Genomic DNA, 105,520 nt, shown 5'->3' with positions numbered 1-105,520 from the left:
TTTTTTTTTTGGGTTTTTGGTGTTTTGTTTTTTTTTTTTTTTTTTTTTTTTGGTTTTTTTTTTTTTTCCCCCCCCCCCCCCCCCCCCCCCTCCCACATTGGCTCCCACATTGGCTCCCACATTGGCTCCCACATTGGCTCCCACATTAGGCCCCACATTTGGCTCCCACATTAGGTAGTGGGTAAGTGGGGGAGTAGGGGGCAGTGGCTGGGAGTGTCAGCGAGCGGCCAAGGCGCCTTGGTAGACCGTCGGGCCTGTTGGTTGCTTGCTCACCGAGCCGCCTTTGGTTTCGGAGCTGACCATCAAGTTCACCGGCTTGCTGATGGATGCTTGCTGGCGCGGGTTCAGCCCGATGATGCCTTTACCGTCTTCGGGCAGCAGGCCCAGGGAGATCGGCGCGCCGTCGGCCGGGATAGCCCACAGCTCCAGGCTCTGGTCTGGCGCGGGCGCGGTGGCAGCGATTGGCTGCACTTCCAGGTAATCCTTGTGGGCCACAATTTGCGCGGCGGGCTGTTGCTCGGTGGTCACCAACGTGGCAGCGGATTTGACGCTGTCCTGCGTGTAAAGCGCGCCGCCGACACCGGCAACCACGACCAAACAGGCGCCGATGAACAGGCGTGGGCCGCTCCAGAATGAGGGTTTGTTCTCGATCACTTCGGGTTGGATCGCAGTCATAAGTCTCTTCCTGACAAATTTTGTAGTCAGTTCATGGACCCTGTTTATCGGGATGGGTTCCTGAACCCATCACCGCCTATCGTCGCTAAAGTGATGCCAATTGGCCTTGATAGAGCACCGGTCCGGTCGGTTGGCCGGTGGGCGAACCGCCGTGTGGCTCCAGGCTCACGGCCAGGGTCAGTGGTGCTTTAAGCAGCGCCTGCTGCTGTTTGGTCAGCTGGATTCGCCCCTTGCCAGCGCTCGGTACTACGCCCAGCGAGACCGGTTTAGCACCGGGCGCAATCGCCCATAACTCCAGGTCACGCGTCGGTTCCACTGCGGCCAAGGCCAACGGCTCGACTTGCAGGTGGTCGGCAAATGCGCGTACCTGCAACGCCGGTTGCTGGCCTGCGCTGACCAACGTGGCGTTGTATTGCGCGCCGGTATCGCGCTGGTAAAGCACGCCCACAAACAGCGCCAGCACCACGGCGAACGCTGCCCCAAGCAAGCGAACATTCATCCACAGCGGTTTTTTGGCAGGCACCTGCAGCACGTGCGGTTCGATGCGCGCCTGGATGCCCGCCCACACGTGGCCCGGCACCGGGCGTTCGGGCAGAGCACCGGTGAGGCTGGCGAGCGCGTCCTGCCAGTGGCCGAGTTCTGCGCGCAGCGCCGCATCGTCGAGCAGCAGGCGGTCAAAACGTCGACGCGCGGTGGCGGGCATCAACCCGATGGCATAGTCGGCGGCGAGGGCGCGGCGCAAGGCGGTGGTTTGGTAATTCATGATTCAAGGCACCTGCGCAGGCGCTCCATGCCGCGGCGAATCCAGGATTTGACCGAGCCCAGGGGCGCCGCCAAGTGTTCGGCCAACTCCGCGCACGACAGGCCCTGAAAGTAAGCCACGGTGATCGACTGGCGCTGCATGCCGTCGAGGGTGTCGAGGCAGCGGTTGAGGGCGCGGGCTTCGCGCTCGCTGTGGAGTTGTTCGTGGGCGCTGGGGCTGTCGTCGAGCAAGGCCTCTTGTTGGCCATCGGCCAAGGGTTGCTCGCGGCGTTTGCGCAGTTGGTCGATGGCCAGGTTGCGGGTGATGTTGACCATCCAGGTCATCGGCGCCGCCAAGTGCGCCTCGTAACGCGAGGCGTTGTACCAGATGCGCACGAAGGCCTCTTGCAAGACCTCTTCGGCGAGGTCGGAGCGGCCCATGAATCGAAACGCAACGCTGTGCAGCCGCGGTGAAACACGGCGGTAGAGGGTTTCGAAGGCTTGGCGGTTGCCTAGCGCACATTGCGCCAGCAACGGCTGCAACGGGTCGGTGTCGTGGGTGGAAATAGGGCTTCTCCAAGCACTCGAACGAGGGCGACGGGGCTGCGCACGGTAGGCAGAGGGTAGTCTAGCTTGAGCGTTCATTCCAACCAACTCCGGACGGCGCATGCTCGATATACGCGGCGCGAGGGCACTTGGATGCAGCCAGCGGCGAACTATTCTGTGGCGGGGAACAATCCCTCGGCACGGTCAGTCAAACGGCTGCTTTTAGCTCTTACACTCAGAGGTTGTCTTGATGAAGATTTCACGCGGTTTTGCCTTGTCCTGCCTGTTGACCGTGGCCGCCAGCCCGGTGTTTGCCGCAGGTTTCAGCCTGGGTGAGGTGGCCAATGCCGTTTCCGCTGCCCAAGGCGGCAACAACAAGGCGGCCGCTGCAGCGCCGAGTTCGCAGACCGCCGGGTTGCTGAGCGCCTTGACCTCGCAACTGAACATCACCCCCGAGCAAGCCGTCGGCGGCACCGGGGCCATGCTCGGCCTGGCCAAGAACCAACTGAGCAGCACCGATTATTCGCAACTGGGCAAGAGCGTGCCGGGCCTCGATCAATTGTCGGGCAGCAACTCGCTGGGCAGCCTCGGTGCCTTGAGCGGCATGCTCGGCCAGAGCGGCGGCAGCAAAACCAGCGGCCTCGACAGCGTGCTGGGTAATGTGAAAAGCACCAACGACCTGAACACCGCGTTCAGCGCGCTGGGCATGGACAGCGGTATGGTCGGCCAGTTTGCGCCGGTGATCCTGCAATACCTCGGCGGCCAGGGCGCCAACAGCTCGGTGCTCGGCAAACTGGCCCAGGCCTGGGGCACTGGCGGCTAAGCACGCTCGGCGCGCAGTTGTTCGATGCGCGCGTCCTTCTCGCTCCAGAGCTGGTTAACCCAGTTCTGGACGGTTTGGCGAAAAGCCGGATCGTTCTCGTAATCCCCTTGCCACAACGCCGGGTCCAGCTCACGCGTGCGTATATCGATGATCACCTTCGGCACTGCGCCGCTGATCAACGCCCAGAACCCCGGAATTTTTTGCTGCTGCGTTTGAGACGGATAGACCACGGTCACGTCGAGCACCGCGTCCAGTTGCTCACCCATCGCCGCCAGCACAAAAGCCACGCCGCCCGCCTTGGGTTTGAGCAAGCGATTGAACGGCGAATTTTGCTGCGTGTGTTTGGCCGCACTGAACCGCGTGCCCTCAAGGTAATTAACCACCGTGACCGGCTGACGCTTGAACAGCTCGCAGGCCTGTTTGGTGATCTTCAGGTCTTGGCCCGCCAGTTCCGGGTGCTTGGCCAGGAATGCCTTGGTGTAGCGCTTCATGAACGGGTAGTCCAGCGCCCACCAGGCCAGGCCGAGGAAGGGCACCCAGATCAGCTCTTTTTTCAGGAAGAATTTGAAGAACGGCGTGCGCCGGTTAAGCGCTTGGACGAGTGCCGGAATATCGACCCACGACTGATGGTTACTGATCACCAGGTACGAGGTGTCGCTGCGCAAATCGCCGCCGCCGCGAATGTCCCATTGCGTGGGGATGCACAGCGAGAAGATTAATTTGTCGATCTCGGCCCAGGTCTCGGCGATCCACATCACCGCCCGCGACGCAGCGTCGCGATAGCGCCCCGCAGCCACCAGCTTGAGCAGGGCAAACACCATCAACGGCCCGAACAGCACCAGGGTGTTAAGCAATAACAGCAGGGTGACGAAACAGCCGGTGAGCAGGCGGCGCATAAGTAACTCTTGGAATCCTGTGGGCTGGCCATGATAAGCAAGCCGGCTCTGCAGGCCAAATCACAAATCGCCTGACGAATGTTTCACACGCTGACCGGTAGGGTTGAGCACTAACTAATGATGGCTTTTGCGGTCTAGAATTCGCCTACTTCTTTCGAGGAAATCACTTCGTGAAACTGCTCCTTGCCTCGCTCGCCCTGGTTGCCCTGCCGGCCATGGCGGCCGAACCGACCCTTTACGGTCGCTACGAATACATCCAATTGCCGGAGATCGGCCAAACCTTCAAGGCCAAGATGGACACCGGCGCGCTGACCGCTTCGCTGTCGGCCCGCGACATCGAAACCTTCACCCGTGACGGCGACGATTGGGTGCGCTTCCGCATCGGCGGCAAGGATGCCAGCGACAAGGTCTACGAACACAAGGTGTCGCGCATCAGCAAGATCAAGAGCCGCGCCGACGAAGACGATGACAAGGACGAAGCCACCGTGGCCAAGCGCCCGGTGATCGACCTGGAGATGTGCCTGGGCGACGTTAAACGCACGGTTGAGGTCAACCTCACCGACCGCAGCAGCTTTAACTACCCGTTGCTGATTGGGGCAAAGGCGCTGCGTGAGTTCGGCGCGGCGGTAAACCCGGCGCGCCGTTACACGGCTGACAAGCCGGACTGCTGACCGGCTGGCTCGCCACAACAGGCTCTCAGCACAACGCCTGCTTGATTTGGCGTTAAACCGGCGGCTGGGTCTCGAGCATCGAAGGCCGCTGGCTGATCTCGGCGTACCAATCGGCAAGCTTGGGGTTAGCGGTGCGCCATTGCAGGTCGGGGTGGCGGAAGTCGAGGTAGCCCAAGGCGCAGGCCACGCTGATGGCGGCAATGTCGAAATGGCTGGTCAACTCGGCAATGGCGTCTTGCTCCAACTCGGCGAGGGTGCGGCGGATCTTGTTGCGCTGCTCCTCCAGCCATTGCTCCCAGTGCTTTTCGACCGGGCGCATGGCCGTTTCATAACGCACCAGCACCGCCGCGTCGAGGATGCCGTCGGCCATCGAGGCCAGGGTCAGGCGGCGCCAGCGGGCCGAGCCATCACGCGGGATCAGCGGGTTGCCGACATGCTGATAGTCGAGGTAATCGAGTATCACCCGGCTGTCGTGCAACACCGTGCCGTCGGCCAGGCGCAGGGCCGGGATCTTGCCCACCGGGTTACCTTGCACCACCTGCGCATCGGGGCTCACCGGTGTCGGCATGCAGCCTTGCAGGGCCACGCGGTCTTGCTGGCCGGTCTCGATCAGCAGCACGCGCACTTTGCGAACAAACGGTGAAGCGGGGTTGTGGAACAAGGTCATGCTGGGGGTGGACATGGGCATTCCTCACGATGGGCAGCGGCTAGCCTAGAGGGTTGCGCGGCGCCTGGCGAGGGTGTGTGGGTGTTTTTCAGGGCCTCATCGGGAGCAAGTCGAATCGTCGCACCGCCCCTCCCACATTTAAGCGCGTTCACAGTTCAAAATGTGGGAGGGGGCTTGCTCCCGATAGCGTCCTCAGCCGCGCTGCTTGAACAACGCCCAAACACCGATCAGCGCTGGTACACCAAGCCCCACCCAACTGAGCGAATCCCACAGCCCATCGCCCAGCAACGCCGCAAACAACCCTGCCGCGCTGAGCACGCCAATCCCCAACGGAATACCAAACACTTTCCAGAAACTCGACTGGCGCGGCTTCATACCTTGGCCGCCTTGCGCCGCACGACCCACAGGTAAACGCCGCTGCCCAATACGATGATGGTCAGCACATCCAGCACTGCCCACAGGACCTTCATCGGCATGCCGCCATAGTCACCAAAGTGCAGTGGCTGGGACATGCCCATCGCGTCCATGTACCACGGCCGCTCGGCGATGGCGGTGACGGCCAGGGTGCTGGCGTCGATCAATACCGGCGTCAGCAGGTGCGAGGTCAGGTGCGTGCTGCCCTTCATGAACACCGCATAATGGTGCTCGCTGGAAAAGCGCGTGCCGGGGAAGGCGATAAAGTCCGGCTGCATGCCCGGCGCTGCCTTGGCGGCGATGGTCAGCAGGTCGGTGGCCGGGGCGCGCTGGGTCAGCGGCGGCGCGTTTTTGTACGGCTCAATCATCGCGCTGAGGCTGTCGGTGCGCCAGGCGGCGATGATCAGGTCGGCGCAGGCGCTGATCACGCCGGTCACGCCCACCACCAGCGCCCAAGTCAAGGTGACCACGCCGATCAGGTTATGCAGGTCGAGCCAGCGCAGGCGGGTGGATTTGTCTTTGCGTACGGTGGCGAACTTCAAGCGGCGCATAAAGGGCAGGTACAGCACCGTGCCCGAAACAATCGCCACAACAAACAAAAGGCCCATGAACGCCAACAGCAACTTGCCCGGCAGGCCGGCGAACATGTCGACGTGCAGGCGCAGCAGGAACAGGGTGAAGCCGCCGTTGGCCGACGGCATCTCCACCGCTTCACCGCTGCGCGCATCCAGCATGAATGTGTGCGATGCGTTGGGCTCCGTGCCGGCGGTGGCGGCCATGATCGCGATCACGCCGTTCTTGTCGTCCTCGTCCCAGGCCAGGTACTGCAGCGCCTCACCGGGGCGATGTGCCGAGGCTTTGGCCACCAATTGCTCAAGGTTCAGCTGCGGGGTGTCGGCGGGCATCTGCGCCAGTTCAGGCTCGTTGCCCAGCAGGTGATCAATCTCGTGGTGAAACACCAACGGCAGGCCGGTCAGGGCGAGCAGCAGCAGGAACACCGTGCAGATCAGGCTGGTCCAGGTGTGGATGAAGGACCAGCGGCGGATGGTTTTGCTTTTCATTTTCTAGCCTTCAGACACACCAAAGCCGCCCCGGGGGACGGCTTGGTTATTAACTCAGCCGATTACCATTGGTACGTAGCGCTGGCGACCACGCTACGTTGATCGCCGAAGTAGCAGTAGGAACCGTCGCAGGTGGAAATGTAGTCCTTGTTGAACAGGTTGGTAGCGTTGACCTTCACCGAAGCACCTTTGAGGCTGTTGTCCAAGCGGCCGAGGTCATAGTGCACTGCACCGTCGAATACTGTGTAAGCGTTAGCCTTGCCGGTCCATGTGTTGGCTTGGTCGCCATACGTGTTGCCGGTGTAGCGGGCGCCAAAGCCAATGCCGAAACCGTCGAGTACACCGGCGTGCCAGGTGTAGTCGGTCCACAGTGAAGCCTGCTGCTCGGGCATCAGTTGCAGACGATTACCTTTGTATTGGCCTTTTTGTACCTCGGACTTGGCCAGCGTGTAGGCGGCGATCACTTTGAGGTTATCGTTCACGTCAGACACGGCTTCCAGCTCCAGGCCCTTGACCTTCACTTCGCCGGTCTGGTCGGTAACCGAGACGCCACCGGCCTGGAAGCGGGTGACCTGCACGTTTTTCTGGGTCAGATCGTAAACCGCCGCACTCAGCAGAGTGTTGGAGCCGGGCGGCTGGTATTTGATCCCCAGTTCCCATTGCTTGCCTTCTGTGGGTTTGTACGATTCGGTCGGCGAGACACTGGCGTTACTCGCGGGCTGGAAAGATTCTGCATAGGAAAGGTACGGCACGAACCCTGAGTCGAACACATAGCTCAACGCCGCATTGCCACTGAAGTTTTTGCTACGGTCGGTGTTGGTCGCGTCGTTCTTGTTGAAGTAAGTGGTGCCCTGATGCACCCAGTCTTCACGGCCGCCGAGCGTCAGGCGCCACTTGTCCAAAGCCATCTGGTCTTGGGCGTAAAGACCGGTCTGGATGGTTTTCTGGTTGTAGTCGTAGAACGCCGTGGAGCGTGCCGGGCGTACGGTAGGCTGGGTGTTGATTGGGTTGAAAATGTTGATAGTCCCGGCGCCGCCGAAGATCGACAGATAAGAGGTGTCGGTACGCTGATGGTCCAGGCCGAGCAGCAGGGTGTGGGTGACGTCGCCGGTAGCAAAGTCAGCCTGGAAGTTGTTGTCGACCGCGAACTGGCCGATGCTCTCGTCCACATTAGTCGACGATCGGCTGATATTGCCGGCAGCATCAGCCGGGGAAAAGGCATAGGAACCCACGGTCAATTGCTGGAAAGCCAACTCCGATTTTGTGTACCGCAGGTTCTGCTTGAACTGCCAGGTATCGTTGAAGCGATGCTCAAACGCATAGCCGAGTGCGTAGTAGGTACGGTCGTAAAACTCGTAGTCCGGGTCGCCGAGGTTCTTGTGATGAGAAACCTCACCCAAAGGCGAGTTTATCTTGGTGCCCTGAATCGGCAAAAACTGGCTGGTGGTGCCGGTGTCGTCGCGGGTGAACTGCGAGAGCAGCGTCAGTTTGGTGTCGGTGTCGATATTCCACGTCAGGCTGGGCGCGATGTTGTAGCGCTTGTTGTCGATATGGTCGACCTGGGTGTCGGCGTCCCTTACGACGCCGCTGACGCCATAAAGGAACTGGCCTTCGTCATCGATCTTGCCGGTACTGGCGAAGTTGATCTGGCGATAATTGTCACTGCCGTACTGCACTTGAATGGCATTGCTCGCTTCGGCGCTTGGACGGCGGCTGACCATGTCCAGCAAACCGCCCGGTGGCGTCTGGCCGTAGACCGAGGAGGCCGGGCCACGCAGCAAGGCGAGACGGTCGAGGTTCCAGGTTTCGGCTTTCGGGTTGGCGTACACGCCGCGCGGCAGTGGCAGGCCGTCGAGAAAATGAGTGGGCTCGAAACCGCGCACGCGCATCCAGTCGTAGCGCGTGTCGCTGCCGTAGCTGGCGGACACAATGCCGGGCATGTATTTGACCGCGTCATCCAGGTTCTGGACGTTGCGGTCCTGCATCTGTTCGCGGGTGGCGATGGAGATCGAGCGGGGCGCTTCGACCAATGCGGTATCAGTCTTGGTGCCGGCGGCCGTGCGTGTTGCCACGTAACCGTCCACCGGGCCCCAGGCGCTTTCATTATCGCCTTGCCCGGTGATATTGGTTTGCGGCAGCGCCACAACGCCCTCAGGAATCGCTACCAGCGTAAAAGACCCCGCGCTGCTCTGCTCCAACTGCAACCCCGTCCCACGCAACGCCTCACGCAGCGCGCCTTGAGCATCGAACTGGCCGTTGACCGGTGCCGAGGTTTTGCCCGCCGCCAGCGCAGGGTTGAGGGTCAGCGCCAGGCCCGCCTGGCTGGCGATCTGGTTCAAGGTGGTGGCAAGCGGCGCGGCAGGCAAGTTGTAGGCGTGCACGCTGGCGGCCTGTTCGGCAGCCATCAACAACGGGCTGGTCAGCGGGGCGCTGAGGGCAATGGCCATGGCTAACAGGCTGGGGCGCAACAAGGTGTCTAGCGTGCGGGACATAGGGGGTTCCTGAATGGAAGTAATTCGCAATTGCCTATGTGCCGAGCGAGATTCAGAAAGTGATAGGGCCAAGCGAAAATAAATCTGTGAGCACACAACTTTTCGCACCGCATGGCCCTGAAGGCTCAGGAGAGCTGCACCGGTTAGCCGATCGCCCACTGCAGTTTGTTCGCCAGTGCTTCGGGGTAATGACCGGTATCGGCGATCGCCGCGCGCGTGGCATCGCCGTGGCCGAACGCTTCGATCAACAGCTCGACGTGAGTAGCCAGGAAATCGCTCAGCGAATCCAACGTTGCCTCCAGTGCGCGGTAACGTGGGATGTCCATGAGGCCTTCGCTGATGAACCAGGCGGCATGCTTGTTCAGGTATTCCAGTACGTAAAGGCCACACAACGCGCTGCCAATTTGCTTGGGCAGCTCTTGTGTCAGTGAGTTGCTTGCCAGCACCGCGCTCTCAATGGCAAGACGCTGCGCGTAGGCCTCACCCGCGCGTGCAACGACCATCAGTTGAGAGTTCCAGACCTGCATATCGTCTTCACCCTCGACACAGTGCATGGCGACATGCTCGGCCACTTGTTTGAGCAAGCGGTATTCAAGAGTGCGCGCCATGGCTTGCCAGTATTCAGCGTCATCCAGTTCAGCCTGCGGGTTTGGCGGGGTCGGTTCGCTTAAGGGTTGTCCGATCAAAACCTTGGCGGCGTCCAGCAAGATCATGCGGTTATTACCACCGGCATCTTGATATATCTTGGCCATGCCTTCGTAGTCGGCGAAACGATTAAGGTTGAGCGCGCCGGCTACACCGCAGCGCAATCGACATTCTGTCGCCAGCGCTTCGGCTGCCGGTGCGCATAGGGCTTTGGTCAGCGCCAGGGTCTGGCTGATGGCGGCCCACGGTGTCCACGTTACGTCACCCGTGCCGGTGGTTTGCAGCGAAGCCTGACTGGCCGTGCCTTCGATCCACAGCCGAGCGGAGTCATTGGCAAAGCACTTCATGACATACGCCGTGGCCAAGCAACCGAACAGCGCGCGGCGTTGGGTACGAAAAGCCAGTAACCCTGTGCCGTTACCGATGCGTGCCTGCGTGGTGCGCCGGTTCGCATGGGTAAGGGCCAGGGTTGAACACGCAAGCATCACGGAGCTCAAGCCGATACCGACCATCGCCCATACGTTTTTGGGCGCAAATAAAGAACGAATCAGCCGGCGGTCGGTGCTACCCAGCGGATCATGGAAGTGGTTGGATGCGTCGATTGAGGCGCCATCTCGAAGCCACGCATCGAAGGGCAGGTTGACTTTATCAAAGCTTGCCAAGCCGTAGTCCAGCGGTACTGCGCGAATTTCCGCCGGTGACGACATGGAAATACCTGGTCGCGGTCCTTGGGCGTCACTCAGCGGCAGCACAAAAGCGAATACACCGCATGCCTGGCCCTGAACCGTTAGTTGGGCAAACACCACCCCCACCTTGTCCAGGTTATTAATACCGACATTGGCGAATTTCAGGGCCGCCTTGTTCGGCGTGTTCAGCACAAAGGTGCGAGTCTGCGCGTCAAAGATCGCCTCAACAGAGGCGCCCATATGCGAGTTGCTGCGACCTATCTCGGTCAGCGCGTAAACCCCCAAGGTCTCGCCGGTTTCCAGTTTGCGTCGCCACTGAGCGGCACTCGGGTGATCCTTCTCGAAAGCCAAGAGTGTGCCGATGCACAAGCCTTGCTGAATCACGCAGCCCATGAACAGCGAGGGATCATTGATCGCCGCATGAGTCGCCACGGCCATCAGTAATTGGGGTTGGGCAAAGCCATGAATGCCTTCCGGTAGTTGGCGCATCAGGTACTGCAAGCGTTGGTAGGTGTGCCGATGCCTGTCGTGGTCGGTTTGGTTGGCGCGAGGATGGAGTTCCGGCTCGCTGAAAATCTCGGCTATTTGCAGGTGAGTCTGTCTATCGACTGGGCCACTGGCAAGCTGGCGCAGGGCAACGATTGCCTCCTGTTCGACCGGCGCTCTGACCAGCAAGTGGCGCAGGGTTTCGATGGTTTGAGCAAGCGGCGCGTAGGTCTGTGCATTGTGCAGGCTTTTGCGGATGCAAATAGAGAGGCCACTGTTCACCCCGAGGTCGATAAACACTGTGTGTTCGTCAGTTGGCAGTTGCTGCAACGTGTAGGGCAGGTTGGTCGGTTGCGTAACGCCGCGTGTAAACATTTGATGCAGGTCATCCTCGGGCTCGTAACGAGATCCCAGAACAGTGGAGTAAATCGGCGTACTCAAGGGTTTGGATGTCAGCGGCTGCAGGTTTTCGTAGAGCCGTCGGGCGACGTCCACGTGATGAGGGTAATGCGAAGCGTAAGCGATCGAGACCGGGCGCAAAGGGTGTGCGCCGTCGTGATGGTTGGCTAGCAGATGCTCAAGGTCTGCCGTCTCACCGCTGATGATGCATTGAGCTGGCGCGTTGACGGAGCCCACTACCAGGTTCGACTCAGGGAAGCGGTCCAGCAGCGCTTGAGTGTCTTGCGCTGAAAGGTTGATTGCCAACATGCTGCCTCGCCCCTCCTCGTCGCGGTAGGCGGCGTTGAGGGCACAGACCGCGCGTGCGCCTTGTGCAATATCGAACGCGCCGCCACAGACTCGTGCAGCAATCTCGCCGAAGCTTTGGGCAACGATCAGGGCGGGCACGATGCCTATCGCCTGCAGCAACTGGTTGAGCACCACGGCCGTGCTATACAAGGCCAGTTGGGCGACACCCGAAGGCAGAGGCAGTGTGTGGTCGCGGGTCAGTATGACCTGGGTTAGCAAACCTGGTTGCGTATGGGGTTCGTATTGCGCCGCCGCTTTTTCGATAATTGCCAAAGTCTCGTCAATGCGGCCCCTGGCTTCAGGAATGTGCTGGTACAAATCGGCCAGCGCACCACAGGGGTTGCTGCCCTGGCCAGGGAAGGCGAAGACGTAGTTTTGATGGGATATGTTGAGCTGAGTTGACATGGAAGCATCCTCGTTGGCCTGACAGGAGCGCTCTAAACAGCAGGGGGCTGGAAAAGCGAAGGCTCATTGGAGGGCAAAAATGTAAGTGGTGAACCTGTTATAAATGACAGTTTCTTGGATCGTTTCGAAATAGTGTTGATTCAATTATTGCCGACGGAGCTACCTTGCACTGGCAGCGCGGTAACGGTCACCCACCACGGCGTGTGCTGCTCGATCTGCACCGGCAGCGTCGGCAGCAGCGCGTTGAGCGCCAAGGTGGTGTCGTGCAGCGGGAAGCTGCCGGTGATGCGCAGGTCGGCCACGGTTTTATCCACCCCCAGGTAGCCGCTGCGGTAGCGGCTGAGCTCCTCGACCACATCGCCCAGGCGGGCGTTGTCGACCACCAGCATGCCGCGCGTCCAGGCGTCGGCGGCGGGGGTGACGGCCAGCGCCGGGCCGAGGCCGTCGCTGCGCATCAACACTTGCTGGCCTTGCTTGAAAACCTGCTCCTGGTGCAACGCCTGCGGCTGCGCGGCCACGGCAGACTGCAGCACGCTCAAGCGGGTGGCAGCGGCTTCGCGCCTGACGATAAACCGTGTGCCCAACGCTCGCAGGCGGCCATCGCGGGTTTGCACATAAAACGGGCGCGCATCGTTGTGCCCGGTTTCGACAAGGATTTCGCCTTCCTGCAACACGATCAGGCGACGTTTTTCATCAAAACGCACGTCGATTGCGCTGTGGGTGTTGAGGTTGATTAGCGTGCCGTCGGCCAGTTTCAGCGTGCGCTGTTCGCCGGTGGCGGTGCGTTGGTCGGCCAGCCAATAGTGGACCGGCACGTAACGCTCGCCGGCAAACAACGCCAGGCCGATCACCAGCGCAACACTCGCCAGGCCGCTGCCCAGCTTGCGCACCCGCTGGCGAATGCTTTGGCGCGACTGCAATAACGCAGCGCGCGCCGGGCCCGAGGCCACGCTGAAACGCTGGTCGAGCATGCCCAACTGGCGCCAGGCGCGCGCATGCTCTTCATCGTTGGCCAGCCATTTAGTGAACTCTTCTTGCTCAACGGCGCTGCCGTCGCCCGAGTCGAGCGACAGTTGCCAGGCAATCGCGGCATCCAGCACGCGGGCCGAGACCGGTTTGGAACTGGTTACGCTCACAGCGGCTCGCCATAGAGGGCGATGTAGCACTGGCGAATGCCTTGGGCCAGGTACTGGCGCACACGCGGGACTGACACGCCGAGGCGCTGCGCGATTTGCGCGTGGCCAAGGCCGTCGAGGCGGCTATAGAGGAAGGCGGCGCGGGCTTTGCTCGACAGCGTGCCGAGCAGGCGGTCGATGGCCTTGAGGTCTTCGAGGATCAGTTGCTGTTGCTCGGGCGAGGGCTGTTCGCTTTCGGGGACGCGCATCAGTTCGTTGAGGTAAGCCTGTTCCAGGGCCGCGCGCCGGAAATAGTCGAACAGCAACCCTTTGGCGATGGCCACCAGAAAGGCCCGCGGCTCGCGCGGTGCGTGCAACTCATCGCGGCCCAGCAGGCGCATGAACGTGTCTTGGCTCAGGTCTTCGGCACGGCTCGGGCAGGCCACGTTGCGCCGCAGCCAGGCCAGCAGCCAGCCACGATGGTCGCGATACAACGCGCCAACAAGCTCACTGTGTGGGGTCTGGGCCGACGACAAGGCATCACCGAATAAACTAACGAGAATTATTCGCGATTGTGTCAGAGGCGTGCTGTGGGCGCAATTGGCGTCTGTCGGGTAAGAGGCCGTTGGCCACTATCTACCGTGGCAAGCAAGCCCGCTCGCCACACGTTAGAACGAGGGTGATTGGTTACGGCGTTTGCGTTGGTTCAGGCGCGCTTGCAGCGCTTGCGGGCTGTGGATGGCTTGCTGACGTGCGCGGCTAAGCAAGATCAGCATCAGCTCCGCCGTGGCCAATGCATCGGCGCTGGCGTGATGACGTTCGCCCACCTGCAGCTTGAAGTGGTTGATCCAGTCGTCGAGCCCGGCCTCGCGGATGTTCGCTTCGGGGCACAGCAGCGGGGCGATGTCAGCCACATCGAGAAACGCATGAGCCAGGCGATAACCCAAGCTGTCTTTGAGCGCCCGGCACAGCATGTGCTGGTCGAACGGCGCATGAAACGCCAGCAATGGGCTGTCACCCACAAACGCCATGAAATCGAGGAGTGCCTCGACCGGATCGCTGCCGGCGGCGATGGCGCTGGGGCCGAGGCCGTGGATCAACACGCTGGGGCTGAGTTTTGTTTCGGCACGTTGCAAGGTGCGCTCAAACATCTGCGAGAAATCCACCGCGCCGTCCTCGATCACCACGGCGCCGATCGACAGCACCTGGTCACGGTTGAGGTTCAGGCCGCTGGTTTCCAGGTCCACCACAACCCAGCGTTGGCTGCGCAGGGCCACATCACTGAGCAGCGCAGGCTTGGGCAATTGCTCCAGGCGCCGCTGTTGTGCGGCGTTGAGCCCGGGTTTTTTGGTGCGCAGCCAACTGAACACGCTCACAGCCGATACCGCAATGTCAGGCTGCTTTGCAGGCGTTGCGCCTGGCGCAGCGATTCACGCAGGATGCGCCGGTCCAGATGGTTGAGGCTATCGGGGTCGACTCGGTTGGAATACGGCTGGTTTTCACGGGTTTGCAACTGGTGCTGCTGCATGCGGGTTTGCTGGATAAAGTGGTAGGCCTCTTCATACGCAGCGCCGTCCAGCGGCTCAATCACGTCCTTGAGTACCAACTGGCGCAGGCGCTCCAGCGTGTTGTTGGCGTGCACGCCATTGGCCAGCGCCAATAGGCGGGCGCCGTCGACAAACGGCGTGAGGCCCTGCACCTTGAGGTCGAGTGTGGCCTTTTCGCCGCCCTGTCGTGTTAGCACAAAGTCGCGAAAACGCCCGACCGGCGGGCGCTGGCGCAAGGCGTTTTCAGCCAGCATGCGTTGGAACAGCGCGTTATCTGCCACCCGATCCAGAATGCCCTGGCGCAGTTGCTCGCAGCCTTGTTCGTCGCCCCACACCACGCGCAAATCGAAATAAATGCTCGACCCCAGCAGGTTCTCCGGTGTTGCCTCACGGATAAACGCTGCGAAGCGCCGCGCCCATTCGGCCCGCGACAGGCACAGCTCGGGGTTGCCGGCCATGATATTGCCCTTGCACAAGCTGAAGCCGCACAACGCCAGGCTCTGGTTGACCTGTTGCGCGAGGGGCAACAAGCGGCCACGAATCTCTGCGGCTTCGGCGGCGTCTTTGGCGTCGAACAGGATGCCGTTGTCCTGGTCGGTAAACAGCGTTTGCTCGCGGCGCCCTTCGCTGCCAAAACACAACCAGCTGAACGGCACGCCGGGGTCGCCCTTGTCGGCCAGGGTCAGCTCGATCACCCGGCACACGGTGTGATCGTTAAGCAGCGTAATAATGTGAGTAATCTGGGTGGACGACGCGCCATGCGCCAGCATGCGTTCAACCAATTGGCCGATCTCACCGCGAATCGCAACCAGGTTTTCCACGCGTGGCGCGTTGCGGATAGTGCGGGCCAGGTGCACCAGGTCAATGCGTTGCAGCGAAAACAGGTCGCGCTCGGACACCACGCCACACAGGCGCTGGTCTTTGACCAGGCACACATGCGCGATATGCCGCTCGGTCATGGCGATGGCGGCATCAAACGCGCTGTGGTCCGGCGTGAGGAAGAACGGTGCCTTGATCATGTGAAGTTCGATGGCCTGATTAAAATCACCGGTGCCATCGGCCACCACTTGGCGCAGGTCGCGCAGGGTGAAAATCCCCAGCGGCGCCTTGTGTTCGTCGACGATCACGATGCTGCCCACTTGCTGCTCGTGCATTAACCTCACCGCCTCGCGCAACGCTGTGTTCGGGCCGCAAGTAACCGGATGGCGCATGGCCAATTCGCCGAGGCGGGTGTTCAACGAGTACTGGGTGCCGAGGGTTTCCACGGCCTTTTGCTGCACTTGGTGGTTAACCTGATCCAACAGGCTGCTCACGCCACGCAGGGCAAAATCGCGAAACGGGCTGGAAAGCGCGAACAATTTGATAAACGCAGGCTTGTTCAGTTGCAGGCAAAACGTGTCTTCGGCCGCCTTGTGCTCGGTGCGTGTTGCGCGTTCGCCCAGCAGCGCAGCCAGCGGGAAGCACTCGCCGGTGGTGATTTCGAAGGTGGTTTCGGCTGCTTGTTGATTTAACTGCGGCCGTTCGCCGACCACTCGGCCCTGCTTGACGATATAGAAGTGTTCCACCGGACCGCCCGACGGCTTGAGGATGCTGTCGCCAGGGCCGTAGAAGCGCAATTGGCACTGTTCAACCAGAAACGCCAGGTGTGCGTTTTCCATTTGGTTGAAGGGCGGGAAGCGTTGCAAAAATTGCAGGGTGCCGTGGATGTTCTGCAACACGGCAGTTTTCCCCGCCTGCGTGAAAGCATCAGCTTTACTCATAACAGTGACCGCGTTTTTTTTGTCGTTATCGTCCTGCATGGTCGACTTCTGCGCAGCGGGTGCCCATTGGACGTAAGTCTAGGTCGACAAAAGTCGCACCAAACTAGGGAAAAACCTTACATGACTATCGTCCAAACCCCGTAAAACGCCCACTAGGCAAACTTTCCGACGAAGTGCACATTGAACGCCCTTCTGCAGATGTCTGACGAGTGTGCTGGGAGATTGATGAAAACTGCTGAGAAATGTATGTCCGACCACGATATTTTGAGCGATGCCGAGCGTGAGGCGTTGAATGCTGTGATGCTGGAGCCCGATTTACCGCCACAACGGGTGTTGATTGTCGACGATGACAAGGACGCGCGCGAATTACTGGCGGAGATCCTGGGCCTGGACGGCATTCGCTGCATGACCGCCGAAAGTGGCGAGGCAGCGTTGGACTTACTGAACGCCAGCAGCTCCATAGGGCTGTTGATTACCGACTTGCGAATGGCCCCGAGCAGCGGTTTGGAATTGATTCGCCAAGTGCGCAGCTCTACGCGGGCGGCGCTGCCGATTATCATTATGTCGGGCGATGCCGAAGCGCCGGATGTGATTGATGCGATGCATTTGAGCGTGGTGGACTTTTTGCTCAAGCCGATTGATAGCGTGAAATTGGCGAAGATGGTCAAGCGCGAGTTGGGGATGGCTCAGTAGTTTCCACGTATCTGCCTTATATGACGACTGTCAATTCTGACAGTAGGCAAGTTGTGGGAGTGCCTGTTTACTGGATGAGTGCGCGGCCGCTGGAATTGGTCGCTCCTCCATCGATCAAAACAGGGATCAGCCATGAACGTTGACGCCGAGATTAACGCAGAGATTTTTCACGACGGTAAAGTTATTCGCACCTCCCGTTCTACAGCCGTTGCGGGCAGTAATGATTACTTTCAGAGCAGGGATCTTGCGACCCATACCTCCGTCTCAATCGCATTTATCCCTCCCATCAAGGATGGCACCACGACTTACACGTTTGAAGAGACGGGTCCGAACTTCACATGCGGCCTGGGCGGTGGTTTGGTTCCTATGCCTGTAGCGGGTACGGTTGTAGTGGTATCCACGAACTCAACTGACAACCTGGCCTATACGTTCAGTGGGAAGTTCAACGATGGGCGGCGCGACTTGGAGATCAAGGGGACGGCCAAGTTGAACTACATCTATTCGTAACTGAGTGTGCCGCAGCATCAGTCCCTGATCTTTTGATCAGGGACGTCTCCGTTCGTTAGTTATAACCCCATCTTTGCCTTGAACTCCCGACGCCTGCGGTGCAACACCGGCTCGGTGTAGCCGTTGGGTTGCCTGGTGCCTTCAATCACCAACTCCAGCGCGGCTTGAAACGCGATGTTGCTGTCGAAATCCGGCGCCAGTGGGCGGTACAGCGCATCCCCGGCATTTTGGCGGTCTACCACCGGCGCCATGCGCTTGAAGCTTTCCAGCACTTGGGCCTGGTTGACGATGCCGTGGCGCAACCAGTTGGCGATGTGTTGGCTGGAGATGCGCAGGGTGGCGCGGTCTTCCATCAGGCCGACGTCGTTGATGTCCGGCACTTTCGAACAGCCAACGCCTTGGTCAATCCAGCGCACCACATAACCGAGGATGCCCTGAGCGTTGTTGTCCAGTTCGTTGCGGATTTCTTCGTCGGACCAATCGGTGTTGCTGGCCAGCGGAATGCTCAGGATGTCGTCTACCGAGGCGCGCTCGCGCTTGGCCAATTCGGCCTGACGCGCGAACACATCAACCTTGTGATAGTGCAACGCGTGCAGTACCGCCGCCGTCGGCGAGGGCACCCAGGCGGTGTTGGCGCCGGCCAATGGGTGAGCGATTTTCTGTTCAAGCATCGCGGCCATCAGGTCGGGCATTGCCCACATGCCTTTGCCAATTTGCGCACGACCTTGCAGGCCCGTGCTCAAGCCGATATCGACGTTCCAGTTTTCGTAGGCGCCGATCCATTTTTCGGCCTTCATGGCTGCTTTGCGCACCATCGCGCCCGCTTCCATGGAGGTGTGGATTTCATCGCCGGTACGGTCGAGGAAGCCAGTGTTGATAAACACCACGCGCTCACTGGCCGCCTGGATGCAGGCCTTGAGGTTGACCGTGGTGCGGCGCTCCTCGTCCATGATGCCGACTTTTAGGGTGTTGCGCGGCAGGTTAAGCACGTCTTCGATACGGCCGAACAGCTCGTTGGTAAACGCCGCTTCTTGCGGGCCATGCATCTTCGGCTTAACGATGTACACCGAGCCGGTGCGGGTGTTTTTGCGGGTGCTGTTACTGCTGAGGCTGTGAATCGCCGCGAGGCTGGTGAGCAAGCCGTCGAGAATGCCTTCGGGCACTTCGTTGCCGTGTTGGTCGAGGATCGCGTCGATGGTCATCAGGTGGCCAACGTTGCGCACAAACAGCAATGAACGGCCATGCAGCGTCACACCCTGGCCATCCACGCCGGTATACACGCGGTCGGCGTTCATGGTGCGGGTGAAGGTTTTGCCGCCCTTGGCCACCTCTTCGGCGAGGTCGCCTTTCATCAGGCCGAGCCAGTTACGGTAGATCACCACTTTGTCATCGGCATCGACGGCGGCAACCGAGTCTTCGCAGTCCATGATGGTGGTCAGTGCGGCTTCCATCAGCACATCTTTGACGCCGGCGGCGTCGGTCTGGCCGACCGCCGTGCTGGCGTCGATTTGTATTTCAAAATGCAGGCCGTGGTTTTTCAGGAGTATCGCGATGGGTTGCGCGGTGTCGCCCTGAAAACCGATCAACTGTGCATCATCGCGCAGGCCGCTGTTGCTGCCGCCTTTGAGGCTGACGATCAGCTTGCCATCAACGATCTTGTAGCCGGTGGAGTCGACATGGCTGCCGGCGCTGAGCGGCGCGGCTTGGTCGAGGAAGGCGCGGGCGAAGGCGATCACCTTGTCGCCCCGGACTTTGTTGTAGCCCTGGCCTTTCTCGGCGCCGCCGGCTTCGCTGATGGCGTCGGTGCCATACAGCGCGTCATACAGCGAGCCCCAGCGCGCGTTGGACGCGTTGAGCGCGAAACGCGCGTTCATCACCGGCACGACCAGTTGTGGGCCTGCCATGCGCGCGATTTCGTCATCGACGTTTTGCGTCGAAGCCTGGAAGTCTGCGGCTTCCGGCAGCAGGTAGCCGATCTCTTGCAGGAAGGCTTTGTAGGCCACCGGGTCGTGGGCCTGGCCTGCGTGTGCCTGGTGCCAGGTGTCGATGCGTGCCTGGAAATCATCGCGTTTGGCGAGTAAGGCTTTGTTCTTCGGAGCCAGGTCGTGAATGACCTTGTCGGCGCCGGCCCAGAACTGGTCGGCAGTGATGCCGGTGCCGGGAATGGCTTCGTTGTTGACGAAGTCGAACAGGACCTTGGCGACCTGCAGGCCACCGACTTGAACGTGTTCAGTCATTGCTTCCCTCACTCTGCGGAGCTGATGCGCTTTTCAGATTTTCATTATGTAGTGCACGGTTGGGCATACTACATGATGGCTTGCGGTTGTGAAAATTAGACTAAATACGTCGTTTAGCGACCCATTTTGGCCGTGCGGTCACACTGCGGCACGGGATGTTCTCAAGAAACTATTGGATTGTTCCAGATAAATATAAAAATGGTACACGATTTGTTTTCGTGTACGCATGCGTCCACCTTGTAGGAGCGAGTTTGCTCGCGAAAAACCCATGAGCACCAGAGGGCTTCGCCATGGACCATCTTGTACTGACTATTATCGCCGCCGACAAACCCGGTTTGGTTGAACGTATCGCGCAAAACATCGCTGCCCACGGTGGCAACTGGCTGGAAAGCCGCATGGCGCATATGGCCGGGCAGTTCGCCGGTATTTTGCGCGTCAGTGTGCCTGCCGAAAGCCGTCAGGATCTGGTGAATGCGCTGGAGGACTTATCCACACAAGGCATTCGCGTGTTGGTGGGCGAGGGCAGTGCGGGGCAGGCATCGGCGTCGAAGGCGATTTTGATGACGCTGGTGGGCAACGACCGATCGGGGATTGTGCGCGAGATCACCGCGCTATTGAGCCAGCAGGGCGTCAACCTGGAGCGCTTGAGCACTGATGTACGCCCCGCACCGATGAGCGGTGACCCGCTGTTTAATGCCGAGGCATTGTTGCGAGTGCCGTCAACGTTGTCGTTAGAGGCATTGCAGACGTCGCTGGAAACCCTGGCGGATGATTTGATGGTGGAGCTGCGCAACGAGGAATAATCATCCACAGGGTTATGCATGGAAATCTTGCATGGGCCTGTGGATAACCTTGGGGTGAATGCCTGCAAGCCAAACCGGCTGTGGCTTGCAGGAGGTTGTACGTTATTTGATCAGCGTTTGCGCATGGTCAGCCAGGCATCCACGCTGTACACCACCAGCCCGGCCCAGATAAACGCGAACGCGATCAGCGTGCTCGGCGCGAGTTGTTCACCGAACAGCAGCACCGCTTCCAACAGCACCAGCGTGGGCGCTACGTACTGCAAAAAGCCCAGCGCGGTGTAGGGCAAATGCCGTGCGGCAGCGTTGAAGCACACCAATGGCACCAACGTGATTGGGCCGGCGGCCACCAGCCACCAGGCTTCGGAGGTACTCCAGAAGGCCAGTTGCGCAGTGTGCGCCGACGGGTTGAACAGCAACCATGCGACGGCAATCGGCACCAGCATCCAGGTTTCCACCACCAGCCCCGGCAACGCCTTGACCGGCGCCTGCTTGCGGATCAAACCGTAGAAGCCAAACGTCAGCGCCAGCACCAGCGACACCCACGGCAAGCTACCGACTTGCCACACTTGTTGCGCCACGCCCAATGCTGCCAGCCCCACGGCTACCCACTGCAAACGACGCAGGCGTTCACCCAGAATCAGCATGCCCAGCAGCACGTTGACCAAGGGGTTGATGTAGTAACCGAGGCTCGCCTCCAGCATGCGCCCGCTGTTGACCGACCACACATAGGTCAGCCAGTTGCCCGCAATCAATGAGCCACTGAGTGCCAGAATCGCCAGGCGCTTGGGGTTGTCGCGCAGTTCACGCAACCAGCCGGGGTGTTTCCACACCATCAACAGCAAACCGCCGAACAGCGCGGACCACAACACGCGGTGCACGATGATTTCGGCGGCAGGCACACTGGCGATGGCTTTGAAGTAGAGCGGGAACAGGCCCCAGCAGATATAGGCGCTGAGGCCCAGAATGTACCCCTTGCGGGGGTTGGCGGCGTGCATTGCAGAATCCTTGCTCGGGCAGCTGACAAAGCGCAATTGTAAGGATTTTTGTCAGCCGATGGGATCTGCTTTGCCTAATGTGAGAGGGAGCACGCTCTCTCCCACAGGGGCAATGGTCAGAACAGCTTGAGCGGTTCTTCGTTAAGTGCCGACAGTTGCTCACGCAACGCCAGCACCTGATCGCCCCAATAGCGCTCGCTGCCAAACCACGGAAAGCTGTGCGGGAACGCCGGGTCATCCCAACGCCGCGCGAGCCAGGCGCTGTAATGCATCAGGCGCAAGGCGCGCAGGGGTTCGATCAACGCCAGTTCGCGTGGGTCGAAGTCGTGGAATTCCTGGTAACCGTCCATCAACTCCGACAGTTGGCCGAGGCATTCCTGGCGGTCGCCCGCGAGCATCATCCACAAGTCCTGCACGGCCGGGCCCATGCGGCAGTCGTCGAGGTCGACGATATGGAACATCTCATCGCGGCACATCATGTTGCCGGGGTGGCAATCGCCGTGCATGCGGATGTTTTTGTGCGGCGTGGCTTTGTAGACTGCTTCGACGCGCTTGAGCAGGTCGCGGGCTACGGACTCGTAGGCCGGCAGCAGGCTTTTGGGAATGAAGTTACCTTCCAGCAAGGTGTTGAGGGAGTCGTGACCGAAGTTCTTCACCCCCAACGCTTCGCGATGTTCGAACGGGCGGGTAGAACCCACCGCGTGCAAACGGCCGAGCAATTGCCCAAGGCGATGCAACTGGTCGAGGTTGCCCGGCTCCGGCGCGCGGCCACCGCGGCGCGGGAACAGGGTAAAGCGGAAACCTGCGTGTTCGAACAGGCTTTCGCCGTTGTGGATCATCGGGGCGACCACCGGCACGTCGCATTCGGCCAATTCGAACGTAAAGCGGTGTTCTTCGAGGATCGCCTCGGTGGTCCAGCGCTGGGGCCGGTAGAACTTGGCGATCAGCGGCTCGGAGTCTTCAATACCCACTTGGTAAACACGATTTTCGTAGCTGTTGAGCGCCAGCACGCGAGCATCGCTGAGGAAACCGATACTTTCGACAGCATCGAGTACCAGGTCGGGGGTGAGTGTTTCAAACGGATGGGCCATGCGAACTCCTGCGCGCAGCAGGTCGCCGCGTCCGGCCCGGTATGGTAACGCACCAAGGGCTGGATAGGTGGTGACTGTGCCACCGCCATCGCGAGCAAGCCCGCGCCCACCGTTAAAGCTGTGGGCTCGGTCACCTGTGGGAACGGGCTTGTGTGGGAGCGGGCTTGCTCGCGATGAGGCCCAATCAGGCGCCGACAATCCCCCCGTCATCCCGCCGAATCGCCATCACCGACGAGCGCGGCTTACCGTTCGGCAGGTGCTCCGGCCAGGTCGAACCACCGGTCTCGCCGGGATGCTGAATCCCTACAAACAGCGTTTTCTGATCCGGCGAGAAGCTGATGCCGGTGACTTCACACGCCACCGGCCCGACCATAAACCGGCGTATCTCACCGGTGCTCGGGTCAGCGCACAACATCTGGTTATTGCCCATGCCGGCAAAGTCGCCTGCGTTGCTGTAGTCGCCGTCGGTCAGGATCCACAAGCGCCCGGCCTTGTCGAAACCCAGGCCATCGGGGCTGTTGAACATGTTCTGCGGGTTGATGTTGGACGAGCCACCCTTCGGCGTACCGGCATGCACACCGGGGTTGCCGGCGACCACAAACAGGTCCCAACTGAAGGTGCTGGCGCCGTGGTTACCCGCATCGGCTTTCCAGCGCAAAATCTGCCCGTAGACGTTTTTCTCGCGCGGGTTGGGGCCGCCTACTGGCTGGCCGTCTTCGCCGCGCTTGGCGTTGTTGGTCAGGGTGCAATAAACCTGGCCGTCGGTGGGGCTGACCACGATCCATTCCGGGCGGTCCATGCGCGTGGCTTTCACCACGCTGGCGGCCAGGCGCGCGTGGATCAACACTTCGGCCTGGTTGGCGAAACCGCTGCTGGCGTCGATGCCGTTTTTACCGTGCGTCAGCTCAACCCACTGGCCTTTACCTTTGGGGTGGTCGGCGTTGCCGTCGCCCGCGTCGAAAATCGCCACGAACAAGGTGCCGTGGTCGAGCAGGTCTTTGTTGGCCTTGGGGTTCTTGTGGTTGATCTTGTCGCGGCTGACGAACTTGTAGATGAACTCACCGCGCTCATCATCGCCCATGTACACCACGGCGCGACCGTCGCGGGTTTCAGCGAGGGCGGCGTTTTCGTGTTTGAACCGGCCCAGGGCGGTGCGCTTGGCCGGAATGGATTGCGGGTCGAACGGGTCAATTTCAACCACCCAACCATGACGGTTGAGCTCGTTGGGGTTTTTTGCCATGTCGAAACGTGGGTCGTGCGGGTGCCAATTGATCTCTTTGCTGGCCGCCACTACGCCATAGCGCTTTTGCCCGGCGTCGAAGGTTTGCTGTGGGTTGCTGCTGCCAAAACAGTCGGTGAAGTTCTCTTCGCAGGTCAGATAAGTGCCCCACGGCGTCTTGCCGTTGGCGCAGTTCTGGAACGTACCGAGAACTTTTTTGCCGGAGGGGTCGGCGCTGGTTTTCAGCCACGCGTGGCCAGCCGCCGGGCCGCTCAGGCGGATCGGCGAGTTGCCGTGGATGCGCCGGTTGTAGCGCGAGTCCTGCACAAACTGCCAGGTGTTGCCCTTGCGCCGCACTTCGATCACCGACACACCTTCGGTGGCCAGCGCTTTGCGCACGTCGTCGGCCGATTGCGGCGCGCCGCCGTGCGGGTAGAGGTAGCGGTAGTTGGTGTATTCGTTGTTGATCGCCATCAATGCGCGATTGTCGTCGCCGGGGAACGCGAACAGGCTCATGCCGTCGTTGTTGTCACCGAATTGCTGCTCTTGGGCGACAGCCGTGCCGTTGCCGGACGGGTCAAACGCCGGCGCATTTTTATGCAGCGGCTGGCCCCAGCTGATCAGCACCGAGGCGCTGTAGCCCGGCGGCAACGTAATGGCGTCGCTGGTGGCTGCGGCGATGCTGGTGAAGCCCAGCAACGGGCTGGCGGTGGCGGCGTTGACGGCCAAGGCGCTGCGGGTCAGCAGGTTGCCGCCCAAAAACATCGCGGCACCGCACAGGGCGCCCGCGCCGATGAAACGACGGCGGGTGAGGCCGACCATGGTTTCGAGGTCGGTGGCTTGGTTTTCTTCTAATAGGCTCATGCGAGGCTCCCTGCGGTTTTTGCAGACACCTTAAGCAGCGGCCATGACGAAATTGTTGCAGTTTGAAGGCGCGTGCAGCGCGTTCGCCGCTACACCGGTGTGCCGAGCAACACATTGCTGGGCGCAAATTGCACCTGGGTCGGCAGCCCTTCGGCAGCGCCTTGGGCCTTGAGCGCGGCGGGCTGCGCCAGCGCGCACAAAACCTGACCATTAGGCAGGCTGATGCGCACTTCGCTGGGGCCGTCATCGGCATCGAGAATCGTCTCGATAACACCGCTCATGCAATTGTGTCCAGGTGTTGCAGCTTGCCCAATGGCAAGCAGTTCGAGCCAACCGGCCTTGATCAAGGCGACCACCTCGACACCGGTTTCCAGCTCCAGCCGCTGTGTGCTGTCGTGGGTGATCTGCGCAGTCAAGCTAAGGCCGCCCGACAGTTGCAGCCTGACCACGTCGTTGCGGCCATGGCGCTCGATTGTGCTGACCTGGCCGTGCAATTGGTTGCGCGCGCTGGTGCGCAGCATCAAGCGGCCGAGCAAGTTGAAGTCGCTCGCGTCCTGGTCCGAGCCCAACACTTGCGCCTGCAACACCTGCAGGCGCTGATACAGGCGCAACACGCGCTCACCTTCGGCGGTCAGCTTGGCACCGCCGCCGCCTTTGCCGCCGACACTGCGTTCGACCAGCGGCTTTTGCGCCAAATTGTTCAGTTCATCGATGGCGTCCCACGCCGCCTTATAACTCAGCCCGGCGCTTTTGGCCGCGCGGGTGATCGAACCCTGCTCGGCGATGTGCGCGAGCAAGGCAATGCGCTGGGGGCGGCGAATGATGTGTTGGCTGAGGGAAGTCGGCAGAGGCATGTGGATACGCTTCGATGAGGTCTGTGGACGTTGCAGGCGCGGCACGCGCGAGTCAAGTCATGTGCCCGGTTTGGGCGTGCGCGCCAGGCAATACACGTCGACCTGGCGCGCGCCGGCGTCCATCAACAAGCGCGCCAGGCTGTGGGCGGTGGCGCCGGTGGTTAGCACATCGTCCACCAGCGCGAAGTGCAGGCCTTGCGCTTGAGCGCCGGGTGCCAGTGCAAACGCAGTCAGCAGGTTGCGGTGACGGCTTTTGGCGTCGAGGGCTTGTTGCGCGATGGTTTCATGCGGGCGTAACAACAGGTGTTCATCGTGCTGAATATTGAGGTCTTGGCTAAGCCAACGCGCCAGCATCAATGCCTGGTTAAAGCCGCGCTCGCGCAGGCGTTTGCGCGCCATCGGTACCGCCAGCAGGCAGTCGGGTCGGTTAAGTTCGGCGTTGTCGAAGCGGTGTTGCAGGTGTTGGCCCAGCGCTCGCGCGAGCAGGTGGCCAAGTGGCCAGCGCGATTGATGCTTGAAGCGGCTGATGAGGGTGTCGACGGGAAAGCTGTAGCTCCAGGGCGCGACCACGTGTTTAAACGCGGGCGGTTTTTTCTGACATTGGCCACAGATCAAACCGTCCATTGGCAGCGGTAAGGCGCACACCCCGCACTGTTCCATCAGCCAGGGCAGCTCGGATTCGCAGACGCCGCACACGCTCTCGGCGGATTCGGTGGTTTCATCACAGATTAAACATATTTGGTTGCTTTTTAACCAATTGTAAACTTGGTGTTTGTATCCAGGTTGACAGTGCATGCATCTTCCTTAAATATGCCGAGCATCCGTGTCGCGCCTGTGGGTATTGCCCTTCCCACAGCGTTTGCCCAAGCATAATGAAGGAATTGCCCATGAGCGCCAGCACCACTGCCACCCTGCGTCACGATTGGTCCCTTGCCGAAGTCAAAGCGCTGTTTGTGCAGCCGTTCAATGACCTGTTGTTCCAGGCGCAGACCGTGCACCGCGCGCATTTCGACGCTAATCGCGTGCAGGTCTCGACCTTGCTGTCGATCAAAACCGGCGCGTGCCCGGAAGATTGCAAATATTGTCCACAGTCGGGCCACTACAACACTGGCCTGGAAAAAGAAAAGCTGATGGAAGTGCAGAAGGTCCTAGAAGAGGCTGCCCGCGCCAAGGCCATCGGTTCGACGCGTTTCTGCATGGGCGCGGCGTGGAAACACCCGTCGGCCAAAGACATGCCGTACGTGCTGGAGATGGTCAAAGGCGTGAAAGCCATGGGCCTGGAAACCTGCATGACCCTTGGTCGCCTTGACCAGGACCAGACCGAAGCGCTGGCGCAGGCAGGCCTGGACTACTACAACCACAACCTCGACACGTCGCCGGAATTCTACGGTTCGATCATCACCACACGCACCTACGGCGAGCGCCTGCAAACCCTGGCCTATGTGCGTGATTCGGGTATGAAAATCTGCTCCGGCGGCATCCTCGGCATGGGCGAGTCGCTCGACGACCGCGCCAACCTGCTGATCCAACTGGCCAACCTGCCGGAGCATCCAGAGTCGGTGCCGATCAACATGCTGGTGAAGGTGGCTGGCACGCCGTTGGAAAACGCCGAAGACATCGACCCGTTCGACTTCATCCGCATGCTCGCGGTGGCGCGCATTCTGATGCCGCAATCGCATGTGCGCCTGTCGGCTGGCCGCGAAGCCATGAACGAGCAGATGCAAGCGTTGGCGTTTTTCGCAGGTGCCAACTCGATTTTCTACGGCGACAAACTGCTGACCACCGCCAACCCGCAGGCCGACAAAGACATGCAACTGTTCTCGCGCCTCGGCATCCTGCCGGAAGCCCGCGAAGAACATGCTGATGAAGTGCATCAGGCCGCGATCGAGCAAGCGTTGGTCGAGCAAAAGAGCAGCGAGCAGTTTTACAACGCCGCTGTTTGATCATTCCACTTTGGAACGCAGGCCAACCTGTGGGAGCGGGCTTGCTCGCGAAAGCGCCGGATCAGTCAACTTATGTAGTGGCTGACAAAGCGTATTCGCGAGCAAGCCCGCTCCCACCTGTTTGGCCATGTTCAACCTGATCGACCGAGGCCTGCATGTCTTTTGATCTCGCCGCGCGCCTCGCTGCCCGCCGTGCCGAACACCTTTATCGTCAACGCCCAACACTGCAAAGCCCCCAAGGCCCGCAAGTGGTGGTCGATGGCCAGCCATTGCTGGCGTTCTGCAACAACGACTACCTGGGCCTGGCCAATCATCCACAGGTGATCGAAGCCTGGCGCGCCGGTGCCTCGCGTTGGGGCGTCGGCGGCGGCGCTTCGCACTTGGTGGTTGGCCATTCCACACCTCATCATCAGTTGGAAGAAGCCTTGGCGGACTTCACCGGTCGCCCGCGCGCGCTGCTGTTTACCACCGGCTATATGGCCAACCTGGGCGCGGTGACGGCGTTGGTGGGGCAGGGCGATACGGTGCTGGAAGACCGCCTCAACCATGCTTCGTTGCTGGATGCCGGTTTGCTCTCCGGCGCGCGTTTCAACCGTTACCTGCACAACGACGCCGCAAGCCTGGCCAAACGCCTGGAGAAAGCCACCGGCAATACGCTGGTGGTCACCGACGGCGTGTTCAGCATGGACGGTAACCTCGCCGACTTGCCGGCGCTGGCGAGTGAAGCACGCGCCAAGGGCGCCTGGTTGATGGTGGACGATGCCCACGGGTTTGGCCCGTTGGGTGCCCACGGCGGCGGGATCGTCGAGCATTTTGGCTTGAGCCAGGAAGAGGTGCCGGTGCTGGTCGGCACCTTGGGCAAAGCGTTCGGCACCGCCGGGGCGTTTGTGGCGGGCAGTGAAGAATTGATCGAAAGCTTGATCCAGTTCGCCCGGCCTTATATCTACACCACCAGCCAACCGCCGGCCCAAGCCTGCGCCACGCTGAAAAGCCTGGCGCTGCTGCGCACCGAGCATTGGCGGCGCGAGCATCTCAATGGCCTGATCCGCCAGTTCCGCCAAGGCGCCGAGCAGATCGGCCTGGCCTTGATGGACAGCTTTACGCCGATTCAGCCGATCAGGGTAGGCGACAGTGCCAAGGCCATGCGCCTGTCGCAGATGCTGCGCGAACGCGGGCTGATGGTCACCGCGATTCGCCCGCCCACCGTGCCTGCCGGCAGCGCGCGTTTGCGCGTCACATTGACGGCGGCGCACAGCGAGGCGCAGGTGCAGCTATTGTTAAGCGCGTTGGAGGAGTGTTTCCGGTTGTTAAGCGTCACGGAGCCCGAGCATGCGTGATCAACTGATATTGCTGCCCGGCTGGGGCCTCGGTGTATCGCCGCTGGAGCCTTTGGCCGCCGCCTTGCGCGGGCTCGACGAACACCTGCACGTGCACATCGAACCGCTGCCGCCGCTGGCTTCCAGCGACCTCGATGAATGGCTCGACGAACTCGATGCCACGCTGCCGGACAACGCCTGGCTGGGCGGCTGGTCCTTGGGCGGCATGCTTGCCTCTGAGCTGGCGGCGCGCCGTGGCGAACGCTGCTGCGGCCTGCTGACGCTGGCGAGTAACCCGTGTTTCGTCGCCCACGCGGGCTGGCCCAGCGCGATGCCTGCCGAAACCTTCGATGCGTTCCTCGCCGGTTGCCATGCCGACTCCCATGTCACCCTCAAACGCTTCGGTTTGTTGTGCGCCAAGGGCGCCGAGGACCCACGCGGGCTGTCACGTTTGCTGGTCAGCGGTGCACCGAATGCGCCCTCCAGCGTGTTGATGCCGGGCCTTGAACTGCTCGCTCAGCTCGACACGCGCGCGGCCTTGCTGGCGTATCGTGGCCCGCAACTGCACCTGTTTGCCGGTAGCGATGGGCTGGTGCCCGCCGAAGCCGCGATTGACCTGCTGACCCTGCTGCCGGATGTCGAAATCGGCCTGATTGAACAGGCGGGTCACGCTTTTCTTCTGGAAGACCCCCACGGTGTCGCGGGGGCCATCCAGGCTTTTTTGCATGAGTGCGTTGATGACTGATTTATCCAATCCGCCCTTGCCGGGCGCCTTGCCGGACAAGCGCCAGGTCGCCGCGTCTTTTTCGCGAGCCGCCGCCAGTTACGACAGCGTGGCCGAGTTGCAGCGCGCCGTGGGCAGCCAATTGTTGGCGCGTTTGCCGGCTGCTGGCGCGCCGCAACGCTGGCTGGACATGGGCTGTGGCACGGGCTTTTTCAGCCGCGTGTTGGGCCAGCGGTTTGCGGCCAGCCAAGGCGTGGCGCTGGACATCGCCGAAGGCATGCTGCTGCACGCGCGGCCATTGGGTGGCGCCGAGCACTTCATCGCCGGTGACGCCGAGCACCTGCCGCTTGCGGGCAATAGCTGCGGGCTGATTTTCTCCAGCCTGGCGGTGCAATGGTGTGCGAATTTCGAAGCGGTACTCAGCGAGGCCTATCGCGTGCTGCAACCCGGTGGCGTGCTGGCGTTCGCGAGCCTGTGCGTGGGCACGCTGTCTGAGTTGCGCGAAAGCTGGCGCGCCGCCGATGGCCTGGTGCACGTCAACCGCTTCCGCACCTTCGAAGCCTATCAACAACTGTGCGCCGCCAGCGGCTTGCGCGTGCTGAGCCTGGAGCGCCAGCCGCATGTGCTGCATTACCCGGACGTGCGCAGCCTCACCCATGAACTCAAAGCCTTGGGCGCACACAACCTCAACCCTGGCCGCCCGGGAGGGTTGACGGGGCGCGCACGGATTGTTGCACTGGTGGATGCTTACGAGCAGTTCCGTCAGGCCCAAGGCCTGCCCGCCACTTATCAAGTGGTGTACGCCGTACTGGAGAAACCTTTATGAGCGCCGCTTATTTCATCACCGGCACCGACACCGATGTTGGCAAAACCACCATCGCCGCCGGCCTGCTGCATGCAGCGCGGCTTGCGGGCAAAAGCACGGCCGCCGGAAAACCGGTGGCCTCGGGTTGCCAGGTGACCCCCAAAGGTTTGCGCAATGCCGACGCCCTCGCGCTGCTGGCGCAGTGTTCGTTGCCGCTGAGCTATGCCGAGGTTAACCCGGTGGCGTTCGAGCCTGCCATCGCGCCTCACTTGGCGGCGCGTGAAGCGGGCGTTGCCTTGACCGTGCAATCGCTGTTGACGCCGATGCAAAAAATCCTCGCGCGCCAAGCCGATTTCACCTTGATCGAAGGCGCGGGCGGCTGGCGTGTGCCGCTGGCCGATCAGGACAATCTGTCGGACCTCGCCATCGCGCTCAAGCTGCCGGTGATTCTGGTGGTGGGCGTGCGCTTGGGCTGCATCAGCCATGCTTTGCTCACCGCCGAAGCGATTGCGCGCGACGGTTTGCCGTTGGCTGGTTGGGTGGCGAATATCATCGAGCCCAAGACCTCTCGTCTGGAAGAAAACCTCGCCACCTTGGCCGAGCGCTTGCCTGCACCGTGTTTGGGGCGCGTGCCGAAACTCAAGCACGCCAGTGCCGAGGCGGTGGCCGAGCACTTGGAGTTGGACCTGCTTGACTGATTTTGGCTATCGATAAGGCACTGTGCCATTAGTGTTTTTTACGGGCCTTTTACCAGGATGTCTGCTTCAATTGAGCTTCACGATCCTCTAAAGGCAGGTTTACGCCATGGACATCTCTGGAAGCAGCGCGTTTTATTCGGGCCTGAGTACTATTCAGGCCGGGCAGAACCGTGTCGACCAGGCTGCCGGCAAAATCGCCAGCGCGGCCACGACCCAGCCATCCGCTGCACAAAGCGACCGCTTGCAAGCCAATGACCGTGCCCAGCCGAGCAACTCGGCGAGCAACATGGTCGAAATGGCCCAAGGCAAATTCCAAGTGGAGTTAGGCGCGAAAGTCGCCAAGGCTTCGGATGAAATGCTTGGCACGTTGATCGATACCTACGCCTGAACTGCGCTTTTCAGATCAAAAGCGCTTTGTGGGAGCGGGCTTGCTCGCGATGCAATCAACCCGGTTTACCTGATGTAACGAAGTGCCTGCATCGCGAGCAAGCCCGCTCCCACATTTGATGGGTGGCGCCTCAGCTGGCGTTGGCGGTGTTTAGCGCTTTGGCAATCAATCACCATTCCCTTTGAATCTTTGCTGGCTGTGGCAACCCGCCGCAGGCGTTGCCGTGCGCGTTGCTGACCTGCATCAAGACAAACGGCATCCGAGCGACCCTTGACAAGGGTAGGTCGTAAACGTATGTTTCAAACATCTGTTTGACCGCCATTACACATCCATGCGGTTGTTCATCCCAGCTACATCAGCAGAGGTTTATCGCTATGCCTGACTACAAGGCCCCCTTGCGTGATATTCGCTTCGTTCGTGACGAACTGCTCGGTTATGAAGCCCACTATCAGAGCCTGCCGGCTTGCCAGGACGCTACCCCGGACATGGTTGACGCCATTCTTGAGGAAGGCGCCAAGTTTTGTGAGCAAGTGCTGGCGCCGTTGAACCGCGTGGGTGACATCGAAGGGTGCACGTGGAGCGAGTCAGGCGTTAAAACCCCTACTGGTTTCAAAGAAGCTTACAAACAGTTTGTTGAAGGCGGCTGGCCTAGCCTGGCGCACGACGTGGAGCACGGCGGCCAAGGCCTGCCGGAATCGCTGGGTTTGGCGGTGAGCGAAATGGTCGGTGAAGCCAACTGGTCATGGGGCATGTACCCAGGCCTGTCGCACGGTGCGATGAACACCATCTCCGAACACGGTACGCCTGAGCAGCAAGACGCCTACCTGACCAAACTGGTGTCGGGCGAATGGACCGGCACCATGTGCCTGACCGAGCCGCACTGCGGCACCGACCTGGGCATGCTGCGTACCAAGGCTGAGCCGCAGGCCGATGGCAGCTACAAAGTCTCCGGCACCAAGATTTTCATCTCGGCCGGTGAACACGACATGGCCGATAACATCGTCCACATCGTACTGGCGCGCCTGCCGGATGCACCGGCCGGCACCAAAGGCATCTCGCTGTTTATCGTGCCTAAATTCATGCCCAACGCAGACGGTTCGATTGGCGCGCGCAACGCGGTGACCTGTGGTTCCCTGGAACACAAAATGGGCATCCACGGTAACGCCACGTGCGTGATGAACTTCGACGCGGCCACCGGTTTTCTGATCGGCCCGGCGAACAAAGGCCTGAACTGCATGTTCACCTTTATGAACACCGCTCGCCTGGGCACCGCGCTGCAAGGCCTGGCCCACGCCGAGATCGGCTTTCAGGGTGGCCTGAAATACGCTCGCGACCGCCTGCAAATGCGTTCGCTGACTGGCCCGAAAGCGCCGGAAAAAGCGGCCGACCCGATCATCGTGCACCCTGATGTGCGCCGCATGCTGTTGACCATGAAGGCTTTCGCCGAAGGCAACCGTGCGATGGTGTACTTCACCGCCAAGCAAGTCGACATCGTCAAGTACGGCACCGACGACGAAGCCAAAAAACAGGCTGATGGCCTGCTGGCCTTCATGACCCCAATCGCCAAGGCGTTCATGACCGAAGTCGGTTTTGAATCCGCCAACCACGGCGTGCAGGTTTACGGCGGCCACGGCTTCATCGCCGAGTGGGGCATGGAGCAAAACGTTCGCGACAGCCGCATTTCGATGCTGTACGAAGGCACAACCGGCATTCAGGCGCTGGACCTGCTCGGCCGTAAAGTGCTGATGACCCAGGGCGAAGCGCTCAAGGGCTTCACCAAGATCGTGCACAAGTTCTGCCAGGCCAACGAAGGCAACGAAGCCATCACAGAATTCGTTGCACCGCTGGCCGCACTGAACAAAGAGTGGGGCGAGTTGACCATGAAGGTCGGCATGGCCGCGATGAAAGACCGTGAAGAAGTCGGTGCCGCTTCGGTGGACTACCTGATGTATTCCGGCTACGCGTGCCTGGCTTACTTCTGGGCCGACATGGCGCGCCTGGCGGCTGAAAAACTGGCTGCCGGCACCACCGAAGAGGCGTTCTACACCGCCAAGCTGCAGACCGCGCGCTTTTACTTCCAGCGCATCCTGCCGCGTACCCAGACCCACAAGGCCACCATGTTGTCGGGCGCCAATAACCTGATGGACATGAAAGAAGAGAACTTCGGTTTGGCTTACTAAGCTTAGGCTGCATTGAAAAGCCGCCGCTCTTTTGGGAGCGGCGGCTTTTTTGTGGGCGCTGGCAAAGCAGCACTTAAGGTGTCGGAATAAAAGGCGCTCCGTCGCAATAGACGTTGCCGGGCAAAACACCTCTGACGGCAATTGCCAAGGGCGGCGATTGAACCACTTGCCCGAAAGTATTCAGCGTCGTATAGCTGAAATACATCACGCCTCTGCCGATGACCCGCATGGTGGTCGAGTAGGGTACGTTCACGGTCTGGCCCACTGTGGCAGCGTCCGGTGAAATGGTTACTGTGAGAGTCACCGGGGGAGCAATGAGGATTGAACCGTCGTCCTGTCGGCTGAGTACGCAGGTCAATGTCGCCGACGTGTTAAAGCGCAGCAGTATAGAGGGCGGGAGAAATACCTCAATAAACCGGTTTGCGTAATCCCCGCTCACTGGCTGCGGCGAGTTGCAGGTGAGGTTGCCGTTATTCAGGTTACGCACCACCGGCGCTGGCAACTGCATCAAAGGCGAAAAGTTGAGGGTGAGAGTCCTTTCAGGCCCCAAAGTGGTATTTGCGCCGCTGGTGACCCTGAACCGGAATGAGGCTTGCACGTTATTGATGGTGGTGCCCGGAAGGTAGCCCTGCACTTGCGCTATGGTCACAATAAACCGTAGCGGTAACGGCTGCCCGGTGTAGATCAGGGGCGTGGTCATGGGGTTGGTCGTACCCAGCATTACAGTCACAGCATCACCGTTTTGCAGACCGTTGGCGCTGTCCAGCCACATCTCGATCCCGCCTTGCCCGCTTTGGTTGACCTCCCCCAAGGTCACCGTGTTGTCGGGCGCAGCCGCGTTGGTCACGCGTGGTGCCGCGATGTTCGACGCTATTATTCGCAGCGCCACCATCACCTCAAGAATCAACGAATCCCGAGCTCGGTTGCCGGCCTGGTCCACAAGGCGGTAGGTCAGTTGCTGCCTGCCGTTGCCGCGAGCGCGAATAACTGACGCTGGAACGGGCAGGTAGCGAACGGCTGGGTAGTCGGGCAAGTTGACTACAATGTTGGGCGCTACGGTGTAAGCCACCTCCATATGGCTGTCGGTGTTGCCATAGTAGGGAACATACCTCAGCCCTGTTTGGGCATTGGTCACCGCGTGTTCAGGAATTCGGAACATAACGGGGTCATTGTTGGCCAGATAGTCGTCTGTAATGATCGGCATTGCCAGGTTCGTTGGCAGCAGTGGGCGCGGCGCGGTGATGACCTCGTAACCGAACGGCGGGGTTCTTTGGACCCGCAAGGGAGTGCTGGCGGTCGCGCTCAGAACGTTGTCACCGTCGTCCACCGTATAGGTGAGTCGGTACTCGCCTTCATTGCCCACCATGCGGCGCGGAACGTCTACATTAATCGCCCCGGTGGGATAAGTAGAATATCGCTGGAAGGCCACTGCTTGGTATTCACCCGGCGGTGGGGTTTCAATGAACACCATGATCCGGCACTGAGCCCCGGGAGAACCGGGTTGCGGCAGCGGCGGGATCAAAACTTTTACGTCACTCGCCGCCGCCCGCAGCGGGATCAAACCGTCGGTATTCGGGATAGCGTCCACCACGGAAAGCGGCGGCAGCCTGGGTATTGCGTTACGAATCAAAAACAGTGAGCCTGCACGTACTTGTTCGTTAACTAAATTATCCATGTCGGTTACTTCCATCGTGTGTAGGGACACTCCCTTGTCCCGAATACCCGCTGGGCGAAAGTGGTACGTGCAAGTAAGCACGCGCTAGTCATTGATGAATACTGTCAGAACTAACAGGGAGAGGACGTGCGCGCATTGCTCTGTTTATAGCGGTGATAAAAAACCGCAGTCTGACACTCAGGGATTAGGCCAACCGGCCGTTAAAGTGATGGCAATGTGATACATCGCTGCCGGTGTGTGCTTAACTGTCGCCAAGCAGGCACTGTGCCATCACTCTTCTGCGTGTCGGAGCTTTACCTTTGTTGCGCGTGTCCGCTGTGCGTGTCAGTCATTTTCTTCCTTCGCTGCTGCTGTTGTTGGCGGGGCTCTCGGCTGCGTACGTTAAAGACCTGAATGTGTTTTTCACCTCGCTATTCAACGTGCTGCCAACCCTGGTGCTGCTGCTCGGCGGTGCGTACTGCGCGGTGTATCGTCGCCAGCGTGAACTGTTCCTGATGATCACGGTGTATGTCGTTTACTTCCTGTTGGACACCCAGACCGATTATTACCGCGACAACGGCCGTGTGCGCGACGATGCGGCGGTGGTCTTTCATCTGTGTTGCCTGTTGTTGCCGCTGCTGTTCACTACTTATGCGCTGTGGCAGGAGAAAACCCATCTGTTCCGCGACTTCGTTGCCCGCTGCGCAGTGCTCTTCGCCATCGGTAGCGTGGCCTTGGCGCTTGAGCAAAGTTTCCCGCAGGCCTTGCTGAACTGGCTGGCGGAGATTCGCTGGCCGGCCTTGCATGGCAGTTGGATGAACCTGATCCAACTGTCGTATCCGATGTTCCTGGTGGGTTTTGTCGCCCTGGCGGTGCAGTACTGGCGCCAGCCGCGCCCGTTGCACGCGGCGCAACTGGTCGGGCTGTTGGGGTTGTTCTGGATGTTGCCGCAGACGTTCATTCTGCCGTTCACCCTGAACATCATTTGCAGCCAGGTGATGTTGATGATCGCCGCCGGTGTGGCCCATGAAGCCTATCAAATGGCCTTTCGTGATGAACTGACCGGTTTGCCGGGGCGGCGCGCACTCAATGAGCGCATGCAACGGCTGGGGCGTAATTACGTGTTGGCGATGACCGACGTTGACCACTTCAAGCGCTTTAACGACACGCATGGCCACGACGTGGGCGACCAGGTGCTGCGCCTGGTGGCCAGCAAACTGTCCAAGGTCAATGGTGGCGGGCGCGCGTACCGTTATGGCGGTGAAGAGTTTGCCGTGGTGTTTGCCGGCAAGACGCTGGACGAATGCATGCCGCATCTGGACGAGATCCGCGAGGTCATCGCCACCTATGACATCAAGCTACGCAACGCGGACCGTCCGCAGGACGACCAGCAAGGCCGCCAACGCCGCACGGCCAGCGGCGCATCGAGTGTGTCAGTGACCGTGAGCATCGGCGTGGCCGAGCGCCAGGCCGAGCAGCGCACCCCCGAAGAAGTGCTCAAGTCCGCCGACCAGGCGCTCTACGCGGCCAAGGGCGCCGGGCGTAACTGCGTGGTCGCCGCCGGGCAAACCCGTCGTGGCGCCGTGCGGATGGAGAGTGCTGCCGGTTGAGTGATGGTGGTGTATTCAGCGGTTCTACAATGATTGTTTGCGGCGGTGGCCAGCAGTAGCTTGAAACCATCTGCTGCCGGAGACATTGCCATGCCTGACTACAAAGCTCCCTTGCGCGACATGCGCTTTCTGATCGACACCGTGTTCGACTTCCACGGTCACTACGCTGCCTTGGGCGCGACCGACGCCAGCCCGGATATGGTCGGTGCGATCCTCGAAGAAGGCGCCAAATTCTGCGAGAACGTGCTGTCGCCGCTCAATCGCAGCGGCGACGAAGAAGGCTGCCATTTCGAGAACGGCGTGGTCACTACACCCAAAGGCTTCAAGGAAGCTTTCGCCCAGTACGTGGAAGGCGGTTGGCACGGCCTGGCCGCAGACCCGGCCTACGGTGGCCAGGGCTTGCCGCACTCGCTGGGCCTGGTGCTGAGCGAAATGATCGGCTCCAGCAACACGTCGTGGGGCATGTACCCTGGGTTGACGCATGGCGCGATGGCAGCGATTCATGCGCACGGCACCGAGGAGCAGAAAGCCACCTACCTGCACAAGCTCACCGCCGGCGAGTGGACCGGCACCATGTGCCTGACCGAAGCGCATTGCGGCACCGACCTGGGCCTGATCAAAACCCGCGCCGTGCCACAGGCGGATGGCAGTTACGCGCTCACCGGCAGCAAAATCTTCATATCAGCCGGCGAGCATGACCTTAGCGCCAACATTATCCACCTGGTGCTGGCCAAGCTGCCGGATGCCCCAGCGGGCACCAAAGGCATCTCGTTGTTTATCGTGCCCAAGTTCCATGCGGATTCGGGCGAGCGCAATGCGGTGCACTGCGGCGCCATCGAGCACAAAATGGGCATCAAGGCCTCGGCGACCTGCGTGCTGAACTTCGACGGCGCCAAGGGCGTGCTGATTGGCGAGGCGAATAAAGGCCTCAATTGCATGTTCACCATGATGAACCACGCGCGTCTGGGCACCGGCATGCAGGGCCTGTGCAATGGCGAGGCGAGTTTTCAGGGCGCGATCAAATACGCCAACGACCGCCTGCAAATGCGTTCACTCAGCGGCGCCAAGGCGCCCGAGAAAGCCGCCGACCCGATTATCGTGCACGCCGACGTGCGCCGCATGTTGCTGACCATGAAAGCCCTCAACGAAGGCAACCGCGCGCTGGCCTATTTCACCGCGCAATGGCTCGACACCGCGCACCTGAGCCAAGACGCCGCTGAGCGCCAGGAAGCCGAAGACGTGTTGGCGTTCCTGACGCCCATCTGCAAAGCCTTTATGACCGATACCGGGCTGGAAGTGACCAACCACGGCATGCAGGTATTCGGTGGCCACGGCTATATTCGCGAATGGGGCATGGAACAACTGGCGCGTGATGCGCGGATTGCGCCGATCTATGAAGGCACCAACGGCATTCAGGCGCTCGACCTGCTCGGGCGCAAGGTGCTCGGTAGCCAGGGCAAGCTGCTGCGCGGGTTTACCAAAATTGTGCATAAGTTCTGCGCAGCGAATGCCGAGCACCCGCAGCTCAAGGCGCATGTGGAACAGCTCAATCAACTGAACCAGCAATGGGGCGAGCTGACGATGAAGGTCGGCATGGCGGCGATGAAAAACCCGGATGAAGTGGGCGCGGCAGCCGTGGATTACTTGATGTACAGCGGTTACATCATTTTGGCCTACCTGTGGCTGCGCATGGCAATCGCGGCGCAGGCTCAGGTCGATGACGCCGCGTTTGCCCACGCCAAATTGGCGACGTGCGATTTCTACTTCAAGCGCCTGCTGCCGCGTACTGCAACGCACCGCGCCGCGGTGGAGGCGGGCAGCGAGTGCCTGATGAGCCTGCCGGCGGAGGCGTTTGCCCTGTAAGCGTAAATGACTCAAAGGGTCCATCTGTGAATCCTGGCGTGACTTATAAATACTTGCTGGTCACGAACGGACCCTATGTGTCTGAAAAGTTGTTCGGGTACACTCGGAGCCTGTAAAACCGATCTTACCGAATCACTTTTCATGTTCTCACGAGGTTTGCCATGGCTGATTACAAAGCGCCGCTGCGTGATATGCGCTTCGTCCTCAACGAAGTTTTTGAGGTCGCCAAAACGTGGGCCCAATTGCCGGCATTGGCAGACGCCGTGGATGCCGAAACCGTCGAGGCCATCCTCGAAGAAGCCGGCAAAGTCAGCACCAAAACCATTGCCCCGATCAATCGCGGTGGCGATGAACAAGGCTGCCGCTGGGCGGACACTGTTGTCAGCACGCCGGACGGTTATCCACATGCCTACAAAACCTACGCTGAAGGCGGTTGGGTGGGTGTAGGTGGCGACCCGGCGTTCGGTGGCATGGGCATGCCCAAGGCGGTATCGGCGCAAGTCGAAGAGATGATCAACTCGGCAAGCCTGGCGTTCGGCCTGTACCCGATGCTGACGTCCGGCGCCTGTGTGTCGATCAACACTCACGCCAGCGAAGCGCTCAAGGCCACCTATCTGCCGAAAATGTACTCGGGTGAGTGGGCCGGTTCCATGTGCCTGACCGAAGCGCATGCCGGTACGGACTTGGGCATTATCCGCACCAAGGCCGAGCCTCAGGCCGACGGCTCCTACACCCTCAGCGGCACCAAGATTTTTATCACCGGTGGCGAACACGACCTCACCGAAAACATCATCCACCTGGTGTTGGCCAAGCTGCCGGATGCACCGGCGGGTCCGAAGGGTATCTCGCTGTTCCTGGTGCCCAAGTTCATGGTCAATGCCGACGGCAGCCTGGGCGCGCGCAATGCGGTGAGCTGCGGCTCGATCGAACACAAGATGGGTATCCAGGCGTCGGCTACCTGCGTGATGAACTTTGACCAGGCCGTCGGCTATCTGGTGGGCGAGCCGAACCGTGGTTTGGCGGCGATGTTCACCATGATGAACTATGAGCGCCTGGGGGTGGGTATTCAGGGCCTTGCGTCGGGTGAGCGGTCTTATCAAAACGCCATTGAGTACGCCCGTGACCGTCTGCAAAGCCGTTCGCCGACCGGCGCGCAGGCCAAGGACAAAGTCGCCGACCCAATCATCGTGCACCCCGACGTGCGTCGCATGCTGTTGACCATGAAAGCTGCGAACGAAGGTGGCCGTGCGTTTTCCACGTATGTGGCAACCCAGTTGGACATCGCCAAGTTCAGCGAAGATCCGCGCGCCCGCGAGCGTGCAGACAGCCTGGTGGCGTTGCTGACGCCAGTGGCCAAGGCGTTTCTCAGCGACTTAGGCCTTGAAACCACAGTGCTCGGCCAGCAGGTGTTTGGCGGCCACGGCTACATCCGCGAGTGGGGCCAGGAGCAGTTGGTGCGTGACGTGCGCATCACGCAGATCTACGAAGGCACCAACGGCATTCAGGCGCTGGACTTGGTGGGGCGCAAGATCGTCGGCAGCGACGGTGCGTTCTACACCTTGTTCGCCGAGGAGATCCGCCAGTTCATCGCCACGGCAGGCGCCGAGCTGGGCGAATTTACCCGCCCGCTCAGCGCAGCCGTGACGCACCTGGATGAATTGACGGCGTGGGTGCTGGACCGCGCCAAAACCAACCCGAGTGAAATCGGCGCGGCGTCGGTGGAGTACCTGCATGCCTTCGGCTACATGGCTTATGCCTATATGTGGGCGCGCATGGCCAAGGCGGCGTTTGGCAAAGAGGCTGAGGAAGACTTCTATGCCAGCAAGCTGGGCACTGCACGTTTCTACTTTGCCCGCTTGCTGCCGCGTATTCACTCGCTGAGCGCTTCGGTAAAAGCCGGTAGCGAATCGCTGTTCCTGATGGATGAAGCGCTGTTTTAAGGGCGAAAAGAGTGTGTAAGCATTCTCTTACACGACGTGCTGCTATTCGTCCTCTATCGCCAAATTGGATCCACGGATAATCTACTTCACATGGACGTAGCGCAGGAAGCGCAAAGAAACAACACGGACACGTAGGATTCTGCCAGGACGGCGGAGTGAAATGGATGTCAGGGAAACAGTCTGCAAAACCCCGCTTCGGCGGGGTTTTCTTTTGCCCGCGAAAAAGTCAGGCCTGCGCCTGCGGGGCATTCATTACGTCCTCGAGCAAGGTGCGCAGCAATGCCATCGTTGCTTGCTGGCGCTGCACATCGCGGCACACCAAGCCCACTTTCAGCGGCACTCTCGGTTCACTCAAGGGTTTCCACAGCAGCAACTGGCTATTGTGTTCGTCCTGGGAGCGCCCAGGCAGCACCGTCGCCAATTGGGTATGCGGCAAACTGTCGAGAATCCCCGCCATCGTATTCAGCTCGGCCTGCACTTGCGGGCGCCGCCCCAGATTAGCCAGCTGGCCCTGCCAAATCTGCCGTATTTGAAACTCCTCCCCCAACAGCAACATTGGCAACTCGGCTGCCTGTTTCAGCGAAACTTTCTTGAATTCGCGCAGGGGATGGTCGTCCGGGATCACCACTTTTAACTCATCTTCATACAACAGCACGCCGTGTAAACCCGGCTGGCGTGGCGGCAGGTAACTGATACCAATATCCAGCGAGCCGTTGAGCAGCCGGCGTTCAATTTCAAGCCCGGTCAGTTCGTAGATCTGCACCACCAAATGTGGCTGCGCTTTGCGCACGCGTTCGAGCATTTGCGGAACCAGGCTGGTGTGCACGGTTTGCAGCACGCCAATGGCCAGCGTGCGCATTGCCTGTCCCTTGAAATTGCGCAAGGCTTCGATGGCGTGTTGCATGCCATCAATCAACGGCAAGGCGTGGTTGTACAACGTGTGCGCGGCCAATGTGGGCAACAGGCGCTTGCTGCTGCGCTCGAACAAGCTCACGTCCAGGTTCTGTTCGAGTTGGCGAATCTGTTGCGACAGCGCCGGTTGGGAGATCGACAGGCGCTCGGCTGCGCGGCCTACGTGGCCTTCTTCATAGACCGCGACGAAATAACGCAGTTGTTTGAAATCCATAAGGTTTACTTATCGAAAAAGCTCGAAAATCGAAATGGCCGATGAGGGCTGAGACGCCTAGTCTAGCGCCTATTCGCAGGGATTACAGGGCCGGATCGGGCAATGAATAGCGTTTGTGTTGAAGGTGTTTACATAGGCAAGGCAACAAACATCAATGCAGTTTTTGCGGGCAGCACAGACCAATGTCCGGTTGCCATTGGGAGGCACCTGTGAATCTGTTCCGTCGCCCTGTGCCAAGCCTGGACGATTTGCTGCTGAATGCGCGGCACAAGGACCTGCCCGGCGAATCGCTGATGCGCACCGTAGCCAGGCCAGCGCAGGTCTTTGTGCGCGGCCAAGGGGCTTGGCTCTGGGACAGTGATGGCCGTGCCTACCTGGATTTCAGCCAGGGCAACGCCGCCAACAGCCTTGGTCACAGCCCCCAGGTGTTGATCAAAGCTCTGGCCGATCAGACCCACGCCTTGATAAACCCCGGGAACGGCCTGCACAACCGTGCGCAACTTAACCTCGTCGACCGCCTCTGCCAATGCACCGGCAGCGATCAGGCCTACCTGCTCAACAGCGGCACGGAAGCCTGCGAAGCGGCGATCAAGTTGGCGCGCAAATGGGGCCAACTGCATCGTGGCGGCGCTTATCGCATCATCAGCGCCAGCAACGCTTGCCACGGCCGCAGTTTTGCGGCGCTGGCAGCCTCGGCGGGCGCCAGTGCAAACCGCTTTGAACCGCAATTGCCGGGTTTCAGTCACGTACCGTTCAACGACCTGCCGGCGTTGCACGCGGCGGTGGATGCGCAAACCGTCGCAATTATGTTGGAGCCGATCCAGGGCGAAGCTGGCGTGGTGCCCGCGACAGAACACTACCTCAAGGGCGTTGAGCGCCTGTGCCGTGAACTGGGCATCTTGCTGATTCTCGACGAAGTGCACACCGGCATCGGTCGCTGCGGCACCTTGCTCGTGGAAGAGCAGTACGGCGTGCGCGCCGACATCCTCACCCTCGGCAAAGGCCTGGGCGGCGGCGTGCCTTTGGCCGCATTGCTGGCGCGCGGCAAGGCCTGTTGCTTCGAGGTGGGAGAATTGGAAGGCACCCATCATGGCAATGCATTGATGGCAGCGGCCGGCGTGGCAGTACTTGATGCGGTGTCAGAGAACGGCTTTCTCGAGCAGGTGCGTGAGTGCGGCCTTTACTTGGGCGAAGGCCTGGCCCGAGTAGCCTATCGCTATGACCATGGCCCATTACGCGGCCATGGCCTGATGTGGGGGCTGACATTGTCGGATGACTCTGCAGATGCAGTGGTAAAGGCAGCGCTGCACGAAGGCTTGATCCTCACCGCGCCGCAGCCCAACTGTTTACGCTTCACCCCGGCCTTGAACGTCGGCAAAAACCACATTGACGACATGTTGCTGCGCCTCGCGCGTGCCTTTGCCCGTGTACGCACTGCCCAATTGCACTGCCGCAAAGGCATTGCTGTTTAACCGCCTATTTCTGAACCGTCTCGCGGCATACGCGGCGCCTCCAGCCTGATTCTTTTGGCTGGGGGCGTTTTTTTGTGCGTGACATTTTTGGACTGCAATGATCGCTTGAGACTGGGTGGAAAGCATGGCTTTTTAGCGGGCGTCGGCAAGGACTGCCGAAAGGGCTCGCACATTTTTTGCTTGCTTCATTTCTAATCTATACCACTGGGTGGTATGTTTTGAGGAAGGGATGACCATGAAGCTAAGACCAGCTTCTGTTCGCTAAGCAGCACCAAAGCAACATCAGTCAAAAGGATCTGGTCGGGCTTCGGGCGATTGCAAAGACCTATGAAGGTTTAAATCAAGCACAGGTCCAGCAGCTACTGGATATGAAGGAGTTTGTGGAGATACATCATGACCAGAAAATATGAAAGTGAAGCGCTGGAGTCCGTTCATCAATCGGCCGAGGCGTTGTATTCGATTGGCGCCATCAGCAAGACCACGCTCCGAGAATTCGACGCGATGTGCTTTGCACCTGCACCGGCACAAATCCCGGCCGAGCAAATCAAACAACTGCGCGAAAACAGCCACGTCAGCCAACCGGTGTTTGCCCGCTACCTGAACACCAGCGCCTCTACCGTGAAAAAATGGGAATCCGGCGAGAAGCAACCCAGCGGCATGGCGCTCAAGTTGCTGAGTATCGTACAAAAGCACGGCCTGGAAATTCTCACCTGAAGATGGCGCAATGCCAGAACCCACTGAACCCTCACGAGCGCCCAAGGTCGATTAGCTACACGGCTCACACGAGCCGATTTTTTGGAGCTGAACCCATGGACATCATTCGTATCATCATCGCCATTCTGCTGCCGCCACTGGGTGTGTTCATGCAAGTGGGTTTTGCTGGCGCGTTCTGGCTGAATATTCTGCTGACCTTGTGCGGTTATTTCCCCGGCATCATTCACGCCGTGTACATCATCGCCAAGCGCTGAGGCCTTTAGCCTTTTGCGATGAGCCGTGAGTTGCGCTCGTTGCGAAAGGCCAATTGCTCAATAGTCTGAGTGGCGTGTTCGGCTTCTTCCCGCGCTTGCAGGATGATGCCGTGCTGCTCGGACTTGCTGCACACCGGATCAGCGTTGCTCGCGTCCCCCGTGAGCATGAACGCCTGACAACGGCAGCCGCCGAAGTCTTTTTCCTTTTCATCGCATGAACGGCACGGCTCAGGCATCCAGTCGTAACCGCGAAAGCGGTTGAACCCGAACGAGTCGTACCAGATGTGCTGCATGCTGTGATCGCGCACGTTGGGAAATTGCACAGGTAGCTGTCGGGCACCGTGACAGGGCAGGGCAGTGCCGTCCGGCGTTACCGTCAGAAATAGGCTGCCCCAGCCATTCATGCAGGCTTTAGGGCGCTCCTCGTAGTAATCCGGCGTCACGAATATCAGCTTGCACGGGTGGCCTTCGGCTTCGAGCTTGGCGCGGTATTCGTTGGTGATGCGTTCGGCACGCACCAGTTGTTCTTGCGTCGGTAACAACCCCACACGATTGAGCTGCGCCCAGCCGTAGAACTGGCAGGTGGCGAGTTCGACGAAGTCCGCCTCCAGGGCGATGCACAACTCGATGATGCGGTCGATCTTGTCGATATTGTGCCGATGCGTGACAAAGTTAAGCACCATCGGATAGCCGTGCGCTTTGACCGCGCGGGCCATTTCCAACTTTTGCGCGAACGCTTTTTTCGAGCCGGCCAGCAGGTTGTTCACTTGCTCGTCACTGGCCTGGAAACTGATCTGGATATGGTCCAGCCCGGCCTTTTTGAAGTCGCTGATTTTCTGCTCGGTGAGGCCGATGCCGGAGGTGATCAAGTTGGTGTAAAAGCCCAGCTTGCGCGCCTCGGCAATCAGCTCGGCGAGGTCTTGGCGCACCAGTGGCTCGCCACCGGAAAACCCCAGTTGCGCCGCGCCCATCTCCCGCGCTTCGCGAAATACCTTGATCCATTGCTCGGTACTCAGCTCTTTGCCCTGCTCGGCAAAGTCCAGCGGGTTGGAGCAATACGGGCATTGCAACGGGCACCGATAGGTCAACTCGGCGAGCAACCACAGCGGCAGGCCAATGGCTGGCGTCTCAGGCAAGGGTGATCCAGTGCTCAGCACGGGCGACCTCCATGAATTGCTCGATGTCTGCGGCGAGCTCTGGTACGCCGGGGAACTGTTTGTCCAGTTCGACGATAATGGCAGCCACGTCACGCTCGCCGTCGATCAAACCACCGATCAACGCGGCGCTGTCATTGAGCTTGATCATGCCTTCCGGGTAGAGCAATACGTGGCCTTTCTGCGCGGGCTCGTACTGGTAGCGATAGCCCTGACGCCACGTCGGTTTTTTGCTGCGATCAAAGCTCATAGGGTGATCCCTTTATGCCATACCCGCTGCTCGGTCACGCTGTGATAGGGCGGGCGGTTGAGTTCGTAGGCCATGCTCATGGCGTCGAGCATGCTCCACAGGATGTCGAGCTTGAACTGGAGTATTTCCAGCATCCGCTCCTGGCCTTCGCGGGTGGTGTAGTGCTGCAGCGTAATCGCCAAGCCATGTTCCACATCGCGGCGGGCCTGGCCCAGACGGGTACGGAAATATTCATAACCGGCAGGGTCGATCCACGGGTAATGCTGCGGCCAGCTGTCGAGGCGCGATTGGTGAATCTGCGGCGCGAACAGTTCGGTCAGCGAGCTGCTCGCAGCTTCTTGCCAACTGGCACGGCGGGCAAAGTTGACGTAGGCATCCACCGCAAAACGCACGCCGGGCAGCACCAGCTCCTGGGAGCGCAGTTGGTCCGGGTCGAGGCCGACGGCCTGGCCCAAACGCAGCCAGGCCTCGATACCGCCGTCTTCACCGGGCGCGCCATCGTGGTCGAGCAGGCGCTGGATCCACTCACGGCGGATCTCACGGTCCGGGCAGTTGGCGAGGATCGCGGCGTCCTTCAGCGGGATGTTCACCTGGTAGTAAAAACGGTTGGCGACCCAGCCCTGGATCTGCTCGCGGGTAGCGCGACCTTCATACATCGCCACGTGGTACGGGTGATAGATATGGTAGAAGGCGCCCTTGGCCCGCAACGCCTGCTCAAAGGCTTCGCGCGTCAGCGGTGTGTCAGTCATTTGGTTTGCTCCTACAATTGGATGCTCATGCCGTCGTAAGCCACTTCGACATTGCGCCGCACCAGTTCCGCTCGCTCGGGGGAGTCTTCATCGAGGATCGGGTTGGTGTTGTTGATGTGAATGAGCACTTTGCGTTGCTTGGGCAATTGCTCCAGCACTTCGAGCATGCCGCCGGGGCCGTTTTGCGCCAAGTGGCCCATCTCGCGGCCGGTGCGCGTGCCGACGCCACGGCGCTGCATTTCGTCGTCATCCCACATCGTACCGTCCACCAGCAGGCAATCGCTGCCGGCCATAATCTCCAGCAACGGCGCATCGACTTTGCCCAGCCCTGGCGCATAGAACAGTTTGCCGCCGGTGCGCAGGTCTTCGACGATCAGGCCGATGTTGTCGCCCGGGTGCGGGTCGAAGCGGTGTGGCGAGTAGGGCGGCGCGGCGCTGCGCAGCGGCAGTGGCGTGAAACGCAAGTTGGGGCAGGCCGGAATGGTGAAGCTGGCGTCCAGCTCGATACGGTTCCAGGCCAGGCCGCCGTTCCAGTGGGTGAGCATGGTGAACAGCGGAAAACCGCTGCTCAGGTCTTCATGGACCATGTCGGTGCACCACACTGAGTGCGGGCAGCCTTCACGCAGGCTCAACAGGCCGGTGGTGTGGTCGATCTGGCTGTCCATCAGGATGATCGCGCTGATGCCGGTATCGCGCAGCGCGCGGCCGGGTTGCATCGGCGCAAAGCTCTGCAGTTGCGCGCGAATATCCGGCGAAGCATTGCACAGCACCCAATTCACGCCATCGTCCGAGATCGCGATAGACGACTGAGTGCGCGCGTGCGCCCGTAGGCTGCCGTCGCGAAAACCCGCGCAATTCACGCAGTTGCAGTTCCACTGCGGGAAGCCACCGCCGGCGGCGGAACCTAGAATCTGGACAAACATGGTCGCTCCATCAAGCACAGCTCAAAACAAAAACGCCCCGGGCGAACCGAGGCGTTGTATTACTCAGCCAATTAACGGCTGGCGAAGTACATGGTGACTTCGAAACCGATGCGCAGGTCGGTGTAAGCAGGTTTTGACCAGGTCATATTCATACTCCTATCAAGGGATGGGACTTTCATTACCGAGCAATACATATAGTCCACCTCCAGTCGGAGATGTTCAGATAGTGCGTACGGATATTACGCAATTCTTTTCCAGTTAGCGCTGTCTTGGCGGAAAAAGCCTTTTGCAGTGTCGGCAATGATCAGCCCGCAGACGCCTCGATATCGATGATGCGCGGGCCGTTGGCCACGTAGTGCCAACCGCCTTTGGCGTCGTTGAGTTGCTTGGCCGCGTGCCTTAAATCCTCGCGTGTACAGGCTTTGATCCGCTGCTGAAGCTGTTCAAGATACCCCGGCAGATGGTCCGCCAGGTGTGCGTGCCACAGCAGGTCGGCGGCCTGTGCGATGGGCAATGTTTTGACACAGAATTGTTGCGCCAGGTTCTGGTTGCCCAAGTCAGTACTGCCCTCGATCAGCGTCGGCAGTTGGGCCAGGAACGTGTGCAGGTGAGCGACGATTTCAGCCAGCGAAACGCTGGGGGATTGCACGCCAAATAGCAGGCCGGTTTGCCCGTTGATCTGTCGGATGTGGCTGAATACCGCGTAGCCAAGTTGCAGCTCGACGCGCAGGCGCTGAAAAAACGGCCCTTGCAGCAGATGCCCGAGCAATCGCCAGGCCGCCTCATCAGCCAGAGAGCTCGTCGGCGTTGGGCAAAACAGCAGCAGGGCGGCTTCACGGGTGTCGGTTTTTACCGCGTGCCAGAGGTGCTGGCCTTCAAGCTTTTGCGCCGTGTAGTCGAGGCTTGCCGGCTGCCCCGGCAAGCGTGCGGCTGCGGTTTTGATCGCCGCTTCGCAGGCGGCGGGCAAACCTGCCCCCAGCCATTGCCAGCGTGCACTGGCCCATGACGCTGGCGTCGCGCTGGCCTGCGCATTGACGGCGGTGCAGCAGGCGGGCAGCGCCTTGAGCAACGCTCGAATCGCGATCATCGGCGCCGCGGCGGGTTGCGCCACGTGTGCATCGGTGTGGTTCAGGCTGCTCGCCAGCGCGTCGAGCACTGCCGGCATCGGCTCATGAAGGCCGATCATTTTTACCCACCAGTCATTGCCGGTGGTTTCGCAGGACAGCTCGACACCGGCCTGACGGGCCTGCTCGCGCAACGGCTGCAATGTACTTTCCAGCCCAGCCGGTACGGCTGAATCAAACCGCCAGTGCAGGTACAGCGCGCCTTCATCGCTGTCATCCGGCAAGGCTTGGCTAAAGGTCAGCGGCGACACTTCCCGTCGCCCCCGCGAGCGATCTTGAGCAAAGGTACGCAAGCCACGGTGAGCGCTGGTTTGGCCGCGAATCAGCCCGGCGCGCTGCTCTTTGACCGGTGGGCGCAGGAGCGGGTTGTGCGGCGGCAGTTGCCATGCGTGTTCCGAGGGCGGCAGGTGCAGTGAATCAAGCATCGTCTTCAGCGCGCCGAAGCCCTGTTCCGAAAGGCCTTGGCTGGTATTTCGAGCCAATGCGAGCGGGCCTTGGATCTGTTGTTGGCGAGCCGCAATCAGCGCGTACTCTTCGCGCAGAGAGGTCCAATTGCTCTGTGCGAAAAAGCTCAGCCAGTCGCGTAGCAGCACCTCGATGTGTGCGGCTCTATTGCAGTCGGGATCAAGCGTCACGTCAATATCCAACAGCGCTTGCCCGGCGAAGTGATAAAGCACAGACGCCTGCAGTGCAGTGGCCAGCTTTTGCGCTTTCAGCTCAGCCAGCAAGCCGCCGGGCGCCGATGCGTTGAGCCAGGTGCACAGAAAATCCAGTGCCTCGCCGGGTGCGTCAGCGGTAATCACGTGGTGCAGATGATCATTGGCGATGTGTTGATAGCCGCGCGCCTGGCCTTGCAGCAAGGCTGGCGGAGCGGCCTGCGGGTGCGCAGGCCCCGAGGTTAATGCTTGGCTGAAACACTGGGCCAACGCTTCCAGCTCGTGTAGCGGCTGCGGGCCGGCGAGGCTCAAGGTCATCTGCCCACTCTGATAGAAATGCGTGTGGAATGCCCGCAGCGCTTGCTGAAATGCCTCGCGCTCCACCGGCAGGCTGTCGCGGTTACCCATATGAAAGCCGCGCAGCGGGTGAGCAGCCGCCAAGCCCTGCAGCAGCGCGACCTCCTGTTGCGCCTTGGCATCTTGCGACCATGCAACAAACTCTGCGTGCAGCACTTCGCGCTCACGCAGTTGGTCTTCAACCGCCAGGCGCGGGTGCGTCAGCATGTCGGCCAGCCGCTCCAGCCCGTCAGCAAACGTGGCTATCGGCACTTCAAAGAAGAAGTCTGTGGTGCGCTCACGGGTGCTGGCGTTGACCTGCCCGCCATGGCGCTGCACGTAGGCCATCAAGCCTTCGCGCGTGGGAAAACGCTCAGTACCGAGAAACAGTAAATGCTCAAGAAAATGCGCCAACCCTGGCCAGGCCAGTGGCACGTCATGGCTGCCGGCGGCCACCCGTAAAACTGCCGCGCAGCGCTTCAAGCGCGGCGCATGGCGCAAGGAAACCCGCAGGCCGTTGGCCAGGGTCAAGTGAAGGTGATGAGGGTGGGCCGGCGCAGGCATGGGCACTTCCGAAACGTGGGAAGTGCCAATGCTAACGCATCCCGCCAAATCAGGTCAGATCAGGGCTTGTATAGTGCGCCGTACAGCTCGGGGCGACGGTCTTGCAGGTAGTGATTGGCGGCGCGAGCGTCGAGGATCGACTGGCGCTCCAGTACCCCGACGATCAACGCTTCGTCCAGGCCAGCCTGGGCGATGCGCTGGCCATTCGGCGCGGCAATGCTGCTTTGCCCACAGTACTGAATATCGCCTTCCTGCCCACAGTAGTTGGCGTAGGCCACATAACACTGGTTTTCAAACGCCCGCGCCCGCACGGTCACATCGGCGACGAAGTCGAACGGCACCATATTGGCGGTGGGCACCAGGATCAGCTCGGCACCGGCCAAGGCCAGGCGCCGCGTATTTTCCGGAAACTCCAGGTCGTAGCAGATCAGCAACCCAAGCTTCCAGCCGTTCAATTCCACCAGCGGGAAGTCATCCCCACCGGCGCTGAACATCGCGTGGTCCAGGTCGCCAAACAAGTGAGTTTTGCGGTAGTTGCACAGGCGCTGGCCGTGGGCGTCGATCAACTGCACGGCGTTGTAGATCTGCCCATCTTCGGCCCGCTCCGGGTAGCCGTACAGAATCGCCAGCCCGGCGCTTTTGGCAAGCGCGGCAATCGCCTGTGCCGATGGCCCATCCTGCGCTTCGGCCAGCGCGCCAACGGCTTCGGCGCCGATGTTGTAACCGCTGAGGAACATCTCCGGCAGCACCAGCACATCGGCCCCCGACGCCTCATGCGCGAGTTGGTGCAGGCGTGTCAGGTTGCCGGCCACATCCAGCGGCAACGGCGGGCATTGGTACAAGGCAACGCGCATGTTCAACTCCTTAATCGGCCAGGGCGATCGGCCCGATTTCGTCAAATACATCACCCGGCCCCGGGTTTTCCGGGTGAGTGCTTCCGCCAAAGTGGGTCATGATGCCCCACACCGCGTTCAGTGAGGTTTGCACCGCGCCCTCCACCCAGGCTGGGGTCCACGACACGTCGTCACCGGCGATAAAAATTCCGCGTTGCTCGGCGGGCATGTCCTTCTGCATGAAGTGCGCGTACATGCGCTGGTTGTAGCGATAGTGGCCAGGCAACGCGCCTTTGAATGCCCCGAGAAAATGCGGGTCGGCCTCCCAGGACACGGTAATCGGGTCGCCGATAATGCGCGCCTTTATGTCGACTTTCGGGTAGATCTTTTTCAGTGCGTCGAGGGCCAGCTTCACCCGCTTGTCGATGGGCTGAGGGAGCATCTTCAGCGCGTCGCTCATCCACGAGTACGACAGGCAAATCACTCCCGGCTTGTCGTCACCGTTGTCGAATTTGCCGTTTTCAAACAAGTACGTGCCGCGTGTCAGGCGATCGGTAAGCGTCATGCTCATCAGGTCGCGGCCGGTCTCCGGGTCTTTGTCTTTCCAAAATGGACGGTCGACCATCACGAAGGTTTTCGACGACTGCATGTAGCGGGTTCGGTCGAGGGCCATCCACATTTTTTGCGAAAACAGGGTTTCGTCGCAGTCGATCTGAGTGGTCAGCAGCCAGCTTTGGCAGGTGGTCAGCACCGCAGCGTATTCGCGCGTGTCGCCATAGTTATCGGTCACTGCAAAACGGCCACCTGCCGCGTGCGCAATGCGCTTGACCCCGGCCCGTGGCGCGCCATGGTGCAACGAACTGAGGCTGGTACCGGCTGGCCAATGCGCGCAACGCTCCGGTACATGGCGCCAGATACCCATGGGCACTTGCGCTACGCCACCGACCACCAAGTGCTGATGGTCGTCGCAGTTGGTCATGACTACGCGGAAAATTTCGAGCATGGAATTGGGGAAATCCGAGTCCCAGCCGCCGGTGCCGAAACCCACCTGGCCAAACACTTCGCGGTGCGCGAACGACAGTTTGGCGAAGGCTTTGGAAGTGGCGACGAAATCATAGAAGGTGCGGTCGTCCCACAGCGGCACCAGCTTGTTCCACAGCGCTTTGAGGCGCGGCACGTCGCGGTCGCGGATGGCTTGCTGAATGTCACCGAATTGCGAGCCGGCTTCCAGCGCATCGGCCCAGGCATCTGCGACTTCCTGAAACAGCACTGGCAAGTCGGAGAGTTTTTCGGCGTAGTGGGTCTGGCCTTCCAGGTCGACCACGGTGCTGCCGGAGGCCGGTGTCAACGGGTTGGGGAAGGGTTTAGTCTCCAGGCCCAGCTTGTCCACATAGTGGTAGAACGCGGTGGAGGACACCGGGAAACGCATGCCACCCAACTCGGCGATGATGCCTTCGGCCCCTTCAAATGCCTGAGAGCGCAGGCGACCGCCCATTTTCGAGGCCTCGTACACCACCGGCTTGAGGCCCAGTTTCATCAACTCGTAAGCGGCCACCAGGCCCGCAATCCCGGCACCGACAATCGCCACTTCGGCGCCGTGGTTGGCGGCCGGGATACTGCCCAAACCCGCCGGATGCTCAATCCAGTCATCAAAGGCAAACGGAAAATCCGGGCCAAAAATGGTGATGGGTTTTTTGCCGTCGGCAGGGTGGCGGTTGGTTTTGCTGATGGTGCTGGAAGGAATGCTCATGGCTGACCTTGCTGGCGACTCGGCGGCACGCGATCCACTGAGTATAGGAAAAGATGGCTGCCAGTTTAAGGAGCGTAGCGTCCGTTAATAAGACGCAAAGTGTCGTCGGAATGGATTGTTTTTAGTCAAAGTGACGAGGTATGTGGTCAGATTGGTTGGCCGCGGTCCAATTTGTTACTGAGGATGATCGAGGTGGTGGTTTTTTCCACCCCGTCGACGCTGCCGATCTGGTCCAGCAACTGATCCAGTTGCTCCGGCGAGTCGGTGCGCAGCCACGCCACGTAATCAAACTCGCCGCTCACCGCACACAACTGCTGCACTTGGGCCATGGCACTCAGCCTTTTCAGCACGTCCTTGCCCGAACGCGGTTGCACCGTGATCCCGACATACGCCTGCAAACCGCCATCGGTGGCACGTTGGCCAAGACGCACGCCATAGCCGGTAATCACCTGGGTTTTCTCCAGGCGCGCCAGACGTGACGTCACCGTGGTACGCGCAATTCCCAACTGACGGGCAAGCATCGCCACGCTTTCGCGAGCGTTGATCTGCAAGGCGGCAATCAGTTGGCGGTCGATTTCATCGAGGACGGGCAAAACGCAAGCTCCAGTGCGGGCGACAATGGAGTGGCATGTTACAGGCTTCGATCTGCGAGGCTAAGGCGCCTTGCAGACTTTCGCCGCAGCGGCGTCGTTAGGGACAAACGAATCGGGCGCGCCAGGCTTCAACACCACATACCCGCGCCGCCAAGGTTGGTCATCAACCAGCTTCCAGCGATGCCCTGAACCGGTATTGTCTTCGGCGACCAACACCTCACCGGGATGCAAAGTGAACGTCTCGCCACCACGGGTGGCAAATGCCAGCGTGCCGGACAGCGTCATCACGTACTGCGGCTCCGGGTCGTTATGCCAGCCGTACGCCGTATGCGCCGGGGTTTGCTTGAAGTGAATCGCGGTCACGTCGTTGCGCATGTTCTGGTCGATGGTTCCCTCCAACACGTGCGAGGCATTGTCCGCGCCCGTGCACAGCTTGAACGCCTTGATGGTCGCCGGGGCGGGTGTTGCGGCGTGTGCGCAGTTGAGGGTCGCGAGAGTGATAGCGACAGCGCCTGCGAAACGCGTGCTCAGGTTGAAGAGAGAGTGGAGTCGCGCGTGGGGTGAAAGGTTGGCTTGAGGCATGGAGCCGACTTTCCTCGTGTGGAGGTGGATGGCTGGCCATGGTCTGCGCAGGAGCGGTTGTGGGCAATTAACAAATCTTTCATTGCGAAGAAGGACCGGGGAGTCAGCGCCTTAAATTGTCAGACGGCAGAAACACGAAAGCCGCGCAGTGCGCGGCTTTGAGTATGGTGGGCCCAGTAGGACTCGAACCTACGACCAAGGGATTATGAGTCCCCTGCTCTAACCAACTGAGCTATAGGCCCTCAGTAGGCCGCGGATTATAACGATGGTTTCCCCTCTGTGCTATCCGAAAAATCCTTAACGCTCATACGAAGGAACTTCGTGGCAAAAATCTCGGGCGGCAGGGGCAGGCTGACGATGTAGCCTTGCATCTGTTCGCAGCCTTCGGCGGCGAGGAACGCTTGTTGCGCGGGGTTTTCCACGCCTTCTGCGATGAGGGTGAATTGCATGCTGTGGCCCAGCGCGATGATGGCGCGCACTATTGCGGCGTCGTGTGGGTCGTCGGGCAGGCCGCGTACGAAGGATTGGTCGATCTTCAGATAGTCCAGCGGCAGGCGCTTGAGGTAGCTGAGGGATGAATAACCGGTGCCGAAATCGTCGATCGCCAGTTGCACGCCCAGGTGTTTGAGTTGGTGCAGCACGTCGAGTGCTTCTTCGGCCTGGCTCATGATGAAGTTTTCGGTGATCTCCAGTTGCAGGCAGCCGGGCTCCAGGTGGTAGTCGCTCAGTAGTTGTTTGACGCGTGCCAGCAGGTTGGGGTGGCGCAGTTGTGCGCCGGCAAGGTTGACCGACAATGAGCCGAAGCCCTCGAAGGTTGTTTGCCACGCGTGCATTTGTCGGCATGCCTGTTCCAGCACCCAGTCGCCGATCTGCAGGATCATGCCGTTCTCTTCGGCGAGTGCGATGAAGTGCTCGGGTGGAACCTCGCCAAAGGTCGGGTGATGCCAGCGGATGAGTGCTTCGGCGCCGATCAGTTGTTGCGTCACCAGGCTCAGTTTTGGCTGGTAAAAAAGGCTCAGCTCTTTACGTTCGATGGCGCGGCGCAGTTCGTGTTCGAGTACCACGCGCTCGTTGGCCTGGGCGGTGAGGTCGCGGGTGTACCGTTCGACGCGGTTGCGGCCTTTGGCCTTGGAGCGGTACATCGCGGCGTCGGCGTTTTTGACCAAAGTGGAGACGTCGGTGCCGTCTTGAGGGTAGAGGCTGGTGCCGATGCTGGCGCTGATAAAAAACTCGTGTTCGCCAGCTTGAAACGGCGGTGTGAAGCAGGCGAGCAGTTTATTCGCCAGGTGGTGGGCATCGCTGGCTTGTTGCAGGCCGGGTAGCAGGATGATGAACTCGTCGCCGCCCAGTCGCGCCACGGTGTCGACGTCGCGCAATTGATCCTTGAGGCGCACGGCGATGCCCTTGAGCAACAGGTCGCCGATCGGGTGGCCGAGGCTGTCGTTGATGTGTTTGAAACGGTCCAGGTCGAGGAACAGCACGGCGCCTTGGCTGCCGGTTTCCTCTTGGCTGTTGAGGGCGGCCTGTAGTCGGTTTTCAAACAGCGTGCGATTGGGTAAACCGGTCAGTGGGTCGTGATGCGCCTGGTAGTCGAGACGGGCCTGGGCGTGCTTGAGGCTGGAGATGTCGGCAAATACCGCAACGAAGTGTGTAATCAACTGTTCGCGGTTGCGTACGGCGTTGATCGTCAACCAGCAGGGGTAAAGTTCGCCGTTCTTGCGGCGGTTGGAAATTTCTCCCTGCCAGTGGCCTTTGGCGGCCAACTGGTACCACATCGCAGCGTAAAACGCGCTGTCGTGCAGGCCAGAGGCAAGCAGGCGCGGCGTTTGGCCCAGCGCTTCGGTTTCGCTGTAGCCAGTGATCTCGCTGAAGGCGCGGTTGACGGCGCTGATGTTCTGCAGGGTATCGGTGATCAACACGCCTTCTTCGGTGCTCTCAAACACCGTGGCAGCCTGTTGCAGTTTTTCTTGCGTCAGTTGGCGTTCGGTGATGTCCCGGCCGATGGTCAGTATGCAGTCTTCATCGCCGATGGGCAGCGGCCGGCAGGACAACTCGCAGAGGCGAATCATGCCGTCGGCGCGGCGGAAACGGCAGATGAAATCACGAACAAAACCGTCGCGCCGCAGCAGCTCCAGCATGCGCTCGCGTTCATTGAGGTCGACCCAGAGGCCCAGCTCCACGCTTGATTGGTCCAGTGAGGTTGCATGGGTGAAGCCGGTCAGGCGGCTGAAACCCTCGTTCACTTCAATCAGCAACCCATCGCGCTGACGACTCAGCGACAAGCCGTCGGGTGAGGCGTGGAAGGCCTTGGCGAATTTCTGCTCGGAAAGCTGCAATGCTTCTTCGGTGCGCTTGGCTTCGCTGATGTCGATCATCAAGCCGCGCAGAACGGGCTGATGCCCGTGCTTGATCAGGCTGACAATATCGCGTACCCACACGCAGCGACCGTCGGCGGTGACCACTCGATAATCGACGCTGTGGTCACGATTGGCGTGGGTCTCGCGGTGGCAGTAGTCCTGCGTACGGGTTCGGTCGGCAGGGTGAATGATGGTTTGCCAGAAGCCTGGAATCAGCCAGTGCGCACGCGGGTAGCCGAGTAACTCTTCGGCATGCGGCGACACGTAGCTGTAAGTAAAGTCGGTGACATTGGCTTCCCAGGCAATGGCGGACAGGCTCTCCACCAGGCCGCGGTAGTGGTACTCACTGCTGCGCAGTTTTTGCTCAAGCGCTACCCGCCGGGAAATTTCCGAGCTCAGCCGGCGATTGATCCACATCACGATGGCCAGCAGGGTAGTCAGCAGCAGTACCGCAGGCAGGCCGTATATCAATAATTGGGTCCAAAACGCACGGTGATCAGTGAGGCTGCCTACCCAGTGTTGCTGGATTGCCTCGGTTTCGTCCGAGCTGAGGTCGGCAAGAACCTTGTCGAGGATGCCCACCAGCATTTTCTTATCCGGCGGCACGCCCATTGCCAGCTGGTAGCGGTAGGGCGTTTCGCCGCTGACGTATAAACCATCCAGCTTCAATTGGCGCAGGCTCCAGACACTGGACGCCAGGTCGCCGACCACGGCATCCACTTCATCGGTGGCCAGCGCTTGCAGCGTCGAGCTGACGTTGGGCATGGTCACCAGGTTGAGATCGGGATGATGGGTACGTAGCAACTCGTGAGTGGCGTAGTTTTCCACCACGGCAATCTTCAGTCCGTACAGGTCCTTGAGGTTGCGCGGTTTCGCACCGCCTTCATGGGCGAGGATGACAATGGGGAAGTCGAGATACGGGCGTGTGAAGGCCAGAAAACCCTGGCGTTCCGGGGTGGACATGATGCCGGGCAGCAGGTCGAGCTGGTTATTTTTGGCCTGTTCGAGCACGTCGGCCCAGCTCGCGTGCTCGACCCGTTTGATTCTAACGCCCAGGCGATCCTGGATCAGGCGCACGTAATCTGCGGCCAGGCCTTGATAGCGGCCATTTTCGTCAAGGTATTCAAAAGGTGGCCAAGCGTTGTCCACGCCAAGGCGCAGCTCTTGATGGTCCGCCAGCCAGCCACGCTCATCATCAGTGAGAGTCAACGCGCCAGCCGTCGCGGTCCAGGTCAGCAGCGATAGCAGTATCACGGTCGACAGTCTGGGCATAACGGTCTCGTTATGGCACGGGAATCTGTCGAGTGTAGACGGGCATTACGAGAGATGGGTGTTGCGCGGCAGTTAATCTATAGAAAGTAATCGATACAAAGCAAAACCCCCGGCACGGGCCGGGGGTTTTGGTATCACTCGTCGAGGAAGGAGCGTAGATGCTCGCTTCGCGTCGGGTGGCGCAGCTTGCGCAGTGCCTTGGCTTCGATCTGACGGATCCGCTCGCGGGTCACGTCAAACTGTTTACCCACTTCCTCAAGGGTGTGGTCGGTATTCATGTCGATGCCGAAACGCATGCGCAGTACCTTGGCTTCACGGGCAGTGAGGCCGGAGAGTACGTCGCGTGTTGCTTCTTTAAGGCTCTCTACAGTGGCGACATCGATTGGCGACTGCATCGTCGAGTCTTCGATGAAGTCACCCAGATGGGAGTCTTCGTCATCACCGATCGGCGTTTCCATGGAGATCGGCTCTTTAGCGATCTTCAATACCTTGCGGATTTTATCCTCAGGCATTTCCATGCGTTCGCCCAGCTCTTCCGGGGTCGGTTCGCGACCCATTTCCTGCAACATCTGCCGGGAAATACGGTTGAGCTTGTTGATTGTCTCGATCATGTGCACCGGAATACGGATGGTGCGGGCCTGGTCGGCGATCGAGCGAGTGATCGCCTGACGGATCCACCAGGTGGCATAAGTCGAGAACTTGTAACCACGACGGTATTCGAACTTGTCCACAGCCTTCATCAAGCCGATGTTGCCTTCCTGGATCAAGTCGAGGAATTGCAGGCCACGGTTGGTGTACTTCTTGGCGATGGAGATCACCAGACGCAAGTTCGCTTCAACCATCTCTTTTTTCGCGCGGCGGGCCTTGGCCTCACCGATCGACATGCGACGGTTGATGTCCTTGATCTCGGCAATCGTCAAACCGGTTTCGGTTTGCAGCGCGATCAGCTTTTGCTGGCAACGAATGATGTCCGGCTGCAGGCGACCAATGGCTTCGGCGTACTTGCCTTTGCCTTTGGCGAGGCCGTCGGACCAGCTTTCGTCGACTTCGTTGCCCGGGAACTGGCGCAGGAAGTCGGCACGCGGCATCCGCGCATCACGTACGCAGAGCTGCATGATTGCCCGCTCTTGTGCACGCAAGCGCTCAAGGGCACTGCGAACACGCTCAACCAGGCCTTCGAATTGCTTCGGGACCAGCTTGATCGGCATGAACAGCTCAGCCAGGGCCACCAGCTCGGCAACGGTCAGCTTGTTGGCGCGACCGTGCTTTTTCAGCGCTTTGCGGGTGATTTCCATTTGATCGGAAACCGCACCGAAACGCTGAGCTGCAATGACCGGGTCTGGACCGCTTTCGACTTCGTCTTCGTCGTCGCTGCTATCGGCGTCGTCGTCTTCAGTGTCGTCGTCGGCTTTCGCGGCTTTCGCATCGACAGGCGGCGGTATCTCGGCGGCAGGCGGCGCAATGCCGTCGTCCGGGTCGATATAGCCGCTCAAGACGTCGGACAGGCGACCACCTTCGGTGGTGACGCGAGTGTACTCGGAGAGAATGTGGTCAACCGTGCCAGGGAAGTGCGCGATTGCGCCCATCACTTCACGGATACCCTCTTCAATACGCTTGGCGATTTCAATTTCGCCTTCACGTGTCAGCAACTCGACGGTGCCCATTTCACGCATATACATGCGCACAGGGTCAGTCGTGCGACCGATGTCGGTCTCCACCGCAGCCAGCGCGGCAGCGGCTTCTTCAGCGGCTGCCTCGTCGGTGTCGGAGTCGGCCAACATAAGGGCGTCCGCATCCGGAGCACTCTCGTGTACGGGGATCCCCATGTCATTAATCATGCGGATGATGTCTTCCACCTGCTCTGGATCTGAAATATCCTCAGGCAGGTGGTCGTTGACCTCTGCGTAAGTCAGATATTTCTGCTCACGACCAAGGGTGATCAACTCTTTGATACGAGACTGCTGTTGCGCTTTTCCGGACATAACACCCTATCCACTGAAGGTCTTGGCGGGCAAAAAACAAGCCGAGGATTATACCCGAGCTATGACCTCACGCGCCAGCTGAGGTCGGGTTTGATGCGCAAACATTCTGTTTTAAGAGGTCACGCATCTGTTTTGCTATCTGAATTTGCTCTTCTGCCGATAATCCCGGCTGTTTTGCTCTTTTAATCAGGTCATCCAGGGTCTGCGTATGTTGACCCGCCGATAACCTAGTAATGGTGTCTAAAAACTGTTGTTCAAGGTTATCTCCGTCAATTAGCCACTCCTTTTCCGCGAGTGCTTTCAAAAGACGCCCCTGATCCGTGCCATGCCAGCGAGCCATCAGCTGAATGGAGTTTAGCTTAGGGTTTTTCTGCAACGCTCCGATCAGCGCAATTAACAGCTGGGCGTAAGTGTTGCTCTCGTTGGCGAAGTGATCCGCCGTTTCAACCTTCCCGGCCATCTGGGGGTGGTGAATCAGTGTGCGAAGCGCAATAAGTGTAGGCGCCTCTACCCCAACCGGTGTTCGCGGCCCGCGAGGTTCATCGCGGGCGCCGCGCTTGGCATTTTTGCTCCAGGGCTTGTCGTCCCATTTCTTGCCGCCGGCGCCAGGTTTCTTCGGCGTCCAGTCCTGCTGAGGCGCGTAGGCGTCCTGCGGTTGGTGGAAGTCGGCGTAGTCCGGCATCGCATCGTAATTCATGCCTGGGTCGTAGACGGGCGGCGCCTCTTGCGGCGCGCTGTGCACCAATTGGCTGACGGCCTCACCGCTCAAACCGGTAATTTCCATGAGTCGCTGGCGCATCAAGGTGCGCAGGTTGGCGCCCGGCACTTTATCAATCAATGGCGCCGCGAGGGTGGCCATGTGGGCCTTGCCTTCGAGGGAGCGCGGGTCGGCTTCTTCGGTCAGTTGCTGGAAGAAATAGTCCGCCAGCGGCTGCGCATGTTGATTGATGCGCGCGCGGAACGCGTCGGTGCCTTCGGAACGTACCAGGGTGTCCGGGTCCTCGCCTTCGGGCAAGAACAGAAAGCGCGCACGGCGCCCATCCTGCAAGCTCGACAACGTGGCCTCGAGTGCGCGCCAGGCGGCGTTGCGGCCTGCCTGGTCACCGTCGAAGCAAAACAGCACGCTGGGCACTACGCGAAACAGGCGTTTCAAATGTTCTTCGCTGGTGGCGGTGCCGAGCGTCGCCACGGCGTTACGCAGGCCTTGCTGGGCCAGTGCGATCACGTCCATGTAGCCTTCAACCACAATGATTTCATCGAGGTTGCGATTGTTTTTGCGCGCCTCGAACAGGCCGTAGAGTTCCTGGCCCTTGTGAAATACCGCGGTTTCCGGGGAGTTCAGGTACTTGGGCTTGTCGTCCCCCAATACCCGGCCACCGAACGCGATGATTCGGCCGCGGCTGTCGCGGATCGGAAACATCACGCGGTCACGGAAGCGGTCGTAGCGCTTGCCGGTCTCGGCGTTTTCAACCAGAAGGCCGGCGTCGATCATGGCTTTCTGCTGCAGGGTGTCGCTGCTCAGGTGCTTATACAGATTGTCCCAGCCTGGCGGTGCGAACCCGAGGCCGAAGTCCCTGGCGATTTCGCCGGTGAGGCCGCGGCCCTTGAGGTAGTCGACGGCGGCCTTGCGCTGCGGATGGCTTTTAAGTGCCTGACGATAAAAGTCGGCAGCGGCAGTCAGCAGCGGGTACAGCGGCGAGTCGGTGGGTTGCCGTGGTTTGTGCGGCCGGCCGCTCTCTTCGCGTGGGACTTCCATGCCGGCGGCTTTCGCCAGGTCCTCGATAGCCTGGGGGAAGTCCAGGTTGTCGTGGTCCATGAGGAAGCCGAGCGCATTGCCGCCCGCGCCGCAGCCGAAGCAGTAATAGAATTGCTTGTCGGGGCTGACGCTGAACGACGGGGTCTTTTCCTTGTGAAACGGGCAGCAGGCCGTGTAGTTCTTGCCGGCTTTTTTCAGTTGCACGCGCGAGCTGACAACATCGACGATGTCGGTGCGGTTCAGAAGGTCGTCAATAAAGCTCTGGGGAATTAGCCCGGCCATGGCGTTCTCGTCATCACTGCGTGTAAATGAGGGCCCGTGAAGTGTTCAAGCGCACGTAACGAGTGCTCGAGCATCTAGCGTCTGCATGGGTTGTAAGGAAGTGTATCTGCCGAATGCTCGCTGACGTTAACTTCAGGTCAGTTTTCGACGTGGAAATGTTGCCCCAAGAGCCCGGTCTTGACCAGTGGTGGCCTCGGAAACTCATCGGTGGGCACAGTCGACCTGTTGATCGGCTGCTTGAAAAAAAGGGGTGTGCTCGTCAGTAGCCTTGTAAGGCTCGTCAGAAGAGACGTGCACCGCTGGCAAAAGAGCCAGTCCTGACGTGTGAAGCGGTGTCTCGGTCGCATGGGCGGCGTCGACGATGAAACATCAAGCTATATCCGCAAATGCCAATAGCCCGGCTGAGGGCCGGGCTTGGCAGAAGCTTGCTACGAACGTCTGTGTATTAGTACAGACGAACGGCGCGGCGCTGCTCGCGCTGAACTTTCTTGGCGTGACGCTTAACAGCGGCTGCTGCTTTGCGCTTACGCTCAGAAGTTGGCTTCTCGTAAAATTCGCGGCTACGAACTTCAGCCAGTACACCGGCTTTTTCGCAGGAGCGCTTGAAACGACGCAGAGCTACGTCGAAGGGTTCGTTCTCTTTAACTTTGACGGCTGGCATCCAGAGCTACCTTCTTTCATTACCGGGATCAACGTTCTCGTCGCAAAAAATTCGCGGCTGAGGTCGTCGGTTTTTAAGGGTTGCGGATGTTAACCTCTCATTGCCTGGAATGCAAAGCCTCTGATCGAAAACCGCTAGTCGGGAGGGGGAGTGGGGACTATTATGCGCGCCTTCGAATTCAGCCTCTACAAGGCGCAAACCCATGCTAGTACTGGGACTTGAAACCTCCTGCGACGAAACCGGTGTCGCACTTTACGACAGTGAACGCGGGCTTTTGGCCGATGCACTGTTCAGCCAGATCGACCTGCACCGCGCCTACGGTGGCGTGGTGCCGGAGCTGGCCAGCCGTGATCACGTCAAACGTATGTTGCCGTTGATTCGCCAAGTGTTGGACGAGGCCGGTTGCGTACCGACCGAGATCGACGCCATTGCCTATACCGCTGGCCCCGGATTGGTCGGAGCCCTGCTGGTTGGGGCCTCTTGCGCCCAGGCGCTGGCATTTGCCTGGGGCATTCCGGCCCTCGGCGTGCACCACATGGAAGGCCATTTGTTGGCGCCCATGCTGGAAAAAACACCGCCGCAGTTCCCGTTCGTCGCTTTGTTGGTTTCGGGGGGGCATACGCAGCTGGTTCAGGTCGATGCGATCGGCCAATACACCCTGTTGGGCGAGTCTCTGGATGACGCCGCCGGCGAAGCGTTCGACAAGACCGCGAAGATGATGGGGCTCAATTATCCGGGTGGCCCGGAAATCGCCCGGCTTGCCGAAAAAGGCGCTCCAGGCCGCTATACCTTTCCGCGCCCGATGTGTGATCGCCCGGGTTTGATGTTCAGCTTCAGCGGCTTGAAAACCTCCGCGCTGAATACCTGGCAGCACAGCGTCAGCGCCGGAGACGACAGTGAGCAAGCCCGTTGCGACATCGCACTGGCGTTCCAGCAGGCCGTGGTGGAGACTTTGACCATCAAGTGCAAGCGTGCCCTGAAGCAGACGGGCATGCAGCGCCTGGTAATCGCTGGTGGCGTCAGCGCCAACAAGGCGTTGCGCACTTCACTGGAAAAAATGCTCGGCGACATCAAGGGCGAGGTGTTTTACGCGCGCCCTGAGTTTTGCACCGACAATGGCGCGATGATCGCCTACGCGGGTTGCCAGCGATTGCAGGCCGGGCAGCATGAAAGCCTGGCGATCAGCGTGCAGGCACGTTGGCCGATGGAGCAATTGTCACCGTTGTAGTTGCCAGGCGTGAGCCGGGTTCATCGACGGTATTTAAAAATGCCGTTCGCGCCCGGCAAACAGGTCGCGTAAATTGCCGCGGTGGCGCCAGGCGATCAGCAGTGTCAGCACGCTCATCGGCAACAGCGCCGCAGGTGCTTGCCAAGCCAGTAATGGCAGGGTGAGCGGCGTGGCGATCAACGCGGCCAACGAGCTGGTGCGGGTCAGGTAGAACGTCAGCAACCAGGCAAGCACGGCCAGCAGCGCTGCCGGAGGGTAAATCGCCAGCAACATGCCGGCCGCCGTGGCGACACCTTTGCCACCGCGAAAGCGGAAGTACAGCGGAAGCATATGGCCGAGCACCGCACACACGCCCACCCAGGCCTGTTGTTGCAAGGGCAGGCCTGCAGCGCTGGCGATCAGTACGGGCAGCAGGCCCTTGCAGGCGTCGCCCAGCAGCGTCAATACGGCGAGTTTCTTGCCGGCCAGGCGCAACATGTTGGTGGCGCCGGCATTGCCTGAGCCACTCATTCGCGGGTCGGGGTTGCCCGTCAGGCGGCTGAGCAAAATGGCGAAGGACAGCGAGCCAAGCAGGTAGGCAAAAATTGCCAGTGACCAAAACATGCTAACTATTCCGGGCGAGGACGCCCTGATTCTAACGGGGCATCGCGCCCTTGTCGTGCTGCGGAGAAGAGCGTGGACAGAGTGTTTATCGAAGGCCTGGAAGTCGACACCGTGATCGGGGCCTACGACTGGGAGCGCGGCATCAAGCAATGCTTGCGCCTGGACCTGAGTTTCGCCTGGGACAATCGCCCGGCCGCCGCCGGTGACGACCTGGCCCTGGCGCTGGATTACGCCAGTGTGTCGGCGCGTATTCAGGCCTTTGCCGAGCAGTCGCAGTACCAATTGGTAGAAACCTTTGCCGAGCGCCTGGCCGAAGTGCTGATGAGCGAATTCCAGATTCCCTGGCTGCACCTCAAGTTGACCAAGCCCGGCGCCGTGCCGGCTGCCAGTGGCGTAGGCGTGGAGATCGAGCGCGGATGTCGCTGACTCAGATTTACCTGGGGCTTGGCAGCAATATCGAGCGCGAGCGCCATCTGCGCGCTGGCCTGGATGCGCTGGCGAGTTTTTTAACGGACGTGCGGTGTTCGCCGGTGTTCGAAAGCCAGCCGGTGGGTATCAAGAGTGGGCCATTCTTCAACCTGGTGGTGTCGGCCTATACCGAGCTGCCCTTGATGGAGCTGGACCGCCGATTGAAATTCATCGAGGCCGACAATGGCCGTTATGCACCCGACCGCAAAGGCCTGCCGCTGGACATTGACGTGTTGCTGTACGGCGAGCAGGTAGGGAATTTCGACGGCCTGATACTGCCGCGCGCAGAGATCCTGACAAACGCTTTTGTACTGTGGCCGCTGTCGCTGATGGCCCCCGACCGTGTGCACCCGCAGGCAGGCAAAACACTGGCTGAGCTGTGGCGCGACGCGCAGATTGACCAAGTGCTGGCGCCTGTCGGCTTCGAGTGGCAAGGCCAGCCACTCACCCCGGCTGCGTTGCTCTAGCCACCAAGCTCCCTATCGCAAGGATGCTTTCTGCAGCCGAATGAGCTTACCGTGGTGAGGAGGCTTGCTGTGGAGGGCGCTTACTGTGGCGAGCGGGCTTGCTGTGGCGAGGGGGCTTGCTCCCGTTGGGCTGCGTAGCGGCCCCAAAAGCCGCAAAGCCACGCACCCATTGAATCATGGAGCAGCCTTTTGCTCTTTGTAAGCCTTCAGCGCCCCAAGCCGCTCGCGCTTTAACGCCTCGCCCAACGCCGGACCTTTAAACCCTTTCTCCAGCAGCGGCGCCACTGCAACATCGCGCGCCACCTGCGCCGCCCCGCGCAAATAATCCGCCTGTGGATAACTTCGTTGCTCAAAGCCCTTGCGGCCTCGTGCATCCATTTCACACGCCACCACAAATTCCTCAAAGCGCTGCGGTCGACGATACACATCAAAACTCTGCAGCAACTCCAGCAATGTCGAGGCTTTCAGCTCCAGCGCGCGGTGGCCATGCGTGTGGTATTGGCCCACCAGCAACGCCAGCTCCTGGCAGTCCCTTGGCACTTTAAAGCGCTCGTTGACCGCCTTGATCAGCTTCAAACCCGTGTGCTCGTGGGCAATATGCTGAGGCAACTTATCCACAGGCGTCAGGCCTTTGCCCAGGTCATGCAGCAAGCACGCCCAGCGTACGGTCAACGGCTGGGCGTGCAGCGCAGCCTGTTCGAGCACGCTCAAAGTGTGTATGCCGGTGTCGATTTCAGGATGATGAACTGCGGGCTGCGGCACGCCGAACAGCGCATCCACCTCCGGCATCAAGGTTTTCAGCGCGTTGCAGTCGCGCAGTACCTGGATAAATACCTGAGGTTGATCTTCCATCAGCGCCCGCGAGATTTCCTTCCAGCTGCGCTCCGGCGTCAACGCTTCCAACTCGCCGGATTCGCTCAGATGGCGCATCAGTTCCAGGGTTTGCGGCGCCACGGTGAAACCCAAGGGCGCATAACGCGCTGCAAAGCGTGCAACGCGGAGTACGCGCAGAGGGTCTTCGGCGAACGCGGGCGAAACGTGACGCAAAATGCGTGCTTCCAGATCCCGCTGGCCGTGGTAGGGGTCGGTCAAGTTGCCGTCATCGTCCTCCGCCATCGCGTTGATGGTCAGGTCGCGGCGAATCAGGTCTTCTTCCAGCGTGACCTCGGGGCTGGCGTGGAACACAAAGCCGCCATAACCCCGGCCACTCTTGCGCTCGGTGCGGGCGAGGGCGTATTCGTCGCCGGTTTTCGGGTGCAGGAATACCGGAAAATCGGCGCCGACCGGCTTGAAGCCTTTGGCAAGCATTTCTTCGGTGGTTGCGCCGACGACGACGCGGTCGATGTCGGTGACCTTGATGCCTAGCAAGCGGTCACGTACCGCACCGCCGACTGTGTAGATTTTCATGAAAAAGCCTCCATTAGCGGCACAGGATAACGCCTGTGCCTGACCAGTGGAGGCTTTGCTGTTTCAGAGATGAACCACGGCCATGTCCAGGCGGCCGTAGTCGTTGTCGCTGTGCTCGCTACGCGGGGGCACATGGTGGGTTTTCATCACTTGATCGCCCTGCAGCGTCTCCAGGTGGATGTCGAAACCCCACAACCGATGCAGGTGCTTGAGCACTTCTTCGGTGGATTCACCCAACGGCTTGCGGTCGTGCTGCTGGTGGCGCAGGGTCAGCGAGCGGTCGCCGCGCACATCGATGCTGTAGATCTGCACATTCGGCTCGCGATTGCCCAGGTTGTACTGCGCCGCGAGTGTTTCGCGAATGGTGCGGTAGCCGGGCTCATCGTGGATCGCCGGCACCACCAAATCATCCTTTAGGTCGTCATCCATGATGCTGAACAGCTTGAGATCACGAATCACCTGAGGTGAAAGGTACTGCAGGATGAAGCTCTCATCCTTGAAGCTGCTCATGGCGAATTTGATGGTCGACAGCCAGTCGCTGCCGGCGATCTCGGGGAACCAGTGGCGGTCTTCGTCGGTTGGGTGTTCACACATGCGGCGGATGTCGCGGTACATCGCAAAGCCCAGAGCATAGGGGTTTATACCGCTGTAATACGGGCTGTCAAAACCAGGCTGGAACACCACGCTGGTGTGCGAGGTGAGGAACTCCATCATGAAACCGTCGGTGACCAGGCCCTCGTCATACAGGTCGTTCATCAGGGTGTAATGCCAGAACGTCGCCCAGCCTTCGTTCATGACCTGAGTTTGGCGCTGTGGGTAAAAGTACTGGGCGATCTTGCGCACGATGCGCACAATTTCGCGCTGCCACGGTTCCAGCAGGGGCGCGTGTTTTTCCAGAAAATACAGGATGTTTTCCTGAGGTTCGGCGGGAAAGCGCGCATTGTCTTTATCGCTGTTCTTGTCGGCACGTTTGGGAATGGTGCGCCACAGATCGTTGATCTGCTTCTGCAGGTGTTCTTCGCGCTCCTTCTGGCGCAGACGCTCTTCCTCGGCAGAAATCGGATAGGGGCGTTTGTAGCGGTCGACGCCGTAGTTCATCAGGGCGTGGCAGGAGTCGAGCAGGTCCTCCACCGCGTCGATGCCGTGGCGTTCCTCGCATTGCATGATGTACTGCTTGGCGAACACCAGGTAATCGATGATTGAGCTGGCATCGGTCCAGGTGCGGAACAGGTAGTTGCCCTTGAAGAAACTGTTATGCCCATAACATGCGTGGGCAACCACCAGGGCCTGCATGCAGATGGTGTTTTCTTCCATCAGGTAGGCGATGCACGGGTCGGAGTTGATCACGATCTCGTAGGCGAGGCCCATCTGGCCTCGGGTATAGGACTTTTCGGTGCTGAGGAAGTGCTTGCCGTAGGACCAGTGGTGATAGCCCAGCGGCATGCCGACGGAGGCGTAAGCGTCCATCATCTGTTCGGCGGTAATCACTTCGATCTGGTTGGGGTAGGTGTCCAGCGCATAACCCGCCGCAATGCGGCTGATTTCCCGGTCATACGCCTGGATCAGTTCAAAGGTCCACTCGGAGCCGGTGGAAAGGGGTTGGCGCTTATGCTCTTTTTTGGCGGTCATGTCACTAACCTGCGCTGGAAGAGTTCACGGAAGACCGGATAAATATCGCCGGCCGAGACCAGTTGCTGCTGGGCGAATGTGTCGGCAAAGGCGTCGCCGATGCGCTCATATTCGAACCACAGGGCCTGGTGCTCACGAGGGGTAATTTCGACGTAAGTGTAGTACTGCACGAACGGCATGATCTGCTTGATCAGGATGTCGCGGCAGATCGGCGAATCGTCGTTCCAGTTGTCGCCGTCAGAGGCTTGCGCCGCATAGATATTCCACTCACTGGCCGGGTAGCGCGCAGCCATAATCTCTTGCATCAGCTTCAGGGCGCTGGACACGATGGTGCCGCCGGTTTCCCGTGAATAGAAAAATTCTTCTTCGTCCACTTCCCGGGCGCTGGTGTGATGGCGGATGAACACCACGTCGATCTTGTCGTAGTTTCGCTTGAGAAACAGGTACAGCAAGATGAAGAAGCGCTTGGCGATGTCTTTGGTGGCTTGGGTCATTGAGCCCGACACGTCCATCAGGCAGAACATCACGGCCTTGGAACTGGGGTTGGGCTGTTTGACCAACAGGTTGTATTTCAAGTCGAAGGTATCGAGAAACGGCACTCGGTGGATGCGTGCACTGAGTTTCGCGATTTCACCCTCGATCTCCTGAATATCGCCGAAGTTATCCGGTTCTTCGCGTTTCAGTCGCTCCAGTTCGGCCTTGGCCTCGCGCAGTTTCGCCCGGCTGCTGCCAGACAACGCAATACGTCGCGCATGCGCGGAGCGCAGGGTGCGAATAATGTTGATCCGCGACGGGTTGCCTTCGTTGCTGATGCCGGCGCGCACCGTCTTGAAGGTATCGGTACCGGTCAGGTTGCGTTTGACCAGGTTGGGCAGTTCCAGGTCCTCAAACATGAACTCCAGGAATTCTTCCTGGGTGATCTGAAACACGAATTCATCCATGCCTTCGCCGGAATTGCCGGCTTTGCCTGGGCCTTTGCCGCCGCCACCGCCTTGCGGGCGCTGGATATGCTCGCCAGTGGTGAATTCCTTGTTGCCGGGGTGTACGACGGTTTGCTTGCCGCCACGGCCGTGGTGCAGCACCGGTTCGTCAATGTCGCGCCCGGGAATACTGATTTGTTCGCCATGCTCCATGTCGGTAATGGAGCGGCGGCTGACGGCCTCTTCAACGGCCTTTTTGATGTGGTCACGGTAACGCCGCAGGAAACGCTGACGGTTTACCGTGCTCTTGTTCTTGCCATTGAGGCGTCGGTCGATCACATAGCTCATAGGGGCCCCTCCGGGGAGCTTCAAGTCGTAAGCTATAAGCTGCAAGCAAGAGCCCGATGAAGCCAGGCACAGTGGCTCTTGCCTTGCAGCTTGTAGCTAAAAGCTTGCCGCTGCCTCTCTTACTGCGATTTCCGGACCCGTAGGTACCATTCCGAAAGAAGGCGTACCTGTTTGTCGGTGTAGCCACGTTCGACCATTCGCGTGACGAAGTCGTTGTGTTTTTGCTGGTCCTCCTTGCTGGCCTTGGCGTTGAAGCTGATGACCGGCAGCAGGTCCTCGGTGTTGGAGAACATTTTCTTCTCGATAACCACCCGCAGCTTCTCGTAGCTGAGCCAGGTAGGGTTCTTGCCATTATTGTTGGCCCGGGCGCGCAGCACGAAGTTGACGATTTCGTTGCGGAAATCCTTCGGATTGCTGATGCCGGCGGGTTTCTCAATCTTCTCGAGCTCCTCGTTGAGGGCCACGCGGTTGAGAATTTCGCCGGTTTCCGGGTCGCGGTATTCCTGGTCCTGAATCCAGAAGTCTGCGTACAGCACGTAGCGGTCGAAGATGTTTTGGCCGTACTCGCTGTAGGACTCCAGGTACGCGGTCTGGATTTCCTTGCCGATAAACTCGATGTAGCGCGGCGCCAGGTATTCCTTGAGGAAGCGCAGGTAGCGCTCGCGGGTCTCGGCCTGGAATTGCTCTTGTTCGATTTGCTGTTCCAGCACGTAAAGCAGGTGCACCGGGTTGGCGGCAATCTCGTGCGGGTCGAAGTTGAAGACTTTGGAGAGGATCTTGAAAGCGAACCGCGTGGAAAGGCCGTTCATGCCCTCATCCACGCCCGCCGTGTCGCGGTATTCCTGAATCGACTTGGCCTTGGGGTCGGTGTCCTTAAGGTTTTCGCCGTCGTACACGCGCATCTTCGAGTAAATGTTCGAGTTTTCCGGCTCTTTGAGGCGCGACAGCACGGTGAACTGCGCCAGCATCTTCAGCGTGTCAGGCGCGCAATGGGCTTTGGCCAAGGAACTGTTAAACAGCAGTTTGTCGTAGATTTTGATTTCATCGCTGACCCGCAAGCAGTACGGCACCTTGACGATGTAGATCCGGTCGATGAAGGCTTCGTTGTTTTTGTTGTTGCGGAAGGTGTGCCATTCCGACTCGTTGGAGTGGGCCAGCAGAATGCCGGTGAACGGAATCGCGCCGAGGCCTTCGGTGCTGTTGTAGTTACCTTCCTGGGTCGCGGTAAGCAGTGGGTGCAGCACCTTGATCGGTGCCTTGAACATTTCGACGAACTCCATCAAGCCTTGGTTGGCCCGGCACAGCGCGCCCGAATAACTGTAGGCATCGGCGTCGTTCTGCGGGAATTCCTCGAGTTTGCGAATATCAACCTTGCCCACGAGCGCCGAAATATCCTGGTTGTTCTCATCACCCGGTTCAGTCTTGGCCACGCCGATCTGGTTGAGGATCGACGGGTAGAGTTTGACCACGCGGAACTGGCTAATATCCCCGCCAAATTCGGCGAGGCGCTTGGTGGCCCAAGGCGACATGATGGTATTGAGGTAACGCCGTGGAATGCCGAAGTCTTCTTCGAGGATCGCGCCATCTTCCGTGGCGTTGAACAGCCCCAAAGGCGACTCGAACACCGGTGAACCCTTGATGGCGTAGAAGGGTACCTTTTCGATCAACTGTTTGAGCTTTTCGGCCAGCGACGACTTACCGCCGCCGACAGGGCCGAGCAGGTACAGGATCTGTTTCTTCTCTTCCAGGCCTTGGGCGGCATGGCGGAAGTAGGAGACGATCTGGTCAATGCATTCTTCCATGCCGTGGAAGTCTTCAAAGGCCGGGTAGCGGCGGATCACCTTGTTGGAGAAGATTCGCGACAGGCGCGAATTATTGGCCGTTTCGACCAGTTGAGGCTCGCCAATCGCCAATAGCAGGCGTTCGGCGGCAGACGCATAGGTGCTGCGGTCCTTTTTGCACAGGTCGAGATACTCTTGCAACGAGAGTTCTTCGTGCTGTGTGGACTCAAAGCGCTGTTGGAAGTGGCTAAAGATACTCATGACGTCGTCACCTCGCTCGATACGTGGAGCCGACGCCGGGTCAATCAGTCGATGCTGGCAGTCATTGGTGATTACCAATGACCGTTTTCCCCCCAGAACACCCTGAAACGTTACCGATGACCCGCACGCCGGTGTACCGGCTCTCCCCTGATTTGGATGGCCTGCGCTTAAGGATAGTTCGGAATCGGGGAGGTCAAGGCGGGATGCGTAATTAGTTTGCCCGCGCCGTTTGTCAGAAACGGCGCGAGCCCAAGCGTCACGCGGGGTAGCGGGGTGTGAAAAAAATTATTGCGAATCGCCGGAGTCAATGTCTGCAGGATAGGTCGTACGCCACAGTTCAAAGCCACCGTCCAGGCTGTAGACGTCGCTGAAGCCCTGGCTGATCAGATAAGCCGCTGCGCTCTGGCTGGAATTGCCGTGGTAGCACCCCACGATCACTGGCGCGTCGAGGTCGGCTGCGCGGATGAAGTCGGCAATGTTGACGTTGTCCAAACGCCGTGCACCGCTGATATGCGCGGCGGCGTACGTCGGCTGATCGCGGATGTCGACGACCACAGCACCTTGCTCGCGCAGGGCCTGTGCTTGTTCGGGAGAGATACGTTTGAATTCGCTCATGGCGGGCTCCTTGGGCAGGGTTGCAAGCGGCGTCTAGCGCTGGGCGGCCGGCAGTGTAACGGGAATAGGGGCGTTGCACTGGCAGTTCAGGCGCTCGCCGGTGTCGATGTTCATCAGGGTCATGCTGCCGCCCCACACGCAGCCGGTGTCGAGGGCGAACACGCCGGGTTCTTCGCATTTGCCTTCAAGGGCCGCCCAGTGGCCGAAGATGATCTTCGTGTCACGGGTTTTGCGTTCCTTGTGCGCAAACCACGGCTTATAGCCGGGCAGTGCGGTATCGGCGCCTTCCTTGCTCTTGAGGTCCAGCTTGCCTTCGGCGGTGCAGAAACGCATGCGCGTGAAGTAGTTGGTGATCACGCGCAGGCGGGGCACGCCGCTCAGGTCGTTGTCCCACTTGACCGGTTCGTTGCCGTACATGCCGTCGAGGTAGGCGTTGTACAGGGCGTCATCGGCGAGTGCGCTTTCAACTTCGGCAGCGCACTTGAGGGCTTTTTTCAGCGTCCATTGGGGCGGGATGCCCGCATGCACCAAGGCGGTGTTACGGCCTTCGTCGTAATGCATGAGTTTTTGTCGGCGCAGCCAATCCAGCAGTTGCGCGCGGTCTGGCGCTTCAAGAATTTCGCGCAGGGTGTCGCCCTTTTTCAGGCGCTCGATGTTCTTGTCGGCCGCCAGCAGGTGCAGGTCGTGGTTGCCCAGTACGCACACCAGTGAATCGCGCAGGTTATACAGGTAACGCAGGGTGGCGAGGGACTCGGGGCCGCGATTGACCAGGTCACCGACCAGCCACAAGCGGTCGTGTGCCGGGTCGAAGGCGACCCGCTCCAGCAAGCACTTGAGAGGCTCGAGGCAGCCTTGCAGGTCGCCCACCGCGTACGTCGTCATCAGTGCAGCGCCCCTGGCACCGCGAGGCGGAAGGGCGCAATGATGGCATCGAACAGTTTGCCGTCAGTGGCTTTCATCTGAAACGAACCCTGCATGGTGCCGACCTTGGAGGTCATCACCGTGCCGCTGCTGTATTTGTGGCTCGCGCCGGGTTCGATCAAAGGTTGCTGGCCGACCACACCCGCGCCGCGCACTTCCTCGACCTGGCCGTCACCGTCGGTGATCACCCAGTGGCGCGACAGCAGCTTGGCCGGCACCTGCCCGTTGTTTTCCACGGTAATGGTGTAAGCAAAAGCGAAACGGTTATGTTCGGGTTGGGACTGGTCCGCGAGGAAGCGGGTAACGACGCTGACGTCGATCTGGTAGCGAGGATCGGACATGCAAGAGGCCTTAAAAGCAAAAGCTGGGGACAGCAGATGCGGGTCAGTCTAGGCCAAGAGCAGGGCACTAGGCCAGAAATGCTGACAGGCTTGTCGCGATAGCATCAGCGCGCACTGGCTGATGCATCGCGAGCAAGCCCGCTACCGCAGGCTTTAGTCCGCGGCGGGCGCAGGCTGTATGGCCAACTGGTCGGCCAGGCGCACGAACGCTGCCAGGTCCAGTTGCTCGGGGCGCAGGCTGCCATCAACGCCGGCGGCCTGGATTTCGTCGTTGCTGAGCAGGTTCTTCAGCGTGTTGCGCAAGGTTTTGCGGCGCTGGTTGAACGCTTCACGTACCACGCGCTCCAGCAACTTGTGATCTTTGGCCGGGTGCGGCAGCACGGCGTGTGGCACCAGGCGCACGATGGCCGAATCAACCTTCGGCGGCGGGTTAAACGCGCCAGGGCCGACGTTGAACAGGTGTTCCACGCGGCAGTGGTACTGAACCATGATCGACAGGCGGCCCCAATCGCCGCCGCCAGGGCCTGCGGCCAAACGCTCAACCACTTCTTTTTGCAGCATGAAGTGCATGTCGCGGATGAGGCCTGCGTTGTTCAACAGGTGAAAAATCAGCGGCGTGGAGATGTTGTATGGCAGGTTGCCGACCACACGCAGGCTGTTGGGGGCTGCATCAAGGCTGGTGAAGTCGAACTTCAGTGCATCGCCCTGGTGCAGGTTGAAGTTAGGCATGCCGGCGAATTGCTGATTGAGGATCGGGATCAGGTCCTTGTCCAACTCAACCACGTCCAGTTGGCCACCGCTGTTCAGCAGGCCTTTGGTCAGTGCGCCCTGGCCCGGGCCGATTTCCAGCAAGCGGTCGGAAGATTTGGCGTGGATGGAGCGCAGGATGCGGTCGATTACGCCAGCGTCGTGCAGGAAGTTTTGCCCGAAGCGCTTGCGCGCCCGGTGTTGGTAATGCTCGGTCATAGTCGGGTCTCGGCCATCTGATAGGCGGTTTCCAGGGCCACGTGCAGGCTGCCGGTATCGATCTTGCCGCTGCCTGCCAAGTCCAGGGCAGTGCCATGGTCGACAGAGGTGCGGATGATCGGCAGGCCTAGTGTCACGTTGACTGCGGCGCCGAAGCCTTTGTATTTCAGCACGGGCAGCCCCTGGTCATGGTACATCGCCAGCACTGCGTCGCAGTGCTCCAGATATTTGGGGGTAAACAGAGTGTCCGCTGGCAGTGGGCCGCGCAGGTCCATGCCTTCTTGGCGCAGACGCTCTAATGTCGGTTCAATGATGTCGATTTCTTCATGGCCCAAGTGGCCGCCTTCACCGGCATGCGGGTTGAGCCCACAGACCAGGATGCGTGGTTGGGCAATGCCGAACTTCTGTTGCAGGTCGGTGTACAGAATACGAGTGACGCGCTCAATGCGCTCGGCGGTGATGGCATCGGCAATATCACGCAGCGGCAGGTGCGTGGTGACCAAGGCCACGCGCAAGCCGCGTGTAGCCAACATCATCACCACTTGGGCGGTGTGGGTCAGCTCTGCAAGGAACTCGGTATGGCCGGAAAAGGCGATGCCGGATTCATTGATCACACCCTTGTGCACGGGTGCGGTGATCATGCCGGCGAAGTCGCCGTCGAGGCAGCCTTGGCCGGCACGCGTCAGGGTTTCCAGCACAAATGCCGCGTTGGCCTTGTTCAACTGGCCGGCAACCACGTCGGCTTGCAGTGGGGTGTGCCACACATACAGGCTGCCCGCCGGTGCCGGCTGGTCGGGCCAGTTGCCTGGCGCCGCGTCCAGCAGCGTGACGGCCACGCCCAGTTGCGCGGCCCGCTCAAGGAGCAGGTCGCGGCTGGTAATGGCAATCAGGGGGTGTGGCTGGGGTTGCGAGGCGAGCAGCAGGCACAGGTCTGGACCAATGCCGGCCGGCTCGCCGGGTGTTACCGCGAAACGCTGTGGTTTCACTGGGCTGCCTGGTCGGTGCCTGTTTGTTCGGCGCCTGGCAGCTTGTTTTCTACATAGGCTTCGTCACGGATCTGACGCAACCAGGTTTGCAGCTCTTCGTCGTACTTGCGGTTACGCAAAACGGTCAGTGCTTGTTGCTCGCGGGCCTGGTTGGTGTTGTCAGTCGCACGGCGACCCAGCACTTCCAGTACGTGCCAGCCATATTGAGTTTTGAACGGCTTGGACAGCACACCTTGCGGCGTCTTGGCCATGACGTCCTGGAACTCCGGCACCAGTGCTTTCGGGTCGATCCAGTTCAGGTCGCCGCCGTTAAGGGCAGAGCCCGGGTCTTCCGAGAAGCTCTTGGCCAAGGTGGCGAAGTCTTCACCCGCCTCTATGCGGTCATAGATCTTCTGGGCCAGTTCCTTGGTTTGCGCCTCGGTACGGATTTCGCTTGGTTTGACCAGAATGTGACGAACATGCACTTCGTCTCTCAGCGAGGTCTCGCCGCCGCGTTTTTCCAGCAACTTAAGGATAATAAAACCGCCTGGCGTACGTGCTGGCTGGGTGATTTCACCCGGCTGCATGGCGCTCAGCTCACGGTCGAACGGGGGTGGCAATTGGGCAGCTTTACGCCAGCCCATATCACCGCCGTCCAGGGCGTTGTCGCTGCCCGATACGGCAATGGCGGTCTGCGCAAAATCAGCACCGGCTTTCAGGCGGTCATAAACTGCCTGAGTTTTTGCGGCGGCCGCATTGAGCTGCTCGGCGTTGGCGCTGTCCGGGGTCGGGATCAGAATGTTGGCCAGGTGCAGCTCTTCGGAGAGCTGCATCTTGCCAAGGTCGGAGGCCAGGAAGTTTTTGACTTCCTGCTCGGACACCTGAACCCGCTCGGCCACACGGCGCTGACGCACACGGCTGATGATCATTTCGCGGCGGATCTGGTCACGCGCGTCCTCATAGGACAAACCGTCGTGGGCCAGGGCAGCACGGAACTGGTCAATGCTCATGTTGTTGCGTTGAGCGATGGTGCCGACGGCCTGGTTCAGTTCTTCGTCCGAAATACGAATGCCGGAACGATCGCCGATCTGCAGTTGCAGGTTTTCGACGATCAGGCGTTCCAGCACCTGTGGGTCCAGTACGCTGGTAGGCGGTACGCCGCCGCCACGCTTGGCGATGGTTTGCTGAACTTCCTTGACCCGTTGGTCCAGTTGGCTCTGCATGATCACGTCGTTATCGACGATGGCCACTACCTTGTCCAGCTGTTGAACCGCAGCGTGTGCCGATGCGGTCCCCAGGAACAGCGCGCCCAGCACGAGTGGGCGCAAGCAATCAGAAAGCTTGATCTTCACGTTCACGATAACCTTGAATGCCTTTGTCGAGGAAGCTCTCTACCTTGGCGCCGGTCAGGCCGCCGAGTCCTTTAAGGACCACCTGGAAGAAGAGCCCGTGGTCACCCTTTTCGTTAAGCGGGGCGATCTGGCTGTATTCGTCGTTGGAAACCCAGTAACGGTTGATGACGCGCAGTTTCCAGCAGCAGTTGTCGTACTCGAAACCACCGAAGGCTTCCAGGGTACGGTTGCGGGCATAGTCATACTGCCAGCGGGAGATCAGGTTCCACTGCGGAATGATCGGCCACATCATCGAGAAGTCGTGTTGCTGGATTTTGTAGTAATCCTTCACGTAGTTCGCGGTATCCGATGGCACGCTGTAGTCACCACCAAACTGCCACTTGCCGGTCAGCTGGTTGTACACCACCTGGTCGTTGCGATAGCGGTAGCCGAGGTTGATGATCTTGTTCGGGTTGTCTTCCGGCTGGTAGTGGAACATCGCGCTGCCCGAACGTGGGCTGTGCTCTTCAGTGTCCCAGTTGTAGTCGGCCGTGGCGCGCCAGTCGCGGTTGAAGCGGAACTCGTATTCCAGGGCGATTGGCGATACATCGGACTGTGCGTCGGCACGATCAGCCGCCAGGATGCCCGGCAGTTGAACCTCGCGGTTCTTGAAGTACACCGCCTGGCCCACGGAAACGCGCTGACGTTCAAAGCCGTTCTCTTCGATCCAGCGGCTGGTCAAGCCCAGGGACAGCTTGTTCTCGTCGCCGATCCGGTCGGTGCCGCTGAAGCGGTTATCGCGGAACAGCGAGGCGTAGCTGAACGAGTACTCACTGGTGTCGAATACCGGAATATCGCTTTGGTCCTTGTTAGGCACATAGAGATAGTAGGCACGCGGCTCCAGGGTCTGGCGATACTCTTTGCCGAACCAATTGGTATTGCGGTCGAAGTACAGGCCGCTGTCGACGCTGGCGACTGGAATTGCGCGGTCCTGGGAGCTTTTGAACACCCCGCCTGCGTAAGGAGAAGCACCCGGCGCCAGAGCAGCGGCTTGAGCGGCAATAATGTCGTTCTTGCCTTTGCTGTCCAGGTCAAGATCGTACTTGGTATAGACGTACTTGAGCTTCGGCGTAATAAAACCGTAGGTCCAGTTCATCGGGTAATCGACGGCCGGGGCGGCGGTCAGGCGCGTACCGTTTGCACGCGTGAGACCGGCGACGTTGGTGTCCAGACGCGGTGACGTAGCACCGTTTTCATCTGTAAACGTGCCACTTTCGAGGTCGCGTTCAAACCGAACAGCTTCCGTCTCATAGGTAAAGTTCAGCCCGCCTGGATGGTAAGGCAGCGCACCGTTGAAGGTAATCTGCGGCAACCGGTCATAAGGCGTGATCTGCGAGATCGTCGACAGCTGGTAAGCCTGCAGGTTAACGCGGGCTTGATACGAGTCGCCCCGATACGTCACAGAACCTTGCTGGTTAAGGAAGTCGCGGTTTTGAACCCCTTCCTCGTAGGACTTCAGGTCCTGGAAGTAATAAGGATCGCTGATTTTGGTGTAATCGACCTGGGTCGATATCCGCGAGTCCAAGCCGCCACGGTGCTGCCAATTGAGCATGTAGCGGGTACTTTCGTAATCGCTCTGCTTGTTGCGCTCGTCGTTGTCGTCGTTCAGGTACGCACCGCCGAACTGGCCTTCGCTGGACTTGGTGAGGTAGCGGAACTCGCCTTCCATCATCATGCCGCGCTTGGTCATGTATTGCGGGTACAACGTGGCGTCGTAGTTCGGCGCCAGGTTGAAGTAGTAAGGCGTGACGAGTGTAAAGCCGCTTTCGCTGCCGGTGCTGAAGCTCGGCGGCAGGAAGCCGGATTGACGACGATCGTCGATCGGGAAATAGATGTACGGGGTGTACAGGATCGGAATGTTCTTGATCCGCAGCGTCGCGTTGGTCGCCGTACCGAAACCGGTGGCGGGGTTCAACGTGATGTTGTTGCCGCGCAGTTGCCAGGCGTTGCTGTCTGGCTCGCACGTGGTGTACGTACCGTCTTTGAGACGGATGATCGCGTTTTCAGCACGTTTTGCGTACAGCGCGTTACCGCGGATACGCGACTTGTGCATCACGTATTCAGCGTTGTCGATCTGGGCCGCGCCGGTATCGAGCTGTACCTGGGCATGATCGCCGACGATCAGCGCACCGTTGTCGCGCAAGCGAACGTTGCCGTTCAGCTCGCCACGGTTCTCGGCCTGATACAGGCTGGCCTCTTCAGATTCCAGCTGCATGCTGCCCTGGCGCATGACGACGTCACCGGCCAGGGTCGCGACTTGCTGTTCCTGCTCGTAACGAGAGGCCTTGGCACCGATAAAGGTCGGCGCATCGCTCTTGTTGGTCTTGTCGTTCATGCCGGGACGCATCGGCTCGATGTACGCGCCGGAGCAATAAGGACCGGTTTCGGCCAACTGGGCGGCGGTCAGCTTCTCGCGAGGCACCCAGTCCAGGTGGCTATAGTCGGCGCTGCGCGAACGCAGGCCACGGCCCTTGGACTCGGTAACCAGAGCGGTCTTCGGTGCGGCCTCGGCGCTGCCACCAGCGTCGGCTTGCGCCGTGCTGTTGGCCGAGCTGACGGCTGCACCGTCATGCACCGGTCGCGGTGGCAATGGGGCTGCGGCGCTTTTCGGCGCACAATCCCAGGCACCCGAAGCAGAGACTGAGCAGTCATACTGTTCCGCGGCGACCACGAATGAGGTGGCGAAAGGTTGCATGGCCAGCAGACTGCCGGTTACCAGCAACGGAAATTTTCTACGAAACGCGGGGGATTTCAATGCCATCTTATTAGTCCGGGCTTCCTGCGTGCCATCTGCCCGCGGTGTGGGCCGCACGCCTCTCGATGGTCTGAAAAAGATGCGTGATAATAAAGCATGACCCGCTTGACGGCTAGCGCCGTCGGAGACCCTTGTAATGCCCGAGCAAGATCTACGTTTACAACAGCTGAAAGTCTGGCTGGATGAGCAGTTGCCGATCCTTTTCAACGCGCAAGGTTGGGGCTCCGTACCCCCGGCCACATTGACTGCGGCCAGCAGTGACGCGAGTTTCAGGCGTTACTTCCGGTGGGAAGGCGGTGGGCATGGTTTTGTCGTAATGGACGCACCGCCACCCCAGGAAAACTGCAAACCTTTCGTCGATATCGCTGATTTACTCGCGAAATCCGGCATAAACGTTCCAAAAATTTATGCAGAAGATTTGCCGCGCGGCTTTCTTTTGCTGAATGACCTGGGCACAAAAACCTATCTGGACGTGATTGACGACAAAAACGCCGATCAATTGTTTGCCGATGCCATCGATGCGTTGCTCGCGTTTCAGCAATTGCCGATGGACGCGCCGTTGCCCAGTTATGACGTCGCCTTGTTGCGCCGTGAGCTGGAATTGTTTCCGGAGTGGTACGTTAAAAGGCACTTGGGCATCACGTTCGACGCCCAGCAACACGCGCTCTGGCAGCGCGCCAGCGATCACTTGATCGACAGCGCCCTGGCCCAGCCAAAAGTACTGGTGCATCGCGACTATATGCCGCGCAACCTGATGATCAGCCAGCCAAACCCCGGCGTGCTGGATTTTCAGGACGCGGTCTACGGCCCGGTCACCTACGACATCACGTGCCTGTTCAAGGACGCGTTCCTCAGTTGGCCCCACGCCCGTGTGCGTGAATGGCAGCGCGGTTACTGGCAGCGCGCCGGCGCGCTGGGCATTCCTGTACAGGCAGACTTTGAAGAGTTCCTGCGGGCCAGCGACCTGATGGGCGTGCAGCGCCACCTCAAGGTAATCGGCATTTTTGCGCGCATCTGCCACCGTGACGGCAAGCCGCGCTACCTGGCGGACGTGCCACGCTTCTTTGCTTATATAGAAGCGGTACTGGCAGACCGGCCTGAATTGGACGCGTTGGCTGAGTTGCTGGCCAGTGTGCGCCAACCGGTCGAGGCCGGCCTATGAAGGCCATGATTTTGGCGGCCGGCAAAGGCGAGCGCATGCGCCCGCTGACGCTGCACACGCCCAAGCCGCTGGTGCAGGCGGGTGGCAAGCGGTTGATCGAATATCACCTGGAAGCACTGGCCAAGGCGGGTTTCACCGATATTGTGATCAACCATGCCTGGCTTGGGCAGCAGATCGAAAGCTACCTGGGCGACGGCGCGCAGTATGGCCTGCGTATTCAGTACTCAGCCGAAGGCGAGCCGCTGGAAACCGGCGGCGGGATCTTTCAGGCATTGCCGCTGTTGGGCGACGAACCCTTCCTGGTGGTCAACGGGGATATTTGGACGGACTACGATTTCACCCGGTTGCGCCAGCCCCTTCAGGGCCTGGCCCATTTGGTGATGGTGGATAACCCGGCGCATCACCCGTCAGGCGGTGATTTTTACCTGGATCAGCAGTTGCTTCATGATGCGGCGCCCGGTGCCGATAACCTGACCTTCAGTGGCATTTCAGTGCTCGACCCGCAGTTGTTCGCAGGTTGCAGCGCGGGCGCCTTCAAGCTGGCGCCGTTGTTGCGCGCGGCGATGGCGAAAGGTCTGGTAACGGGGGAGCACATGACGGGACGCTGGATTGATGTCGGCACGCTGGAGCGTCTGGCGCAGGTCGAAACCTTGCTGACTGCGGGGCAATAAAATGTTATGGCCAGGGACGCTGATCGGCGCCGGGGCTGGCTATGCCATTGCCAGTATTCCGGGGGCCTTGTTGGGCGCATTGCTGGGGCAGGCGCTGGACCGCCGCCTGCAACTGCAGAGTTGGGCGCAGTTGCGCGAGCGCCTCGGCGGGCGCCCGGCGTTACGCAACGATGAATTGCTGTTCGTGCTGTTGGGGCGCCTGGCCAAAAGTAACGGGCGGGTGGTGGACGGGCATATTCAGCAGGCGCGGCAAGAAATGCGTTCGTTGGACATGAGCGAGTCCGCCCAGCGCCGGGCGATTAATGCGTTTAATCGCGGCAAGTCGGGTTCTGACGGCATGCGCACGTATCTGCGCGTGCTCAAGGCTCAGCCGCATGCTGCGGAAGGCGTTTTGCGTGCGTGTTGGCGGATGGCGTGGGCGGATGGCAGGGCGGATGAGGTTGAGTGCCGCTTGATCAACCTGTGGGGAAAGTGGCTCGGTTGGACGCCGCAGCAGTTGCAGGCGCTGGCGCTGGATTTCGCACCGGAGCGTAAACCGTTGGCTAATCGCGGTGGTGCGTATCAGGAAGCGTTGCGGGTGTTGGGTGTGACGGCGACGGCTGAGCCTGACGCGATCAAACGGGCTTATCGCCGACTGCTCAGCCGGCATCACCCGGACAAAATCGCCGGCAGTGGCGCTACGCCTGCTCAGGTGCGCGAGGCGACTGAGCGAACGCGCGAGTTGCACAATGCTTATGCGTTGATTCGCGAGCGCCGCGATTTTCGATAGTCGTTCTACTGCTCGTAAATGATCGTTCCCACGCGTGGGAACGATCAACGCGCCCCGTTGAACCGCGATGGCGTAACCCAACCCAAATCAGTCGGTGGCCGGCTGTGGGCTCAGCCACCCGCGAATTCGCCGGTACAACTGCTCTTGCTCGGCCGAGCTGTTACCGGGCAGGGTCTTCAGTGACACCTGTTTATAACCGTCATTCTTCGCCCGCTTGGCCGCCTGAACACGTGCCAATGCATCCTTGCGCTCTTGTGCGCCGTCTTGATAGAACACATCCGCCGTAGGCACTTTCAGCGTAGGCGCGAGTTTTTGCAGGTCTGGCTGCCGAGCCACCGGCGTCTTGCCGGCCACCATCACCAGCTTCTGCACCTGAGATGGCTGCTTCTCGCTCAGGTAACGCGCCGCCCACCAGGCGCCGGTGCCATGCCCGAGCAGCACTACGCTGCGCGCGCCTTGGGTTAGGGCAAAGGCAACACCGGCGTCGATGCGGTCGAAAATCCGCTTGGCGTCGGTCTTGTCCTGTTCATCTGCGCCCGGCACCACCGCCGGGTCCGTGCCTTCGGCTTCGGCGCTGGCCGCTTGCTCGATGGGTTTGGCGGCCGTGCTGCCGTCTTTGCTGCTGGTGTCGACGGCCGCCTTGGGGGCTTCGATGACCCGCGGTGGCAGCGTGTCCATGTTCACATCCGGCAGCGACAGGCTGAGGGTGCCCCAGTTGGCGTCCGGTAATTTGTTGCGCAACGGCGCGATTGCTTGCGGCCAGTCAGCACTTTCGCCCGCGCCCGGTACGATAATCACCACGCCTTCGGCTTCTGCGCTGTTGGCCGGTTTCCACAGTGCCAGGAACGAATCACTGCCGGCCTGCAACTGTTGCTGCTGTTGCTGGGGAATTATGCGTTCAAGGGCGTTGGCCTCTTCCTTGCTGCGTTCGGGCAAAGCTTGGCGTTCCAGCGGTTTTTCTGCGGTGGATGCGGGTTCGTCGGCGGCCTGAACAGAAAAGACGCTGGTAAATAGCAGCGACAGGCACAATGCTGGCAGTGCCGAGCGGTTTCGATAGGGCATTGTTAAAATCCGGCCAGAAGTGATTACAGCAGCCTAATAGGTTGGTCAGTATTTGTCAGTGATGTGAGACGTGGATCATGGGTTTTCGCTTCCTGCTGATTATAGGCTGTGTGTGTTTTGCCTTGGCCCAGGTCTAAACCCTAGCAGCGATCAACATGTGGGAGGGGGCTTGCTCCCGATGACGGAGTGCCAGCCGACTTATTCATCAACTGACAAAATGCTGTCGGGAGCCAGCCCCCTCCCACAGTGGTTTTGTGTTGGGCCTGAGGTCACCATTACTGCTACTGACCCATCGCTTAGGTCTAAAGCCCGGCAGACGTCAACATGTGGGAGGGGGCTTGCTCCCGATGACGGAGTGCCAGCCGACTTATTCATCAACTGACAAAATGCTATCGGGAGCGAGCCCCCTCCCACAGTGGTTTTGTGTTGGGCCTGAGGTCACCATTACTGTTGCTGACCCACCGCTCAGGTCTAAACCCCAGCAGCCATCAACCTGTGGGAGGGGGCTTGCTCCCGATGGCGGAGTGTCAGCCGACTTATTCATCAACTGACAAAATGCTATCGGGAGCAAGCCCCCTCCCACAGTGATTTTGTATTGGGCCTGAGATCACCATTACTGTTGCTGACCCACCGCCCAAGTCTAAAGCCCGGCAGCGATCAACATGTGGGAGGGGGCTTGCTCCCGATCACGGAGTGTCAGCCGACTATTCATCAACTGACAAAATGCTATCAGGAGCCAGCCCCCTCCCACAGTGGTTTTGCGTTGGGCCTGAGGTCGCCATTACTGTTGCTGACCCACCGCCCAGGTCTAAAGCCCGGCAGCCATCAACATGTGGGAGGGGGCTTGCTCCCGATGGCGGAGTGCCAGCCGACTTATTCATCAACTGACAAAACGCTATCGGGAGCCAGCCCCTCCCACAGTGGTTTTGTGTTGGCCGGGTAATGACCATTCAGCTGCTGAATGGAAGACAACGCTTTTCAGTCAGCTACTCTCAATGCCAGCCCATCTATTAATAAGAGGCCGCGCACATGAGTACTTCCTCATTCAAGATCGCCCACAAACTGCTGACCGGCGCGGGTGCCATTGAGCAATTGGCTGCCGAACTCACGCGCCTGGATGTAGATAACCCGCTGATCGTCACCGATGCCGCGCTGGTCAAATCCGGCACGGTTGCCCTGGCGTTGGCGCACTTGGGCGACCGCGCCTACGAGATTTTCGACCGCGTGCTGCCCGACCCGGAAATCGCCATCGTCGAAGACTGCATGCGCGTGTACCGCGAGGGCGGGCATGACGGCCTGATCGGCCTGGGCGGCGGCAGTGCTATCGACATTGCCAAGAGCGTCGCGGCCTATGCCGGTTACCACGGCGCACTGGCGGACCTGTTCGGCGTCGATCAAGTGCCGCGTAAAGGCCCGCCGCTGATCGCCATCCCGACCACCGCCGGTACGGGCTCGGAAGTCACCAATGTGGCGATCCTTTCCGACAAAGTCGCGCAGCTGAAAAAAGGCATCGTCAGCGACTACTTGCTGCCGGATGTGGCTCTGATCAGCCCGCAAATGACCCTCACCTGCCCGCGCAGCGTCACCGCCGCCAGTGGCGTGGATGCGCTGGTGCACGCGATCGAATCCTATCTGTCGCTGAACGCCTCGCCGATCACCGACGCGCTGGCCATCGGCGCGGTCAAGCTGATCGCCAACGCGCTGCCCAAGGCCTACGCCAACCCTGCCAACCTGCAGGCGCGCGATGACATGGCCACCGCCAGCCTGATGGCCGGCATGGCATTCGGCAATGCCGGCGTGGGCGCGGTGCATGCGTTGGCGTACCCGCTGGGCGGGCGCTTCAATATCGCCCACGGCGTGAGCAATGCCTTGTTGCTGCCCTACGTGATGCACTGGAACAAGCTGGCCTGTGTCGAGCGCATGCGCGACATTGCCCAAGCCATGGGCGTAAACGTAACGGGTTTGAGTGTTAACGATGCCGCCGACCAGGCCGTAGAGGCGATGACGCGACTTTGCGCCGCGGTCGAGATCCCGGCGGGCCTGCGCACCTTCGGGGTTCCCGAGGATGCTATCGCGGGCATGGCCACGGAAGCGGCGGGCATCGAGCGGCTGATGCGCAACAATCCGCGCAAGCTCAGCGCGGCGGATATCGAGAAAATCTACCGGGCAGCTTACTAGTCGTTGAGTCAGGTCACGGTGCGCAGGGCAAAGCATGAGGTATACAATGCGCGCCATCGTGATTTAGCTCAAAAAGGTGCGTCATGCAGCCCTTCGTTATCGCTCCATCGATTCTCTCCGCCGATTTCGCCCGCCTCGGTGAAGAAGTGGACAAGGTGTTGGCCGCCGGTGCCGACTTCGTGCACTTCGATGTCATGGACAACCACTACGTGCCCAACCTGACCATCGGCCCGATGGTTTGCGCGGCGTTGCGCAAGTACGGCATCACAGCGCCGATTGATGCGCACCTGATGGTCAGCCCGGTAGACCGCATCATCGGTGACTTCGTTGAAGCCGGCGCGACCTACATCACCTTCCACCCCGAAGCCTCGCTGCACGTCGACCGCACCCTGCAACTGATCCGCGAAGGCGGCTGCAAGGCGGGCCTGGTATTTAACCCGGCCACGCCGCTGAGCGTGCTTGAGTACGTGATGGACAAGGTCGACATGGTCTTGCTGATGAGCGTCAACCCGGGTTTCGGCGGGCAGAAGTTCATCCCCGGCACCCTCGACAAGCTGCGCCAGGCGCGTGCGCTGATCGATGCCTCGGGGCGTGACATCCGCCTGGAAATCGACGGTGGGGTCAACGTCAATAACATCCGCGAAATCGCCGCTGCCGGTGCCGACACGTTCGTCGCGGGCTCGGCGATCTTCAATGCGCCGGACTACCAGCAAGTCATCGACACGATGCGAGCCGAACTGGCGCTGGCGCGTCCATGAGCGGCTTCGAGCAGTTGTTCCCCGGCAAACTGCCACGGCTGGTGATGTTCGATCTGGACGGTACCTTGATCGACTCGGTGCCAGACCTGGCAGCAGCCGTGGACGAGATGCTGCTCAAGCTGGGGCGCAAGCCGGCCGGGGTCGAGTCGGTACGCGACTGGGTCGGCAACGGCGTGCAGATGCTGGTGCGCCGCGCGTTGGCCAACCACATCAACGCCGAAGGGGTGGACGACGTCGAGGCCGAGCACGCGCTGGGGTTATTCAACGCGGCGTATGAAAGCAGCCACGAGCTGACGGTGGTGTACCCCGGCGTGCGCGACACCCTCAAGTGGCTGCACAAGCAAGGCGTGGAAATGGCCTTGATCACCAACAAACCGGAGCGTTTTGTTGCGCCGCTGTTGGACCAGATGAAAATTGGCCGGTATTTTCGCTGGATCATCGGTGGCGATACCTTGCCGCAAAAGAAACCCGACCCGGCGGCGCTGTTTTTCGTGATGAAAATGGCCAATATCCCGGCCTCACAGTCGTTGTTTGTCGGTGATTCGCGCAGCGATGTACTCGCCGCAAAAGCTGCGGGCGTGCAGTGTGTGGCGCTGAGCTACGGCTATAACCATGGCCGGCCGATTGCCGAAGAATCGCCAGCACTGGTGATTGATGATCTGCGGTTGCTAATCCCCGGTTGCTTGGGAGCGGGCGCTGAGATAACGTTGCCCGATACCGACTCAACCCCTTCTGGAAATCCCATCGTGGTGGTCACTCGCAAACTCTGGATGAAAGTCATCAAGGCCCTGGCCCGCTGGCGTTGGCGCGCCTGACCGAGCCTGGCCGCGCTGCGGCACGTTTGCACACCTGACCGTTTGACCCTCAAGCCACGAGGCACCCCATGATCCGCGAAGAATTCCTGCGTTTGGCCGATGCCGGCTACAACCGTATTCCCTTGGCCTGCGAAACCCTGGCCGACTTCGATACGCCGCTGTCGATCTACCTGAAGCTGGCCGATGCGCCCAATTCCTACTTGTTGGAATCGGTGCAGGGCGGCGAAAAATGGGGCCGTTACTCGATCATCGGCCTGCCGTGCCGTACCGTACTGCGCGTGCATGACCACCATGTGAGCATTACGCATGACGGCGTCGAGATCGAAAGCCTTGATGTAGAAGACCCGTTGGCCTTTGTCGAAGCATTCAAGGCGCGCTACAACGTGCCGACCATTGCTGGCCTGCCGCGTTTCAACGGCGGGCTGGTCGGTTACTTCGGCTACGACTGCGTGCGCTACGTCGAAAAACGCTTGGGCAAATGCCCGAACCCGGACCCTCTGGGCGTGCCGGATATTCTGCTGATGGTGTCTGATGCGGTGGTGGTGTTCGACAACCTCGCCGGCAAGATGCACGCGATTGTGCTCGCCGACCCGTCCCAGGCGGACGCCTTCGAGCAAGGCCTGGCCAGCCTTGAAGCGCTGATGGAAAAACTGCGTCAGCCGATCACTCCGCGTCGCGGCCTGGACCTCAGCCGTCCACCGGCCGCCGACCCGGTGTTTCGCTCCAGTTTTACCCAGGCTGACTACGAGCGCGCGGTCGATACGATCAAGGACTACATCCTGGCCGGTGACTGCATGCAAGTGGTGCCGTCGCAACGCATGTCCATCGACTTCAAGGCCGCGCCGATCGACCTGTACCGCGCGCTGCGTTGCTTCAACCCGACGCCGTACATGTTCTTCTTCAATTTTGGCGACTTCCACGTCGTGGGCAGTTCGCCAGAAGTGTTGGTGCGCGTCGAGGACAACCTGATCACCGTGCGCCCGATCGCCGGTACTCGCCCGCGTGGCGCGACCGAAGAAGCCGATTTGGCGCTGGAAAAGGACCTGCTGAGCGACGCCAAGGAAATCGCCGAGCACTTGATGCTCATCGACCTGGGCCGCAACGACACCGGGCGCGTCTCGGAAATCGGCTCGGTGAAGCTCACCGATAAGATGGTTATCGAGCGTTACTCCAACGTGATGCACATCGTCTCCAACGTCACTGGCGAGCTGAAAGCCGGGTTGACCGCGATGGATGCGCTGCGGGCGATTCTGCCGGCGGGCACCTTGTCGGGCGCGCCTAAAATTCGCGCGATGGAAATTATCGACGAACTGGAGCCGGTCAAGCGTGGCGTCTACGGCGGCGCCGTGGGGTACTTTGCCTGGAATGGCAATATGGACACTGCGATTGCGATCCGTACCGCCGTCATCAAGAACGGCGAGTTACATGTGCAGGCGGGCGGCGGAATTGTTGCCGACTCGGTGCCGGCCCTCGAATGGGAAGAAACCCTGAACAAACGCCGCGCGATGTTCCGCGCAGTGGCGTTGGCAGAGCAACCCCCACAAGGCTGAAGCCAGATGAAAGTCCAAATGTGGGAGGGAGCAAGCTCCTTCCCACATGGGTTTTCGGGCTTAGAAATCCAGGCTTACCCCGACACTGGCGCCTTGCTGGGTGAAGCTGTCGTCCTTGCGCACGTTATAAGCCGCGCGTAACGCCAGCGCCTCAGTCAGTTTGTGGCTGACGCCGAGGCTCAAGCGGTCCGAATTGCTGCGCGGTGTATAGCCGTCAAGTTTGAAGTCAATTGCTTGCACGCTGTTCAGCGAAATGTTCACCTTTTGGGTGTCATTTTCGAACTCATGCTCGTGGGCCACTTCGCCAAACACCTGAGTCTGCGCAGTGATGCGGTAGCTGCCCTGCAGGCCAACGCCGAGGCGCTTGGAGTCGCGTTGCTGGTCGTCGAATGTCAGCGCGGTGGAGCGGTTGTCTTTCTCCGAATAGCCATTCACTTCTACGCGCGCATAGTCGGCGCTGATGAAGGGTGACAGGTGCCAGTCGCTGCCGGCACCGGCAATGTCATAGCCCAAACGGCTGCTCAAGGCCCACAGCCAGCCATCGGTGTCGCCTTTCTCCGAGCCTTCGCTGACGCCGAGGGCGAACGTGCGTTTGAGGCTGTCGAAGTCCAGTTTGCCGCCGGTCAAGGCTACGTCGGCCCACCAGTGATTCTGTTGATACTGGGCGAACGCGGTGCCCATGTAGCTGTTGAGTTTGTAGTCCGAATCGCTGGCGCCAGCTTCGAGCGTCTGCCGATACAGCCCGGCTGCAACGCCCACACGCCAGTTCTCGTCGAGCCGGTAGCTGCCGCCGATATTCAGGCTATAGCCACTGCCGTCGCCGCTGGCCGAACTGCTTTGATCGTCGAAGTCCAGGCGTTGCCCACCGCTAGCCACAATGGCCCGCCACTGCCCGACGGCTTGCCAGTTGCCGTTGTCGGCTTGCCATTGGTTGCGCAATTCATCCTGGTGGGCGCGCACTGTGCCTTGGGCCATTTCCGGCAGCAACGACAGTTCCCATCGCGCCGCGAGCAGGGAATAGGCGTAGTCGGCGATCAAGCGTTGCCCGGCGATGGTGGGGTGCACCGCGTCGTTGTAGATCAGCTTGGTCGGGTCCGGGTTGGTGCCGCCGATGCCATAGGTCGGGTTGGCGGTGCAACCGTTGCCGCTGAAGCAGGTGCCGGTGAGGTTTTGCCCGGTGGCCAGGCCAAAGCGGGCTGGGTCGGCGAAGCTTTCTTGCAGCAACAACGGAATATTCAGTGGGATGATCTGGGCATCGATCTGCGACAGGCGTTGCACCAGCGCCTGGTTGAAAACACTGCTCAGCGCCGAACTCGTCGCCTGCAACGGGGTGCCGTTGATGGCCGGGGTCAGGCCAAGGTCGGGCAGCATCCACACCATGATGTAGCGCGCGCCGGCTTGTTGCAGCGTTTGGGCACTGTCGGCCAGGCGCCCGCCCGCGGCAACGGCTTGGCCGGCGCTGAGCACGCGCCCTTGCAGGAAGTCATTGCCGCCACCCGAAATAAAGTACAGCGCGTTGGGGTCGGCCCGCCCGCCGTTTGCCGGTAGATAACCCTGACGGCTGCGCAGCACGGTGCCGCCACCGGTGTTTCCAGGTGGAATCGTCGCATTGGAGACCGAGTTGATCGAGTCCAGGATATTGTCGGTACGGTAGCCGCCGACTGCCCAGTTGTTTCCGTCCGGCAAGCCTTGCGCGGCACGCACCGGTGAGGTCGAGGCATTCAGGTCGTTTGGCGCAACGCCCAGCTTTGAGCCCAACAAGGTTGATGACACCAGGCCAAAATCGCCCTGGAACGTCGGCCCGGTTCGGTTGGTGTAGCGCAAGGTGGCGCCATTCGAGCCGTCGGCGAGTTGGCCGGCGTCGGCCAGGCTATCGCCGAAAACCACCATGGTTGTGTACGGCGAAGGTGCTGCCAATGCTTGCGCGCAGGCCAGTGACAGGAGGCAGCCGGCCAGTGGCGCGAAAAACGGTGGTCTGAGCATGCGGGATTCCATCTCGTTATTTTTGTATCGGAAGCGAAACACTAATAATGTATTCAGGCTTTTCATCGAAGAAAACAGTTTTTTCCGATAAACACTCTGCGGTGATGCCCCCGTATTCGCTGCGCCATATTGCACCGCTGGCGAGGCTACGTTACTGTGCTGAAACGTATGAATGAGACCCTCCCCGTGTTGATTATCAGCAAACTCTTGATGCGAGTAATCAAGGCACACGCCCGTTGGCGTTGGCGCGCCTGACATTTTCTCTGCCGGCCCGGCCGGACCTGTACCGATTTGCCTTCTTCACCTGTTGTTTGACGCCCCTTGCCGACTAACCCCGGCAACCGGAACGTGCGTCTGGCAGCGGGTCACTCTCTTGGAAGGCGGTCATTCGAAATCAGTGAATTCAAGAGGTTTGAACCCACATGTTGCTGATGATTGATAACTACGATTCCTTTACCTATAACGTTGTGCAGTACTTGGGCGAACTCGGTGCCGAGGTCAAGGTGGTGCGCAATGACGAGCTGACCGTCGCCGAGATTGCCGCCCTGAGCCCGGAGCGCATCGTGGTTTCGCCTGGTCCTTGCACGCCGACTGAGGCGGGTATTTCCCTCGAAGCCATTCAGTATTTCGCCGGCAAGTTGCCGATTTTGGGCGTGTGCCTGGGGCATCAGTCCATCGGCCAGGCCTTTGGTGGTGACGTGGTGCGTGCACGCCAGGTGATGCACGGCAAGACCAGCCCGGTATTCCATACAGATGTAGGCGTATTCAATGGCCTCAACCTGCCGGTGACCGTCACCCGTTACCACTCGCTGGTGGTCAAGCGCGAAACCCTGCCGGAATGCCTCGAAGTCACGGCCTGGACCCAATTGGAAGATGGCTCGGTCGACGAGATCATGGGCCTGCGCCACAAGACATTGAATATCGAAGGGGTGCAATTTCACCCTGAATCGATCTTGACCGAGCAGGGCTACGAGCTGTTCGCTAACTTTCTCAAGCAGAGCGGCGGCACGCGCTAAGGACTTTCCATGGATATCAAGACAGCCCTGAGCCGTATCGTCGGCCATCTGGACCTGAGCACCGCTGAAATGAGCGATGTGATGCGCGAGATCATGACCGGCCAATGCACCGACGCGCAGATCGGCGCGTTCATGATGGCCATGCGCATGAAGAGCGAAAGCATCGACGAAATCGTCGGCGCCGTGTCGGTGATGCGTGAGCTGGCGGACAAGGTCGAGCTGAAGACCCTCGACGGCGTCGTCGATGTGGTGGGCACCGGCGGTGATGGTGCGAATATTTTCAACGTGTCGACCGCGGCCTCTTTTGTGGTTGCGGCGGCCGGTTGCACAGTGGCCAAGCACGGTAACCGCGCGGTCTCCGGCAAGAGCGGCAGCGCCGACTTGCTGGAAGCGGCCGGGATCTATCTGAACCTCACGCCGGTACAAGTGGCGCGGTGCATTGACAGTGTGGGTATTGGCTTCATGTTTGCCCAGTCGCACCACGGCGCGATGAAACACGCCGCCGGCCCGCGCAAGGACCTTGGCTTGCGCACCCTGTTCAACATGCTTGGCCCGCTTACGAATCCGGCCGGTGTGAAACATCAGGTAGTCGGGGTGTTCAGCCAGGCGCTGTGCCGGCCATTGGCCGAAGTGTTGCAGCGCATGGGCAGCAAACATGTGTTGGTGGTGCACTCCAAAGATGGCCTGGACGAATTCAGCCTGGCGGCACCGACCTTTGTGGCGGAGCTGAAGAATGACCAAATCAGCGAGTATTGGGTCGAGCCCGAAGACCTCGGCATGAAGAGCCAGAGTTTGCATGGCCTGGCCGTTGAAAGCCCGGCAGCATCGCTGGAACTGATTCGCGATGCCTTGGGGCGCCGCAAGACTGAAAACGGCCAGAAAGCTGCAGAAATGATTGTTCTGAATGCTGGCGCGGCGCTTTACGCGGCGGACCATGCTTATAGTCTCAAAGAAGGTGTCGCCTTGGCCCACGATGCGTTACACACCGGGCTGGCTCGCGAAAAACTCGAAGAGCTGGGAGCCTTTACCGCTGTGTTCAAAATGGAGAATGAAGGATGAGTGTTCCGACCGTTCTGGAAAAAATTCTCGCGCGCAAGGCTGAAGAAGTTGCCGAGCGACGTGCGCGTGTCAGCCTCGCCGAGTTGGAAGGCTTGGCGAAAAGCGCCGATGCGCCGCGTGGCTTTGCCGATGCGCTGATAAAGCAGGCCAGAGAAAAGCAGCCCGCGGTGATTGCCGAGATTAAAAAAGCCTCACCCAGCAAAGGCGTGATTCGCGAGATCTTCATTCCCGAAGAGATTGCCAAAAGCTATGAGAAGGGTGGCGCAACGTGCCTCTCGGTGCTGACCGACATCGACTATTTCCAGGGCAGCGACCTCTTCCTGCAACAGGCTCGCGCTGCGTGCAAGTTGCCGGTCATCCGTAAGGATTTCATGGTCGACCCGTACCAGATTATCGAAGCGCGTGCCTTGGGCGCGGACTGCGTGCTGCTGATCGTTTCGGCACTGGATGACGTGAAGCTGGCTGAGTTGGCGGCCGTGGCCAAAAGCGTTGGCCTGGATGTATTGGTAGAAGTGCACGACGGCGATGAGCTGGAGCGTGCACTGAAAACCCTCGACACACCGCTGGTCGGGGTCAACAACCGAAACTTGCACACGTTCGAAGTCAGCCTCGAAAACACCCTCGACCTGTTGCCGCGTATTCCGCGTGATCGGCTGGTGATCACCGAAAGCGGCATCGTCAACCGCGCCGACGTAGAACTGATGGAAATCAGCGGCGTGTACTCGTTCCTGGTCGGCGAAACCTTCATGCGCGCCGAAAACCCTGGGGCGGAACTGCAGCGTCTGTTCTTCCCAGAGCGTGGCGTGGCGGCGGTCAGTGGTTCGACCCTGGATTGACCTGAAACACGATCAACGTGGGGAGGGCGCAAGCCCCTTCCCACATTGGGTGTTGTGTTTATTCAGATGGGTAGGTGTTTGATGACTCAGCCAGTCAGGATGACCGTTGAAGCAGGGCTTGCCGCCGAGCAGGACTTGTTGGCTGCCGTTTGCGCCGGTGAGCAGGCATTTGGGCTGCTGTTCTGGCAGCCCAGCGATCAAGCGTTGGTCATGCCGCGTCGTTTGAGCCGCTTGCCAGCCTTTGATGCGGCCAGCACAGTCTCTTCAGATGCTGGTTGGCCGGTGTTGCTGCGCGAAACCGGCGGCGAACCGGTGCCGCAGTCTGCCGCTACGGTCAACATCGCCCTGGTTTACGCGCCGCCGCGCAGCGAAGGCGATCAAGGGCGCATCGAAACCGGTTACCAGCGTTTGTGCCAGCCGATCTGCGATGCGTTGATCGCGTTGGGCGGTGATGCCAGTCTCGGTGAAATCGACGGTGCATTCTGCGATGGCCGTTACAACGTCAACCTCAACGGCCGCAAGATGGTCGGCACCGCCCAGCGCTGGCGGCAAAGTGCGGGTCGCCCGGTGGGGTTGGTGCACGGGGCGTTGTTGCTGGATAACGACCGCGAGGAATTGATCGCGGCGGTCAATCGCTTCAATCAAGCGTGCGGGCTTGAGCAGCGGGTGCGTGCCGACAGCCACATCGCGCTGCATGAAGCCTTCCCCGCAGCAGATGTGCTTAGCCAGCTCGACCGCGCGTACCGCCAGATGCTGGCCGGTTTCCCAGCGGTTTAACGTGTACCGAACACCACCATCGTCTTGCCTTTGACGTTTACCAGGTTGCGCTCTTCCAGGTCTTTGAGCACGCGACCGACCATTTCCCGTGAACAGCCGACAATGCGCCCGATTTCCTGGCGCGTGACTTTTATCTGCATACCATCCGGGTGGGTGATGGCGTCGGGCTGTTTACACAATTCCAGCAAGCAGCGCGCAACCCGGCCGGTGACGTCAAAAAACGCCAGGTCGCCCACTTTGCGTGTGGTGTCGCGCAGGCGCTGGGCGATCTGGCCGCTCAGGGCGTAGAGGATGTCCGGGTCCTGTTGGGCCAATTCACGGAATGTGGTGTAACTGATTTCGGCGACTTCACATTCCACCTTGGCCCGCACCCACGCGCTGCGTTTCTGTTCTTTACCGGCTTGTTCAAACAGCCCCAACTCGCCAAAAAAATCCCCTGTATTGAGGTAGGCGATGATCATCTCGCGGCCCTCTTCATCCTCGATCAGGATGGTCACCGAGCCTTTGATAATGAAGAACAGTGTTTCGGAGCGTTCGCCCGCGCAAATAATGTTGTGCTTGGCCGGGTAACGCCGGCGTTGGCAGTGCATCAGCAGCTTGTCGAGATTCTTGATCTTGGGTGTGGGAGTCAGAGCAACCATGGTTGTATCCCGAAAAGACTGCGCGATGTGGTTGGATTTATTCTTTCAGCGTGTCGTGATTGATACACGCAGTACAAAGCATGGCGATGCGCCATTCATTTGGCGCCAGCTTAACAGACACATTCTGTCTCGATTGGGGAATTTATCCGGCAACCGGCTGACATTGGTGGTTTTTATGCAGAGCGCTGTGGTTGCAAGGCCCTGTGCTAAGCTGGCGACCCTTTTTTAGCAGTGGAGTCTGGGCGATGAAGGCACGCATCCAATGGGCGGGCGAGGCCATGTTCCTCGGTGAATCAGGCAGTGGTCATGTGGTGGTCATGGACGGCCCGCCGGAAGCCGGTGGGCGTAACCTCGGCGTACGCCCGATGGAAATGCTCCTGCTGGGTGTCGGCGGTTGCAGCAATTTCGACGTGGTCAGCATTCTGAAGAAGTCCCGCCAGGCCGTGGAAAGCTGCGAAGCGTTCCTGGAAGCCGAGCGCGCGACTGAAGACCCCAAAGTATTTACCAAAATCCACATGCATTTCGTGGTGAAGGGGCGGGCGCTGAAGGAAGCTCAGGTCAAGCGTGCCATCGAGTTGTCGGCTGAGAAGTACTGCTCGGCGTCGATCATGCTCGGCGCGGCCGGTGTGGCCATCACCCATGATTACGAAATCATCGAGCTGGGCTGATCATTGCAGGCTGTTGCAGGAGCCAAGCGTTCGCCGCGCTCCTGCACAGTGCCGTCAGACGCGGTAAGTGCTTTTGGTCATGACTTTGGCCAGCAGGCTCATGCCGAACCGCACGGGCGCCGGGAAGCGAAAGCCACCGGCATCCAAAGCGCTGTCTGCGTGGTGCTGTTCATCAATGCGCATCTGCTCAAGAATGGCGCGGGATTTCTCGTCCTCGGCCGGCAGTTGCTCCAGGTGTTCATCCAGGTGCTTGCACACCTGATGTTCCGTCGCGGCGACAAACCCGAGGCTGACCTTGTCGCTGATCAGGCCCGCGGCCGCGCCAATACCGAACGACAGACCATAAAACAGTGGGTTCAGCACGCTCGGGTGGCTACCCAGTTGGCGAATACGTTGCTCGCACCACGCCAAGTGGTCGATCTCTTCTTCGGCAGCATGCTCCATTGCGGCGCGCACTTGCGGCAGCTTGGCGGTCAGCGCCTGGCCCTGGTACAGCGCCTGGGCACAGACTTCGCCGGTATGGTTGATGCGCATCAGGCCGGCGACGTGGCGCGTGTCGGTCTCGCTCATCTGCGCATCGGGCTGCACGATGGCGGGCGATGGGCGATACGGTTGGCCACTGAACGGCAGCAACGTGCGCATGGCGGTGTCGGCTTGCAGCAACAGACGGTCAATCGGCGAGTAGTGACGTTGGGTAGTCATGCTGACCTCCGGAAGAATCTCGGCGGTCAGTTTACCGCAAGAGAGGGCGAAGCGTTTGTGCTGAGTCAATTTGCCTTTGTGGCAAGGGCACTCAGCCCGGCGGCCAGTGCATCTGGCGTTGGCCGAGCACGTGCATATGAATGTGATAGACGGTTTGCCCGCCCTCTTCATTGCAGTTCATGACCACGCGAAAACCCTTCTCACAGCCTTGTTCCACCGCCAGCCGCTGGGCGGTGAACAGAATGTGCCCCGCCAGGGCTTTGTCGTCTTCGGTCAGGTCATTGAGGGTGCGAATGGGTTTTTTCGGGATGACCAGAAAATGCACTGGCGCCTGCGGTGCTATGTCGTTGAACGCCAGCACCTGATCATCTTCGTAAATGATCGTGGCGGGTATTTCTCTGTTGATGATTTTGGTGAACAGAGTATCCACAGCTGTGTCTCCATTATGAAAGTGCAAGGGCAGTGTACCCAGCCTGTCAGCGCGGGCAATAGGCCTTGTTGATCGCGCCGGCTATCTTGCGCGTCAGCCAACGCGGGGTGAAACGCGGGCTGAGGGTGAGCCAGCGGTTGCGTCGCCCAGGAATAATGATCGCGCGGTTTTTTTCCAGCGCGCGCACGGTGTAGAGCGCCACTTCTTCGGCACTCATCAGTGTTGTGCTGCGGTCGAGTTTGGCCGTGTCCATTTGCGCGGTGCCGAAGAACGCCGTGCGCGTGGGGCCAGGGCAGAGCACCGAGACCTTGATGCCGCAGGTTTTCAACTCTTCGCGCAGGCCTTCGGAGAAGTGCAACACATAGGCCTTGCTGGCGTAATAGCTGCTCATCCAGGGGCCCGGCTGAAAGGCTGCGATTGAGGCGACATTGAGTATCTGCCCGCCGCCGTGCAGCGCCATGGCGTTGCCCAGAGCGTGGCACATGCGGGTCAGGGCCAGAATGTTGACTTCAATCAGGTCTTGTTCAGTCATCCAGTCCTGAGCCAAAAATGGCCCGCTGGTGCCGATCCCGGCGCAATTGACCAACAGGTCGATCTGCCGCTCACCTTCTTCAAGTTCCAGCAGAAAACCCGACAAACGCAGCGGCTCGCCCAGGTCACAGGCACGAAACAGCACCTCGACGCCAAAGCGTTGAGTCAATTCGATTGCAATACTTTCCAACTGATCACGCTGGCGGGCTACCAAAATCAAGCTGCGGCCGCGACGGGCCAATGCTTCGGCCAAGGCCAGGCCGATGCCGCTGGAAGCACCGGTGATCAGAGCGTAACGGGTCATGCCTTTCTCCATCGCAACGCGACCGTGCCTGTGACAGAGGCATCACAGGCGACGGGCGTTTTCTCACTGTTCTGGAGAGTCTACAGGTTCGGCTGTGTCGTCAGCACTTTGCACGTCTTCTTCATCAACGTTCGCGCTTTGATCGGCGGCGTCATCAGAGGTGATCGAGCTGCTTTCGTAGCGATTGCCCAGGTTGGCTTCGAGCTGGTCAAAGTAGCCGTTCATGCCCAGTGCGAGCGCGATGGCGAGTATCACCGGAATGAACGCCAGCCACAGGGCAGCGAGCACTTTTACCGCTTTGGAGTTGCGCGGCGGCGGCGGGCCGTATTGGTTGGCGCCGGTATTGCCCGGCAGCACCAGCAACAGCAGTGGGAAAATACTGTTCACCAGCGGCACCAGGTTCAGCAGGTACAGCCAGCCGGACCAGCCAAGGTCGTGCAGGCGCTGCACACCGATTTGTACGCTGACGCACACCAGCGCCACAAACAGCGCCAGCCCCAGCAGCACGCCGAGAATGGTGCCCGCAGTCGGCGAGGCGGTCGCTACGGCGAAGCTCGCCGTGCTGATGATGCCCGAGGCGACCAGCATGGCAACCGACATAACCAGCGTCCAGGCCAGGTAGCGCAGGCGGCCGATGCGCCCGTGGGTGGTGAAGACTTTAAGTGTCGAGAACTCTGCGGTGTGGTCTCCGACTGCCGCGCGTGGCGGGGCATACGGCGACGCCGAAGGGTTTGCAAAATCAGCGGCAGCAGGCGCCGTCTCGTTGGTTTTATCCAGGCTGAAGGTTAGCGGCTGTTCAGGCTCGATACGCGCATCGACGCCAGCGTTTTTCAACGCGAGCAGGTAGGTGTCTGCATCGGCGCTGGAGAGGTCACGCTTAAGCGCAACCGTGCTGCCGGTGAAGAGCCTTTCGATGGCTTGCACATCGCACTTGAACAGTTCAGCGAGGTTCAGCTTGGCAGTAGTGCTTTCGACGCCTGGGAGCAAGGCTCCGTCAAACACAATCTTGAAACGGTTGTCGCTCATGCAGGCATCCTTGTCACTTGATCAGGAAGGGGAGTGCAGGCCAGCTTCAGTCGGCAGGCCTGGTGGTTGTCAGCGTGGCCAGTGTAACTGCGCTGCGTGTTCGCGCGCCTTGCGGTATTCGGCATCCAGGCGAGTAATCAGTTCACCAACGCTGGGCAAGTCATCAATTTCGCCGACACCTTGGCCGGCAGACCATACGGTCTTCCATGCCTTGGCTTCGTCGCCCAATGGTTTGAGCTTGGCGCCGGCGCTGCCGTCACCGTTGGCCTGCAGCGCTTTGATGTCGAAGCCGGCGTTTTCCAGGCTCTGGCGCATAAAACTTGCGGGTACTCCTGAGACGGCGGGCGTGTGCACAATGTCGGCGGCGCGTGAGGTCAGCAGCATCTCTTTATACGCGTCCGGGGCGTGGCTTTCGGTGGTGCCGATAAAGCGCGTACCGAAATACGCGAGGTCTGCGCCCAGCAATTGGGCGGCAAGGATCTCGTGCCCGTGGTTAAGGCAGCCGGCCAACAGCAGGGTTTTATCGAAGAACTGGCGAATCTCGGCGATTAGCGCGAACGGGCTCCAGGTGCCTGCGTGGCCACCGGCGCCTGCGGCCACCGCAATCAGGCCGTCAACCCCGGCTTCGGCAGCCTTTTCGGCATGGCGCCGAGTGGTGACGTCGTGAAACACCAGGCCACCGTAACTGTGCACGGCATCGACCAGTTCCTTTACCGCGCCCAGGCTGGTAATGACAATCGGCACTTTGTGCTCGACGCAGATCGCCAAGTCGGCTTCAAGCCGTGGGTTGCTGTTGTGCACGATCAGGTTGACCGCATAGGGCGCGGGGTTGTCGAGTTGCGCCAGGCCCGCTTCGATTTCTTCCAGCCAAGCCTTGAAGCCGCTGCTTTCGCGTTGGTTGAGCGCCGGGAAACTCCCGACCACCCCGTTACGGCAGCAGGCCAGTACCAGTTGCGGATTGGAAATCAGAAACATCGGCGCCACCACTACAGGCAAGCGCAGACGTTGTTCAAGCAAAGCGGGCAGCGACATCGTAATGACCCCAAGTGATTGACGTTAGAACGGTTTGACCACAACCAAAATTACGATAGCCAGCAATATCAGCACGGGCACTTCATTGAACCAGCGATAAAACACATGGCTACGCGTATTTTCGCCACGCGCAAAGCGTTTTACCTGCGCGCCGCACATATGGTGGTAACCAATAAGCAGCACTACCAGGGTCAGCTTGGCGTGGATCCAGGCGCCTGATTGAAAAATAGCCGGGTTAAGGATGATCAACCAGATGCCCAATACCAGGCTGGCGATCATCGAAGGGCCCATGATGCCGCGGTAGAGCTTGCGCTCCATCACGCAGAAGCGGTCTTTGCTGACGGTGTCCTTGCTTTGAGCGTGGTAGACGAACAGGCGCGGCAGGTAGAACAGCGCGGCAAACCAGCACACGATGGCGACGATATGGAAAGCTTTGACCCATAAATAGAGCATTTTTAGTTATTCCCAGGTTCACGGTAATAGGGATAGTAGTGGCTGATGCGCCCATACGTCACGTTGATGGTTGTCGCAGGACGGTACGGCCCCTATTATCGACGGCTTTCCAATGGGTTCGTTGAGGGCAGTTTTATGGTCAAGGTCGGTATCGTCGGCGGCACGGGTTACACCGGTGTCGAGTTGCTGCGTCTGTTGGCTCAGCATCCGCAAGCTGAGGTGGTGGTCATCACCTCCCGATCCGAGGCCGGGCTGGCTGTTGCCGATATGTACCCGAACCTGCGAGGTCACTATGACGGCCTGGCGTTCAGCGTCCCGGACATCAAGACCCTTGGCGCTTGTGATGTGGTGTTCTTTGCCACGCCTCACGGTGTTGCGCATGCCTTGGCTGGCGAACTGCTGGCGGCCGGCACCAAGGTCATTGACCTGTCGGCTGACTTCCGCTTGCAGGATGCCGATGAGTGGGCCAAGTGGTACGGCCAGCCGCACGGTGCACCGGAGCTGCTTGAGGAGGCCGTATATGGTCTGCCGGAAGTCAATCGTGAGCAGATCAAGCAGGCGCGTCTGATCGCGGTGCCGGGTTGCTATCCGACCGCTACGCAGCTGGGTTTCCTGCCGTTGCTGGAGGCCGGGCTGGCGGACGCTACGCGTTTGATCGCCGACTGCAAATCGGGCGTCAGCGGTGCCGGTCGCGGTGCGGCGGTAGGGTCGCTGTACTCCGAGACGTCGGAAAGCATGAAAGCCTATGCGGTAAAAGGGCATCGCCACTTGCCTGAAATCCGCCAGGGGCTGCGTCGTGCAGCCGGTAAGGACGTGGGCCTGACCTTCGTGCCGCACCTTACGCCGATGATCCGTGGCATTCACTCCACGTTGTACGCAACCGTCGTGGACCGCTCGGTGGACCTGCAAGCGCTGTTTGAAAAACGTTATGCCAACGAACCGTTCGTCGATGTCATGCCTGCCGGTAGCCATCCGGAAACCCGCAGTGTGCGCGGCGCCAATGTGTGCCGTATTGCCGTGCACCGTCCGCAGGATGGCGACCTGGTGGTGGTGCTTTCGGTGATCGATAACTTGGTCAAGGGCGCGTCGGGCCAGGCAGTGCAGAACATGAACATCCTGTTCGGCCTGGACGAGAAGCTCGGCCTGTCGCATGCAGGCATGCTGCCTTAAAGGCAGCGGCAAGCTACGAGCTACGAGCTACAAGCTACAAGCGAAAAGTCGCAGGCTGTAAGATCTGAGCTTGAAGCTTGAAGCTTGAAGCTCACATCTGCCTTTGCTCCCTTAATAGTTGACCGATTTTCTAGGAGAAGCGGATAATACCGCCCATTACGCATATGGCGGCGTTACGCCGGGAGATTATCAGCATGAGCGTTGAATCCTTCACCCCCACGGCTTTGCAATTCACCCACGGTGCTGCGCACAAGGTGAAGAGCCTGGTCGATGAAGAGGGTAATGATCGCTTGAAGCTGCGCGTATTTGTTACGGGCGGCGGTTGTTCAGGGTTTCAGTACGGTTTTACCTTCGATGAAGAAGTGGCCGATGACGACACCATCGTCGAGCGCGAGGGCGTCAGCCTGGTCGTGGACCCGATGAGCTTCCAATACTTGGCAGGCGCCGAGGTGGATTACCAGGAAGGTCTGGAGGGTTCGCGCTTCGTGATCAAGAACCCTAACGCTACTACCACCTGTGGTTGCGGGTCTTCGTTCTCGATCTGATCGACAGACTGGCTCAGGGCGAATAAAAACGCCGCGTGGCTTGATAAGCCACGCGGCGTTTTGCTGTCTGCCGATTATGCCGGGCAGTCACGCCGGGTAGATCGCGCCCAGCACACGCAGCCCACGGGCGCCAGTCACGCTGGGGCGATTGGCGGCAATGCCCTCAAGGCAGCAATGGGCCAACCACGCGAACGCCATGGCTTCGACCCAATCCGGGTCCACTCCGTAAGTGGCGGTGCTGCTGACATGGGTGGACGCCAGTAGCGCCGCCAGACGGTTCATCAGCGTGGCGTTGTGCGCGCCGCCCCCACAAATCAACAGCGTTTCAGTCTCTGCCTGGGCCGCTTGCAGCGACTCGACGATGGTCAGGGCGGTCAGCTCAAGCAGCGTGGCCTGCACATCCTGCGGCTGGAAAGCCGGCAGACGGCTGAGGTGCTGTTGCAGCCATCCGAGGTTGAAGACTTCGCGCCCGGTACTTTTCGGGCCTTTGGTCACAAAGAACGGATCGCTGAGCAAGGCATTCAGTAGTTGAGGCTGGACCTCGCCAGTGGCTGCCCACTCGCCGCCGCGATCAAAGTGCTCGCCGCGTTGTTGGTGTATCCAGGCATCGAGCAGCACATTGCCCGGGCCACAGTCGAAGCCGGCGACCGGTTTGCCGGTCTCGATCAGGCTGAGGTTGCTGAACCCGCCGATATTCAACACGGCACGGTTGCCGCGGCTTTCACCAAACAAGGCTTCATGAAAGGCTGGCACCAGCGGTGCGCCTTGGCCACCGGCGGCAACGTCGCGGCTGCGAAAGTCGCTGACCACGGTGATGCCGGTCAATTCGGTGAGCAATGCAGGGTTGCCGATCTGTACGGTAAAACCGCGTGCCGGTTCATGGCGAATGGTTTGCCCGTGGCTACCAATGGCGCGGATGTCTTGAGGTGTTAAGTGCTGCTGGTTCAACAGGGTGTGAATGCCTTGGGCGGCAAGCGTGACCCAGTGTTGTTGGGCAATTGCCGAACGAGCGATCTCGTCCGGGCCGCTGGCGCACAGGCCCAATAGCTCAGTGCGCAGGGCATCAGGCATCGGAATGTAGTGAGTGGCGATCAAATTGATCGCCGGGTCTTGCTCGATCAGGGCGATATCCAGGCCATCGAGGCTGGTCCCGGACATCACACCTATATAGAGCGGCATACCTTAACGCTTCGCCGAAGCCAGCAGGGTGGAGCGTTCCTGGTCCATGCGGGCCATCAGCGGTTGGCTCTGTTGCAGGAAACGAGCGCGCTCGGCCTTGGCGATCGGGTCAGCCATTGGCAGCTTCTGGCCCAGCGGGTCGACGTGCACGCCATTGACCTGGAATTCATAGTGCAAGTGCGGGCCCGTGGACAGGCCGGTAGTGCCGATATAACCGATTACTTGCCCTTGCTTCACGGTGCCGCCGGTCGAAACGCCTTTGGCGAAGCCTTGCATGTGGCCGTACAGCGTACGGTAAGTGTTGCCGTGCTGGATGATCACGGTATTGCCGTAGCCACCGCGACGCCCGGCCAGCAGTACTTTGCCATCACCGGCTGCCTTGATCGGCGTGCCGCGTGGGGCAGCGTAATCGACGCCTTTGTGCGCGCGGATTTTGTTCAAAATCGGGTGCTTGCGGCCCATGGAGAAGCGCGAGCTGATACGCGCGAAATCCACTGGTGTACGAATGAAGGCCTTGCGCATGCTGTTGCCGTCAGCCGTGTAATAGCTGCTGGTGCCTTGTTTGTTGGTGTAGCGAACCGCCGTGTAGGTCTTGCCACGGTTAGTGAAGCGTGCAGAAAGAATGTTGCCGGTGCCCACGACTTTGCCATTGGCGACTTTCTGTTCGTAGATCACGTCGAACTCGTCGCCCTGGCGAATATCCTGAGCGAAGTCGATGTCGTAGCCAAACACGCTGGCCATGTCCATGGTCATGCTGTGGGACAAGCCGGCGCGGGCGGCGGACTGTGACAGTGAGCTGTTGATCACGCCGTGCACGTAGGCGGAGCGCATCACCGGCTTGGTGGTGATGCGGTTGAACGCAAAGCCTTTGGCGCTCTTGGTCAGGGTGATGCTTTCGAGGTCGCTGACGCTGCTGTGCAGGTTGTTCAACTGGCCGTCGGGCGCCAATTCAAACTCGAGTTTCTGACCGTGTTTGAGCTGGGTGAATTGTTTGGCTTGTTTATCGCTCGCCAACACCTCATTAACAGTAGCGGCGGGCAGGCCAACCTTTTCGAACAGCGTTGAAAGCGTATCGCCTTTGGCCACGATCACTTCGCGGTGCAGAGGGTTCTTGGCAGCAGGCGCCGCAGGCTGGTCTTGAGCGGCCTGCCGCGTGTCTTCGGGCGTGCTGTCTATCTGCGCAAAGGGTGATTCAGCAGGTGCATTTGTGGCTTGTTGTGTGTCGGCAGCGTCTTGGTCTTGTGTCAGTTGCTCAGCGGGACTTTCCAGGTCAAGGCTCAGGGAGGTTCGTTTGGCTTCTACGTCACTGGAAGGGAATACCAGGAGTGCCAGGCTGAGGAGGGCGGCGATACCACTTGCGGCGAGCAGGTGGGTCTTCGGGTAAAGCGGCGGCGCTTTAGACGGTTCTGTGGTCATAAGTAATTTTGACTTTGAAGATGAAATGGAAAAGATGAATGACATGATGAAGATGAAATAACTGTATAAAATATAACCAAATCATCTGTGGCGCAAGCTCGCGAACGCTGGGCTTGCCGAACGGTGGCCGTGCGCAGGGCAAAACTTGTAATTAGTCCCTGATCTTGTATGGTTGGTTCCCTTTTGAATCTGAGCCTTGCGGGTCTGTTATGAAGTCGGTTGAAGAGCAGCTAGCGCTGATAAAACGTGGTGCGGAAGAACTGTTGGTCGAGGCCGAGCTGGTTGAAAAGCTCAAACGTGGCCAACCCTTGCGGATCAAGGCTGGCTTTGATCCTACGGCACCGGATCTGCACCTCGGCCACACCGTGCTTATTAATAAGCTGCGTCAGTTCCAGGAGCTGGGGCATCAGGTCATCTTCCTTATAGGTGACTTCACCGGGATGATCGGTGATCCGAGCGGCAAAAGCGCAACGCGTCCACCGCTGACGCGTGAGCAGGTTCTGGCGAATGCCGAGACCTACAAGACTCAGGTGTTCAAGATTCTCGACCCGGCCAAGACCGAGGTGGCGTTCAACTCCACCTGGATGGACCAGATGGGGCCGGCGGACTTCATTCGCCTGACGTCCCAGTACACCGTTGCACGCATGCTTGAGCGTGATGATTTCGACAAGCGCTACTCCACCCATCAACCCATCGCTATTCACGAGTTCCTCTACCCACTGGTTCAGGGTTATGACTCGGTGGCGTTGCGGGCGGATGTTGAGCTGGGTGGCACAGACCAGAAATTCAACCTGCTGATGGGGCGTGAGCTGCAGCGTGCGTATGGGCAAGAGGCTCAGTGCATTCTGACCATGCCGTTGCTGGAGGGGTTGGATGGCGTCAAGAAGATGTCCAAGTCCTTGGGTAACTATGTAGGTATCCAGGAAGCACCGGGCGTGATGTACGGCAAGCTGGTTTCGATTCCGGATGCGCTGATGTGGCGTTACTTCGAGCTGTTGAGCTTCCGCTCGATGGATGAGATCAATGCGCTGCGTGCAGAAGTAGAGGCGGGTGCGAATCCGCGTGATGTGAAGATCAAGCTGGCGGAAGAGATCGTTGCGCGTTTCCATGGTGACGAGGCTGCGGCCAGCGCTCACCGTGCAGCGGGTAATCGCATGAAGGATGGCGAGTTGCCGGATGATCTGCCGGAGATCGAGCTGACTGCTACCGAGGCGATGCCAATTGCTGCCGTCCTTAATAAGGCGGGCTTGGTGAAGAACTCGGCGGTTGCGCGTGACCTTCTGGCTTCCGGCGGTGTGCGTATAGATGGTGAGGTTGTGGATCGCACCTTTATATACGAGCTGGGCGCTACCCACGTCTGCCAGGCCGGGAAGAAGGCATTTGCGCGTATTTCGCTCAAATCCGAATAAACCTGCAATTAAGTGTTGACGGCGTTTTATATCTGTCTATAATTCGCCCCACTTCCGGCGCAGTCGAAACGGAAAACTCCTTGGTAAACAAAGAGTTATGCGAGATTCGACAGCGAGTTGCTTCAGTTCATCGAAGCCCAGAAGGAGTTGGTAGGGCGGTG

General features: G+C 60.0%; 95 protein-coding genes and 1 tRNA gene. 37 read left to right on the top strand and 59 right to left on the bottom strand.

What is annotated here, in order from left to right:
* Positions 1–216: 216 nt before the first annotated feature.
* The 3 genes from ACOZK9_RS19900 to ACOZK9_RS19890 all read right to left on the bottom strand — a co-directional run bounded on the left by ACOZK9_RS19900 (position 217) and on the right by ACOZK9_RS19890 (position 2,061).
* Entirely contained in the window at positions 217–675 is a 459-nt protein-coding gene (locus tag ACOZK9_RS19900; protein WP_058415209.1) for an anti-sigma factor domain-containing protein, read from the bottom strand.
* A gap of 85 nt (positions 676–760) precedes the next feature.
* On the bottom strand, positions 761–1,438 hold the full coding sequence (locus tag ACOZK9_RS19895) for an anti-sigma factor (RefSeq protein ID WP_058415210.1): 678 nt from the start codon (positions 1,436–1,438) through the stop codon (positions 761–763).
* Entirely contained in the window at positions 1,435–2,061 is a 627-nt protein-coding gene (locus ACOZK9_RS19890) for a sigma-70 family RNA polymerase sigma factor (RefSeq protein WP_421556398.1), read from the bottom strand. The genes ACOZK9_RS19895 and ACOZK9_RS19890 overlap by 4 nt, the downstream gene beginning before the upstream one ends.
* Positions 2,062–2,212: 151 nt before the next feature.
* Between ACOZK9_RS19890 and ACOZK9_RS19885 the strand changes: the two genes are divergently transcribed.
* The gene (locus ACOZK9_RS19885) at positions 2,213–2,785 is read left to right on the top strand and encodes a DUF2780 domain-containing protein (RefSeq protein ID WP_058415212.1); all 573 of its coding nucleotides are present in this window, start codon (positions 2,213–2,215) and stop codon (positions 2,783–2,785) included.
* On the opposite strand, the gene ACOZK9_RS19880 is transcribed toward ACOZK9_RS19885, so the two are convergent.
* Positions 2,782–3,681 carry an acyltransferase gene (locus ACOZK9_RS19880; protein WP_421556397.1) on the bottom strand — a complete coding sequence of 300 codons (900 nt, stop codon included), beginning with the start codon at positions 3,679–3,681 and terminating at the stop codon, positions 2,782–2,784. The genes ACOZK9_RS19885 and ACOZK9_RS19880 overlap by 4 nt on opposite strands.
* A gap of 170 nt (positions 3,682–3,851) precedes the next feature.
* Between ACOZK9_RS19880 and rloA2 the strand changes: the two genes are divergently transcribed.
* Positions 3,852–4,352 carry a retropepsin-like aspartic peptidase RloA2 gene (rloA2, locus tag ACOZK9_RS19875; RefSeq protein WP_058415214.1) on the top strand — a complete coding sequence of 167 codons (501 nt, stop codon included), beginning with the start codon at positions 3,852–3,854 and terminating at the stop codon, positions 4,350–4,352.
* Positions 4,353–4,404: 52 nt separating this feature from the next.
* On the opposite strand, the gene ACOZK9_RS19870 is transcribed toward rloA2, so the two are convergent.
* From ACOZK9_RS19870 to ACOZK9_RS19830, 9 genes are all read right to left on the bottom strand, one after another.
* The gene (locus ACOZK9_RS19870) at positions 4,405–5,034 is read right to left on the bottom strand and encodes a glutathione S-transferase (protein WP_421556396.1); all 630 of its coding nucleotides are present in this window, start codon (positions 5,032–5,034) and stop codon (positions 4,405–4,407) included.
* Between the two features lie 177 nt (positions 5,035–5,211).
* Positions 5,212–5,394, bottom strand: a complete 183-nt coding sequence (locus ACOZK9_RS19865) for a hypothetical protein (protein ID WP_058415216.1) — start codon at positions 5,392–5,394, stop codon at positions 5,212–5,214.
* Positions 5,391–6,494, bottom strand: a complete 1,104-nt coding sequence (locus tag ACOZK9_RS19860; protein WP_152749327.1) for a PepSY-associated TM helix domain-containing protein — start codon at positions 6,492–6,494, stop codon at positions 5,391–5,393. The genes ACOZK9_RS19865 and ACOZK9_RS19860 overlap by 4 nt, the downstream gene beginning before the upstream one ends.
* Before the next feature lie 62 nt (positions 6,495–6,556).
* Positions 6,557–8,986 carry a TonB-dependent siderophore receptor gene (locus ACOZK9_RS19855; RefSeq protein ID WP_421556395.1) on the bottom strand — a complete coding sequence of 810 codons (2,430 nt, stop codon included), beginning with the start codon at positions 8,984–8,986 and terminating at the stop codon, positions 6,557–6,559.
* A gap of 143 nt (positions 8,987–9,129) precedes the next feature.
* Complete coding sequence (locus tag ACOZK9_RS19850; RefSeq protein WP_421556394.1) at positions 9,130–11,955, bottom strand: acyltransferase domain-containing protein; 2,826 nt, start codon at positions 11,953–11,955, stop codon at positions 9,130–9,132.
* Between the two features lie 140 nt (positions 11,956–12,095).
* Positions 12,096–13,091, bottom strand: coding sequence for a FecR domain-containing protein (locus ACOZK9_RS19845; RefSeq protein WP_421556393.1), 996 nt, complete (start codon positions 13,089–13,091; stop codon positions 12,096–12,098).
* Positions 13,088–13,606 carry an RNA polymerase sigma factor gene (locus ACOZK9_RS19840; protein ID WP_421556392.1) on the bottom strand — a complete coding sequence of 173 codons (519 nt, stop codon included), beginning with the start codon at positions 13,604–13,606 and terminating at the stop codon, positions 13,088–13,090. Before ACOZK9_RS19840 ends, ACOZK9_RS19845 begins: the two co-directional genes overlap by 4 nt.
* Before the next feature lie 132 nt (positions 13,607–13,738).
* Positions 13,739–14,446: a 3'-5' exonuclease gene (locus tag ACOZK9_RS19835; protein WP_058415221.1), complete on the bottom strand. Its 708-nt coding sequence runs from the start codon at positions 14,444–14,446 to the stop codon at positions 13,739–13,741.
* Positions 14,443–16,377: a putative nucleotidyltransferase substrate binding domain-containing protein gene (locus ACOZK9_RS19830; RefSeq protein ID WP_421556391.1), complete on the bottom strand. Its 1,935-nt coding sequence runs from the start codon at positions 16,375–16,377 to the stop codon at positions 14,443–14,445. The genes ACOZK9_RS19835 and ACOZK9_RS19830 overlap by 4 nt, the downstream gene beginning before the upstream one ends.
* Positions 16,378–16,623: 246 nt before the next feature.
* Between ACOZK9_RS19830 and ACOZK9_RS19825 the strand changes: the two genes are divergently transcribed.
* Together ACOZK9_RS19825 and ACOZK9_RS19820 are read left to right on the top strand one after the other, a co-directional pair.
* Positions 16,624–17,070 (top strand): response regulator, encoded by a 447-nt coding sequence (locus ACOZK9_RS19825; RefSeq protein WP_122251753.1) that lies wholly within the window; start codon positions 16,624–16,626, stop codon positions 17,068–17,070.
* A 132-nt stretch (positions 17,071–17,202) separates the two neighbouring features.
* Entirely contained in the window at positions 17,203–17,577 is a 375-nt protein-coding gene (locus ACOZK9_RS19820) for a hypothetical protein (RefSeq protein ID WP_152749331.1), read from the top strand.
* A 59-nt stretch (positions 17,578–17,636) separates the two neighbouring features.
* Here the strand turns inward: ACOZK9_RS19820 and ACOZK9_RS19815 are convergent, their stop codons facing one another.
* Positions 17,637–19,814, bottom strand: coding sequence for a malate synthase G (locus tag ACOZK9_RS19815; RefSeq protein ID WP_421556390.1), 2,178 nt, complete (start codon positions 19,812–19,814; stop codon positions 17,637–17,639).
* Positions 19,815–20,104: 290 nt separating this feature from the next.
* Between ACOZK9_RS19815 and ACOZK9_RS19810 the strand changes: the two genes are divergently transcribed.
* Positions 20,105–20,617, top strand: a complete 513-nt coding sequence (locus tag ACOZK9_RS19810) for a glycine cleavage system transcriptional repressor (protein ID WP_058415225.1) — start codon at positions 20,105–20,107, stop codon at positions 20,615–20,617.
* Positions 20,618–20,727: 110 nt separating this feature from the next.
* Here ACOZK9_RS19810 and rarD read toward each other — a convergent pair whose 3' ends face one another.
* The 5 genes from rarD to ACOZK9_RS19785 form a co-directional block, all read right to left on the bottom strand.
* Positions 20,728–21,612, bottom strand: coding sequence for an EamA family transporter RarD (rarD, locus tag ACOZK9_RS19805; protein WP_421556389.1), 885 nt, complete (start codon positions 21,610–21,612; stop codon positions 20,728–20,730).
* A gap of 116 nt (positions 21,613–21,728) precedes the next feature.
* The gene (locus ACOZK9_RS19800; RefSeq protein ID WP_421556388.1) at positions 21,729–22,703 is read right to left on the bottom strand and encodes a serine/threonine protein kinase; all 975 of its coding nucleotides are present in this window, start codon (positions 22,701–22,703) and stop codon (positions 21,729–21,731) included.
* Between the two features lie 184 nt (positions 22,704–22,887).
* On the bottom strand, positions 22,888–24,786 hold the full coding sequence (locus tag ACOZK9_RS19795) for a PhoX family protein (RefSeq protein ID WP_421556387.1): 1,899 nt from the start codon (positions 24,784–24,786) through the stop codon (positions 22,888–22,890).
* Positions 24,787–24,875: 89 nt separating this feature from the next.
* Complete coding sequence (locus ACOZK9_RS19790; protein ID WP_421556386.1) at positions 24,876–25,640, bottom strand: TOBE domain-containing protein; 765 nt, start codon at positions 25,638–25,640, stop codon at positions 24,876–24,878.
* A gap of 57 nt (positions 25,641–25,697) precedes the next feature.
* On the bottom strand, positions 25,698–26,435 hold the full coding sequence (locus ACOZK9_RS19785; protein WP_421556385.1) for a ComF family protein: 738 nt from the start codon (positions 26,433–26,435) through the stop codon (positions 25,698–25,700).
* Between the two features lie 92 nt (positions 26,436–26,527).
* Between ACOZK9_RS19785 and bioB the strand changes: the two genes are divergently transcribed.
* From bioB to ACOZK9_RS19750, 7 genes are all read left to right on the top strand, one after another.
* Positions 26,528–27,583, top strand: a complete 1,056-nt coding sequence (gene bioB, locus ACOZK9_RS19780; protein WP_058415231.1) for a biotin synthase BioB — start codon at positions 26,528–26,530, stop codon at positions 27,581–27,583.
* Between the two features lie 155 nt (positions 27,584–27,738).
* A complete protein-coding gene (gene bioF, locus ACOZK9_RS19775) occupies positions 27,739–28,920 on the top strand; it encodes an 8-amino-7-oxononanoate synthase (RefSeq protein ID WP_421556384.1) in 1,182 nt (393 codons plus the stop codon).
* Positions 28,913–29,644: an alpha/beta fold hydrolase gene (locus ACOZK9_RS19770; RefSeq protein ID WP_421556383.1), complete on the top strand. Its 732-nt coding sequence runs from the start codon at positions 28,913–28,915 to the stop codon at positions 29,642–29,644. The genes bioF and ACOZK9_RS19770 overlap by 8 nt, the downstream gene beginning before the upstream one ends.
* Positions 29,637–30,449 carry a malonyl-ACP O-methyltransferase BioC gene (bioC, locus tag ACOZK9_RS19765; RefSeq protein ID WP_058415234.1) on the top strand — a complete coding sequence of 271 codons (813 nt, stop codon included), beginning with the start codon at positions 29,637–29,639 and terminating at the stop codon, positions 30,447–30,449. The genes ACOZK9_RS19770 and bioC overlap by 8 nt, the downstream gene beginning before the upstream one ends.
* Positions 30,446–31,126: a dethiobiotin synthase gene (gene bioD / locus ACOZK9_RS19760; protein WP_099234722.1), complete on the top strand. Its 681-nt coding sequence runs from the start codon at positions 30,446–30,448 to the stop codon at positions 31,124–31,126. Before bioC ends, bioD begins: the two co-directional genes overlap by 4 nt.
* 106 nt (positions 31,127–31,232) lie before the next feature.
* Positions 31,233–31,514, top strand: a complete 282-nt coding sequence (locus ACOZK9_RS19755) for a hypothetical protein (protein ID WP_058415236.1) — start codon at positions 31,233–31,235, stop codon at positions 31,512–31,514.
* Positions 31,515–31,888: 374 nt separating this feature from the next.
* A complete protein-coding gene (locus tag ACOZK9_RS19750; protein WP_058415237.1) occupies positions 31,889–33,694 on the top strand; it encodes a phenylacyl-CoA dehydrogenase in 1,806 nt (601 codons plus the stop codon).
* Between the two features lie 73 nt (positions 33,695–33,767).
* On the opposite strand, the gene ACOZK9_RS19745 is transcribed toward ACOZK9_RS19750, so the two are convergent.
* Positions 33,768–35,369: a hypothetical protein gene (locus tag ACOZK9_RS19745; RefSeq protein ID WP_421556382.1), complete on the bottom strand. Its 1,602-nt coding sequence runs from the start codon at positions 35,367–35,369 to the stop codon at positions 33,768–33,770.
* 299 nt (positions 35,370–35,668) lie between these two features.
* Here ACOZK9_RS19745 and ACOZK9_RS19740 point away from each other — a divergent pair, with 299 nt between their 5' ends.
* From ACOZK9_RS19740 to ACOZK9_RS19730, 3 genes are all read left to right on the top strand, one after another.
* Positions 35,669–36,958 (top strand): GGDEF domain-containing protein, encoded by a 1,290-nt coding sequence (locus tag ACOZK9_RS19740; RefSeq protein ID WP_152749338.1) that lies wholly within the window; start codon positions 35,669–35,671, stop codon positions 36,956–36,958.
* A 90-nt stretch (positions 36,959–37,048) separates the two neighbouring features.
* The gene (locus tag ACOZK9_RS19735) at positions 37,049–38,821 is read left to right on the top strand and encodes an acyl-CoA dehydrogenase C-terminal domain-containing protein (protein WP_421556381.1); all 1,773 of its coding nucleotides are present in this window, start codon (positions 37,049–37,051) and stop codon (positions 38,819–38,821) included.
* A 161-nt stretch (positions 38,822–38,982) separates the two neighbouring features.
* The gene (locus ACOZK9_RS19730) at positions 38,983–40,761 is read left to right on the top strand and encodes an acyl-CoA dehydrogenase C-terminal domain-containing protein (RefSeq protein WP_421556380.1); all 1,779 of its coding nucleotides are present in this window, start codon (positions 38,983–38,985) and stop codon (positions 40,759–40,761) included.
* Positions 40,762–40,987: 226 nt separating this feature from the next.
* On the opposite strand, the gene ACOZK9_RS19725 is transcribed toward ACOZK9_RS19730, so the two are convergent.
* Positions 40,988–41,887, bottom strand: coding sequence for a LysR family transcriptional regulator (locus ACOZK9_RS19725; RefSeq protein WP_058415241.1), 900 nt, complete (start codon positions 41,885–41,887; stop codon positions 40,988–40,990).
* 209 nt (positions 41,888–42,096) lie between these two features.
* On the opposite strand from ACOZK9_RS19725, the gene ACOZK9_RS19720 reads away from it, so the two are divergent.
* The 4 genes from ACOZK9_RS19720 (at position 42,097) to ACOZK9_RS19705 (ending at position 44,327) form a co-directional block, all read left to right on the top strand.
* Complete coding sequence (locus ACOZK9_RS19720) at positions 42,097–43,359, top strand: aspartate aminotransferase family protein (protein ID WP_421556379.1); 1,263 nt, start codon at positions 42,097–42,099, stop codon at positions 43,357–43,359.
* A 254-nt stretch (positions 43,360–43,613) separates the two neighbouring features.
* Positions 43,614–43,769 carry a type II toxin-antitoxin system RelE/ParE family toxin gene (locus ACOZK9_RS19715; RefSeq protein ID WP_421556399.1) on the top strand — a complete coding sequence of 52 codons (156 nt, stop codon included), beginning with the start codon at positions 43,614–43,616 and terminating at the stop codon, positions 43,767–43,769.
* Positions 43,753–44,073, top strand: coding sequence for a helix-turn-helix domain-containing protein (locus tag ACOZK9_RS19710; protein WP_421556378.1), 321 nt, complete (start codon positions 43,753–43,755; stop codon positions 44,071–44,073). Before ACOZK9_RS19715 ends, ACOZK9_RS19710 begins: the two co-directional genes overlap by 17 nt.
* 95 nt (positions 44,074–44,168) lie before the next feature.
* Positions 44,169–44,327: a YqaE/Pmp3 family membrane protein gene (locus ACOZK9_RS19705; protein WP_082649098.1), complete on the top strand. Its 159-nt coding sequence runs from the start codon at positions 44,169–44,171 to the stop codon at positions 44,325–44,327.
* 5 nt (positions 44,328–44,332) lie between these two features.
* On the opposite strand, the gene pqqE is transcribed toward ACOZK9_RS19705, so the two are convergent.
* The 15 genes from pqqE to rpsU all read right to left on the bottom strand — a co-directional run bounded on the left by pqqE (position 44,333) and on the right by rpsU (position 62,151).
* Positions 44,333–45,463, bottom strand: coding sequence for a pyrroloquinoline quinone biosynthesis protein PqqE (gene pqqE, locus ACOZK9_RS19700; protein ID WP_058415244.1), 1,131 nt, complete (start codon positions 45,461–45,463; stop codon positions 44,333–44,335).
* Positions 45,456–45,731 (bottom strand): pyrroloquinoline quinone biosynthesis peptide chaperone PqqD, encoded by a 276-nt coding sequence (gene pqqD, locus ACOZK9_RS19695; RefSeq protein WP_122251737.1) that lies wholly within the window; start codon positions 45,729–45,731, stop codon positions 45,456–45,458. The genes pqqE and pqqD overlap by 8 nt, the downstream gene beginning before the upstream one ends.
* Positions 45,728–46,480, bottom strand: coding sequence for a pyrroloquinoline-quinone synthase PqqC (gene pqqC / locus ACOZK9_RS19690; protein WP_058415246.1), 753 nt, complete (start codon positions 46,478–46,480; stop codon positions 45,728–45,730). The genes pqqD and pqqC overlap by 4 nt, the downstream gene beginning before the upstream one ends.
* Before the next feature lie 11 nt (positions 46,481–46,491).
* Positions 46,492–47,403, bottom strand: a complete 912-nt coding sequence (gene pqqB / locus ACOZK9_RS19685; RefSeq protein WP_058415247.1) for a pyrroloquinoline quinone biosynthesis protein PqqB — start codon at positions 47,401–47,403, stop codon at positions 46,492–46,494.
* A 71-nt stretch (positions 47,404–47,474) separates the two neighbouring features.
* On the bottom strand, positions 47,475–47,549 hold the full coding sequence (gene pqqA / locus ACOZK9_RS19680; protein ID WP_003194766.1) for a pyrroloquinoline quinone precursor peptide PqqA: 75 nt from the start codon (positions 47,547–47,549) through the stop codon (positions 47,475–47,477).
* A 158-nt stretch (positions 47,550–47,707) separates the two neighbouring features.
* Positions 47,708–50,083: a pyrroloquinoline quinone biosynthesis protein PqqF gene (pqqF, locus tag ACOZK9_RS19675; RefSeq protein ID WP_421556377.1), complete on the bottom strand. Its 2,376-nt coding sequence runs from the start codon at positions 50,081–50,083 to the stop codon at positions 47,708–47,710.
* Positions 50,084–50,142: 59 nt separating this feature from the next.
* The gene (locus ACOZK9_RS19670; protein WP_058415249.1) at positions 50,143–50,937 is read right to left on the bottom strand and encodes a carbon-nitrogen hydrolase family protein; all 795 of its coding nucleotides are present in this window, start codon (positions 50,935–50,937) and stop codon (positions 50,143–50,145) included.
* Between the two features lie 10 nt (positions 50,938–50,947).
* Complete coding sequence (locus ACOZK9_RS19665) at positions 50,948–52,645, bottom strand: flavin monoamine oxidase family protein (protein ID WP_058415294.1); 1,698 nt, start codon at positions 52,643–52,645, stop codon at positions 50,948–50,950.
* A 167-nt stretch (positions 52,646–52,812) separates the two neighbouring features.
* Positions 52,813–53,259, bottom strand: a complete 447-nt coding sequence (locus tag ACOZK9_RS19660; RefSeq protein ID WP_058415250.1) for an Lrp/AsnC family transcriptional regulator — start codon at positions 53,257–53,259, stop codon at positions 52,813–52,815.
* Between the two features lie 60 nt (positions 53,260–53,319).
* Complete coding sequence (locus tag ACOZK9_RS19655; RefSeq protein ID WP_421556376.1) at positions 53,320–53,841, bottom strand: cupin domain-containing protein; 522 nt, start codon at positions 53,839–53,841, stop codon at positions 53,320–53,322.
* A gap of 165 nt (positions 53,842–54,006) precedes the next feature.
* Positions 54,007–54,083: transfer RNA gene (locus tag ACOZK9_RS19650), tRNA-Ile, on the bottom strand.
* 15 nt (positions 54,084–54,098) lie between these two features.
* Positions 54,099–57,470: a bifunctional diguanylate cyclase/phosphodiesterase gene (locus ACOZK9_RS19645; RefSeq protein WP_421556375.1), complete on the bottom strand. Its 3,372-nt coding sequence runs from the start codon at positions 57,468–57,470 to the stop codon at positions 54,099–54,101.
* Positions 57,471–57,604: 134 nt separating this feature from the next.
* Positions 57,605–59,452 (bottom strand): RNA polymerase sigma factor RpoD, encoded by a 1,848-nt coding sequence (rpoD, locus tag ACOZK9_RS19640; RefSeq protein WP_058415253.1) that lies wholly within the window; start codon positions 59,450–59,452, stop codon positions 57,605–57,607.
* Between the two features lie 67 nt (positions 59,453–59,519).
* On the bottom strand, positions 59,520–61,490 hold the full coding sequence (gene dnaG / locus ACOZK9_RS19635; RefSeq protein WP_058415254.1) for a DNA primase: 1,971 nt from the start codon (positions 61,488–61,490) through the stop codon (positions 59,520–59,522).
* Positions 61,491–61,935: 445 nt separating this feature from the next.
* Positions 61,936–62,151: a 30S ribosomal protein S21 gene (gene rpsU / locus ACOZK9_RS19630; RefSeq protein ID WP_002551877.1), complete on the bottom strand. Its 216-nt coding sequence runs from the start codon at positions 62,149–62,151 to the stop codon at positions 61,936–61,938.
* Between the two features lie 202 nt (positions 62,152–62,353).
* On the opposite strand from rpsU, the gene tsaD reads away from it, so the two are divergent.
* Positions 62,354–63,379 carry a tRNA (adenosine(37)-N6)-threonylcarbamoyltransferase complex transferase subunit TsaD gene (tsaD, locus tag ACOZK9_RS19625; RefSeq protein ID WP_058415255.1) on the top strand — a complete coding sequence of 342 codons (1,026 nt, stop codon included), beginning with the start codon at positions 62,354–62,356 and terminating at the stop codon, positions 63,377–63,379.
* A 33-nt stretch (positions 63,380–63,412) separates the two neighbouring features.
* Here the strand turns inward: tsaD and plsY are convergent, their stop codons facing one another.
* Positions 63,413–63,982: a glycerol-3-phosphate 1-O-acyltransferase PlsY gene (plsY, locus tag ACOZK9_RS19620; RefSeq protein WP_058415256.1), complete on the bottom strand. Its 570-nt coding sequence runs from the start codon at positions 63,980–63,982 to the stop codon at positions 63,413–63,415.
* A 72-nt stretch (positions 63,983–64,054) separates the two neighbouring features.
* Between plsY and folB the strand changes: the two genes are divergently transcribed.
* Together folB and folK are read left to right on the top strand one after the other, a co-directional pair.
* Positions 64,055–64,408, top strand: coding sequence for a dihydroneopterin aldolase (gene folB, locus ACOZK9_RS19615; RefSeq protein ID WP_058415257.1), 354 nt, complete (start codon positions 64,055–64,057; stop codon positions 64,406–64,408).
* Positions 64,399–64,917: a 2-amino-4-hydroxy-6-hydroxymethyldihydropteridine diphosphokinase gene (gene folK, locus ACOZK9_RS19610; RefSeq protein ID WP_152749347.1), complete on the top strand. Its 519-nt coding sequence runs from the start codon at positions 64,399–64,401 to the stop codon at positions 64,915–64,917. The genes folB and folK overlap by 10 nt, the downstream gene beginning before the upstream one ends.
* Before the next feature lie 174 nt (positions 64,918–65,091).
* On the opposite strand, the gene ACOZK9_RS19605 is transcribed toward folK, so the two are convergent.
* The 11 genes from ACOZK9_RS19605 to ACOZK9_RS19555 form a co-directional block, all read right to left on the bottom strand.
* Positions 65,092–66,324: a multifunctional CCA addition/repair protein gene (locus ACOZK9_RS19605; RefSeq protein ID WP_421556374.1), complete on the bottom strand. Its 1,233-nt coding sequence runs from the start codon at positions 66,322–66,324 to the stop codon at positions 65,092–65,094.
* 63 nt (positions 66,325–66,387) lie between these two features.
* Positions 66,388–67,953 (bottom strand): SpoVR family protein, encoded by a 1,566-nt coding sequence (locus ACOZK9_RS19600; RefSeq protein WP_058415260.1) that lies wholly within the window; start codon positions 67,951–67,953, stop codon positions 66,388–66,390.
* The gene (locus ACOZK9_RS19595; RefSeq protein ID WP_058415261.1) at positions 67,950–69,221 is read right to left on the bottom strand and encodes a YeaH/YhbH family protein; all 1,272 of its coding nucleotides are present in this window, start codon (positions 69,219–69,221) and stop codon (positions 67,950–67,952) included. Before ACOZK9_RS19595 ends, ACOZK9_RS19600 begins: the two co-directional genes overlap by 4 nt.
* A 119-nt stretch (positions 69,222–69,340) precedes the next feature.
* Positions 69,341–71,263, bottom strand: a complete 1,923-nt coding sequence (locus tag ACOZK9_RS19590) for a PrkA family serine protein kinase (RefSeq protein ID WP_058415262.1) — start codon at positions 71,261–71,263, stop codon at positions 69,341–69,343.
* Positions 71,264–71,548: 285 nt separating this feature from the next.
* Complete coding sequence (gene glpE / locus ACOZK9_RS19585; protein ID WP_152751110.1) at positions 71,549–71,878, bottom strand: thiosulfate sulfurtransferase GlpE; 330 nt, start codon at positions 71,876–71,878, stop codon at positions 71,549–71,551.
* 33 nt (positions 71,879–71,911) lie between these two features.
* Entirely contained in the window at positions 71,912–72,760 is an 849-nt protein-coding gene (locus ACOZK9_RS19580; RefSeq protein ID WP_152751109.1) for a symmetrical bis(5'-nucleosyl)-tetraphosphatase, read from the bottom strand.
* A complete protein-coding gene (apaG, locus tag ACOZK9_RS19575) occupies positions 72,760–73,140 on the bottom strand; it encodes a Co2+/Mg2+ efflux protein ApaG (protein WP_152751107.1) in 381 nt (126 codons plus the stop codon). The genes ACOZK9_RS19580 and apaG overlap by 1 nt, the downstream gene beginning before the upstream one ends.
* A gap of 153 nt (positions 73,141–73,293) precedes the next feature.
* Positions 73,294–74,106: a 16S rRNA (adenine(1518)-N(6)/adenine(1519)-N(6))-dimethyltransferase RsmA gene (rsmA, locus tag ACOZK9_RS19570; protein WP_058415266.1), complete on the bottom strand. Its 813-nt coding sequence runs from the start codon at positions 74,104–74,106 to the stop codon at positions 73,294–73,296.
* Positions 74,103–75,092 carry a 4-hydroxythreonine-4-phosphate dehydrogenase PdxA gene (pdxA, locus tag ACOZK9_RS19565; protein WP_122251730.1) on the bottom strand — a complete coding sequence of 330 codons (990 nt, stop codon included), beginning with the start codon at positions 75,090–75,092 and terminating at the stop codon, positions 74,103–74,105. Before pdxA ends, rsmA begins: the two co-directional genes overlap by 4 nt.
* Positions 75,089–76,423, bottom strand: coding sequence for a peptidylprolyl isomerase (locus ACOZK9_RS19560; RefSeq protein WP_058415295.1), 1,335 nt, complete (start codon positions 76,421–76,423; stop codon positions 75,089–75,091). The genes pdxA and ACOZK9_RS19560 overlap by 4 nt, the downstream gene beginning before the upstream one ends.
* Entirely contained in the window at positions 76,404–79,223 is a 2,820-nt protein-coding gene (locus ACOZK9_RS19555) for an LPS-assembly protein LptD (protein ID WP_152746255.1), read from the bottom strand. Before ACOZK9_RS19555 ends, ACOZK9_RS19560 begins: the two co-directional genes overlap by 20 nt.
* Before the next feature lie 130 nt (positions 79,224–79,353).
* Between ACOZK9_RS19555 and ACOZK9_RS19550 the strand changes: the two genes are divergently transcribed.
* The 3 genes from ACOZK9_RS19550 to ACOZK9_RS19540 are packed head-to-tail and all read left to right on the top strand — an operon-like array spanning position 79,354 to position 81,819.
* Positions 79,354–80,379 carry an aminoglycoside phosphotransferase family protein gene (locus ACOZK9_RS19550; protein WP_421556373.1) on the top strand — a complete coding sequence of 342 codons (1,026 nt, stop codon included), beginning with the start codon at positions 79,354–79,356 and terminating at the stop codon, positions 80,377–80,379.
* Positions 80,376–81,050 carry an N-acetylmuramate alpha-1-phosphate uridylyltransferase MurU gene (murU, locus tag ACOZK9_RS19545; protein ID WP_122251727.1) on the top strand — a complete coding sequence of 225 codons (675 nt, stop codon included), beginning with the start codon at positions 80,376–80,378 and terminating at the stop codon, positions 81,048–81,050. The genes ACOZK9_RS19550 and murU overlap by 4 nt, the downstream gene beginning before the upstream one ends.
* Position 81,051: 1 nt before the next feature.
* Complete coding sequence (locus tag ACOZK9_RS19540; RefSeq protein WP_058415271.1) at positions 81,052–81,819, top strand: TerB family tellurite resistance protein; 768 nt, start codon at positions 81,052–81,054, stop codon at positions 81,817–81,819.
* A gap of 87 nt (positions 81,820–81,906) precedes the next feature.
* Here the strand turns inward: ACOZK9_RS19540 and ACOZK9_RS19535 are convergent, their stop codons facing one another.
* On the bottom strand, positions 81,907–82,881 hold the full coding sequence (locus ACOZK9_RS19535; protein ID WP_421556372.1) for an alpha/beta hydrolase family protein: 975 nt from the start codon (positions 82,879–82,881) through the stop codon (positions 81,907–81,909).
* 1,029 nt (positions 82,882–83,910) lie between these two features.
* On the opposite strand from ACOZK9_RS19535, the gene ACOZK9_RS19530 reads away from it, so the two are divergent.
* The 4 genes from ACOZK9_RS19530 to trpE all read left to right on the top strand — a co-directional run bounded on the left by ACOZK9_RS19530 (position 83,911) and on the right by trpE (position 88,182).
* Positions 83,911–85,059, top strand: coding sequence for an iron-containing alcohol dehydrogenase (locus ACOZK9_RS19530; RefSeq protein WP_122251725.1), 1,149 nt, complete (start codon positions 83,911–83,913; stop codon positions 85,057–85,059).
* Between the two features lie 83 nt (positions 85,060–85,142).
* The gene (gene rpe / locus ACOZK9_RS19525; protein ID WP_058415274.1) at positions 85,143–85,817 is read left to right on the top strand and encodes a ribulose-phosphate 3-epimerase; all 675 of its coding nucleotides are present in this window, start codon (positions 85,143–85,145) and stop codon (positions 85,815–85,817) included.
* On the top strand, positions 85,814–86,632 hold the full coding sequence (locus tag ACOZK9_RS19520; protein ID WP_058415275.1) for a phosphoglycolate phosphatase: 819 nt from the start codon (positions 85,814–85,816) through the stop codon (positions 86,630–86,632). The genes rpe and ACOZK9_RS19520 overlap by 4 nt, the downstream gene beginning before the upstream one ends.
* A 68-nt stretch (positions 86,633–86,700) precedes the next feature.
* Complete coding sequence (trpE, locus tag ACOZK9_RS19515; RefSeq protein ID WP_152749476.1) at positions 86,701–88,182, top strand: anthranilate synthase component I; 1,482 nt, start codon at positions 86,701–86,703, stop codon at positions 88,180–88,182.
* A 60-nt stretch (positions 88,183–88,242) separates the two neighbouring features.
* Here trpE and estP read toward each other — a convergent pair whose 3' ends face one another.
* Positions 88,243–90,165: an esterase EstP gene (estP, locus tag ACOZK9_RS19510; protein WP_421556371.1), complete on the bottom strand. Its 1,923-nt coding sequence runs from the start codon at positions 90,163–90,165 to the stop codon at positions 88,243–88,245.
* Between the two features lie 422 nt (positions 90,166–90,587).
* Here estP and ACOZK9_RS19505 point away from each other — a divergent pair, with 422 nt between their 5' ends.
* The 4 genes from ACOZK9_RS19505 to ACOZK9_RS19490 all read left to right on the top strand — a co-directional run bounded on the left by ACOZK9_RS19505 (position 90,588) and on the right by ACOZK9_RS19490 (position 93,853).
* Positions 90,588–91,181: an aminodeoxychorismate/anthranilate synthase component II gene (locus ACOZK9_RS19505; RefSeq protein ID WP_421556370.1), complete on the top strand. Its 594-nt coding sequence runs from the start codon at positions 90,588–90,590 to the stop codon at positions 91,179–91,181.
* Positions 91,182–91,190: 9 nt separating this feature from the next.
* Positions 91,191–92,240, top strand: a complete 1,050-nt coding sequence (gene trpD / locus ACOZK9_RS19500) for an anthranilate phosphoribosyltransferase (RefSeq protein WP_058415279.1) — start codon at positions 91,191–91,193, stop codon at positions 92,238–92,240.
* On the top strand, positions 92,237–93,076 hold the full coding sequence (gene trpC / locus ACOZK9_RS19495) for an indole-3-glycerol phosphate synthase TrpC (RefSeq protein WP_152749479.1): 840 nt from the start codon (positions 92,237–92,239) through the stop codon (positions 93,074–93,076). Before trpD ends, trpC begins: the two co-directional genes overlap by 4 nt.
* 81 nt (positions 93,077–93,157) lie before the next feature.
* Entirely contained in the window at positions 93,158–93,853 is a 696-nt protein-coding gene (locus ACOZK9_RS19490) for a lipoate--protein ligase family protein (RefSeq protein WP_421556369.1), read from the top strand.
* On the opposite strand, the gene crp is transcribed toward ACOZK9_RS19490, so the two are convergent.
* A complete protein-coding gene (crp, locus tag ACOZK9_RS19485; RefSeq protein ID WP_058415282.1) occupies positions 93,850–94,494 on the bottom strand; it encodes a cAMP-activated global transcriptional regulator CRP in 645 nt (214 codons plus the stop codon). The two genes, ACOZK9_RS19490 and crp, sit on opposite strands and share 4 nt — an antisense overlap.
* Positions 94,495–94,739: 245 nt before the next feature.
* Between crp and ACOZK9_RS19480 the strand changes: the two genes are divergently transcribed.
* A complete protein-coding gene (locus ACOZK9_RS19480; RefSeq protein WP_005792019.1) occupies positions 94,740–95,162 on the top strand; it encodes an OsmC family protein in 423 nt (140 codons plus the stop codon).
* Positions 95,163–95,216: 54 nt separating this feature from the next.
* On the opposite strand, the gene coq7 is transcribed toward ACOZK9_RS19480, so the two are convergent.
* The 6 genes from coq7 to hemJ form a co-directional block, all read right to left on the bottom strand.
* Positions 95,217–95,864: a 2-polyprenyl-3-methyl-6-methoxy-1,4-benzoquinone monooxygenase gene (gene coq7, locus ACOZK9_RS19475; RefSeq protein WP_058415283.1), complete on the bottom strand. Its 648-nt coding sequence runs from the start codon at positions 95,862–95,864 to the stop codon at positions 95,217–95,219.
* Between the two features lie 91 nt (positions 95,865–95,955).
* Positions 95,956–96,294, bottom strand: coding sequence for a histidine triad nucleotide-binding protein (locus ACOZK9_RS19470; protein ID WP_058415284.1), 339 nt, complete (start codon positions 96,292–96,294; stop codon positions 95,956–95,958).
* A gap of 46 nt (positions 96,295–96,340) precedes the next feature.
* Positions 96,341–97,129 (bottom strand): SDR family NAD(P)-dependent oxidoreductase, encoded by a 789-nt coding sequence (locus ACOZK9_RS19465; RefSeq protein WP_152749482.1) that lies wholly within the window; start codon positions 97,127–97,129, stop codon positions 96,341–96,343.
* Between the two features lie 63 nt (positions 97,130–97,192).
* Complete coding sequence (locus tag ACOZK9_RS19460; protein ID WP_152747916.1) at positions 97,193–98,155, bottom strand: DUF805 domain-containing protein; 963 nt, start codon at positions 98,153–98,155, stop codon at positions 97,193–97,195.
* A gap of 69 nt (positions 98,156–98,224) precedes the next feature.
* On the bottom strand, positions 98,225–99,187 hold the full coding sequence (locus tag ACOZK9_RS19455) for an NAD(P)H-dependent flavin oxidoreductase (RefSeq protein WP_421556368.1): 963 nt from the start codon (positions 99,185–99,187) through the stop codon (positions 98,225–98,227).
* Positions 99,188–99,211: 24 nt separating this feature from the next.
* A complete protein-coding gene (hemJ, locus tag ACOZK9_RS19450) occupies positions 99,212–99,640 on the bottom strand; it encodes a protoporphyrinogen oxidase HemJ (protein ID WP_058415288.1) in 429 nt (142 codons plus the stop codon).
* A 135-nt stretch (positions 99,641–99,775) separates the two neighbouring features.
* Here hemJ and argC point away from each other — a divergent pair, with 135 nt between their 5' ends.
* Entirely contained in the window at positions 99,776–100,810 is a 1,035-nt protein-coding gene (gene argC, locus ACOZK9_RS19445) for an N-acetyl-gamma-glutamyl-phosphate reductase (protein WP_122251716.1), read from the top strand.
* Between the two features lie 194 nt (positions 100,811–101,004).
* Positions 101,005–101,355 carry an iron-sulfur cluster insertion protein ErpA gene (gene erpA, locus ACOZK9_RS19440; protein ID WP_007906865.1) on the top strand — a complete coding sequence of 117 codons (351 nt, stop codon included), beginning with the start codon at positions 101,005–101,007 and terminating at the stop codon, positions 101,353–101,355.
* An 87-nt stretch (positions 101,356–101,442) separates the two neighbouring features.
* On the opposite strand, the gene ACOZK9_RS19435 is transcribed toward erpA, so the two are convergent.
* Positions 101,443–102,534 (bottom strand): anhydro-N-acetylmuramic acid kinase, encoded by a 1,092-nt coding sequence (locus ACOZK9_RS19435; RefSeq protein ID WP_421556367.1) that lies wholly within the window; start codon positions 102,532–102,534, stop codon positions 101,443–101,445.
* 3 nt (positions 102,535–102,537) lie between these two features.
* Positions 102,538–103,950, bottom strand: a complete 1,413-nt coding sequence (locus ACOZK9_RS19430; protein WP_421556366.1) for a peptidoglycan DD-metalloendopeptidase family protein — start codon at positions 103,948–103,950, stop codon at positions 102,538–102,540.
* 209 nt (positions 103,951–104,159) lie between these two features.
* On the opposite strand from ACOZK9_RS19430, the gene tyrS reads away from it, so the two are divergent.
* Positions 104,160–105,359: a tyrosine--tRNA ligase gene (gene tyrS / locus ACOZK9_RS19425; RefSeq protein ID WP_152747920.1), complete on the top strand. Its 1,200-nt coding sequence runs from the start codon at positions 104,160–104,162 to the stop codon at positions 105,357–105,359.
* Positions 105,360–105,520 lie beyond the last annotated feature (161 nt).

The sequence above is a fragment of the Pseudomonas kitaguniensis genome, from assembly GCF_049199985.1.
Lineage (GTDB): Bacteria > Pseudomonadota > Gammaproteobacteria > Pseudomonadales > Pseudomonadaceae > Aquipseudomonas > Aquipseudomonas kitaguniensis.
Note: the sequence above shows the minus strand (reverse complement) of the source record. Positions and strands in the feature narration are given on the sequence as shown.

What these genes read in the sequence shown, in the direction of transcription:
- ACOZK9_RS19900 (WP_058415209.1), bottom strand. Translation starts at nt 675, where the DNA reads ATGACTGCGATCCAACCCGAAGTGATCGAGAACAAACCCTCATTCTGG.
- ACOZK9_RS19895 (WP_058415210.1), bottom strand. Translation starts at nt 1,438, where the DNA reads ATGAATTACCAAACCACCGCCTTGCGCCGCGCCCTCGCCGCCGACTAT.
- ACOZK9_RS19890 (WP_421556398.1), bottom strand. Translation starts at nt 2,061, where the DNA reads ATGAACGCTCAAGCTAGACTACCCTCTGCCTACCGTGCGCAGCCCCGT.
- ACOZK9_RS19885 (WP_058415212.1), top strand. Translation starts at nt 2,213, where the DNA reads ATGAAGATTTCACGCGGTTTTGCCTTGTCCTGCCTGTTGACCGTGGCC.
- ACOZK9_RS19880 (WP_421556397.1), bottom strand. Translation starts at nt 3,681, where the DNA reads ATGCGCCGCCTGCTCACCGGCTGTTTCGTCACCCTGCTGTTATTGCTT.
- ACOZK9_RS19870 (WP_421556396.1), bottom strand. Translation starts at nt 5,034, where the DNA reads ATGTCCACCCCCAGCATGACCTTGTTCCACAACCCCGCTTCACCGTTT.
- ACOZK9_RS19865 (WP_058415216.1), bottom strand. Translation starts at nt 5,394, where the DNA reads ATGAAGCCGCGCCAGTCGAGTTTCTGGAAAGTGTTTGGTATTCCGTTG.
- ACOZK9_RS19860 (WP_152749327.1), bottom strand. Translation starts at nt 6,494, where the DNA reads ATGAAAAGCAAAACCATCCGCCGCTGGTCCTTCATCCACACCTGGACC.
- ACOZK9_RS19855 (WP_421556395.1), bottom strand. Translation starts at nt 8,986, where the DNA reads ATGTCCCGCACGCTAGACACCTTGTTGCGCCCCAGCCTGTTAGCCATG.
- ACOZK9_RS19850 (WP_421556394.1), bottom strand. Translation starts at nt 11,955, where the DNA reads ATGTCAACTCAGCTCAACATATCCCATCAAAACTACGTCTTCGCCTTC.
- ACOZK9_RS19830 (WP_421556391.1), bottom strand. Translation starts at nt 16,377, where the DNA reads ATGAGTAAAGCTGATGCTTTCACGCAGGCGGGGAAAACTGCCGTGTTG.
- ACOZK9_RS19825 (WP_122251753.1), top strand. Translation starts at nt 16,624, where the DNA reads ATGTCCGACCACGATATTTTGAGCGATGCCGAGCGTGAGGCGTTGAAT.
- ACOZK9_RS19820 (WP_152749331.1), top strand. Translation starts at nt 17,203, where the DNA reads ATGAACGTTGACGCCGAGATTAACGCAGAGATTTTTCACGACGGTAAA.
- ACOZK9_RS19815 (WP_421556390.1), bottom strand. Translation starts at nt 19,814, where the DNA reads ATGACTGAACACGTTCAAGTCGGTGGCCTGCAGGTCGCCAAGGTCCTG.
- ACOZK9_RS19810 (WP_058415225.1), top strand. Translation starts at nt 20,105, where the DNA reads ATGGACCATCTTGTACTGACTATTATCGCCGCCGACAAACCCGGTTTG.
- rarD (WP_421556389.1), bottom strand. Translation starts at nt 21,612, where the DNA reads ATGCACGCCGCCAACCCCCGCAAGGGGTACATTCTGGGCCTCAGCGCC.
- ACOZK9_RS19800 (WP_421556388.1), bottom strand. Translation starts at nt 22,703, where the DNA reads ATGGCCCATCCGTTTGAAACACTCACCCCCGACCTGGTACTCGATGCT.
- ACOZK9_RS19795 (WP_421556387.1), bottom strand. Translation starts at nt 24,786, where the DNA reads ATGAGCCTATTAGAAGAAAACCAAGCCACCGACCTCGAAACCATGGTC.
- ACOZK9_RS19790 (WP_421556386.1), bottom strand. Translation starts at nt 25,640, where the DNA reads ATGCCTCTGCCGACTTCCCTCAGCCAACACATCATTCGCCGCCCCCAG.
- ACOZK9_RS19785 (WP_421556385.1), bottom strand. Translation starts at nt 26,435, where the DNA reads ATGCACTGTCAACCTGGATACAAACACCAAGTTTACAATTGGTTAAAA.
- bioB (WP_058415231.1), top strand. Translation starts at nt 26,528, where the DNA reads ATGAGCGCCAGCACCACTGCCACCCTGCGTCACGATTGGTCCCTTGCC.
- bioF (WP_421556384.1), top strand. Translation starts at nt 27,739, where the DNA reads ATGTCTTTTGATCTCGCCGCGCGCCTCGCTGCCCGCCGTGCCGAACAC.
- ACOZK9_RS19770 (WP_421556383.1), top strand. Translation starts at nt 28,913, where the DNA reads ATGCGTGATCAACTGATATTGCTGCCCGGCTGGGGCCTCGGTGTATCG.
- bioC (WP_058415234.1), top strand. Translation starts at nt 29,637, where the DNA reads ATGACTGATTTATCCAATCCGCCCTTGCCGGGCGCCTTGCCGGACAAG.
- bioD (WP_099234722.1), top strand. Translation starts at nt 30,446, where the DNA reads ATGAGCGCCGCTTATTTCATCACCGGCACCGACACCGATGTTGGCAAA.
- ACOZK9_RS19755 (WP_058415236.1), top strand. Translation starts at nt 31,233, where the DNA reads ATGGACATCTCTGGAAGCAGCGCGTTTTATTCGGGCCTGAGTACTATT.
- ACOZK9_RS19750 (WP_058415237.1), top strand. Translation starts at nt 31,889, where the DNA reads ATGCCTGACTACAAGGCCCCCTTGCGTGATATTCGCTTCGTTCGTGAC.
- ACOZK9_RS19745 (WP_421556382.1), bottom strand. Translation starts at nt 35,369, where the DNA reads ATGGATAATTTAGTTAACGAACAAGTACGTGCAGGCTCACTGTTTTTG.
- ACOZK9_RS19735 (WP_421556381.1), top strand. Translation starts at nt 37,049, where the DNA reads ATGCCTGACTACAAAGCTCCCTTGCGCGACATGCGCTTTCTGATCGAC.
- ACOZK9_RS19730 (WP_421556380.1), top strand. Translation starts at nt 38,983, where the DNA reads ATGGCTGATTACAAAGCGCCGCTGCGTGATATGCGCTTCGTCCTCAAC.
- ACOZK9_RS19725 (WP_058415241.1), bottom strand. Translation starts at nt 41,887, where the DNA reads ATGGATTTCAAACAACTGCGTTATTTCGTCGCGGTCTATGAAGAAGGC.
- ACOZK9_RS19710 (WP_421556378.1), top strand. Translation starts at nt 43,753, where the DNA reads ATGACCAGAAAATATGAAAGTGAAGCGCTGGAGTCCGTTCATCAATCG.
- ACOZK9_RS19705 (WP_082649098.1), top strand. Translation starts at nt 44,169, where the DNA reads ATGGACATCATTCGTATCATCATCGCCATTCTGCTGCCGCCACTGGGT.
- pqqD (WP_122251737.1), bottom strand. Translation starts at nt 45,731, where the DNA reads ATGAGCTTTGATCGCAGCAAAAAACCGACGTGGCGTCAGGGCTATCGC.
- pqqC (WP_058415246.1), bottom strand. Translation starts at nt 46,480, where the DNA reads ATGACTGACACACCGCTGACGCGCGAAGCCTTTGAGCAGGCGTTGCGG.
- pqqB (WP_058415247.1), bottom strand. Translation starts at nt 47,403, where the DNA reads ATGTTTGTCCAGATTCTAGGTTCCGCCGCCGGCGGTGGCTTCCCGCAG.
- pqqF (WP_421556377.1), bottom strand. Translation starts at nt 50,083, where the DNA reads ATGCCTGCGCCGGCCCACCCTCATCACCTTCACTTGACCCTGGCCAAC.
- ACOZK9_RS19670 (WP_058415249.1), bottom strand. Translation starts at nt 50,937, where the DNA reads ATGCGCGTTGCCTTGTACCAATGCCCGCCGTTGCCGCTGGATGTGGCC.
- ACOZK9_RS19655 (WP_421556376.1), bottom strand. Translation starts at nt 53,841, where the DNA reads ATGCCTCAAGCCAACCTTTCACCCCACGCGCGACTCCACTCTCTCTTC.
- ACOZK9_RS19645 (WP_421556375.1), bottom strand. Translation starts at nt 57,470, where the DNA reads ATGCCCAGACTGTCGACCGTGATACTGCTATCGCTGCTGACCTGGACC.
- rpoD (WP_058415253.1), bottom strand. Translation starts at nt 59,452, where the DNA reads ATGTCCGGAAAAGCGCAACAGCAGTCTCGTATCAAAGAGTTGATCACC.
- dnaG (WP_058415254.1), bottom strand. Translation starts at nt 61,490, where the DNA reads ATGGCCGGGCTAATTCCCCAGAGCTTTATTGACGACCTTCTGAACCGC.
- rpsU (WP_002551877.1), bottom strand. Translation starts at nt 62,151, where the DNA reads ATGCCAGCCGTCAAAGTTAAAGAGAACGAACCCTTCGACGTAGCTCTG.
- tsaD (WP_058415255.1), top strand. Translation starts at nt 62,354, where the DNA reads ATGCTAGTACTGGGACTTGAAACCTCCTGCGACGAAACCGGTGTCGCA.
- plsY (WP_058415256.1), bottom strand. Translation starts at nt 63,982, where the DNA reads ATGTTTTGGTCACTGGCAATTTTTGCCTACCTGCTTGGCTCGCTGTCC.
- folK (WP_152749347.1), top strand. Translation starts at nt 64,399, where the DNA reads ATGTCGCTGACTCAGATTTACCTGGGGCTTGGCAGCAATATCGAGCGC.
- ACOZK9_RS19605 (WP_421556374.1), bottom strand. Translation starts at nt 66,324, where the DNA reads ATGAAAATCTACACAGTCGGCGGTGCGGTACGTGACCGCTTGCTAGGC.
- ACOZK9_RS19600 (WP_058415260.1), bottom strand. Translation starts at nt 67,953, where the DNA reads ATGACCGCCAAAAAAGAGCATAAGCGCCAACCCCTTTCCACCGGCTCC.
- ACOZK9_RS19595 (WP_058415261.1), bottom strand. Translation starts at nt 69,221, where the DNA reads ATGAGCTATGTGATCGACCGACGCCTCAATGGCAAGAACAAGAGCACG.
- ACOZK9_RS19590 (WP_058415262.1), bottom strand. Translation starts at nt 71,263, where the DNA reads ATGAGTATCTTTAGCCACTTCCAACAGCGCTTTGAGTCCACACAGCAC.
- glpE (WP_152751110.1), bottom strand. Translation starts at nt 71,878, where the DNA reads ATGAGCGAATTCAAACGTATCTCTCCCGAACAAGCACAGGCCCTGCGC.
- ACOZK9_RS19580 (WP_152751109.1), bottom strand. Translation starts at nt 72,760, where the DNA reads ATGACGACGTACGCGGTGGGCGACCTGCAAGGCTGCCTCGAGCCTCTC.
- apaG (WP_152751107.1), bottom strand. Translation starts at nt 73,140, where the DNA reads ATGTCCGATCCTCGCTACCAGATCGACGTCAGCGTCGTTACCCGCTTC.
- rsmA (WP_058415266.1), bottom strand. Translation starts at nt 74,106, where the DNA reads ATGACCGAGCATTACCAACACCGGGCGCGCAAGCGCTTCGGGCAAAAC.
- ACOZK9_RS19555 (WP_152746255.1), bottom strand. Translation starts at nt 79,223, where the DNA reads ATGGCATTGAAATCCCCCGCGTTTCGTAGAAAATTTCCGTTGCTGGTA.
- ACOZK9_RS19550 (WP_421556373.1), top strand. Translation starts at nt 79,354, where the DNA reads ATGCCCGAGCAAGATCTACGTTTACAACAGCTGAAAGTCTGGCTGGAT.
- murU (WP_122251727.1), top strand. Translation starts at nt 80,376, where the DNA reads ATGAAGGCCATGATTTTGGCGGCCGGCAAAGGCGAGCGCATGCGCCCG.
- ACOZK9_RS19540 (WP_058415271.1), top strand. Translation starts at nt 81,052, where the DNA reads ATGTTATGGCCAGGGACGCTGATCGGCGCCGGGGCTGGCTATGCCATT.
- ACOZK9_RS19535 (WP_421556372.1), bottom strand. Translation starts at nt 82,881, where the DNA reads ATGCCCTATCGAAACCGCTCGGCACTGCCAGCATTGTGCCTGTCGCTG.
- ACOZK9_RS19530 (WP_122251725.1), top strand. Translation starts at nt 83,911, where the DNA reads ATGAGTACTTCCTCATTCAAGATCGCCCACAAACTGCTGACCGGCGCG.
- rpe (WP_058415274.1), top strand. Translation starts at nt 85,143, where the DNA reads ATGCAGCCCTTCGTTATCGCTCCATCGATTCTCTCCGCCGATTTCGCC.
- ACOZK9_RS19520 (WP_058415275.1), top strand. Translation starts at nt 85,814, where the DNA reads ATGAGCGGCTTCGAGCAGTTGTTCCCCGGCAAACTGCCACGGCTGGTG.
- trpE (WP_152749476.1), top strand. Translation starts at nt 86,701, where the DNA reads ATGATCCGCGAAGAATTCCTGCGTTTGGCCGATGCCGGCTACAACCGT.
- estP (WP_421556371.1), bottom strand. Translation starts at nt 90,165, where the DNA reads ATGCTCAGACCACCGTTTTTCGCGCCACTGGCCGGCTGCCTCCTGTCA.
- ACOZK9_RS19505 (WP_421556370.1), top strand. Translation starts at nt 90,588, where the DNA reads ATGTTGCTGATGATTGATAACTACGATTCCTTTACCTATAACGTTGTG.
- trpD (WP_058415279.1), top strand. Translation starts at nt 91,191, where the DNA reads ATGGATATCAAGACAGCCCTGAGCCGTATCGTCGGCCATCTGGACCTG.
- trpC (WP_152749479.1), top strand. Translation starts at nt 92,237, where the DNA reads ATGAGTGTTCCGACCGTTCTGGAAAAAATTCTCGCGCGCAAGGCTGAA.
- ACOZK9_RS19490 (WP_421556369.1), top strand. Translation starts at nt 93,158, where the DNA reads ATGACTCAGCCAGTCAGGATGACCGTTGAAGCAGGGCTTGCCGCCGAG.
- crp (WP_058415282.1), bottom strand. Translation starts at nt 94,494, where the DNA reads ATGGTTGCTCTGACTCCCACACCCAAGATCAAGAATCTCGACAAGCTG.
- ACOZK9_RS19480 (WP_005792019.1), top strand. Translation starts at nt 94,740, where the DNA reads ATGAAGGCACGCATCCAATGGGCGGGCGAGGCCATGTTCCTCGGTGAA.
- coq7 (WP_058415283.1), bottom strand. Translation starts at nt 95,864, where the DNA reads ATGACTACCCAACGTCACTACTCGCCGATTGACCGTCTGTTGCTGCAA.
- ACOZK9_RS19465 (WP_152749482.1), bottom strand. Translation starts at nt 97,129, where the DNA reads ATGACCCGTTACGCTCTGATCACCGGTGCTTCCAGCGGCATCGGCCTG.
- ACOZK9_RS19460 (WP_152747916.1), bottom strand. Translation starts at nt 98,155, where the DNA reads ATGAGCGACAACCGTTTCAAGATTGTGTTTGACGGAGCCTTGCTCCCA.
- ACOZK9_RS19455 (WP_421556368.1), bottom strand. Translation starts at nt 99,187, where the DNA reads ATGTCGCTGCCCGCTTTGCTTGAACAACGTCTGCGCTTGCCTGTAGTG.
- hemJ (WP_058415288.1), bottom strand. Translation starts at nt 99,640, where the DNA reads ATGCTCTATTTATGGGTCAAAGCTTTCCATATCGTCGCCATCGTGTGC.
- argC (WP_122251716.1), top strand. Translation starts at nt 99,776, where the DNA reads ATGGTCAAGGTCGGTATCGTCGGCGGCACGGGTTACACCGGTGTCGAG.
- erpA (WP_007906865.1), top strand. Translation starts at nt 101,005, where the DNA reads ATGAGCGTTGAATCCTTCACCCCCACGGCTTTGCAATTCACCCACGGT.
- ACOZK9_RS19435 (WP_421556367.1), bottom strand. Translation starts at nt 102,534, where the DNA reads ATGCCGCTCTATATAGGTGTGATGTCCGGGACCAGCCTCGATGGCCTG.
- ACOZK9_RS19430 (WP_421556366.1), bottom strand. Translation starts at nt 103,950, where the DNA reads ATGACCACAGAACCGTCTAAAGCGCCGCCGCTTTACCCGAAGACCCAC.
- tyrS (WP_152747920.1), top strand. Translation starts at nt 104,160, where the DNA reads ATGAAGTCGGTTGAAGAGCAGCTAGCGCTGATAAAACGTGGTGCGGAA.